Origin of the sequence: Streptomyces sp. NPDC006259 (assembly GCF_042870975.1) — a bacterium.
Lineage (GTDB): Bacteria > Actinomycetota > Actinomycetes > Streptomycetales > Streptomycetaceae > Streptomyces.
On sequence record NZ_JBIAHY010000002.1, the window covers coordinates 928,182 to 1,043,524 of the forward strand.

General features: G+C 71.3%; 93 protein-coding genes and 2 pseudogenes (2 of these 95 cut by a window edge). 52 read left to right on the top strand and 43 right to left on the bottom strand.

Annotated elements, in window-relative coordinates; translation table 11 throughout:
• From ACFYO5_RS10015 to ACFYO5_RS10095, 17 genes are all read right to left on the bottom strand, one after another.
• Positions 1-274, bottom strand: partial view of an NAD-dependent epimerase/dehydratase family protein gene (locus ACFYO5_RS10015; protein ID WP_388706402.1) — the 5' portion only. The gene continues 752 nt to the left of window position 1, outside the view; the window shows 274 of its 1,026 coding nt (coding positions 1-274); the start codon lies at positions 272-274; the stop codon falls past the left edge of the window.
• Positions 275-277: 3 nt separating this feature from the next.
• Entirely contained in the window at positions 278-925 is a 648-nt protein-coding gene (locus tag ACFYO5_RS10020; RefSeq protein WP_388706405.1) for a PIG-L deacetylase family protein, read from the bottom strand.
• The gene (locus ACFYO5_RS10025; protein WP_388706408.1) at positions 922-1,752 is read right to left on the bottom strand and encodes a glucose-1-phosphate cytidylyltransferase; all 831 of its coding nucleotides are present in this window, start codon (positions 1,750-1,752) and stop codon (positions 922-924) included. Before ACFYO5_RS10025 ends, ACFYO5_RS10020 begins: the two co-directional genes overlap by 4 nt.
• Entirely contained in the window at positions 1,749-2,984 is a 1,236-nt protein-coding gene (locus tag ACFYO5_RS10030) for a class I SAM-dependent methyltransferase (RefSeq protein WP_388706410.1), read from the bottom strand. The genes ACFYO5_RS10025 and ACFYO5_RS10030 overlap by 4 nt, the downstream gene beginning before the upstream one ends.
• Positions 2,981-4,222: a glycosyltransferase gene (locus tag ACFYO5_RS10035; RefSeq protein ID WP_388706413.1), complete on the bottom strand. Its 1,242-nt coding sequence runs from the start codon at positions 4,220-4,222 to the stop codon at positions 2,981-2,983. The genes ACFYO5_RS10030 and ACFYO5_RS10035 overlap by 4 nt, the downstream gene beginning before the upstream one ends.
• A gap of 2 nt (positions 4,223-4,224) precedes the next feature.
• The gene (locus tag ACFYO5_RS10040) at positions 4,225-5,457 is read right to left on the bottom strand and encodes an O-antigen ligase domain-containing protein (RefSeq protein WP_388706416.1); all 1,233 of its coding nucleotides are present in this window, start codon (positions 5,455-5,457) and stop codon (positions 4,225-4,227) included.
• A gap of 1 nt (position 5,458) precedes the next feature.
• Positions 5,459-6,979, bottom strand: coding sequence for a right-handed parallel beta-helix repeat-containing protein (locus tag ACFYO5_RS10045; protein WP_388707182.1), 1,521 nt, complete (start codon positions 6,977-6,979; stop codon positions 5,459-5,461).
• 247 nt (positions 6,980-7,226) lie between these two features.
• On the bottom strand, positions 7,227-9,194 hold the full coding sequence (locus ACFYO5_RS10050; protein WP_388706419.1) for an alginate lyase family protein: 1,968 nt from the start codon (positions 9,192-9,194) through the stop codon (positions 7,227-7,229).
• The gene (locus ACFYO5_RS10055) at positions 9,191-11,386 is read right to left on the bottom strand and encodes a bi-domain-containing oxidoreductase (RefSeq protein WP_388706422.1); all 2,196 of its coding nucleotides are present in this window, start codon (positions 11,384-11,386) and stop codon (positions 9,191-9,193) included. Before ACFYO5_RS10055 ends, ACFYO5_RS10050 begins: the two co-directional genes overlap by 4 nt.
• Before the next feature lie 17 nt (positions 11,387-11,403).
• Complete coding sequence (gene asnB, locus ACFYO5_RS10060; RefSeq protein WP_388706424.1) at positions 11,404-13,338, bottom strand: asparagine synthase (glutamine-hydrolyzing); 1,935 nt, start codon at positions 13,336-13,338, stop codon at positions 11,404-11,406.
• 3 nt (positions 13,339-13,341) lie between these two features.
• A complete protein-coding gene (locus ACFYO5_RS10065) occupies positions 13,342-14,862 on the bottom strand; it encodes a Wzz/FepE/Etk N-terminal domain-containing protein (RefSeq protein WP_388706427.1) in 1,521 nt (506 codons plus the stop codon).
• Positions 14,859-16,226 carry a Wzz/FepE/Etk N-terminal domain-containing protein gene (locus ACFYO5_RS10070; protein WP_388706430.1) on the bottom strand — a complete coding sequence of 456 codons (1,368 nt, stop codon included), beginning with the start codon at positions 16,224-16,226 and terminating at the stop codon, positions 14,859-14,861. Before ACFYO5_RS10070 ends, ACFYO5_RS10065 begins: the two co-directional genes overlap by 4 nt.
• The gene (locus ACFYO5_RS10075; protein WP_388706432.1) at positions 16,223-17,503 is read right to left on the bottom strand and encodes a glycosyltransferase family 4 protein; all 1,281 of its coding nucleotides are present in this window, start codon (positions 17,501-17,503) and stop codon (positions 16,223-16,225) included. Before ACFYO5_RS10075 ends, ACFYO5_RS10070 begins: the two co-directional genes overlap by 4 nt.
• The gene (locus ACFYO5_RS10080; RefSeq protein WP_388706433.1) at positions 17,493-18,809 is read right to left on the bottom strand and encodes a nucleotide sugar dehydrogenase; all 1,317 of its coding nucleotides are present in this window, start codon (positions 18,807-18,809) and stop codon (positions 17,493-17,495) included. Before ACFYO5_RS10080 ends, ACFYO5_RS10075 begins: the two co-directional genes overlap by 11 nt.
• A gap of 73 nt (positions 18,810-18,882) precedes the next feature.
• Positions 18,883-20,361 carry a sugar transferase gene (locus tag ACFYO5_RS10085; RefSeq protein WP_388707184.1) on the bottom strand — a complete coding sequence of 493 codons (1,479 nt, stop codon included), beginning with the start codon at positions 20,359-20,361 and terminating at the stop codon, positions 18,883-18,885.
• Positions 20,362-21,474: 1,113 nt separating this feature from the next.
• The gene (gene arr, locus ACFYO5_RS10090) at positions 21,475-21,885 is read right to left on the bottom strand and encodes an NAD(+)--rifampin ADP-ribosyltransferase (protein WP_388706436.1); all 411 of its coding nucleotides are present in this window, start codon (positions 21,883-21,885) and stop codon (positions 21,475-21,477) included.
• Positions 21,886-22,287: 402 nt separating this feature from the next.
• Positions 22,288-23,496, bottom strand: a complete 1,209-nt coding sequence (locus ACFYO5_RS10095; protein ID WP_388706439.1) for a serine hydrolase domain-containing protein — start codon at positions 23,494-23,496, stop codon at positions 22,288-22,290.
• Positions 23,497-24,287: 791 nt separating this feature from the next.
• Here ACFYO5_RS10095 and ACFYO5_RS10100 point away from each other — a divergent pair.
• Both ACFYO5_RS10100 and ACFYO5_RS10105 read left to right on the top strand, forming a co-directional pair.
• Positions 24,288-24,782, top strand: a complete 495-nt coding sequence (locus ACFYO5_RS10100) for a sortase (RefSeq protein WP_388706441.1) — start codon at positions 24,288-24,290, stop codon at positions 24,780-24,782.
• 238 nt (positions 24,783-25,020) lie between these two features.
• Positions 25,021-25,695: a class F sortase gene (locus tag ACFYO5_RS10105; protein ID WP_388707186.1), complete on the top strand. Its 675-nt coding sequence runs from the start codon at positions 25,021-25,023 to the stop codon at positions 25,693-25,695.
• Positions 25,696-26,054: 359 nt separating this feature from the next.
• Here ACFYO5_RS10105 and ACFYO5_RS10110 read toward each other — a convergent pair whose 3' ends face one another.
• Complete coding sequence (locus tag ACFYO5_RS10110; protein ID WP_388706444.1) at positions 26,055-26,378, bottom strand: hypothetical protein; 324 nt, start codon at positions 26,376-26,378, stop codon at positions 26,055-26,057.
• Between the two features lie 130 nt (positions 26,379-26,508).
• A complete protein-coding gene (locus ACFYO5_RS10115; RefSeq protein ID WP_388706447.1) occupies positions 26,509-27,948 on the bottom strand; it encodes a helix-turn-helix domain-containing protein in 1,440 nt (479 codons plus the stop codon).
• A 441-nt stretch (positions 27,949-28,389) separates the two neighbouring features.
• On the opposite strand from ACFYO5_RS10115, the gene ACFYO5_RS10120 reads away from it, so the two are divergent.
• On the top strand, positions 28,390-28,914 hold the full coding sequence (locus tag ACFYO5_RS10120) for a hypothetical protein (protein WP_388706450.1): 525 nt from the start codon (positions 28,390-28,392) through the stop codon (positions 28,912-28,914).
• A 334-nt stretch (positions 28,915-29,248) separates the two neighbouring features.
• On the opposite strand, the gene ACFYO5_RS10125 is transcribed toward ACFYO5_RS10120, so the two are convergent.
• Entirely contained in the window at positions 29,249-29,983 is a 735-nt protein-coding gene (locus ACFYO5_RS10125; RefSeq protein WP_388706453.1) for a dienelactone hydrolase family protein, read from the bottom strand.
• Between the two features lie 639 nt (positions 29,984-30,622).
• On the opposite strand from ACFYO5_RS10125, the gene ACFYO5_RS10130 reads away from it, so the two are divergent.
• The 3 genes from ACFYO5_RS10130 to ACFYO5_RS10140 all read left to right on the top strand — a co-directional run bounded on the left by ACFYO5_RS10130 (position 30,623) and on the right by ACFYO5_RS10140 (position 33,333).
• Positions 30,623-31,660: a hypothetical protein gene (locus ACFYO5_RS10130; RefSeq protein WP_388706455.1), complete on the top strand. Its 1,038-nt coding sequence runs from the start codon at positions 30,623-30,625 to the stop codon at positions 31,658-31,660.
• Positions 31,661-32,547: 887 nt separating this feature from the next.
• Complete coding sequence (locus ACFYO5_RS10135) at positions 32,548-32,751, top strand: cold-shock protein (RefSeq protein ID WP_033176667.1); 204 nt, start codon at positions 32,548-32,550, stop codon at positions 32,749-32,751.
• 381 nt (positions 32,752-33,132) lie between these two features.
• Positions 33,133-33,333: a cold-shock protein gene (locus tag ACFYO5_RS10140; RefSeq protein WP_356568486.1), complete on the top strand. Its 201-nt coding sequence runs from the start codon at positions 33,133-33,135 to the stop codon at positions 33,331-33,333.
• Between the two features lie 474 nt (positions 33,334-33,807).
• Here the strand turns inward: ACFYO5_RS10140 and ACFYO5_RS10145 are convergent, their stop codons facing one another.
• Positions 33,808-34,296, bottom strand: a complete 489-nt coding sequence (locus ACFYO5_RS10145; protein WP_388706459.1) for a hypothetical protein — start codon at positions 34,294-34,296, stop codon at positions 33,808-33,810.
• Positions 34,297-35,587: 1,291 nt separating this feature from the next.
• Between ACFYO5_RS10145 and ACFYO5_RS10150 the strand changes: the two genes are divergently transcribed.
• From ACFYO5_RS10150 to tkt, 3 genes are all read left to right on the top strand, one after another.
• Positions 35,588-35,956 (top strand): hypothetical protein, encoded by a 369-nt coding sequence (locus ACFYO5_RS10150; RefSeq protein ID WP_388706462.1) that lies wholly within the window; start codon positions 35,588-35,590, stop codon positions 35,954-35,956.
• Between the two features lie 611 nt (positions 35,957-36,567).
• The gene (locus tag ACFYO5_RS10155; protein ID WP_388706464.1) at positions 36,568-37,230 is read left to right on the top strand and encodes an HAD family hydrolase; all 663 of its coding nucleotides are present in this window, start codon (positions 36,568-36,570) and stop codon (positions 37,228-37,230) included.
• Between the two features lie 98 nt (positions 37,231-37,328).
• A complete protein-coding gene (gene tkt / locus ACFYO5_RS10160; protein ID WP_388706467.1) occupies positions 37,329-39,566 on the top strand; it encodes a transketolase in 2,238 nt (745 codons plus the stop codon).
• A gap of 71 nt (positions 39,567-39,637) precedes the next feature.
• Here the strand turns inward: tkt and ACFYO5_RS10165 are convergent, their stop codons facing one another.
• Complete coding sequence (locus ACFYO5_RS10165) at positions 39,638-40,813, bottom strand: type III polyketide synthase (protein WP_388706469.1); 1,176 nt, start codon at positions 40,811-40,813, stop codon at positions 39,638-39,640.
• Positions 40,814-42,164: 1,351 nt separating this feature from the next.
• Between ACFYO5_RS10165 and ACFYO5_RS10170 the strand changes: the two genes are divergently transcribed.
• The 4 genes from ACFYO5_RS10170 (at position 42,165) to ACFYO5_RS10185 (ending at position 47,407) form a co-directional block, all read left to right on the top strand.
• On the top strand, positions 42,165-43,715 hold the full coding sequence (locus tag ACFYO5_RS10170) for an amidase (RefSeq protein WP_388706472.1): 1,551 nt from the start codon (positions 42,165-42,167) through the stop codon (positions 43,713-43,715).
• A 314-nt stretch (positions 43,716-44,029) separates the two neighbouring features.
• Positions 44,030-44,863: a PIG-L family deacetylase gene (locus ACFYO5_RS10175; protein WP_388706475.1), complete on the top strand. Its 834-nt coding sequence runs from the start codon at positions 44,030-44,032 to the stop codon at positions 44,861-44,863.
• Between the two features lie 224 nt (positions 44,864-45,087).
• Complete coding sequence (locus ACFYO5_RS10180) at positions 45,088-45,600, top strand: GNAT family N-acetyltransferase (RefSeq protein ID WP_388707188.1); 513 nt, start codon at positions 45,088-45,090, stop codon at positions 45,598-45,600.
• A 511-nt stretch (positions 45,601-46,111) separates the two neighbouring features.
• Entirely contained in the window at positions 46,112-47,407 is a 1,296-nt protein-coding gene (locus ACFYO5_RS10185) for an MFS transporter (RefSeq protein ID WP_388706478.1), read from the top strand.
• 42 nt (positions 47,408-47,449) lie between these two features.
• On the opposite strand, the gene ACFYO5_RS10190 is transcribed toward ACFYO5_RS10185, so the two are convergent.
• The 7 genes from ACFYO5_RS10190 to ACFYO5_RS10220 form a co-directional block, all read right to left on the bottom strand.
• Positions 47,450-48,325, bottom strand: coding sequence for a helix-turn-helix transcriptional regulator (locus tag ACFYO5_RS10190; protein WP_388706481.1), 876 nt, complete (start codon positions 48,323-48,325; stop codon positions 47,450-47,452).
• 129 nt (positions 48,326-48,454) lie between these two features.
• Positions 48,455-49,312 carry a class I SAM-dependent methyltransferase gene (locus tag ACFYO5_RS10195; RefSeq protein WP_388706484.1) on the bottom strand — a complete coding sequence of 286 codons (858 nt, stop codon included), beginning with the start codon at positions 49,310-49,312 and terminating at the stop codon, positions 48,455-48,457.
• Positions 49,309-50,826: a 4-hydroxyphenylacetate 3-hydroxylase family protein gene (locus ACFYO5_RS10200; protein WP_388706486.1), complete on the bottom strand. Its 1,518-nt coding sequence runs from the start codon at positions 50,824-50,826 to the stop codon at positions 49,309-49,311. Before ACFYO5_RS10200 ends, ACFYO5_RS10195 begins: the two co-directional genes overlap by 4 nt.
• Entirely contained in the window at positions 50,823-51,425 is a 603-nt protein-coding gene (locus ACFYO5_RS10205) for a flavin reductase family protein (RefSeq protein WP_388706489.1), read from the bottom strand. Before ACFYO5_RS10205 ends, ACFYO5_RS10200 begins: the two co-directional genes overlap by 4 nt.
• Positions 51,422-53,248 carry an asparagine synthase (glutamine-hydrolyzing) gene (asnB, locus tag ACFYO5_RS10210; protein ID WP_356564523.1) on the bottom strand — a complete coding sequence of 609 codons (1,827 nt, stop codon included), beginning with the start codon at positions 53,246-53,248 and terminating at the stop codon, positions 51,422-51,424. Before asnB (ACFYO5_RS10210) ends, ACFYO5_RS10205 begins: the two co-directional genes overlap by 4 nt.
• Positions 53,248-54,078 carry a hypothetical protein gene (locus ACFYO5_RS10215; RefSeq protein WP_388706492.1) on the bottom strand — a complete coding sequence of 277 codons (831 nt, stop codon included), beginning with the start codon at positions 54,076-54,078 and terminating at the stop codon, positions 53,248-53,250. The genes asnB (ACFYO5_RS10210) and ACFYO5_RS10215 overlap by 1 nt, the downstream gene beginning before the upstream one ends.
• A 231-nt stretch (positions 54,079-54,309) precedes the next feature.
• The gene (locus ACFYO5_RS10220; RefSeq protein WP_388706495.1) at positions 54,310-55,230 is read right to left on the bottom strand and encodes a response regulator transcription factor; all 921 of its coding nucleotides are present in this window, start codon (positions 55,228-55,230) and stop codon (positions 54,310-54,312) included.
• A 632-nt stretch (positions 55,231-55,862) separates the two neighbouring features.
• On the opposite strand from ACFYO5_RS10220, the gene ACFYO5_RS10225 reads away from it, so the two are divergent.
• The 7 genes from ACFYO5_RS10225 to ACFYO5_RS10255 all read left to right on the top strand — a co-directional run bounded on the left by ACFYO5_RS10225 (position 55,863) and on the right by ACFYO5_RS10255 (position 63,726).
• A complete protein-coding gene (locus ACFYO5_RS10225; protein WP_388706498.1) occupies positions 55,863-56,813 on the top strand; it encodes an ABC transporter permease in 951 nt (316 codons plus the stop codon).
• Positions 56,810-57,658, top strand: coding sequence for an ABC transporter permease (locus tag ACFYO5_RS10230; RefSeq protein ID WP_388706501.1), 849 nt, complete (start codon positions 56,810-56,812; stop codon positions 57,656-57,658). The genes ACFYO5_RS10225 and ACFYO5_RS10230 overlap by 4 nt, the downstream gene beginning before the upstream one ends.
• Positions 57,655-58,458, top strand: coding sequence for an ABC transporter ATP-binding protein (locus ACFYO5_RS10235; protein WP_388706504.1), 804 nt, complete (start codon positions 57,655-57,657; stop codon positions 58,456-58,458). The genes ACFYO5_RS10230 and ACFYO5_RS10235 overlap by 4 nt, the downstream gene beginning before the upstream one ends.
• 562 nt (positions 58,459-59,020) lie before the next feature.
• Positions 59,021-59,839, top strand: coding sequence for an ABC transporter ATP-binding protein (locus ACFYO5_RS10240; protein ID WP_356564511.1), 819 nt, complete (start codon positions 59,021-59,023; stop codon positions 59,837-59,839).
• A gap of 17 nt (positions 59,840-59,856) precedes the next feature.
• A complete protein-coding gene (locus ACFYO5_RS10245) occupies positions 59,857-61,506 on the top strand; it encodes an ABC transporter substrate-binding protein (RefSeq protein ID WP_388706507.1) in 1,650 nt (549 codons plus the stop codon).
• On the top strand, positions 61,503-62,519 hold the full coding sequence (locus ACFYO5_RS10250) for an LLM class F420-dependent oxidoreductase (protein ID WP_356564507.1): 1,017 nt from the start codon (positions 61,503-61,505) through the stop codon (positions 62,517-62,519). Before ACFYO5_RS10245 ends, ACFYO5_RS10250 begins: the two co-directional genes overlap by 4 nt.
• 94 nt (positions 62,520-62,613) lie before the next feature.
• Positions 62,614-63,726, top strand: coding sequence for an LLM class flavin-dependent oxidoreductase (locus ACFYO5_RS10255; RefSeq protein WP_388706510.1), 1,113 nt, complete (start codon positions 62,614-62,616; stop codon positions 63,724-63,726).
• A gap of 106 nt (positions 63,727-63,832) precedes the next feature.
• On the opposite strand, the gene ACFYO5_RS10260 is transcribed toward ACFYO5_RS10255, so the two are convergent.
• Both ACFYO5_RS10260 and uppS read right to left on the bottom strand, forming a co-directional pair.
• Positions 63,833-65,242 carry an oxygenase MpaB family protein gene (locus ACFYO5_RS10260; protein WP_388707190.1) on the bottom strand — a complete coding sequence of 470 codons (1,410 nt, stop codon included), beginning with the start codon at positions 65,240-65,242 and terminating at the stop codon, positions 63,833-63,835.
• A 98-nt stretch (positions 65,243-65,340) separates the two neighbouring features.
• Positions 65,341-66,030: a polyprenyl diphosphate synthase gene (uppS, locus tag ACFYO5_RS10265; RefSeq protein ID WP_388706513.1), complete on the bottom strand. Its 690-nt coding sequence runs from the start codon at positions 66,028-66,030 to the stop codon at positions 65,341-65,343.
• 1,048 nt (positions 66,031-67,078) lie between these two features.
• Between uppS and ACFYO5_RS10270 the strand changes: the two genes are divergently transcribed.
• From ACFYO5_RS10270 to ACFYO5_RS10290, 5 genes are all read left to right on the top strand, one after another.
• Entirely contained in the window at positions 67,079-67,519 is a 441-nt protein-coding gene (locus ACFYO5_RS10270) for a VOC family protein (RefSeq protein ID WP_388706516.1), read from the top strand.
• Positions 67,520-67,630: 111 nt separating this feature from the next.
• A complete protein-coding gene (locus tag ACFYO5_RS10275; protein ID WP_388706519.1) occupies positions 67,631-68,236 on the top strand; it encodes a dihydrofolate reductase family protein in 606 nt (201 codons plus the stop codon).
• A gap of 165 nt (positions 68,237-68,401) precedes the next feature.
• Complete coding sequence (locus ACFYO5_RS10280) at positions 68,402-69,451, top strand: beta-galactosidase trimerization domain-containing protein (RefSeq protein ID WP_388707193.1); 1,050 nt, start codon at positions 68,402-68,404, stop codon at positions 69,449-69,451.
• 69 nt (positions 69,452-69,520) lie between these two features.
• Positions 69,521-71,020 carry a glycoside hydrolase family 43 protein gene (locus ACFYO5_RS10285; protein WP_388706522.1) on the top strand — a complete coding sequence of 500 codons (1,500 nt, stop codon included), beginning with the start codon at positions 69,521-69,523 and terminating at the stop codon, positions 71,018-71,020.
• Between the two features lie 440 nt (positions 71,021-71,460).
• Positions 71,461-72,141: a FadR/GntR family transcriptional regulator gene (locus tag ACFYO5_RS10290; RefSeq protein ID WP_388706525.1), complete on the top strand. Its 681-nt coding sequence runs from the start codon at positions 71,461-71,463 to the stop codon at positions 72,139-72,141.
• A 535-nt stretch (positions 72,142-72,676) separates the two neighbouring features.
• On the opposite strand, the gene ACFYO5_RS10295 is transcribed toward ACFYO5_RS10290, so the two are convergent.
• A complete protein-coding gene (locus ACFYO5_RS10295; protein ID WP_388706527.1) occupies positions 72,677-73,126 on the bottom strand; it encodes a carboxymuconolactone decarboxylase family protein in 450 nt (149 codons plus the stop codon).
• A gap of 93 nt (positions 73,127-73,219) precedes the next feature.
• Between ACFYO5_RS10295 and ACFYO5_RS10300 the strand changes: the two genes are divergently transcribed.
• The 5 genes and pseudogenes from ACFYO5_RS10300 to ACFYO5_RS10320 all read left to right on the top strand — a co-directional run bounded on the left by ACFYO5_RS10300 (position 73,220) and on the right by ACFYO5_RS10320 (position 77,555).
• Entirely contained in the window at positions 73,220-74,095 is an 876-nt protein-coding gene (locus ACFYO5_RS10300; RefSeq protein ID WP_388706530.1) for a sigma-70 family RNA polymerase sigma factor, read from the top strand.
• Positions 74,096-74,455: 360 nt separating this feature from the next.
• Positions 74,456-75,187 (top strand): hypothetical protein, encoded by a 732-nt coding sequence (locus tag ACFYO5_RS10305; RefSeq protein WP_006376607.1) that lies wholly within the window; start codon positions 74,456-74,458, stop codon positions 75,185-75,187.
• Between the two features lie 483 nt (positions 75,188-75,670).
• Positions 75,671-75,796: pseudogene (locus ACFYO5_RS10310) on the top strand (arsenite S-adenosylmethyltransferase); the annotation flags it as partial.
• A gap of 163 nt (positions 75,797-75,959) precedes the next feature.
• Positions 75,960-76,838: an SDR family oxidoreductase gene (locus ACFYO5_RS10315; protein ID WP_388706533.1), complete on the top strand. Its 879-nt coding sequence runs from the start codon at positions 75,960-75,962 to the stop codon at positions 76,836-76,838.
• 201 nt (positions 76,839-77,039) lie between these two features.
• Positions 77,040-77,555, top strand: coding sequence for a GNAT family N-acetyltransferase (locus tag ACFYO5_RS10320; protein ID WP_388706536.1), 516 nt, complete (start codon positions 77,040-77,042; stop codon positions 77,553-77,555).
• A gap of 380 nt (positions 77,556-77,935) precedes the next feature.
• Here the strand turns inward: ACFYO5_RS10320 and ACFYO5_RS10325 are convergent, their stop codons facing one another.
• A complete protein-coding gene (locus ACFYO5_RS10325) occupies positions 77,936-78,352 on the bottom strand; it encodes a hypothetical protein (RefSeq protein ID WP_388706543.1) in 417 nt (138 codons plus the stop codon).
• Positions 78,353-78,593: 241 nt separating this feature from the next.
• Entirely contained in the window at positions 78,594-79,508 is a 915-nt protein-coding gene (locus ACFYO5_RS10330; protein WP_388706546.1) for a LysR family transcriptional regulator, read from the bottom strand.
• A gap of 241 nt (positions 79,509-79,749) precedes the next feature.
• Between ACFYO5_RS10330 and ACFYO5_RS10335 the strand changes: the two genes are divergently transcribed.
• The 4 genes from ACFYO5_RS10335 (at position 79,750) to cydC (ending at position 85,650) form a co-directional block, all read left to right on the top strand.
• On the top strand, positions 79,750-81,042 hold the full coding sequence (locus ACFYO5_RS10335; RefSeq protein ID WP_388706549.1) for a cytochrome ubiquinol oxidase subunit I: 1,293 nt from the start codon (positions 79,750-79,752) through the stop codon (positions 81,040-81,042).
• A gap of 61 nt (positions 81,043-81,103) precedes the next feature.
• Complete coding sequence (locus tag ACFYO5_RS10340; RefSeq protein WP_388706552.1) at positions 81,104-82,129, top strand: cytochrome d ubiquinol oxidase subunit II; 1,026 nt, start codon at positions 81,104-81,106, stop codon at positions 82,127-82,129.
• Between the two features lie 81 nt (positions 82,130-82,210).
• The gene (cydD, locus tag ACFYO5_RS10345) at positions 82,211-83,914 is read left to right on the top strand and encodes a thiol reductant ABC exporter subunit CydD (RefSeq protein ID WP_388706554.1); all 1,704 of its coding nucleotides are present in this window, start codon (positions 82,211-82,213) and stop codon (positions 83,912-83,914) included.
• Positions 83,911-85,650, top strand: a complete 1,740-nt coding sequence (gene cydC / locus ACFYO5_RS10350; RefSeq protein ID WP_388706557.1) for a thiol reductant ABC exporter subunit CydC — start codon at positions 83,911-83,913, stop codon at positions 85,648-85,650. Before cydD ends, cydC begins: the two co-directional genes overlap by 4 nt.
• A 140-nt stretch (positions 85,651-85,790) precedes the next feature.
• On the opposite strand, the gene ACFYO5_RS10355 is transcribed toward cydC, so the two are convergent.
• Positions 85,791-86,219, bottom strand: a complete 429-nt coding sequence (locus ACFYO5_RS10355) for a MarR family winged helix-turn-helix transcriptional regulator (RefSeq protein ID WP_388706560.1) — start codon at positions 86,217-86,219, stop codon at positions 85,791-85,793.
• Complete coding sequence (locus tag ACFYO5_RS10360) at positions 86,219-86,635, bottom strand: polyketide cyclase (protein WP_388706563.1); 417 nt, start codon at positions 86,633-86,635, stop codon at positions 86,219-86,221. The genes ACFYO5_RS10355 and ACFYO5_RS10360 overlap by 1 nt, the downstream gene beginning before the upstream one ends.
• A 740-nt stretch (positions 86,636-87,375) precedes the next feature.
• Between ACFYO5_RS10360 and ACFYO5_RS10365 the strand changes: the two genes are divergently transcribed.
• Positions 87,376-88,611: a PP2C family protein-serine/threonine phosphatase gene (locus tag ACFYO5_RS10365; RefSeq protein ID WP_388707195.1), complete on the top strand. Its 1,236-nt coding sequence runs from the start codon at positions 87,376-87,378 to the stop codon at positions 88,609-88,611.
• A gap of 193 nt (positions 88,612-88,804) precedes the next feature.
• On the opposite strand, the gene ACFYO5_RS10370 is transcribed toward ACFYO5_RS10365, so the two are convergent.
• Both ACFYO5_RS10370 and ACFYO5_RS10375 read right to left on the bottom strand, forming a co-directional pair.
• Positions 88,805-89,371, bottom strand: a complete 567-nt coding sequence (locus ACFYO5_RS10370; RefSeq protein WP_388706566.1) for a VanZ family protein — start codon at positions 89,369-89,371, stop codon at positions 88,805-88,807.
• 344 nt (positions 89,372-89,715) lie between these two features.
• Positions 89,716-90,825: a YihY/virulence factor BrkB family protein gene (locus tag ACFYO5_RS10375; protein WP_388706569.1), complete on the bottom strand. Its 1,110-nt coding sequence runs from the start codon at positions 90,823-90,825 to the stop codon at positions 89,716-89,718.
• A gap of 851 nt (positions 90,826-91,676) precedes the next feature.
• On the opposite strand from ACFYO5_RS10375, the gene ACFYO5_RS10380 reads away from it, so the two are divergent.
• Entirely contained in the window at positions 91,677-92,831 is a 1,155-nt protein-coding gene (locus tag ACFYO5_RS10380; protein WP_388706571.1) for a N(5)-(carboxyethyl)ornithine synthase, read from the top strand.
• A gap of 367 nt (positions 92,832-93,198) precedes the next feature.
• Here ACFYO5_RS10380 and ACFYO5_RS10385 read toward each other — a convergent pair whose 3' ends face one another.
• A complete protein-coding gene (locus ACFYO5_RS10385; RefSeq protein ID WP_356564458.1) occupies positions 93,199-93,555 on the bottom strand; it encodes an STAS domain-containing protein in 357 nt (118 codons plus the stop codon).
• Positions 93,552-94,262 (bottom strand): hypothetical protein, encoded by a 711-nt coding sequence (locus tag ACFYO5_RS10390; protein WP_388706574.1) that lies wholly within the window; start codon positions 94,260-94,262, stop codon positions 93,552-93,554. Before ACFYO5_RS10390 ends, ACFYO5_RS10385 begins: the two co-directional genes overlap by 4 nt.
• A gap of 266 nt (positions 94,263-94,528) precedes the next feature.
• On the opposite strand from ACFYO5_RS10390, the gene ACFYO5_RS10395 reads away from it, so the two are divergent.
• The gene (locus ACFYO5_RS10395; protein ID WP_388706577.1) at positions 94,529-98,692 is read left to right on the top strand and encodes a SpoIIE family protein phosphatase; all 4,164 of its coding nucleotides are present in this window, start codon (positions 94,529-94,531) and stop codon (positions 98,690-98,692) included.
• A complete protein-coding gene (locus ACFYO5_RS10400; protein WP_388706580.1) occupies positions 98,692-98,979 on the top strand; it encodes an STAS domain-containing protein in 288 nt (95 codons plus the stop codon). The genes ACFYO5_RS10395 and ACFYO5_RS10400 overlap by 1 nt, the downstream gene beginning before the upstream one ends.
• 272 nt (positions 98,980-99,251) lie before the next feature.
• On the opposite strand, the gene ACFYO5_RS10405 is transcribed toward ACFYO5_RS10400, so the two are convergent.
• On the bottom strand, positions 99,252-100,124 hold the full coding sequence (locus tag ACFYO5_RS10405) for a helix-turn-helix domain-containing protein (protein ID WP_388706583.1): 873 nt from the start codon (positions 100,122-100,124) through the stop codon (positions 99,252-99,254).
• Between the two features lie 462 nt (positions 100,125-100,586).
• Here ACFYO5_RS10405 and ACFYO5_RS10410 point away from each other — a divergent pair, with 462 nt between their 5' ends.
• The 3 genes from ACFYO5_RS10410 to ACFYO5_RS10420 all read left to right on the top strand — a co-directional run bounded on the left by ACFYO5_RS10410 (position 100,587) and on the right by ACFYO5_RS10420 (position 103,992).
• Positions 100,587-101,966 (top strand): ice-binding family protein, encoded by a 1,380-nt coding sequence (locus tag ACFYO5_RS10410; RefSeq protein WP_388706586.1) that lies wholly within the window; start codon positions 100,587-100,589, stop codon positions 101,964-101,966.
• 279 nt (positions 101,967-102,245) lie between these two features.
• Positions 102,246-102,827: a DUF5819 family protein gene (locus ACFYO5_RS10415; protein WP_388706589.1), complete on the top strand. Its 582-nt coding sequence runs from the start codon at positions 102,246-102,248 to the stop codon at positions 102,825-102,827.
• Positions 102,817-103,992, top strand: a complete 1,176-nt coding sequence (locus ACFYO5_RS10420; protein WP_388706591.1) for an HTTM domain-containing protein — start codon at positions 102,817-102,819, stop codon at positions 103,990-103,992. Before ACFYO5_RS10415 ends, ACFYO5_RS10420 begins: the two co-directional genes overlap by 11 nt.
• A gap of 853 nt (positions 103,993-104,845) precedes the next feature.
• Here ACFYO5_RS10420 and ACFYO5_RS10425 read toward each other — a convergent pair.
• Positions 104,846-105,514: a hypothetical protein gene (locus ACFYO5_RS10425; protein WP_388706594.1), complete on the bottom strand. Its 669-nt coding sequence runs from the start codon at positions 105,512-105,514 to the stop codon at positions 104,846-104,848.
• Positions 105,515-105,635: 121 nt separating this feature from the next.
• Here ACFYO5_RS10425 and ACFYO5_RS10430 point away from each other — a divergent pair, with 121 nt between their 5' ends.
• The 3 genes and pseudogenes from ACFYO5_RS10430 to ACFYO5_RS10440 all read left to right on the top strand — a co-directional run bounded on the left by ACFYO5_RS10430 (position 105,636) and on the right by ACFYO5_RS10440 (position 106,762).
• Entirely contained in the window at positions 105,636-106,217 is a 582-nt protein-coding gene (locus ACFYO5_RS10430) for an alpha-L-rhamnosidase N-terminal domain-containing protein (protein ID WP_388706597.1), read from the top strand.
• A gap of 15 nt (positions 106,218-106,232) precedes the next feature.
• Positions 106,233-106,625 (top strand): annotated as a pseudogene (locus ACFYO5_RS10435) (alpha-L-rhamnosidase); the annotation flags it as partial.
• The gene (locus ACFYO5_RS10440) at positions 106,622-106,762 is read left to right on the top strand and encodes an RICIN domain-containing protein (protein WP_388706600.1); all 141 of its coding nucleotides are present in this window, start codon (positions 106,622-106,624) and stop codon (positions 106,760-106,762) included. The pseudogene ACFYO5_RS10435 and the gene ACFYO5_RS10440, both read left to right, overlap by 4 nt.
• Positions 106,763-106,941: 179 nt before the next feature.
• On the opposite strand, the gene ACFYO5_RS10445 is transcribed toward ACFYO5_RS10440, so the two are convergent.
• Positions 106,942-107,823, bottom strand: a complete 882-nt coding sequence (locus tag ACFYO5_RS10445; RefSeq protein ID WP_388706603.1) for a helix-turn-helix domain-containing protein — start codon at positions 107,821-107,823, stop codon at positions 106,942-106,944.
• A gap of 170 nt (positions 107,824-107,993) precedes the next feature.
• Between ACFYO5_RS10445 and ACFYO5_RS10450 the strand changes: the two genes are divergently transcribed.
• The 8 genes from ACFYO5_RS10450 to ACFYO5_RS10485 form a co-directional block, all read left to right on the top strand.
• Positions 107,994-109,010 carry a zinc-dependent alcohol dehydrogenase family protein gene (locus tag ACFYO5_RS10450; protein WP_388706606.1) on the top strand — a complete coding sequence of 339 codons (1,017 nt, stop codon included), beginning with the start codon at positions 107,994-107,996 and terminating at the stop codon, positions 109,008-109,010.
• 83 nt (positions 109,011-109,093) lie between these two features.
• Positions 109,094-109,759: an SDR family NAD(P)-dependent oxidoreductase gene (locus ACFYO5_RS10455; protein WP_388706609.1), complete on the top strand. Its 666-nt coding sequence runs from the start codon at positions 109,094-109,096 to the stop codon at positions 109,757-109,759.
• Between the two features lie 17 nt (positions 109,760-109,776).
• A complete protein-coding gene (locus ACFYO5_RS10460; RefSeq protein WP_388706611.1) occupies positions 109,777-110,340 on the top strand; it encodes a cyclophilin-like fold protein in 564 nt (187 codons plus the stop codon).
• Positions 110,341-110,524: 184 nt separating this feature from the next.
• Positions 110,525-111,781, top strand: a complete 1,257-nt coding sequence (locus ACFYO5_RS10465; protein ID WP_388706614.1) for an MFS transporter — start codon at positions 110,525-110,527, stop codon at positions 111,779-111,781.
• Between the two features lie 92 nt (positions 111,782-111,873).
• Entirely contained in the window at positions 111,874-112,287 is a 414-nt protein-coding gene (locus ACFYO5_RS10470) for a cupin domain-containing protein (protein WP_388706617.1), read from the top strand.
• Between the two features lie 344 nt (positions 112,288-112,631).
• Complete coding sequence (locus ACFYO5_RS10475) at positions 112,632-113,282, top strand: (2Fe-2S)-binding protein (RefSeq protein ID WP_388706619.1); 651 nt, start codon at positions 112,632-112,634, stop codon at positions 113,280-113,282.
• Between the two features lie 12 nt (positions 113,283-113,294).
• Positions 113,295-114,275: an FAD binding domain-containing protein gene (locus tag ACFYO5_RS10480; RefSeq protein ID WP_388706621.1), complete on the top strand. Its 981-nt coding sequence runs from the start codon at positions 113,295-113,297 to the stop codon at positions 114,273-114,275.
• Positions 114,272-115,343, top strand: partial view of a xanthine dehydrogenase family protein molybdopterin-binding subunit gene (locus ACFYO5_RS10485; RefSeq protein WP_388706624.1) — the beginning only. It continues 1,124 nt past the right edge of the window; the window shows 1,072 of its 2,196 coding nt (coding positions 1-1,072); it begins with the start codon at positions 114,272-114,274; the stop codon falls past the right edge of the window. Before ACFYO5_RS10480 ends, ACFYO5_RS10485 begins: the two co-directional genes overlap by 4 nt.

Genomic DNA, 115,343 nt, shown 5'->3' on the forward strand with positions numbered 1-115,343 from the left:
GGTTGATGTCGTAGGTGAGCTGCGGTGCCAGCGATCCGAGCGGGTCGTTGGACAGCGCGGCCAGGTGGATCACGGCGTCCACCCCGGCCACGTGTTCGGCCGTGACGTCGCGCAGGTCCACCCGCGACCCCGGCGGGTCCTCGGGCGGCGGCCCCAACACGCAGTCGGCGAACAGGCCGGCGTCGAGTCCGACGACCTCGTGCCCGGCGGCGGCGAGCACCGGAGCCATCACGGTGCCCAGGTAGCCCTGGTGTCCGGTCAGCAGTACGCGCACGGTTCATTCCCCCAGATCAAGAGTGATTTTGGTGACGGCGAACGCCTCGGCGTAGCGCGCGTGGCATTCGATGCCGCGGATCCGCGCGAGCCCGAGGAACGCCTCCCGGTCGTACCAGGGCCGGTGCCGCTGCGAGGGATAGTGCTCCTGGAGCAGCCGCACCTTGCGTTCGGCGATCTCCGGTGACAGCGGCTGGTACGCCGTCGGACGGCCGAGGTCGCCGTCCCACTTGACGATCTCGTAGCCGAGGACGAGGTGGTCGCGGAACGCGGTGGGTACCAGCTGCGCCAGACCGCGGTGGTCCTGGTGCGCGTCATCGGCGCGCGGAGCCAGGATCACGTCCGGCTCGGTCCGCCCCCGCAGTGCCTCGACCGCCGCCTTGGCCTCCTCCCAGTGCACGGGCAGCCGGCCGTCCGGCATCTTGAGCACTGTCAGCCGCAGGTCGGCACCCGGGCAGAAGACGGCGAGCGCGGCCCGCTCCTCCTCCTCCCGCTCACTGCCACCGCCGGACAGCACCAGCGCGTCGACGCGGACACCCGGCCGCGCGAGGCACATCGCCAGCAGGGTGCCCCCGGCGCCGATGGCGATGTCGTCGCAGTGCGCGCCCACCGCGACGACCCGGTCCGGGCGCCCGGCCCCGAGCCGGATCACGCGGTCCCCACTCCGGCGCCGTCCCTGCCGCCGGTCGCGTACGCCCGCCCACCGTCCCGCTCCCACACGGCCCACGGGCGGTCGCCCCGGGCGTAGCCGGAGTCGAGCGCGGCCCGCTCCTTCACCGTGTCGGTCGGCTTCCAGAAGCCGCGGTGCTGATGCGCCACCAGCCGGCCCCGCTTGGCCAGTTCGGCGCATCCGTCGGCGACCAGGTCCCCGTTCTCCGGGATGTGGTCGAACACCTCCTGGCGGAGCACGAAGTAGCCGCCGTTCTCCCACAGAGGCAGTTCACTCACCGCGGTGATGCCCCCCACCAGGCCGTCCTCGCCCAGCTCCACACAGTGGAACGACGACTGCGGCGGCACCACCATCATCGACGCACCCGCGTCACGCCGGGCGAACCGGTCGATCATCTCCGGCAGCGGGGCGTCGGTGAGCACGTCGGCGTAGTTGGCGAGGAACATCTCGTCGCCGTCCAGGTGGTGGCGTACCCGGCGCAGCCGCTCCCCGATCGGCGACTCGATGCCGGTCTGCACGAACGTGATCGTCCAGTCCGATATGTCGGTGGACAGCAGCTCGGTCCGCCCGCCGCGCAGCACGAAGTCGTTGGACGTCGTCTCCTCGTAGCCGAGGAAGAAGTCCTTGATGTGGTGGGCGCCGTACCCGAGGCACAGGATGAACTCCGTGTGCCCGTAGTGCGCGTAGTAGCGCATGACGTGCCAGATCAGCGGCCGTGGGCCGACCATCGCCATCGGCTTGGGCACGTCGTCGGAGGCGCCGTTGCGCATCCGCATCCCGTAACCGCCGCAGAACAGGACGACCTTCATGCCTTGACCTCGACAATGCTCAGTTCCGGTATGGGGAAGACCAGGCGGCCGCCCCAGGCGTGCACGAAGGACAGCTGCTCGACCAGCTCGGCCCGCAGGTTCCACGGCAGGACGAGGACGTAGTCCGGCCTGTCGGCGGCTATCCGTTCGGGTGGCAGGATCGGGATGCGGGTGCCCGGCGTGAACCTGCCGTGCTTGTAGGGATTGCGGTCGACCGTGTACGGCAGCAGGTCGGGCCGGACGCCGCAGTGGTTGAGCAGGGTGTTGCCCTTGCCCGGGGCGCCGTAGCCGACGACGGTCTCGCCGCGCTCGGCCACGTCGATGAGGAACCGCAGCAGGTCCCGGCGCACCTTGGCCACCCGAGCGGAGAACTCGGCGTACCCGGACAGCTCCCGCAGCCCGGCGGCCTTCTCCCGGTCCAGCACGTCGGCCACCCGCTCGGTCGGCTCACCGGCCGCCTCGGCCGGCCGGGCCCACAGCCGGATCGAACCGCCGTGCGTGGGCAGCAGCTCGACGTCCACGAGCGCGAGTCCGCCGCTCGCCAGCGCCCGGATCGCGGACGCGACCGTGTAGTACTGGAAGTGCTCGTGGTAGATCGTGTCGTACTGGTTCTCCTCGATCAGGGTCAGCAGGTGCTGCACCTCGATGGAGACCCAGCCGTCGTCGGCGACCAGGGCGCGCAGCCCCCGGGTGAATCCGACCACGTCGGGGATATGCGCGTACACGTTGTTGGCGACGACCAGGTCCGCCGGGCCGTGCTCGGCGCGGACGCCCGAGCCGGTCTCCGCGTCCAGGAACTCCGTGAGCGTGGGCACCCCCGCGTCCCGCGCCGCGGCGCCGACGTTCACCGACGGCTCGATGCCCAGGCAGCGGATCCCGCGGTCCACCATGTGCCGCAGCAGATACCCGTCGTTGCTCGCCACCTCGACCACGAAGGCGTCGGTGCCCAGGCCCAGCCGCCGTACGGCGTCGGCGACGAACGTGCGCGCGTGCTCCACCCAGGAGGTCGAGTAGGAGGAGAAGTACGCGTACTGCGTGAACGTCTCCTCCGGCGTGATCAGCGGAGGGATCTGCGCCAGCCAGCAGTCCGTGCAGACCCGCAGGTGCAGCGGGTACGCCGGTTCCGGCCGGTCCAGTTGGTCCGCGGCGAGAAAACTCTCACACGGCGGGGTCGCCCCCAGATCGACGACGCTCGCCAGCGTCGCCGAGCCGCAGAGTCGGCATCGTGTCATCTGCTGTCCCCATCCCCCCTGCTCGCGCGGGTCTCCCCGTCGCGAGACAGTGCTGACCGACCCGCGATCGCGGTGCGGTACCCATCCATCAGTCGCTCCAGCCCGACCGCCGAGCTGAAGTCCTGCTCGTAACGGCGCCGGGCCGCCCGCCCCATCTCCCGGTTGCCGGCCGCGTCGGCCGTGATCCGGCGTATGCAGGAGGCGAGCGAGGCGGGCTCGCCCGGCCGGTGCAGCAGCCCGGTCCTGCCGTCCTCGACGAGTTCGACGAAGGCGCCGTGACCGGCGGCGACGGCCGGGACCCCCGCCGCCATCGCCTCCACGACCACCAGGCCGAACGCCTCCAGCCACGTCGAGGGAGCCACCACGGCGACCGACCGCGCGATGGCCCGCCGGCACTGCTCCTGGTCGTACAGGCCGACGTGGCGCACATCGTCGCGGCCCGCCGCCCAGGCGGCCACCTCTCGCTCCAGCGGCCCCGCGCCCGCGATCACGAGCGGCACGCCCACGCCACCGCCGGCGGCGACCCTCTCCCACGCGGCCATCAGCAGCCGCACGCCCTTGGCCTCCGCGAGCCGGCCCAGATAGAGCAGATGCTCGCCGGCGCCCGTGCGGCAGACGCCCGGGTCGGGCACGAAGTTGTGCTTCACCGCCATCCGCTCGGCCGGCATGCCGGCGCGCACCAGGATGGAGCGCTGCGCCGCCGAGATGCAGAAGAACCGCTCCACACCGGACCACCACCGCCGCCGGTTGAGCGACAGACCGACCGCGAGCGGCACCGTCGCCAGCCGGGAGTTCCGGTAACAGCCGTGGCGGACCGCGGGCAGCGGCGTGGACCCGACGCACTCGGTGCACGGCCGGCCGTCCCGCTGAAGGGTGCCGGGCGGACAGACCTGGGTGTAGTTGTGCAGGGTGGCGACGGCGGGCACCCCGGCGTCGGCGCAGGCGGCCAGCACGGCCGGTGACAGGAGCGGGAAGACGTTGTGGACGTGCACGACGTCCGGCCGCTCGGTGCGCAGCCGGGCGCCGAGTTCTGCCCTGACCGCCGGGTTCCACGGCACCCGCAGCGGCACCCCCACCTTGGCGAGCGGGGACATCGCGGCGATGTCGTCGCTGCGCCGCTCGAACACCTCGACCCGGTGGCCGGCCGAACGCAGCAGCGCCACCTCCTGGTCGACGACCTTGTTCTCTCCGCTCGGCTGCGCCGAGGCGTAGCGGTTGTGCACGACGAGGACGTGCATGCTCAGGCCACCTCCGATCTTCGGGCCCATCGCGGGACGGGGCGTTGCGGGACTGCGGGCGTGGACAGGGGAGCGGCCGGGGCAGGTGCCGCCAGCAGTGACGCGGCCACGGCCAGATGCAGCAGATACGGCGAGGCGTCGCCCAGCCCGGCCTCGGTGTACGACGCGATCGCGCAGTAGCTGATCAGGAAGATCGCGCAGGCCCTCGACAGCGACGGTGGCCGCAGCAACGCCACGCCGCCCAGGACGACGACGACCGCCGCCACCAGGGCGACGCCGGTGATCCCCTGCTCCTGGTAGACGGCCAGCCAGCTGTTGTCGATCGGCAGTCCGCCGAACGACTTGTCGCCCAGACCGGCGCCGAACACGTGTTCCGAGGTGGTCCGGGGCGCGGCCAGCAGGGCGTGCCAGACCTTGGCCCGGCCGGTGAGGCTGGTGAAGTTCTCCTGGCTCTGTCCGCGCAGGAACCACGCCTGCAGCGCGGAGCCGAACCCGACCGCGGCCACGGCGGCGCACAGCACCGCCCAGGCGAAGAACCGGCGGGCGGCGGCGCTGGTCAGGACGAGCGAGGTGATGGCCAGCGCCAGCCCGATGAGCAGCCCGAGCGTGGCCGTGCGGGTATGGGTCAGCGCGAGCAGGACGAGCGCCGGCACGGTGATCACCGCCGCGCTGGTCCTGTCGGTCCGGCGGCCCAGGACGAGCAGTACGGTGAGCCCGATGATCACCGCGGCGTACTGCCCGATCTGCGGCGGGGTGAGCGGCCACAACGCGCCGACCAGCCGCCCGCCGTACAGCTCGGGCAGGGCGGCGCCCGGCGAGATGACCGCGCCGGCGGCCACCGAGCCGAGCACCGCGAAGTACAGGCGGATGTGGTGCCGGACGAACGTGGGACCACCGTCCCACCAGCGGCTGAGCAGCCACAGCGTGCCGACGAAGAGAGCCAGCCGGGCGCAGCGGAACAGCGCGCCGAACCCCGAATCGAGGTGCGCGCTGGAGATCACGCTCGGCACCAGCAGCAGCGTGAGCAGCAGCAGGAAGGCGCTGGCCCGGATGCGCAGCCGGAGGTTGAGCGCCAGCGCCAGCGCGAACGCGGCGACCAGCGCGCCCATGGTGACCATCTGGATGAGGGAGCGGGGCAGCGGGACGATGGTCTTCGCCCCGGCGGAGCCGAGCGTGTTGAGGATCAGCAGCCCCCAGACCACCCCGACGAGCCTCGGCGTGTGCTCCGCGCCCATCTCAACCACCGTCCCGTGCGCGGAAGGTGCTGCCCGCGTCCTGCTGGTACGGCATGGCCTGCCACTGCCCGGAGTCGAGGATCCGGCTCGGGTCGTGGGTGACGAACTGCCATGGTCCGAGGTAGACGTTGTCGTGCCAGCGGTTGTTCTGCTTGCCGGTGATCGCCTCGGCCACCCGCTCGCCCTGGTACGGCGACCAGTCCGGATACGTGCCGTAGTTGGCCAGCACCGCCATCCGGTCGCACTTGACCGTGCAGTGGACGACGGACTTGTCCAGCACGAAGCGGTTGCCGTGGATGTCCACCCGCTGGGTCTTCCACCGGCAGTCGGCGTAGAGCGGTGCGGTGGCGATCCCGGGCTGTGCGCAGCGGGCGGTGTTCTTCACCAGCAGCGTGCAGTCACCGGAGGAGGTGTTGGCCAGGCTGTTGCAGAAGCGGTCGGCGTTCTCCCACAGGGTGATCCCGGACCAGTTGTTCTCCAGCACGTTCCGGTAGATCTCGATCTTGTCCGTGCGGGCCCGGATCCGTGGTTCGCCGCCGGACTCCGACAGATAGACGGTGGCGAAGGGGAAGGTGTCGCCGCGGTCGGCGTACGTGCGGCCCTCCACCCAGTTGTTCCGGCGGATCGTGTTCTCGCGGATGACCGCGTTGTAGCTCGTCTCGTAGATCAGCGCGGCACCGTCGTTGGCCTCGATCAGGTTGCCCTCGATGCGGAAGTCGTTGTTGTTGGTGTCCGCCCACAATCCGGAACCACGGTTGTCGTGGACCCAGTTGCCGCGTACGTCGGCGCCGTCGACCGCCCAGAACTTGACGCCTCCGGTGCAGCCGCAGCCCGGCCGCCGCCGCTCCCAGTCGTCCCGGTTGTTGCCCACGATCTCGTTGCCCTCGACCACCAGGCCGCTGATACGTCCGTTGCCCTTGTACGCGTTCATGCCGTACTGACCGTTGCCGCGCAGGCAGCTGGCGCGCACCCGCTGGCGGGCACCGGCCATCAGACCGGCGCCGGAGTTGTTCTGGACCGTCGCGTGCTCGACGACCCACCCGTCGGCCGAGTCGTGGTTGACCACGCCCTCGTCGTGCGGCGCGACGAAGTTCTGCACGGTCAGGTGGCGGATGGTGACATCGCGGGCGGTGCCGCCGAAGGCGTACTGGTTGGTCCGGCGGCCGTCGAGCACCGCGCCCGGCGCCCCGAGGTAGGTGTCCCCCTTCTTGGGGATGACCTGGGCGTAGCGGTCCGGATCGAGCCTGTGCTTGCCGGGCCGAAGCCAGAACGTGGTGTTCGGGGGGCTGTTCTCGGTCTTGGCGGCCAGGTCGCCAGCCACCGAGGGATCGACCGTCACCGCGCCCGCCGGTGCCTTCGCCGGCCCGGCCGCGGGTCTGTCGCACACCCGGGCCACGGACGGGGGCGGTGCGGCGGTCGGCTTGGGCCGCGCGCTCGGCGTGCTGTCGCAGCCGGTCGCGGCGAGCAGGACCAGCGCCAGCGGTGCCGCCGGCCACGCCCAGCGCCGCCAGGTGACTCCCACGCGTGCCTCCCCGGAGCGTTCCGGGCGGATCCCGGCGACGTCGTCCCGTCCGGGGTCCTCCCGTCCGGGGTGCTCCCGCGCGGCGCGCAGGCCCTGGGAGGTCAGCGCACCCGCCGTACCGGCCGAAAGCCCCAGCACGCCCAGGAGGAGCGTGCGGGGCCGCCGCGCCGGGAGCGCACGCCGACCACGGTCGCCGGCCGCCGCGCGGCGGGCGCTCCTTCCTCCACGGAGTTCCATCCGAAGCCCCCTAGCCCCGGAACCTGAGCACGGTGGTGAACCCCTGCGCGCCGTCGGCGAATCCGGTGCCGAGCAGCGTCGTGGCGGGTTCCTTGCGCCCGAAGCCGGCGGAGTACCAGCCGAGCGGCGGATCGGTCTCGCCGCGATGCGCGCGCCAGGACAGCTCCCCGGGCAGGTCGAGCGCCGCGGAGCGGTCCCGGCCGTCCCGCGTCCAGGTGAGCGTCGCCCGGTTGTCCACCAGGTCCGCGGCGATCGTAGGGCCGAGGTGGAACGCCAGGTGTACGGAGCGGCGCGGGCCGCTCACCTCGTCGACCACCCGCAGCTCCCGGTCGGCGGCGGTCAGCTCCACGCGGCGCCGGTGCACCGAGCGCTGGTAGCCGTCGTGCTCGGCGCACCAGCGGACCGTCCCCCCGCCCGAGGTGCCGGACGCGTCCGCGACCAGGACGCGGCTGCGGGCCTGTCGGGTCCACAGGAACGGGCCCCCGGAGACGGACTGGTCGCCGCCGTCGAGCCGCAGGGTGTTGTGGCCGAGGGTCGACCGGAAGTACTGCCTCCACTCGGGCTGCCCGTGGTAGCAGTACGTTCCCGGGTCGGCGAGCACGTCGACCCCGTCGTGCCGGACCTCCACGGACAGCGCGTCCGCGTGCGCGTGCGCGGCGATGGACAGGAATCCGTGGGGACCCCCGTCGCAGCGGCACCAGATCTCCTCCGGTCCCCGCAGGATGGTCATGCCCGCGTCGGCGAAATGGGCCGGTCGCCTCGCCGGACGGGACACGGACGGTGCCGTTCGGTTCTCCGGGTACGGCCGGATGAGCGCGGCCAGCAGCGGGGAGCGCACATCGGTGCCGGTCACCTGCGGCCACCAGGCGAGCCGGCCGAACACGGCGTCCCCGGTGGTCAGCAGCGAGGCCCAGCGGTCGGTGCCCGCGCCGTCCACGACCAGACCGTGCCCGTCGTCCGCGTCCCCCTGGCGCGGCGGTCGCAGCCGGTTGTCCACGACGGCCGCGAGCGCGTCGGTCATCCGCAGCAGCACCAGCCGGACCGACGCGGGGACCGGCACGCCGCCGGCGTCCGCCTCGGCCAGCGCGGCCAGGCCGAGTTCCAGCACCAGTCCGTGATACTCGGTGGCCAGCTCGCGGTTGAGGCCGGAGCCGAAGGTGTTGCTCCGCAGCTGCCGCTCCAGCGACCGCAGCGCGTCGGCCCGCCAACGCGCCGAGGAGGGGAACCAGCCGAACGCGCACGCCGCCGCGAACTGCCCGGCGGCCTCCGCGATGACGTGGTTGTTCGCCGACGAACCCCGGCTGGGGAAGGCGGCCAGCCACCGCTGGTGATGCCAGATCTGGCGGAGCGCCACCGGGTTGCCCTCGAACAGGGCGGCCACGCCCGGCCAGCCGTCGAGCAGCCTGCGGATCCACACCCAGGACAGCAGCCGGATCCCCAGCTCGATGCCGCTGGTCCAGTGGGCTCCGCGCAGCGGCGCGTTGCCCGCCCACCACGACCGCAGATGCGCGGCCACTCGCTCGGCGTACCGCTCGTCCCCGGTGATCGCGTAGGCGGCGGCGAGCACGGTGAGGTACTGGTGCCGGGACAGCTCCCAGATCTGTTTGATGTCCCCGACCGCCTCCTCGTCGCGGTACGGCACGTCGAAGGCGTAGCCCCAGGGAGCCCGGCGCCCGGTCTTCGGGTCGTACCACCAGTCCGGGTCGACGAGGTCCTCGCGCTCCACCCCGAAGAACTCGGCCTTCCCCGCCATCAGCCGGTCCGCGTCGGCGACGAGACGTTTCGCGGCGTCCGGCGGCACCGCGGCGATCGTGCCCGCGGGCAGTACGGCGGTGAAGCGGGCGCCGGTCACGCTCGGGCAGTCCGGCCGCGCCGACCGCCACCGCCGTCTGCGCACCGCGTCGCCCGCCCGCCCGCCGACCTCCCGCGGTCCCATCCGGGACAGTCGCCGCAGGTACCAGCCCGCGCTCATCGTCATCGTGCCCGCGCCAGCGTCACCGGGGCGCCGCCGACCAGACTGGCCCGTACGGCGAGGGTGGCCGCCGTGGTGGCGACCAGCGACTCCAGCGGCACCGGCATCGGCCCGCCGGTCCGCACGGCCCTGACGAACGCGGCCAGCTCGGCGGACTGGCCCTTGTCCCGGGCCTTGGGCAGCCGTGAACTGACCCACCGCTTACGGCGGCTGTCGTGGACGGCGGCACGGACGAAGTCGTCGAGCCGCAGCACCTTGCCGTCCGCGACGAGGTCCAGCGTCTCCTTGGGGAAGCCGGGCGCGCCGGTGGTGACGTAGCTGATGGTGGCCGTGGAGCCGTCCGGGTAGCGCAGCACGACCTGGAGATCCTCGTTGCCGGGCGTGGTGAGCGCGTACACCGAGACCGGGTCGGCCTCCAGCAGCCAGCTCGCCGTGTCGATGAAGTGCCCGCCCTCGCCGGCGAACCGCGAGCCCTGGGAGCCCTGTTGGAGGTACCAGCTGCCGTGCTCCAGCCGGCCGGCGTTGACCAGGTAGCGGACGCTCGCCGGTCCGGTCCGGGCACCGAACCGCTTCCTGGCCTCCTGGAGCAGCGGCGCGAACCGGCGGTTGAAGCCCACCTGCAGCCGGTCGTTGCCGGACTCCTCCACCGCCGCGAGCACCGCGGCCAGTTCGTCCTCGGTGAGCGCCAACGGCTTCTCCACGAACACCGCCTTGCCGGCCAGCAGCGCCCTGCGGGTCAGTTCGGCGTGCGAACTGTGCCGGGTGACGACGAACACCGCGTCGACGGACCCGTCGCCGAGCACGGCGTCGAGATCGGTGGTCGCCGCGGCGAAGCCGAACTTGCGCTGTGCGTTGGCCGCGGACAGTGCCGTCGTGGTGACGACCGTGGACAGCTCCACGCCCTCGCGCCGCGCCAGGTGCGGCAGCAGCATCGACTTCGCGTAGTTCCCCGCGCCGACGAACGCCAGCCGCACCGGTGCTGTGGCGGACCGGGCCGGGCGGGACGGTCCACCGCCGCGCCGCACCGCGGGCACGGCCACCGCCGGGGTCTCCGCCTCCCCCGCCTCCTGCGTCTCCTCGGGGTACCGGAAGAGCACGGCCACGGCCTTCAGGTCGCCGTCCTTCAGGCTCCGGTACGTCTCGACGGCGTCGTCGAAGTCGGCGATGCGGGAGACCAGGGGCTCCACGTCGACGCGGCCGCGGGCGACGAGATCGAGGAAGCACGCCAGGTTGCGGCGCTCGGTCCAGCGGACGTAGCCGATGGGGTAGTCACGCCCTTCCAGTTCGTACGCCGGGTCGTAGCGCCCGGGTCCGTAACTGCGGGAGAACCGGACGTCGAGTTCCTTCTCGTAGTACGCGTTCCACGGCAGGTCCAGACGGCACTTGCCGATGTCGACGACCCGGCCGCGGTCCCGGCTCAACCGGGCGGCCAGCTCGACGGGCTGGTTGCTGCCACCGCCGGCCGCCAGGTACACCTGGTCCACGCCGTGACCGCCGGTGAGTTCGGCGACGGCCGTTTCCACGGCCGCCGAGGCCGGATCGCCGCAGGCCGCCGCGCCCAGGCGCTCGGCCAGGTCGCAGCGCGCCGGGTCGGGGTCGGCCCCGACGACGAGGACCCCGGAGGCGGCGAGGAGCTGCACCACCAGCTGCCCGATCAGCCCCAGGCCGATGACGAGCGCCACCTCGCCGAGCTGCGACTCGCCGCGCCGGACGCCCTGCAACGCGATCGACCCGACGGTGCCGAAGGCCGCGTGCCGCGGCGCGAGCCCGTCCGGCACCCGGGCGTACAGGTTCTTCGGCACCCAGTTCACCTCGGCGTGCAACGCGTGCTCGTTGCCGGCGCAGGCCACGAGGTCGCCGACCTTCACATCGTCGATCCCGGTGCCGACCTGCTCGACCACCCCGCACAGCGAATAGCCCAGCGGCGTGTAGGAGTCCAGCTTGCCCATCACCTTGCGGTAGGTGGCGGGCACCCCGTTGGCGGCCACGCTCTGCACGACCTTGGCCACCTGGTCCGGCCGGGAGCGTGCCTTGCCCAGCATCGACATGCCGGCCTCGGACACCTTCATGAGTTCGGTCCCGGTGGAGATCAGCGAGTAGGCGCTCCGGACCAGCACACCGTCCGGCTTGCACCCCGGCACCGGCACGTCGAGCAGCGTCAGTTCGCCGCTCTTGTAGTTCTGCACGACCTGCTTCATCCGAAGTCCTCTTGTCTCTACGCCGTCGAGGGAGAGTGATGGCCGGCCCCGGAGGTCGCGCCGCGATACCAGTACTCGAGGGTCAGCACATGCCACAGATGCTTGGAGTGGTCCCGATGCCCGGAGGCGTCCTCGGCGGCCAGCCGCGCCAGCGCGTCGCGGCGCAGGAACCCGGAACGGACGAGTTCACCGTCGTTGATCACCTCGCGCACCAGCGGAGCCAGATCCCGGCTCATCCAGGCGCGCAGCGGGGCGCTGAACAGGCCCTTGGGCCGGTACACGATCTCCCGGGGCAGGACCGAGGCGGCCGCTTCCTTGAGGACGGCCTTGCCCTGCCGTCCGACGATCTTGCGGTCACCGGGTACGGCGAACGCCGCCCTGACCACCTCGACGTCCACGTACGGCACCCGCACCTCGGTCGACGCGGCCATGCTCGACCGGTCCGTGTAAGCGAGGTTCAGGCCCGGCAGGAACATCCGGGCGTCGCCCAGGCACATGCGGTTGACGAAGTCGTCGAGATCGTTGTCCTGGTAGATGTCGGCATGCTCGGTCAGCACGTCGTCGACCGTCCCGGCCAGGTCCGGATCGATGAGGGCGAGCAGCTCGTCCTGGTCGTACATGGTGTAGCTGCGCCGGAACGCGGTCTCCTCCGGCAGATCGGCGAAGGAGAGGAACCGCTTGGCGAAGCGCACCGACCGGTACCCGCGGCGGGCCGTGGAGACCGGCAGCCGGTCCACGGCCGAGGACAGGGCGCGCCGCAGGGGCCGCGGCACGCGCTGGTAGCGCACCGCGAGCAGGTTGGCCAGGTGCTTGCGGTACCCGGCGAACAACTCGTCGGCGCCCATCCCCGACAACATCACCTTGATCCCGGCTTCCCGGGCGGCCGAGCAGATCAGGAAGGTGTTGATCGCGGCGGGGTCGCCGATCGGCTCGTCCAGGTGGTAGGTCATCCGCGGCAGCAGGTCGAGCACGTCCGGCGCGATCTCGATCTCGTGCAGGTCGACGCCGAACTGCTCCGCCACCTGCCGCGCGTAGCGCAGGTCGTCCGGCATCGCCTCGAATCTGGCGTCCTCCGCGCGGAACCCGATGGTGTAGGCGGAGATCCCCGGTCGGTCGCGGGCCGCCAGCGCGGTCAGATAGCTGGAGTCCAGGCCGCCGGAGAGGAAGGTCGCCACGGGGACGTCGGAGAGCAGGTGGCGCCGGGTCGACTCCTCGACGACAGCGGCCAGGTCCGGTAGCTCGCCGTCCCGGGCCCGCTCCCGGCCCTCCGCGGCGACGTCCCGCAGATTCCAGTACCGGCCGCGCTCCACCCGGCCGTCGGGCCGGCACCGCAGCCAGCTCCCCGGCGGCAGCTTCTCCGCCTCCCGGAACGCGCACCGTGAGTCCGGCACCCAGTAGTACAGCAGCGAGGCCACCAGCGCCGCGGGGTCCACCTGCAGCGACCCGCCCGTCACGGCGGCGAGGGCCTTCAGCTCGGAGGCGAACATCAGGCCTTCGCCGCGCCGGAGCAGGAACAGCGGCTTGATGCCGAGCTGGTCGCGGGCGAGCACCAGGTCACCGGTGCGCTCGTCGAAGATCCCGAACGCGAACATGCCGCGCAGCCGCGGCAGGCAGTCCGTGCCCCAGCGCCGCCACGCCTCCAGCAGCACCTCCGTGTCGGACGTACCGCGGAAGCGCACCCCGGCGGCTGCCAGCTCGGCGCGCAGCTCCGGCGCGTTGTACAGCTCCCCGTTGTACGTCAGGACGAGGCCGCCCGAGGCCATCGGCTGGGCGCCGGTCTCGGACAGGTCGACGATGGCCAGCCGGCGGTGCCCCAGGTGCACCTCGCCGTCACCGGCGGGGTGGCCGTACCGGCCCGCCCCGTCCGGACCGCGGTGGGCGAGGGTGTCGGTGAGCCGGTCGGTCACGGCCTTCCCGTCCGGCCATCGGTAAGTGCCTGCGATGCCACACATGTCCTACCGTGCCTCCTGGTCGCTGTCCGGTACCCGTGCCGCCCGGATCGGCGGCCGCTCCGTCCGATGCCGGCCCGACCCGTTCTGCCGGGCGGTCCGCTGGCCGAGGCCGCGCAGCGCGGTGCGCGGCCCGTCCCACAGCGTGCCGTCGGTCCTGTCCCGCGGGTCGGCGTCGATCAACACCACACCGATCACCGGTACGCGCTGCTCCGCGAGCTGCCGCGCCACGGTGTGCAGCCATGCGGCGCTGCCGTGCCCGGCACGCACGACGAGCACGGTCCGTGTGCCGAGGTACCGCAGGTCGGTCCACGCCGTGCCGGGCGCCACCGAACCGACGCCGATGCGGTGCTCCTGATGCGCCCCGGCCGCGGCCCGCTCGCCGCTGACCACGGTCGGGTCTCCCGGCTTCGGGCGGCGGTCGGTGAGCTGCGGGCCGGGCAGACCGTCGACGACCACCACCGGCCCCTCCGCCGCCAGCGCCCGGGCGAGGTCCAGGGCGATCACGCTCGCACGGCGCGCGCAGCCCAGTTCCAGCAGCGACACCGGTTCCGCGGAGTCGCGCACCGTACGGGCCAGGGACGCGGTGAGCCGTTCGCGTGCCGTCCGGATCCGTCGGCGCCGCCACGGCGTGGCCGAGCGGCGGGGCAGTTCCGCGACGACCGAGGCGCCGAGGTTCGCCGCGATCTCCCGGCGCAGCACGGGGCGGTCCGCCACCACCGTGCCGACCGCGGCCACCACCAACCCGAGGACGAACCCCAGGACGAGGCCGATCGCGGCGTTGGTGGCGGCGGCCCTGGGCAGGGAGTGCCGTACCGCGCGCGGGGCGTCCACGATCTGCGTGCCGGCGATGAGCCGGGGCGCGCCGACGCGCGCTTCCGCGGCGCGCTGGCCGAAGTCGGTGATCCGCGAGGTCAGCTCGGCCCGGCGGGCGAACAGCGACTCCTGGTCCGCCGACGCCTTGGGTCCCGTCTCCGACGCTCCGTCCCCGATCGCCTTGTTGACCTGGGCGAGTTCGCCCCGCATACGGTCACGCTGGTCGAGCAGGGCCTTGGACTCGGCGTTCGCGGCCTCCTGGATCCGCCTCACGTGGTCCGCGACGAACGCCTCGGCCAGTGCCTCGGCGCGGGCGACCGCCTCCGCGTCGCTGTCACCCGTCGCAGTGATCTGGAGCAGGTTGTTGGTCAGGCCGATCCCCTCGTAGTCCTCCATGAAGTCCTCCGGCTTCTCCGGGGACCCGAGGGACCGCAGGGCCTTGTCGGCGATCCGCGTGGTCCGCAGCAGCGCGGCGTCGGTGCGGATCAGCGTGCCGGGATCGTTCGGCTGGTCGTCCTGATGCGCGACCAGGACCTTGGTCACCGCGGTCGGCGGCGGCGGCAGCAGCACCGCCGTCGCCACGCCGACGAGCAGCCCCAGCAGCGCCGCGGAGCACCAGAGGCGGCGCCGCCTCCGCACCGCCACCACCAGTGCCTGGAGGTCCAGCAGCGGAGCGGCGGCAGCCGGCTCCGACGTCGTACTCGTGGTCACCGTGCGTCTCCCGTCGCGTCGTCGCCATCGGCGAGCGTCGGCGTGGCGGCCTCCCGAGGACGGCCGGCGGACCGCGTCGAACGGGTCCGCACCTGGCCGGCGAGGACGATGCCGACGACCTCGTGCTTGGCGTCCGCGCACGCCTCGGCGACGCCGGTGAGCTGCGCCGCGGTCCAGCTGCCCGCGCTGACCACGACCAGGGCACCGCACTCGTCGTCGCGGTCGGGCACCAGGGGCTGGGCCACCGAGACCTCCACCACCCGCAGCAGCGGATCGTCCTCGGCCTCGGCGACGAGCTGCCCGGCGGCCCGGTGCGCGATCCCGTCGCCGTCCGGGACGACCACCAGCAGCCGCCGGGGGGCCGGCAGCCGGTCCCGGAGGCGGGCGCACACACGCCGGTAGCGGATCCGCCTGCCGGCGTCGTCGCCGGACGTCAAGGGGGCCGGTACGTCCCACCGGACGTCGACGCCCAGCAGGCGACGGATCCGGGCCCGCGGGCCGCCCTCTCGCGGCCGGTGCGCGCCCCCTTCACCCGGTACGTCGACGGTGCCCAGCGACGCCGAGCCGAGCGCCGCGGCGATCTCCGCCTCGCCGCGCAGTCGGCGACTCATCCGTGCGGCGGTGAGATGGCCGATGACCGAGAGCAGGAAGAACAGCAGCGCCCCGCCGAGGATGAGCTGCATCCGCGTCGGCGGTGCCTCGCCGGTCGGCAGGGCCGCCGGCCCCATGACGACCAAGGTGGCCTGGTCGGCGGCCGGGTCCGCCTGGTCCAGCTTGTTGATGGCCCCCTGCAGCGCGGTGCGCAGCTTCGTGAGTTCGGTGCGGGTCTGCACGCTCTCCACGGTCCGCCCCGGACCGGCCGCGTCGGCCAGCTCGGTGATGCGGCGGTTGGTCTGCACGACCATCTTCCGCAGGGCGTCGAGCTGTGTCGCCGCTTCCGGGTCGGTGTCGTCGCCGACGATCCGCGCGGCGAACGTGACGAACTGGTGGGCCACCTGGTCGGAGAGTCGCTGTGCGCGCTCCGGGGTGTCGGCCGTACCCGAGATCCTGACGATGTTCCCGTCGGCGGCCGCGGCGCTCACCCGGTCCCGCAGCTCACTGCCGCCGACTCCGGGCCAGCCGAGCGCGGCGGCCGCGCGGTCCACCACCACCGAGCTGGTCGCGATCTCCGCCTGGGTCAGCAGCTCGCGCTCCTCCCACGCCCCCGGCAGCAGTACCGACGCCGACGTCGTGTAGCGCGGCGGGAAGAGCAGGGAGGCGCCGTAGCCGACGAGCGCCCCCACGACGGTGAGGACGGCGAGGAGCCGCCAACGCCGACGGAGTATCCGCCCGATGGTGACCAGACGGATCGTGTCATCACTCAACGGCGCGGCCTCTTCCCTGCCTGGTACGGGTCGCCCGCCGGCATCGGAGCGCGGTCACGGCAGGCAGCGGTGTAGGCGGCGAGCAGCGACGCCTGCGAGTTCCGCCAGGAGAGCGGCCCGCTGATCCGCTCCTGGCCGATCCTGCCCATCCGGGCCCGCTGCTCCGGATCGTCCAGCAGCCGCGCGACGAGTTCGGCGAACCGGGCCTCGTCGTTGGCGGGCGCGTAGAGGGCGGCGTCACCGGCGGAGACGCGCGCTTCCCGGAGGTCGAAGGAGACGAGCGGCCGGCCCATCACCATGTACTCCAGGACCTTGTTCATGGTCGACACGTCGTTGAGCGGATTGTGCGGGTCGGGGGAGAGGCACACGTCCGCGGTGGACAGGTAGCGCACCAGGTCGGCGTCCGGAATGCGCCCGGTGAACTCCACCTGATCCGACAGCCCGAGCCGCCGGGACAGCTCCACCATCGCGTCGAAGGTGTCCCCGCCGCCGACGAACACCGCGTGCCAGTCGGTCCGCCCCAGCTCGTCGCGGAGCTTCGCGAGGGCCCGCAGGGCGTAGTCGACGCCGTCCTGGGGGCCCATCACCCCGAGATAGCACAGCAGATGGGGCTTGCCGCGCTTGAGTTCCGGCTCCGGCGGCACCGGGTGGAACCGGTCGATGTCGGGCGCGCTGCGGACCACGAAGACGTCCGCCGGCCGCCGGCCGCCACGGCGTACCGCGACGTCCCGGTAGCTCTCGTTCGTGGCGAGCACGACGTCCGCGGCCCGGTAGGTGAACCGTTCCAGCGCGCAGACGGCGCGGTAGAGCACGTCTTCGCCGCGGCCGAACCGGGAGAGGTACAGCTCGGGTACCAGGTCGTGCTGGTCGAAGACGAACCGGGCGCCGCGCCGCTTCAGCCACAGCGCCGGCAGGAACAGCAGGTCGGGCGGGTTGCAGGCGTGCACCACGTCGACCGGACCGACCTTCCGGGCCAGCCGGAAGGTGTGCCACAACGCCGATCCGTACTCGCGCAGGTAGCCGGCCGGTCCTCCGGTGGCCGCGCGCAACGGGTAGCGGTGGATCCGCACCCCGTCGATCTCCGCCTCCAGCTCCGTGTCCCGCTTACTGCCCTGGGGACAGATGACGTGCACCTTCCAGCCCGCGTCGCGCAGCGTCGTGCACTCCTGCCACACCCTCCGGTCGAACGGCACCGAAAGGTTCTCCACCAGAATCAGCGCGCGCCGGTCCGGCCGGTCGCCGCCGGCCGTGTCGTCGAACGACGTGTCACCAGGCAAGGCCCACGTACCCCGGTTCGGTCCGGCGCGTATCGGCGTCCGGAAGGTGGATGAGGTCGATGATCACCGGGCCGTCGCCATGGGGCAGCGCGGACAGTACGGCCGGATCCCTGGTGCCGACCAGGCACACCTCGGCGTGCTCGAGCACCTCGTCGACGGAGTCCGCGAGCAGCTGTGCGAGGTGTGGCAGCCGGGTCTCGATGTACTCGCGGTTCGCGCCGAGCAGCCGGGACAGGCTCACGTTGGCGTCGTAGATCTTCAGGTCGTACCCCCTGCCGAAGAGTCTCTCCGCCAGCTCGACGAGCGGACTCTCGCGGAGGTCGTCGGTACCGGGTTTGAAGGACAGCCCGAACAGGCCCGCCCGGCGTTTTCCGGTGCGCTCGACCAGCTCCACCGCGCGTTGCAGATGGTCGGAGTTGGAGGGCAGCACGTGGGAGAGGATGGGCACCGAGACGTCGGCCCGGTGCGCCGCGTGGACCAGGCTGCGCAGGTCCTTCGGCAGGCAGGAGCCCCCGAAGGCGAAACCGGGCCGCAGGTAGGCGGGGCTGATGTTCAGCTTCCGGTCGGCGAGGAACACGTCCATCACCTGGTGCGAGTCCACCCCCAGCGCCTGGCACACCGCGCCCAGTTCGTTCGCGAAACCGATCTTGAGACCGTGGAACGCGTTGTCGGCGTATTTGATCGCCTCGGCCGTCGGGACCGGCACCCGGAACACCTCGCCGGGCAAGCCGTCGTACAGGGCGGTCACCGCGTCGCCGCTGGCCTGGTCGAGTTCGCCGATGACGGTCTTGGGCGGGTCGAAGAAGTCCCGCACGCTCGTGCCCTCGCGCAGGAACTCCGGGTTGACGGCGACCCCGACGTCCACCCCGGCCGTGCCGCCAACGTACTTCTCCAGGATCGGCACCAGCAGGTTCAGGCAGGTGCCCGGGAGCATGGTGCTGCGGAACACGACCGTGTGCCGCCCGCCCCGCTCGGCGAGCGCGGCGCCGATCTCCTCGGTGACACGCTCCAAGTACGTCGTGCACAGACTGCCGTTGGGTTCCGACGGCGTGCCCACGCAGACCAGGGACACCTCGCTGCCCCTGATCGCCTCGGCGACGTCGCCGGTGGCGCGCAACGCTCCGGTCCCCACGACCTCGGCGATGAGTTCGCCGATCCGCTCCTCGACCACCGGGGCCTTGCCGTCGTTGACCAGGTCGACCTTCACCTGGTTGACGTCCACCCCGATGACCTCATGGCCCATGCTGGCCAGGCACGCGGCCGACACGCAGCCCACGTAACCGAGCCCGAAAACGCTGACTCTCATGACGCGTTCCTCCCCCAGGGCAGGCCCTTTCGGCCTGCGGTCCGCGCGCCGGCCCGACGACGGGCCCGGCGCATCAGTAGGCCCCGTGCCCGTAGAGCACCGCGCGCAGCGTCTTCCACAGGATCACGGTGTCCAGGGCCAGCGACCAGTCCTCCACGTACCGCAGGTCCAGCCGGACCGCCTCCTCCCACGACAGGTCGCTGCGTCCGCTGATCTGCCACAGGCCGGTGAGCCCCGGCTTGACCAGCAGTCGCCGCAGGATGTCCGGGCCGTACGCGGCGGACTCCTCCGGCAGCGGAGGTCGCGGACCGACCAGCGACATCGATCCGGTGAGCACGTTGAGCAGCTGCGGCAGCTCGTCGATCGAGTACCGGCGCAGCACCGCTCCCACCCGGGTCACCCGCGGATCCCGGCGGAGCTTGAACAGCGGGCCGGCGCCCTCGTTGCGGTCGGCCAGCTCGGCGCGTGCCCCGTCGGCCCCGGCGACCATGGTGCGGAACTTGAGGATGGTGAACTCGTGGCCGTCCTTGCCGACCCGGCGCTGGCGGTAGAACGCCCCGCCGCGACTGTCCACCAGCACAAGCAGCCCGACCGACACCATCAGCGGCGCGAACAGCACCAGCAGGAGCGCCGCGCCCAACCGGTCGACGACCTCCTTGACCGCCCGGCGGCCCCCGGTGAAGGTCGGCATGCTCACCCGCAGCAGCGGGATCCCGAGCACCGCGTCGACGTGCAGCCGCGGACCGGCCACCTCCATCAGCACAGGGGCGACGACCATCTCGGCGTCGCCGCCCTCGAGGTTCCAGGCCAGTCGCTGGAGCCGGTCCGGTGACCAGTGCGGGTCCGGTGTGACCGCGACGACCCGGTAGCCGTCGCGGCGGACATGGCCCGCGACGTCCGCCAGCCGGCCGACGACCGGCACCCCGTCCAGTTGGTCGCCGTCGAGTCCGAGACCGTCCGTCGTGCACACGGCGTCCACCCGCCAGCCGAGGTGCGGGAACTTGCGGGTCCGGCTGATCAGGTCGCGCACGGTGGCCACGCTGCCGGCGGCGAGCACCGGCCGCAGGCACCGGCCTTCCTTCCGCTGTTTGTGCAGCCACAGGCGCAGCAGATACCGCGCGGGCATCGTGACGAGCGCGATCGCGGGGATCGCGACGAAGATCCAGAGTTTGATGTTGCGCGAGGTGAGGGCGATCCCGCCGAGCGCCAGTACGACGGTCGCCGTGAACAGTGAGCGTCCGAGCCGACGGAACTCCTCGGCGCCCTGGCCGAGCACGGCCGGAGCCCATGCCCGGCTCACCGCCAGTGCCCCCAGCACCAGCAGCTCGGTGCCGAACGCGAGAATTCCCCATTTCTCGTGCCAGTTGGCCGCGTCCCGAGCCCCGAAGAAGTTGCCGATCGCCGCCACCACCGAAGCGGTGGCCACGGTATCGCTGATGATCACGGTACGGCGGTACCGCTGCTCCCAGTCGATCGCGGGCCGGCTGATCGCCCCGTCCGTCAGACGCCCGCTCGCCGACGGAAATGGGCTGACTATCTCCCCTTGCCGCACAGAACCCCCCAGGTTCCCCAGTTGTTCGACGTGCTCGCCCGACACTGTTCCTCCCTAGGAAGGCCCCCAGTGCCGCGCTGCTCCTCCCCGCGGGAGGCCCCCGCCTCCCGCACATGACGTCCCGGCTATTGCAGAGTCACTTGAACAACTCACCCTGGCGCGACGAACATGCGTGTCCGCCCGAACTCTCGAGACGTGCGGGAACCCGTCGATACCTCGGGTGCTCCCTGCACCCAAGGCCCCCTCCCGGGCTCAAAGGAATTGATCATCCCCACGTCCGGCGCCGGCGACGCGTTTGCTGCCTTTCGGTAACGCCGGACCTATAGATCACTATTGATCGCCTCGTGTCCGATCAGTGAAGCATGGTCAATCTAGACCATCACGGCCGGTATGAAGAGAGGATGTGTGTAATTTGTGTTCAAGGTTTGAGAGTTGATCAACTTTGGGGTAAGCGAGCGGGTTGGAGCACGCGGTGCCGTTCGTCGCCCGGGCCGGTCGCCCGGAGCGCCTCGGGCACCCGCGACGGCCGCCGTGGTGTGCGTACAGCGGAACGTCGTCGCCGGACCGGAGGCCGTCGAGGGCCCGCTGCACCTCGCCGGTGACTGAGGCGCACGGCTGGGTCGGCACGGTGGTCGGCGGCATGCCCCGGGGCGAGCGGGGCCGCCTCACGGCCCGGGTGCACGGCTCTCGCTCGGATTGAGCCTTGCTGACGGCCGGCTCAGGCAGGGGCGCGCCGTGAGTCTCGGCAGACGTGACGCCTGGGGCGCTCCGAGACGAGGCGTCGTTGGGCCCCGGCACCTCTGCTCAAGGACAGCGCGAGCGGGCACGGCACGAGGGTCCGGCTGGGCCGTCGATCGGTGGGCGGTGCCTGTTCCAGCGGAATTCGGCCACGGCGTACGGATACGTCGCACGGTCCCGCAGGGCGAGCCGGTCGGGGTGGTGGCTGAGACAGGCCGGGGCAATGTCAGCGCCGTCGGTTCTTCCCGCCACCGGCACGGCGATAGGCGGTGAGTGAGTTTCGGGGTCTGCTGTGCGATTGACGTAATAGGCGAGGTGGCGCCTGATACGAGAAACCGGCGAATTCACCGCGACCTAACAGTTGCGGGACCAACCTCAGTTGATGATTTCGGCGCGATCATCCAGGCGAATTGCCGCCAGCCGGTCTCGCCACATCTGGAGGGCTTCGGGTGTCTGTCGCGTCCAGTCGGTGACCTCGCCGACAATCCGGAGCGGCTCTTTGCTGCGATAGGAGCGGGTGGGATTCCCGGGGAACTTCCTGTCGGTGACGTTCGGATCGTTCTCGAACTCGCCGGTCGGTTCTACGACATACACGCGCGGGGCTCCTTCACCGGCGGCGAGTTCGGCGGCGAGTCCCGCGCCGTCGCGCAACGCGGTGAAGTAGATGTGGTTCATCACGATCTCGGGCCGGTAGTTCGAACGGAAACCGGCGGTGAGGTGATCTCCGATCCGCAGCTCGGCCTTTGTGCCGTGAAAGAACGGCCCTTCGTCCAACACCTCGTCCATCGCCCCAGGTTATCAAACCGGGCTGTGACGACGTCCGAGCCGTCGAGGACGGTTCGGACGTCGTGATCACGACGGCGACAGCGAGATCATCCAGCCCTGACCAGGAGTTGCAGAGCGACCGACCGTCGTCGGTACGGACGCCGCTTCGACCGGCTCGAAGGCATCTGCGGCACCGTCACCCGGTATGACGTGACCGCCACTTCCGGCGAAGCGGCGGTCACACGCGAGTCGTTCCTCCTCCGGGCGGGATCCGTTCGACGACGGGCCCTCCAGGGGGAGGCGTGAGGACTCACTCGGCCGGTGGGCGGGCGACAGGCCCGCCGTCGGTCGCCGTCGGTCGTCATGCCGGGGGCAGGGTCCGGGGGTCGGCTCGTCAGCCATGTGCCGACGGTTCGGGCGTGGTCATCGACGACCGCGGACGACGTCCGGTGCGATCTCCTCGCGGAACCCGCCGTCTGCCGCTGCCGCGGTCCTGAGAGAGGCCGCCGTCGGCGCGACGCCGCAGAAGGCCGCCTCCACCGTCCCGCCCAACGTGGTGTTCACCGTCCCGTTGTTCGAGGTGTTGGCCATGGAGGTCATGGTGCGGCTGCCGTCAGGGGTGCCGAACGCCCAGGTGTAGTAGCCCTGCACGGTGCCGGTGTGCCCGTAGACCGTCACACCGCAGGACAGCTTCCTGGCGCGCAGGCCCAGCCCGTAGGACTGGCTGCCGTCCGCGTTGACGGGAACGGTGGTCATCATCTGCCGCAGGGCGCTCTCCGGGAGCAGCGCGCCGGAGAACAGGGCGCTGAAGAAGGTGTTGAGGTCCTCCGCGTTGGAGATGACCGCGCCGGCGGACTGCGCCCAGGAGACCGTCTGCTCCGTGGAGTCCACCAGGGGGAGCGTCGTGTCATCCGGTCGCAGATAGCCGCGCGAGGAGGATCCGGCGATGCCGACCAGGGGGTGCACGTAGGAGGTGTTGCCGAGCTTGAGCGGCTCGAAGATGCGCTGCTGGTACTGCTCGGCCACCGGCTTCTTCGTGAGGTGCTCGATGATCTGGCCGATCACCACGAAGTTGGTGTTGGAGTAGCTGTAGCCGGATCCGGGTGTGATGGTCAGCGGACGCGCCGTTGATTTGTTGATCAGTTCCTGGAAGGTGAATGTCTTGTTCCGCACCGCTTCGAAGCCCGGGACGGTCGAGTAGAACATGTCGTTGGTGTAGTCGTAGAGCCCGCTGCGGTGGCTGAGCAGGTGCCGCACGGTGATGGAACTGCTCGGCAGGGGAGTGGGCAGGTACGTGTTGGCGGGCGCGTCCAGGTTGACGAGGCCCTCGGAGACCAGCTGCATCAAGACGACTGTGCTGAAGGTCTTGGTGACGCTCCCGATCCGGAATCGTCGGCCGGTGTCCATTCTGGCCCCCGTGGCAGTGTTCGCCTTGCCGCTCGCGACGCCGTAGTAGGTGGCCTGGTCGTCGATGAGGGTCAGCGCGCCGGGTGCGCCCTGCGCCATGGCCTGTCGCTGCACGGCGCGGACGGCCTCGATGTTCGGCGCCGGTAAGGCCGCGGCGTGTGAGGGTGTGGCGAGGGTGGCAAGCGTGACACCCGCGACGATGGCGCCCATTGCTCGAATGCGCATGCGAAACCTTCTCTGGGACAGGTCGACGGATGTCGACCGAGGCTGGAGGGGTCTTCGGTGCTTTTCGTCGTCCGGCGATGGTGGCGGCGACAGTGGTGCGATGGCAGGGCCGAGCCGGTATCCGTGTGCGACCCGTCGAACCTTGATCGGCGTGATGGATCATTGACACCCTAACCGGCTTGCGAAGTCGGTCAGTTGTTTCTCGGCAATGTCGAGAGCAAGTGTCCGACCGGTCGGAAACGAGGTGCCTCCAGCCCTTCGCGAGCCCTGATCGGGTCATGACGTCGCTTGTCGGGGAGACCCGGGGGACTCGGTCGGAGAGACCCGGATCTCGGAAGGCCCGGCGTGGGCGTGAGGCGAAGGGCCCGCCGGCATGCCGGGCGGCGAGGAGAGGAGGGCCGCCGGGATGGGCGCCACGCAGCTGAGGCAAGGAAAGGAGCAGGGGGGCAACACGCGGCGAGCAGAAACACCCTTTTGTGTGTGTCGGACGTCGGCGTGCACCGGACATCGGCGTACGTCGGACGTCGGCGGCCGAACCGCCACCCTCACCCGGCGACCACCGAAGCCACGAGTTGCAGAAGGGGTGCCTGACAGTGGGAAGTCCCCGCGCCCTCTGATTTCTCTTCAGGCGGCTGAAGGAATGCTCGTAGCGAGGCGATTCGTACGCCTGTCGAGTGAAATATGTGTCCAGCTGCCGCATTGTGGAGGTAGCGGAGAGTGGATCATCTTATCGGTGGAATGGAAAGGGGTGCCGTACAAGAATGCCGGACGCAGCTTGACTGGAGGACTCCTTGGGCTACACACACGTTGGCGTCGGTATCGGTCTGGTGGTCGCCAGTGCCCTGGCGCTTCAGGCGCCGGCCGCTGCCGCGGCCGACGACTCGAGTCTCGACATCCGGTCGCGGGCGGGCGCTCCCGGCTCCACGGTCACCGTCAGTACCGCCGCCTGCGGCGCGAATGTGACCTACGGAAAGGGCGAGTCCGAGGTGGCAGGGGCATTCCACCTCTTCGAGGGCAAGCGAAAGGGCGTACTCACCGGCCAGTTCACGGTGCCGGAGGGAACCGACGCCACCACCGACACCGTCACCGTCAAATGCCCCCCGAGGATCAAGCTCACCGATTCGTACGCCATCACGGTGCGCCGGCCCAATGGTGCCGTCGAGGCCGGTTTCGGGAACAACGACAACACCACTCCACACCTCGCCGTGGGCGGAGTGCTGATTGCCGCAGGTGCCGCCGGTTGGCTCGTGCGGGTACGTAACCGCTCCCACGCGGCCCGCACCTGACCGGTCGCACGGGCCCCGTACCTGACCGGTCGCACGGGCCCCGTACCTGACCGGTCGCACGGGGCCCGTACCTGACCGGTCGCATGCGGCCTGCGCCTGACCGCTCGCACGCGGCCCGTACCTGACCGCTGGCCTACCGCCGCACCGGTCCCCCTGGCAGCTCCCGCACCGGGAGCTGCCAGGCACAGGCTTCATGGCTTTCCGTCTCTCTCCGGTTATGAGCAAGAGGCTCGACACGATGGCCCCCGGGCACGAAACCCGCGCTCCCGCGCCCCCGTACACCCCTTCGGTCAAACTCCTGGCTTGGACACTGGTGACAGGCACGCTGCTGGTGACCGGTGCGCTGCACGACGGGCGGCCACCGCAGCCCTCAACGGGCCAGGCCTTCTCCACCCCGGCGGCTCCGGCCGTCGGTCACACGGCCCGAGCGGCGGACTCCGCCGTTCGGCCCCTGCGGCCCTCGCCACCGTTGCGGCTGCGGATTCCCGCCATCGGCGTGGACGCCCCGGTGAGCAGGCTGGGTCTCGACGCGTCGGGGGCACTGCAACCCCCACCGGCCGACAGACCCAACCTCGCCGGCTGGTACGGCGGAGGCACGTCCCCCGGATCCGTCGGGACAGCCGTCACCACGGGACACGTGGACCTGCCCACCGGTGAACCCGGTGTCTTCTATGGCCTCGGCTCCGTCGTCAAGGGCATGACGATCGAGATCGACCGGGCAGACCGGCGCACAGCCGTCTTCACCGTCGGCGCCGTCGAGGTCTACGACAAGGAACGATTTCCCGACGACAAGGTCTACGGCAGTGTCGGCCGGGCCGAACTACGCGTGATCACGTGCGGCGGCGGCTACACCCGGGGCAACGGCTATCAGGGCAATGTCGTCGTCTACGCCACACTCACCGCGGTGAGATAGGCAGGCGCCGACGCCGGGTGCTCGCCTGCTCTGCGGCTACGACGCCCGGGGAGGACAACCGGGTGACCCTTCGGATCACCTGTGGCATGGAGACCCCGGCGCCCGCGTGGAGACCGCGTGCGCGGCGGACCACTCGGCCCGAGCGCGAGACACCCTTGCACAGGCGGGTGGGGAGACGGCCGCGATAGTCCCGATGGCCTCGGTCGCGGTTCATGCCGATGCTGCCCGACATCGACCCGTGAAGCCGCAGGGGAGTCCGAGGGGGGCCGGCCCCGGCGGAGCATGTGTGATCCCGATCCGGGTGGCTCTGCCTCCATGAGCGCTGACGGCTGGTGGACGCACCGTGGGTCAGCGGCGGCTCACCATGACGCGCGGCTCAGGTGGACGAGACCCGGGACGGCGGCCAGGCGGGTGTGCGGGGTGGGCTCCGAGGTCGAGGTGCTGAGGAGCAACAGGACTCGGACCGCCGGGTGTTCCGGGGCGTAGAGATCGTCCTGACCGTCGTCGCCGGGGATCGCGTTCGGCTGGATCTCGATGTGTCCGTGAGTGCACCGGGCGAGGTGGTAGACGCCCCGGTAGTCACTCTCGCGCTCGGCGAAGACCACGTCGAGGTGGGTGGTCACGAGGTGCACCAGTTCGCGGGCGGTGTGTGTGCTGGTGCCGTAGGTGTCGTAGTCGGTCATGGTGATTCGACCCGACCTTAGGCCACGAGCGTCTCGGGTCCTGTTCGAGGAGTTCGCCGCTTGTCCGAAGGTGACGGAGGTACCGGCGAAGGGACCCCGGGCCACCTGCGGGACCTCCCCGAGCTGGTTGTCAGCCGTCATAGGGGACCCAGGCGCGCGCGCCCGCGTCATTCGTGCCGTACCAGTAGTGCGGCATTCCCTTGATGCTGGTGGTGTGGAACGGGCGGCCGTGGTCGTCGATGCGAATCGTGCCCGAGCGGCCCTGGGAGGACCAGTCGAGTTCGAGGTACCAGCGGGCGTCGTAGGTCTGTGTCGCCGCGTCGACCAGCAGTACTTCCGGGTCCTCGGCGGAAACGCGGTACGGGAAGTGGACGGCCGGAATGGTGTGTTCATTGTCGGCGCCGTCGTTCGGGCGGGTGACGGGGCGGTCGGCGTCGAGGTTCACGGTGAAGCGGCGGGGCGCGAGGTCGCTGCCGCAGCCCTGGTCCATGGCGTAAGCGGTCCTGGCGGCGGGGTTGCCGCGGCTGACGACGCGGACGTGGAGCGCTTTCAGGACCACGGCCGTGGACGACCGCCCCTGCAGGGAGATCTGCACCATCGTGTGCCGCCCGTGCACCGCGCCCTGTGCCGCCGCCCATGCTCCGGCGTCCTGTTCCACCGGCGGCGGAGGCACTTGTGCGGGCGGCTTGTCGATGACGTAGTCGTGGTCGCAGCCCTTGTCCCAGACCAGGGGGTCGACGCTCCAGGCGAGGGGCACTCCGCTGGTCGGCTCCGTGGCCGAGGCGGGACCGTCTCCGGTGGCGGACGGGGCGGACGGGGCGGCGGGTTCGGGCTGGAGGCTGGGCGGAGAGGGGTTGCGGGAAGGGGCGTGAGAGGCCGTGGCAGACGGGTTCGCCGAACGGTGCGGCATACCGGGGGCGGTCGTCCGCGGGTCCGCGGGACGGGAGGCGCCCACCTCGGGGGAGAGGCCGTCCGACAGGGCGGACGCGCCGGCCGTGGCAAGCAGCGCGCAGGCGACGGCGGTGGACGCCATGACCCGTCCGCGGCGGTACCAGGGACGGGGAGCGGGAGAGGGAGAGGAAACGGACTCGTCCCGGTCGGGAGCGTGGGCGGTCCGCTCCGCGGAGCCTTCGTCCTCGACGAGTGCCCCGTCCGCCTCTCGGTCCCTGTCCGCGTCTCTGTCCCCGTTCCCGTCCGCCTTCCCGCCCTCGTCCCTGTCCGCCTCTCCGTCCCCGTCCGCGCCCGCTTCTCTGGCCTCGTTCTCGTCAGTGCCAGGCACCGGTACCGGTACTGCCGCCTCCACCGAGCCGGCCGTTCGCACACGCTGCCGAGCCGCCACTGCGGACAACCACAGCCGGTGCAGCTCCAGCCGCTCCTGTGATGTCGCCTCGCAGAAGACGGCGAGCCGCTCCAGGGGCGCGAAATCCTGGGGCACCGCCTCGCCCGCGCAGTACCGGTGCAGCGTGGAGGTGTTCATCTGGAGGCGCCGGGCCAGGGAGCCGTAGCTCCGGTCCGTGCGGTCCTTCAGCCGACGCAGCAGCGCCGCCAGCTCCTCGACATCGTCGCGCATCGACACCGTTCCTCCGTCGTCCGCCCGCGATCCAGGATCCCAGGCCCTCATATCCCTGCACGTCAGGTGGGCTGGGATGGTTCCATCCCCGTCACAGGGGCGGCAGCCGTTGCGCCCGGCTCCGGTGACCGCCGATGCTCTTCGTATCGCACCGACCACGGCCGGCCACAGGGGACCGACCGGCGTCGGGCGATGTCCGACACGGATGCGTCGAGCGGTCGCCCTCCGTGGCCACCGTGCCTGACATATCGCCACACACGCTCCCGATGCCGGTCGCGCACTGGTCACAGAACCGGCCACGTCTCACACCGGCACCTGCACTTGCTCCTGCATGTGCAGGCAGGACACGGACGAGGCGGCGACCACGGCAGACACCGTCGGCACGCAAGCCGGAACGACCGGCGAGAGCGACCACCCACAGATCAGAAGAGGAAGACTCACATGAACAGCATTTCTCCCGTACGTCGTCGTCCGGGCCGTCTCGCAGCCGTCGCCGCCGGCGTCGTCCTGGCCGTCGGACTCGGTGTGTCGACACAGGTGTCGGCACAGGCCTCCGCCCAGGTCCCCGCGAAGGCGTCCACCGCCGCACCGCAGTCGGTCAGCGGCACGCCCGGCCAAGCGGTGACCCGAATCGCCGACTTCTACGGCGCCTACATCGACGCGAAGAACGACTACACGGACCCGGACGTCACTCTGGCCAAGGCGCTCCGCAAGCACTACCTGACGCCCGACTTCGCCACGCGGCTGACAACCTGGGAGGAGACGAATGCGATGGACGGCGTCCTGCGCGCCCAGAACGTCCCGTCGCAGTGGACGGTGACGGACAACGGCACGGTGGGCAACGGCCATGAAGTCGTCGTCACCCTGACCTTCGGCAGCGGTGAGACGACGCAGAAGACCAAGTTGTTCGTACTGGTGGAGCGCTACAACCGGATCGCCGACATCGAGACCACGAGCGCCCGCTGACGGCGGAGTCGCGCCGCCCGGTCCGGACCGGGCGGCGCGGGGCACCGGGGTGCCGGCCCGCGACGACAAGGCCGTGCCGCCCGATGGGTCGAGGATCGATGTCACGTGTGACCGCAAGGGTCCGCCGCTCCCGATTCGCGTCTCCGGCGCGCGAACAAGCACGACACCCAGGCACTCATACCGCTGATACGCGGTATCCCACCGATCCGCTCCCGGTCATGGTCCAGGCGTCGTCGACCCGGCCCAGCCGTGCGCGGACAAGCGCGACGACTGCGGCCACGTACGCAACTGGATCCGGCGCCGGCGGAGACGCCGTCCCCTTACCGGTCCCGCCTCAACTGTCGGTCAAGGTGCGGTCGAGGAGGGGCAGCAGGCGGTCCCAATGGCGCTGCAGCGCGCCGGGGTCGAAGGCGTCGGTGTCGGACATGGTGAAGCCGTGGATGGTGCCGGGGTAGATCTCGGAGGTGTAGTCGACTCCCGCGGTGTCCAGGGCCTGGTTCAGCTCGCCGAGGGCTTCGGGCGTCATGTCGCCCTCGGCGTGGCCGAGATGGACTTGGGCGGTGAGCTTGGAGAAGCTGTCCGGCCCGTCGGCGCCGACCGGGCCATGGAATGCGGCGACCGCGGCCACCAGACCGGGGTGGGCCGCGGCGGTGCGCATCGCCAGCAGGCCGCCTATGCAGTAGCCGGTCACCGCGACCGGTCCGGCGCCCACTTCGGGCTGCGTGGTGAGGAACCCGAGATAGGCGTCGGCGTCGCGGAGGACGCGCTCGGCGGTGTGTGCCTCGATCAAGGGCATCAACTGCGCGAAGACGGCGGGTCGAGCCTCTTCTCCGATGTGCTCGGGAAGCTCGAGCACCGGTGCCGGGCCATGGCGGTAGAAGAAGTTGGGAACGAGCACGTAGTACCCGTTGCCGGCCAGTTCGCGGGCCATCTCCCGCAGTACGGGCCGGATGCCGAAGCCGTCCGCGTACATCAGCACCCCCGGGTGCCGCTCACCGCGGTCGGGGAAGGCGGCGAAGGCGTCGGCCCGGCCGTCCGCGGTGGGAATGTGCAACGTCTTGGTGCGCATGAGTTCTCCTGTCATGGGTTGACGTGTCGAGCGGTGATCAACACGACAGGAGGCGGGGCCCGCGCGGCAGCGCCGGCTCCTCGCACCAGGAGCGGGCCGACACGGGCCCGTACGGCGCTCAGAGGAGCGCCGGGTCACCGATCCGTGTGTGGCGCAAGGCCGTCCCGGTAGTCATCGCCGCACAACGTAGCCCAGCTGACAGCTTCGATGCCACCCCGGTCCGGGTCCCGACGGGTCTGCCCAGGGCGGGCAGGGTCTCCGGGCGTCGACGGTTCTGCCGATGCCCCAACTGGCTGCGTGCTGTGGGTTTTTCGAGGAAGAGGAGGCGTCCGGTCGGGGTGCGGTCGGCTGAGGACACCGGGCTGACCGGAGCAGGCGAGGTGGGAGTCGTCCGGTCCATGTGGTGACAGGCACGCTTCCATGTGTGACAGGCGCTGCGAGGACTCGTTCCGCCGCACATCTTCCGACCCGGCACCGCCGCCCCGACCGGCGACGGTGAGACCGAACTCCTGCGGCTGCTCCGGTTGTTCAACATCGCGCACACGGCAGGGCAACCATTCGATGGCGTCATGAGTCTTCGTCAGGGATCACGCTGTGATCCCTGACGAGGAGACCATCATTACCGCCATACGTAAAACCTTGACCGCCACCGCGGTTGTCGGCGCCGTCCTGGCGGGTTCGGCCGCCTGCGGCACCGTGGAGCAACTCTCCGCCGGGAGGAAGCTCGACCAGGCCTTCGAGAAGCTCGCCGAGAAGAAGGCGATCTCCTTCGAACTCGACCTGGACACCGACGCCCGGAGCCTGAAGGCGCTGGACGCCTCCTCGGACCCGGAGCCGGGTGACGAGATGCCCGACGAGGTCGCCAGCCTGTTGAGTGGCGCGAAGGTCAGTGTCACCGTGCAGTCGAAGAAGCCGATCGCGGAGTCCGGTGAGAAGGACTACGTCGGGATGGCGATGAAGATCAGCGGCAAGGACGGTGACCTCACCGAGTACCGGGTCATCGGTGACTACACCTACGTCCGCTCCGACGTGGAAGCCCTCAGCAAGGCGATGGGCTTCCCCGTACCGTCGATGCAGGACCTGCCCCCCGAGGCGAGCGGGCTGAAGAAGGCGCTCGAGGGCGAGTGGGTGAAGATCGACACCAAGAAGATGGAGCAGTCCACCGCCGAAATGGAAGCGGAGCCCGGTGCGAAGCCCGCGCCGGAGCCCACGCTCGACGCCAAGACGCAGAAGGACCTGCTGGAGGCCCTGCGCAAGACGATCGCTCGCGAAGTGGACTTCAAGACGGCCAGCGACAAGGACGGTTCCGAGCACATCACCGCCACCGCTCCGTTCCGCACGCTGATCACGGAGTTCCTCGGAGAGATCGGTCCGCTCGCGAAGCACTTGCCGCCGGGCGTGGAACTGCCCACGGACAAGGACCTCAAGGACGCCCCCAACACCGAGGTCACGGCGGACTTCACCCTCAAGAACGGCGAGCTGACCGAGGTCTCCGTCGACCTCGCCAAGCTGGCCGAGAACGCGAAGGTGAAGAAGCTGGGTCTGGTGGTGAGGATGAGTGAGGGCAAGACCCCCACGGCCCCGGCCGGTGCCACCGAGCTGGACTTCGAGGAGATCCTGGGCGGGCTGGGCGCCGCGATGATGAACGACGATGCCTTCCTCGAGGGCGCGGCGTAAACACGCCTCGCGTCCGACGGGCAGGGGCGTCGCGAACGCGCCCCGCCTCTCGACAGGACTGCACTCCGCGGCCGGTGGGCTCCCACGCATCAGGGAGCGCACCGGCCGCCTCTCGCTGACCAGGCGGACGGCTCCGGCCGACGCACCGCGTCCGCGGACCTCTCAAGCACCGTTGCCCGCCCCGCCATCGGCCGTACCGGTCGGCGCGTTGGGAGCCTGATGCGGCTGCTCAGTGACGCCTGTGCTCCGATGACGCGCCAGTGGGAGAGGACGCGGGGCCGGCAGAGCATTTCGGTGCCGAATCGCCCCAGGCTGGGCGGCGTCTCCGCGTCCGTCGAAGATCCGCGCGCTCGGGCCCCGTCGCCTCGGCGATCTCCTGCCTCGACGCCACCTCGACGCGTGGACGGCCGGCGACCGGACGACTCCGTTGTCCGAACCGCTGGACGAGGCGTTGGGCGCGTCGAGCGAGCTGGGCGAACAGCGCTGGGCCGGGCGATCAGGGGGCGCTGGAAGCGGCGCGATGGTCCGAGCTTCGGGCGATCCTCCCGCGCCGTCCCCTCGCCGAGCGGTCCGCGTCACCCACGTCGCACTGCATATTCTGTCGTGGTCGAAGTAGATATCCGTTTCATGCGCGGTGAGGGTTTGTCGCTGCATGGCTTGAGAATGGCGGTGGCTTCGCCAGGACTTGCGCACGGCCGGTTATGCCGTGCTACTGTTCTTTCAGTTGCAGTTGTGATGTCCGAAAACTTCGGGTGCTCCTGCGGTCCCCTGGATCGACGGGTGCACTTTGTAATGCCGGTTACCCATTCCGGACGGGGTCATCATCACAGCGACGCGGGACGTGCACAGTGCGGGTCCCACGGGTATTGCCCCGAAGGAGATATGACATGGCTACTGGCACCGTGAAGTGGTTCAACGCGGAAAAGGGATTCGGCTTCATCGAGCAGGACGGCGGCGGCGCCGACGTCTTCGCTCACTACTCGAACATCGCCGCCTCTGGCTTCCGTGAGCTGCAGGAAGGCCAGAAGGTGAGCTTCGACGTCACGCAGGGCCAGAAGGGCCCGCAGGCGGAGAACATCGTTCCCGCCTGATAACGGCGCGCGCGTAGCGGCTGGGCCCGTACCGATTTCGGTGCGGGCCCAGCCGTTTCTTGCTGCCCGTCCACTGGGGCAAGTCCGAGGGCGCCCACGTCGACGGTCGCGGCCCCCCTGCGCACGGCCGTGCCGGCCCGCACGTACCTGCCCGGGTATATCTGCTGGCGTGACGGCAGAATATGTGCGTACAAAAGGCGGCTAAATCAATGGGCGCAATGGCAGGATGCAATCCAGGAAACACGGCATCTGGATGTCGTGCTATCGTCAAATTGATTTCGCTCGGTTTTTGTAGGTGTTCGGTGTGATCCAGTTTATCTGCGCGGCACGCGGCGTGCCGCTGCGCAGCTGACTGACCGGCTGTGAAAGGGAGGGAATAAAATGGCGACTGGCACAGTGAAGTGGTTCAACGCGGCACGGGGTTTCGGCTTCATCGAGCAGGACGGTGACGGCACGGACGTGTACGCCCACTACTCGTACATCGCCGATCACGAGCTGGCGGGCCTCCTGGAGGGCCAGAGAGTCACGTTCGACGCCGTGTACGGGCTGAAGTGCTCCCACGCGGAGAACATCGTCACCTGATCCACCCACCCGCGCCGCGCGACGCGCCGCTCGGCCGCCTGATCGTGCGTCCCACCGGCACATCGACTGCTGGGCCGTTGGGATGAAGCCGACCTGGGCCGTTCGGATGAAGCCGACCTCCCACTGGGGAAGACGGCGTGGCCACGAAGAAGTGCTGAAGCCGTGTTCCAGCACCGCGTCAGCGCCTCGGCCGTGAAGACCGGGGCGGGACGGTCGCGGGCCGACGTGGCCGCACGGCAGCCCGGCCCGAGAACCGGCCGCGCGGCGGCCGGGCCGACTCCGCCCGCCGCGTCCGTCCGCGGAGCCCTCACGCCCGCGCCGGTCAGGACGACGGTGTCCGCGAAGCCCAGCCCCACTCCGGCCGGCCGGTGGCTTCCCGGAGCGGAGATCATCCGCCGGGACCGGGCCACCGCCTGCACGAAGACCGTAGGACGAGGGTGGCGTGAACGGGGTGACTCCGTGGAATCAGCGAAGTCATGCCCTGCGCAGGTGCATCACGTCGAGATGGTGCCGGTCACGGTGCGGTACGTGGTTGTCCCGTCCCGGCAGGCTGAACACCGCGCAGACGTCGGCAGGTTGGGTGACGAGGCTGGACTGCCGGCCGAAGGTCAGCCTGCTGTTGACCACATGCCGGCAGCCTGCGTCGTCGAGGGCGGCGGTCAGGTCCTCACGGAGGACGGTGGCCTCGAACGACTCGGACTCGGTCAGGACGAGCGGCGGGAGTCTGGCCGTCGAACCGGGCCAGAGGTTGATCCAGATGCCGCTGACCGCCCTCTGAGTGACCATCAGCTGTAGCCCGTCCCAGGAGTAGGGGTAGCCGTCGATACCGGGGCACAGGATGTGCGCGGGGTGCGGGCGCCCCGGACCGAGGAGGTCTTCGGCCTCGGCCAGGGACATTCCGCAGTGCAGAGGCCCGACCCGGCCGGTACGGGCGAAGGAGACGAGTACGTCCATCAAGGTCACGACAGTGACGGTGACAGTCTCCCGAGCAGGTGCGCACTTGATTTATCGGCGCGGCGCCGCGCTCGTGCCGTCTTGCCAGACGGTACGAACGGCAGAGGAGGTGCGGAAGCCGCACGTCGGTCGGCGGGGAGTGGGGCCTGCGAAGGGTTGAAGTGCCGACCGAGGGCCCGCCGATCGAGTGCCACCGTCGACGTCCGCTCGGCACCGGCTCCCTACCTGATCGTCAGCCCCGCCACCGCAACGCACGTCGACCAGCCGGCGGCCGGGACCTTCCAACGTGACGCACACCGGCCCGCGAGACCGGCCGTCGAGAAGCGAACGGTGCGGCGGTCGGACGGTGTCGGCGTCCCAGCAGGCCGGCCGTGTCGTCCTGGCCCGTACGTGGTCGAAGGCCGAAGCGTCACCCGTGCCGGTGATCACCCGCGAGGCTGCCCCGGCACCGCCTGCCGGACGGCCACCCTGGAGGCATGCGCCACCCACTCGCCCACATCGCCCTTCTGGCCGCCGCCCTCTGCGTCGGCGGATGCGTCTCCGTCCCCACGGTCGGTCCGTCTGAACCGCCGCCGCCTTCCCTGATGGCGGCCGCCGCGCGGACACCGTCTCCCCTCCCGTCCTCCGGCCGCTCCGCCGCCAGTACGCCGTCCGATGTGGGACGCGCGAGCCAGCCGCCCGCCCGCACCGCCCTCGTCACGACCGACACCACCCGGAGGCCGCGGGGTGGCGGCCGCGAAGTCCCAGTGGTGGAGGAGCAGCGAGCCGCGAGGGCCCCCGCTCGCGAAGAGCGCCCGCGGACCCGTGCACCGGAGCGGCGGCGGACGGCTACGCCTCCCGTTCCCGCCCGTCCCGCCCGTCCACGGGCTCGGCCGGCGGCCCCGGCGACGCCCCGGCCTCGGGTCCTCCCGCCGCGTCCCCGACAGCCGGCGACCGCCACCTACGACCTGAACTCCCTGTGCGCGTTGTCGCACCAGGCGCCCGTGCCGCCGTCCGTCAAGGGGCTCTGTGACACCTACTTCCGCTGACACCGGGGCGGTGCTTGGGTCCGGGGATGAACCGCTGTGGGCGGCTGGCCGCGTCGGACGTCCCGGTGCCCACGGGGCCATGCGGTGTACAAAGCTGGAAAGAGGAGCGCGGGAGACACCGCGGCCACCCACCGGGGTCGCCCTCACACGGCAGCGCCGACGACGTCTTCGCAGCCCTGTACATCGGATGCGCACCCGGCCAGTTCGAGCACGGCCCTATGAGATGGCGTCGTGATTCTCCCCGAGTCCCGTGGTGCGCCATACTCACTCGAGTGACTACGCCGATCGGGCCCGTGATCCTCTTTGATGACGATCACCACATGTACGTCCTCCAGGACCGAGCGTTCGCCGAGGCATGGTGGGAGATGCCCGATGAGTACGTCTGTGGGTTCGATGCCCTGGCCCGACCGTTGCGCATGACGGGTGAGCCACATCGGGTCGCCCTCGAACTCACGGGTGAGGAACCGGCCGAGGCAGACCTGCGCCGTCTCGTGGCCTACCACTACCAGCGGTTCCTCAAGGGGCAGGCGCCGCCTGGAGCGTCCGACCTCTCAGCGTTCGTGGCGGGGTTGCCCGTCGAGGGCTCGTCACGCCGACGCACTCGTCCCGCACCGGCGAATCAGGAGGCGAGTCCGCAGTAGCGGACAGGAGCGCAGGCGAGGCTGGTGAAGGCGAGGAGATGCTCGGTCTCGCGCTCACAGGGCGGGGGAGGCGGCGGCAGCCGGCGAGCCAGGACGTCGTGCGCTCGGTGATCAGGCGGTGTCGCCCCAGTCGTGGTGAACTCTCGATGTGCCCTCATGTTCACCGAGTCGGTTGCGCGGCGAGACCCTTCCCCCTCGCCGCGGGGACCGAGTTCGTCGAGCACCGGGCAGGAGAGCTTGGCCCACACCCGGCCCTCCTGCCACTTGGAGGAGCGACGATGGGCGGTCGCTCCGTACGGTCGGTGACGCGCTCTGCGTAGCGCTCAGGGTTGCGCTGAGCCAGCGCGTCGGCCATCCGAAGGAATCGGCCGACAGCCGCTGCCCGGTTGGGCCAGACGGGGCCACCGACAGGGTCGCTTCCAGCACTTCCCGATCCGTATCCGCTCGGACGGGCGTGCGCGGCAGGATCGAGGCGGACGGGTTCCCGGGACCGAATCCACGTCCCTCGTGCCGGTCTCCCGATCACGCCGGTGCGGCTCACCGGGAGCTTCGGCGTCGGGGCGGGCCGGGAGCGTGGGGTTGGGCACCCAAGTGATGGGTAGCCGGTGAGCGTGACCGACTCCGTCATCGCCGTCCTTGACATTGACGGGACGCTCATCGACTCCGACTTCCAGCACGCGCTCGCCGGGTACCGGGATCCGCGCCCGGTGGGCGAGACCCGTCCGGGCCGGCGGCTGATCGGGGTGGGCGGGGTCCAGCTGCTCACGGCAGCGAGAGGCCGGGAACCGGAGTGCCGGGCGGGCGATCGGGCCCGTGACGAGCACGGCAGGGACGTCCACGCGCCGCTCGAAGAGAGGGCGATGGCGCCGTTGCCCGGTGCTCGCGCTCCGCTGGTGGCCGTCGAGGAGCCAGGTCACCGGCCGGTGCCGGCCGGCTCCGGCCGGCACCGCCACGGGGAACGCTCCCCGCACGAGCTGGACGCCCGGGACGTCGCCGACGACTGGACCACTAGCGCCCACGCCGAGACCTCCAGGCCCGCGCCGGACCCGCTGCGGGTGGCGCCGAAGCGGTCGGGCCCGCCGCCCGACCTGTCGAGTGCGACGGTCGGCGACTGCACGGAGAATCTCGACGCGGCGAGAGGAGCGGGCATGCCGGCCGCCGCCGTCCGTTCCGTCGACTGCGGGGACGACGGGTTCCACAAGGCCGGCGCCATCGCCGTCCACCACACCCCCGGCGACCTGGCGAAGGCACGGGACGACGCCCCACTCGCCTGACGCGACTGACGTCGCCGGACCCGCGCCGGCATTCGGCCACCCCTCGCAGCCGTGTGGCCGGCGCGTCCACCGCCCCACCTGAAGGAGCACCGCAACCGATGACCGCCAACGAGACAGACCCCGCCACGGGGACCAAGAGCACCCGGCCCGAGGCGCCCGCCGAGGCCGTGAGCGACGCGCCCACCGGCAGTCCCTCCTCACCGCACCCGACCCTCCCCGAGGGGATGGGCGATCTCGATCGCCGCGCGATCGACACCGTGCGCGTGCTGGCGATGGACGCCGTGCAGAAGGCCGGCAACGGCCACCCCGGCACCGCGATGAGCATGGCGCCCACCGCCTACCTGTTGTTCCAGAAGTGGCTGCGCCACGACCCGAGCGATCCCAACTGGCTCGGACGTGACCGCTTCGTCCTGTCTATGGGGCACTCGAGTCTGACCCTGTACATCCAGCTCTACCTCTCCGGCTACGGCCTGCAGCTTTCCGACCTGGAGGCCCTGCGCACCTGGGGCTCCCTGACGCCGGGCCACCCCGAGGTCAATCACACGCCGGGGGTGGAGACGACGACCGGCCCGTTGGGCCAGGGCGTCGGCAACGCGGTCGGCATGGCGATGGCCGCCCGCCGCGAGCGCGGCCTGTTCGACCCCACCGCCCCCGAGGGCGACAGCGTCTTCGACCACACGGTCTGGGCGTTCGCCTCCGACGGCGATCTCGAGGAGGGCGTCAGCGGCGAGGCGTCGTCGCTGGCCGGCACCCAGGAGCTGGGCAACCTGGTCCTGGTCTACGACGCCAACCGGATCTCGATCGAGGACAACATCGACATCGCGTTCACCGAGGATGTCGGCAAGCGGTACGAGGCCTACGGCTGGCACGTGCAGCACATCGACGACGGCGAGGACCTGGCCGCGGTCGACCGCGCGCTGGCCGCCGCCCGCGCCGAGACCGGCCGCCCGTCGCTGATCGTGCTGCGGACGATCATCGGCTGGCCCGCGCCGACCAAGCAGAACACCGGCGCGGCCCACGGGTCGGCGCTCGGCGAGGACGAGGTCCGGGCGACCAAGGAGATCCTCGGCTTCGACCCCGACGCGACCTTCGAGGTCGCCCCGGAGGTGCTGGAGCACGCCCGCAAGGTCGCCGAGCGGGGCCAAGAGGCGCACGCCGAGTGGCAGCAGCGCTTCGACGCGTGGCGGGCCGACAACCCCGACGGTGCCGCGCTGCTGGAGCGGCTCACGGACCGCAGGCTGCCGGAGGGCTGGGCGGACTCCCTGCCGACCTGGGAAGCCGATCCGAAGGGCGTGGCCACCCGGAAGGCCTCCGGCGAGGTCCTCGCTGCCCTCTACCCGGTCGTACCGGAGCTGTGGGGTGGTTCGGCCGACCTGGCGGAGAGCAACAACACCGCGGTCAAGGGCGAGGCGTCGTTCCTGCCCGCGGACCGGCAGACCAAGATGTGGTCGGGCGGCCCGTACGGGCGCACGCTGCACTTCGGGGTCCGCGAGCACGCCATGGGCGCGATCATGAACGGCATCGCCCTGCACGGCGGGACGCGCGTGTACGGCGGCACGTTCCTCACCTTCTCCGACTACATGCGCGGTGCCGTGCGGCTGGCCGCGCTCATGCAGCTCCCGGTCACGTACGTGTGGACGCACGACTCCATCGGGCTGGGCGAGGACGGCCCCACCCACCAGCCGATCGAGCACTACGCGGCGCTGCGCGCCATCCCCGGCCTGGACTTCGTCCGCCCGGCCGACGCGAATGAGACCGCGGTGGCGTGGCGCACCATCCTCGAGCACAACGACCGTCCGGCCGGGATCTCGTTGTCCCGGCAGAACCTGCCCGTCTTCGACCGTACGGAGTTGGCGTCGGCCGAGGGCGTCGCCAGAGGCGGTTACGTGCTGGCCGAGGCCTCCGGCGGCACCCCCGAGGTCATCCTGCTGGGCACCGGGTCCGAGGTCCAGATCGCCCTCGCCGCCCGAGAGGTGCTGGAGGCCGACGGCGTCCCGACGAGGGTCGTGTCACTGCCGTGCTGGGAGTGGTTCGCGGCCCAGGACCGGACCTATCGGGAGCAGGTGCTGCCGCCGACGGTGCGCGCCCGGGTCAGCGTCGAGGCCGGCGTGCCCATGGGGTGGCGGGACTTCGTCGGCGACGCCGGCCGCATCGTCGGTCTCGACCACTACGGTGCCAGCGCGGCCTACACCGTGCTGTACGAGCAGTTCGGTCTCACCGCCGACTCGGTGGTCGCTGCGGCCCGGGAGAGTCTTGCCGCCGTCGAGGCGCCGCCGGCGGCGCCCATCGGTCCGGAGGCCGCCGGCGTCCTGCACACTCCCACCGGGGATCGCTGACCTTCACGGCGGGCCATGGCGCGGGCCGTCGTACCAGCGTCGGCGGTCAACCGAGGGATCACGGCCGGGTATCACATCGTGCCTGGGGAGAGCGACCAGAGATCGACGGTCTGCGACGCCTGAGCCCCGACCGGCTTGCCCGTCTGCCGGGTGACGACTCGCTGCCTGGCCGCGGAGCGGGTCGGGGCACGGTGCGCCGGTGCGGCGGCCCATCTGCCGACGGCCATTTCGGCGGTGATGCCGGGGCCGAAGCCGGCGATGATGCCAGGCGATCCGTCGGCGGTCTCCCCTTCCTCGAACAGGCGCCTGAGGGCGTCGAGAACCACGGCGCTGGCGATGTTGCCGTGCTGCGTGAGCGTCGCCCGGCTGTGGCGGAAGGCATGGGGGTGGACACCCAGGAACGAGCACAGGTCGTCGAGGATCCGGGGACCGCCGGCGTGAATGATGTAGAAACCGAGCCGTGAGGCGTCCCAGCCGTGTGCGGCGGCGAGTTCGCGCAGGACCGGGGCGAGCGGTTCCATGGTGGTCGGTACGCGCTTGTCGAGCCGGAAGTGGAATCCGGTCGGCTTGACGGCGTAGGAGATCCATTCCTCGGTGTGCGGGATCAGGTAGGAGGCGTTGCGTTCCAGGCGTACTCCGTGGCCGTCCTGGCCGCGCACGACCGCGGCCGCGACCGCGTCGCCGAACAGCCCGTCGGACAGCAACGATCCGATGTCCAGGTCACTCGGCTGGTAGCACAGGGAGCAGAACTCGCAGGACACGATGAGAACGTTGCTGCCGGGGTGGGCGACGCAGAAGTCATGAGCCCGGTTGATCGCCGCGCCGCCCGCGGCACAGCCCAGTTGGGCTATGGGGAGTTGGCGGGTGTTCGGACGGAAGCCCATCCGGTTGATCAGCCAGGCGGTCAGGGACGGCATCATGAATCCCGTGCAGGACACGTAGATGATGGCGTCGATCTCGTGCGGTGCCAGGTCGGCGTTGTCCAGAGCACGCCGTACGACGGCGGGCACCCGCTTCTTGGCCTGCACCTCGTAGGTGCGGTTGCGCTCCTCGAAACCGGGGTGGCTCAAGGTCTGTTCGATGGGCTGGACGAGATGGCGCTTGCTCACCCCGGTGTTGCGGATGAGCCTGAGCGCCAGGGCCAGCTCAGGATGGTCGGCGTGCTGACGCTCGGCAAGGGCGAGCGTTTCCTCAGCGGTGATGACGTACTCGGGGACGTCGACGGCGGGATGGCACAGGATGGGCATGGGCTTGACCCTTCACGTGGGGTTGGTCGGGATCGCGGCCGCTGGTAGCCACAGTCCGGGCAGCGGTCTGTGATCCGCGGGCGCTGTGATGCGGCCGGTGAACGAGCGGTGTCGCTCGACGGCGAGGACGTTCGGTCAGTTGGCGCGGCCGTGACCACTCGCGCCGGGCCGGCCGTCTCGCACGGCCTGAGGGGCGGCGGCCGAACTCCGTGGGAGGGGAGACGCCGGCATCGCGTCGTGGCGCTGACTCGGTCGCACGGTTTTCTGGACGGAGCGGCGGGTGCCGACCCACGGGGGAGTGGCTCCGGCGGCCCTGGCCGGCGGTGACGAGACCACCGGTGGACGGACGGCGGCGACGGCGGCGACGGTCCCGAGCGGGAGTGGGGTGGTCGACGCGGCATCGCTCAGCTTGCGCATGACGGTCATGAACGACTCCTTTGACAAGGCGTCGGGGGGCTGTCTCCCCGCTGGGCCTCGGCTTGTGAGCGATGGCCCGTCGGGAAGACCCGTCCTCACCGCAAGTGAAGACCTTGCCTCCTGCGCACGGGAGTCGAGGTGGGCCGAACGGGTGAACCTGGAATCCGGTGGCGGTCTTCCTTCCGTCACGGGTTGCGCCCGGGCGGCTTTCCGGTCACTATTCGCCGCCACGAGGTCGGACGCGCGGATGCGTCGGCGGTGCCGGCCGCTCGCGTGTACTCGTCAACTGGCGAGTGAGGGCCTTGCCGCATGATCAGGGCCGGGAGGAGCCGGGACGCCTGCCTTCCGACGAGGTCCAGGTCCGCACTGCGGACCGGGGGCCGCAGCCAGACGGCCGGCTCGGTCAGGGGCGATCCGGCCGGCCCGGCAGGGCACCCGGGCCCTACCGCTCCCGGGCCCGCTCCAGGTTCGACCGGTGGGGGCCGGAGAGCCACTCCGCGTGCGGCCCCAGACGCGCTCGACCGGTCCCTCTCCTCGCCGGAGCGCGTCGACGCAGGCGCGATCGGCGGCGAGGCGGGCCGCCACCTCGGGACCTTCGGCAATGGCGCCGTGGCTGGGGACCACGGCATCCACGTGCCCGGCGGCCTGGCTCAGCCGGTCGAGCACGGCCATCAGGACGTCGGAGAGCATGTCGCCAGCGGCATGCCGGCCGCGGGCCCGTGCCGATCACGTCACGGAACGGGCATGACAGTTGACCGGCACGAACTCGGCGTCACATCGACGCGGCTTCGGGTGCTGATATCGACGTCGTCGGCGGCATGTGCCCAAAAGCGTGCCGCTACGCCAACCACATCGCGCAGAAGGTGCTGAGGTTCAACCTGTTGTGCCAAAAGGTGTTTTATGGCCCCGACCCGTGGTCGCTACGGTCGCGTTCATGGAGAACTTTCCGACGGCCGAAGAACTCGCTGGTGCCCTGCGTGCCGGTGAAGTGACCTCGGCGGAACTGACCGACGAGGCGATCGCCCGTATCGAGCGGGACGACGAGACGATCCACGCGATCTGTGTGCCGGACTTCGACCGTGCGCGGGCCGCCGCGCGCGGTGCCGACCGGGCGCGCGCCCGCGGTGAGGACCGGCCGCTGCTCGGCATCCCGGTGACGGTCAAGGAGTCCTACGACGTCGCCGGGCTGCCCACGACCTGGGGTATGCCGCACCACCGGGACCACCTGCCGGCCGAGGACGCGGTGCAGGTGTCGCGGCTCAAGGCCGCCGGCGCGGTGGTGCTCGGCAAGACCAATGTGCCTTTCGGCCTGCAGGACGTGCAGAGTTTCAACGACCTCTACGGCACCACCAACAACCCCTGGGACCACGCTCGTACGCCGGGTGGGTCCTCCGGCGGATCGGCGGCGGCTCTGGCGTCCGGGTTCGGCGCGCTGTCCATCGGCTCCGACCTCGCCGGTTCGTTGCGTACCCCGGCACATTTCTGCGGTGTCTACGCACACAAGCCGACGCTCGGGCTGGCGGCGACCCGCGGTATGGTCCCGCCGCCGGAGCCGGCATGGCCCGTCGACATGGACCTCGCCGTCGTCGGTCCGATGGCGCGCGGCGCCCGGGACCTCGCGCTCCTGCTCGACGTCATGGCCGGTCCGGACCCGCTGACGCTCGGTCTGGCGCACCAGGTGAGGCTGCCGCCCGCGCGCCACGAGAGGCTGCGGGACTTCCGGGTCCTGGTCCTCGACGAGCATCCGCTCATTCCGACCGGGTCCGCTGTGCGGGCGGGCGTGGACCGGGTGGTTGACGCGCTGGTCGACGGCGGCGCCCGCGTCGCGCGGGACAGTCCGCTGCTGCCCGATCTGACCGAAGCCGCCGTCCTGTACACGCAGTTGCTGTTCTCCGGCTCCGTCGCGCGGTTCCCCGTCGAATCGTACGAACACTTGCAGGCCCGCGCCGCCGGACTGGACGCGGACGACCGGAGTCTCGATGCGGCGCGGCTGCGCGCCATGGTGTTCAGTCACCGCGACTGGATCGGGACGAACGGTCGTCGCGAACTCCACCGCCATGGCTGGCGGCGGTTCTTCGCCGAGTTCGACGCCGTGGTCTGTCCCATCACGCCCACCCCCGCGTTCCCGCACGACCACCACCCCGATCCGAGGGAACGCCGGATCGACATCGACGGCGTCGAGTACCCGTACTTCGACCAGCTCGTCTGGGCCGGCCTGGCCACGATGCCGGGTCTGCCCGCCACCGCCGTACCGGCGGGCCGGTCTCCCGAGGGACTGCCGGTGGGGGTGCAGCTCATCGGTCCGATGTTCGAGGACCGCACCCCGCTGAAACTGGCCGAGCTGCTCGAGCAGCGGATCGGCGGCTTCCAGGCACCGGAGCGGACGCTGTCACCGGATGCCCGCCGAGGACGAGACGGGGATCCCGGCCGGATCAGCCGACCGGCGGGCCGGGGCCAGGGCCGGGGGGAGGCGGGCTCGCGTTGACACGGCTCGCCGAATGAGGCGGCCTGGGGCAGCGAAAGGCGCAGGTCATGGAGCCGACACGAGAAGCCATGGCGTTGAGACGTGCGGGTCGTCCCTCCACCGCGTTCGCGTGGAGACGCCGACGCCGGCGAAGCCGAGCGGTCGCGCCGGGAACAGCGGTCCGGCCGGCGAGGTTGCATCGACCGGGGCCCGGCGCCGCACGGGGGAAACGCGGAGATCATGAAGTCGTCCGCCCACCAGGATCCGGGCCCCGGGATCGTGATACACGCGCCGCGCACCCGAACCACGACGTATGTCCGCAGGAGGACTGTTTCATGACTGACCGGCCCTTGACGCTCATGGCGGTACACGCCCACCCCGACGACGAGGCCACCGGAACCGGGGGAGTCCTCGCACGGTACGCGGCGGAAGGCATCCGCACGGTTCTCGTGACGTGTACCGACGGCGGTTGCGGTGACGGACCGGGAGGTGCCAAGCCGGGTGAGCCGGGGCACGACCCGGCGGCGGTCGCCTCGATGCGCCGTCAGGAACTCAAGGCGAGTTGTGACGTGCTGAAGGTCAGCGATCTGGAGATGCTGGACTATGCCGACTCCGGGATGGCGGGATGGGCGAGCAACGACGCCCCCGGATCCTTCTGGCGGACCCCCGTGCAGGAAGGCGCGGCCCGACTCGCGGAACTCATGCGGCACTACCGGCCTGATGTGGTCGTCACCTACGACGAGAACGGCTTCTACGGCCACCCCGACCACATCCAGGCCCACCGCATCACGATGGCGGCGCTGGAGATGAGCGCGCTCACACCGAAGGTGTACTGGACCACGATGCCCCGCTCGATGATGCGGAGCTTCGGCGACATCATGCGCGAGTTCGGTGAGGACATGCCGGAGCCGGATCCCGCCGAGGCCGCCGCGCTGGCCGAGATCGGCCTCCCCGACGACGAGATCACCACGTGGGTGGACGCCACGGCGTTCAGCGGTCAGAAGTTCGACGCGCTGGCCGCGCACGCCAGTCAGGGCGAGAACATCTTCTTCCTCAAGATGGGCAAGGAGAGGTTCGGCGAGTTGATGGGCGTGGAGACCTTCGTACGGGTCCAGGACTCCACCGGCGCGGCCCTGCCCGAGGACGATCTCTTCGCCGGACTGCGCTGATCCGCCTGCGCCACCGGCCGGGAAGGCACGTCGACCGCACGGCACGGTCGACGGGCCGCACCCCGTGGGGGCCCGTCGCGCGGGTTCCGCTCGGGCAGCTCCCGTCCCGGCCCTCGCGGACGGCGTCGACGAGGGCCCACGCGGGCGGCGTACGGCTGCTCGCCCGCTCCTCGCCGGGGTGCTGGGTGAGGAATTCCCGTTGCCGTGCCCTCGCTGCCGTCGGCATGCTCCTGGGTGTGACCACTGAAGACGACACCACCGTCATCCTGCCCGTCGGCGTGCGGGATCTGCTGCCCCGGGATCTGCCGATGTGCGGCTGGTCGGGATCGGCCGTCCACCTGCGCAGCGTGGAACGGCAGCTGGCGCGTGCCGCGGAGGGCGAGGTGGAGTACCTGGCCGTGTGCACGCCGGTGGATCTGCCGGTGGCGATCGGCGGCATCGACTACCAGGTCTCCGAGGGAGCCGGGACCCTGTGGCAGCTCGCCGTGCTCCCGGCGCTCCAGGGCCGCGGCCTGGGGACCCTGCTCGTCCGAGCCGCCGAAGAGCGGGTCCTCCGCCGCGGGCTGCTCAGGGCACAGCTCGCGGTGGAGGAGGACAACCCCCGGGCCCGCGCTCTGTACGAGCGCCTGGGCTATGTCGCGTACGGGCGCGCCCCGGACTCCTGGGACGAGGAAGGGCCCGACGGGTCGATCCGTCGCCACGAGACGGTGTGCGTTCTGCTGCGGAAGGCCCTCTGAGCAGGGCAGATCCCATCTCTTTGTCAGGGTGACGCTCAGCCGCTCGCAGCGTCGGTCGGTGCCCGCCCTTCGGTACGGGTGAGGTCGGCACCGTCGAACCTCCGGCACCTGGCCGCGCTCGGCGCCGAAGCGCGCGGGCCGCGGCGCGCTTCCGCGCCACGGTCGGTGACCGGTGACCGGTGACCGGTGACCGGTCACCGGTGATCAGTGATCGGTGGTCGGTGGTCCCGCCGACGGCGCGTCCGACGCGGCGGCCGGTGGTCGTCCCGCCCCCGAGCCGGCCGGGACGACGTCGCACCCGTCGTCCGTCCTGACACCCGTCTCCGCCGGGCGCGGCGAGCCCGGCGGCCGGCGGGAGGCGCGCCCGGCCTGGACAGGGTGCTTCGGGCTCAGGCTGTGAGCAGCGGTATCAGGACGAACGCCTGCCTGGTTGCCGTGGCCGGTCACGGAAACGATGGCCGGGCGGGACCGTCCGTGAGTCTCGCGCTTCCCCGAAAGGCAGTGATTCCCTGTGCGTTCGAGCGGACCTCCCGACGCTACCGCCGAGGCCGCGGTCGGGCCCGGACAGGACTCGTTCAACCGGTGGCGGTACACGGGCGTCTTCCTGCTGCTGTTCCTCTTCGGAACGGAGACGTTCATCGTCTCCCCGCTGCTGCCGACCCTCGCGGACGACATCGACGTCTCCGCGACCGCGGCCGCCCAGAGCGTCACCGCGTACGTACTGGTCTACGCGGTCACCGCGCCGTTCCTCGGGCTGCTGAGCGACCGCTTCGGGCGTCGGCGCACCCTGCTCGCCGGCGCCCTGCTCTTTCTGCTGTCCAACGCCGCCGCCGCGCTGTCCACGGGTCTCGCCCTGCTGATCGTCTCCCGGGCCCTGGCCGGACTGGCCGCTGCCGCGGCGGGGCCCGCGATCTGGGCGCACATCGCCGAGACCGCGTCCGACCGGGTGCGCGGGCGGGCCCTCGGACTCGGCATGGCCCTGTTCTCCAGCGGTCAGGTCATCGGCGTGCCCCTGGGCGGAGTGCTCGCGGACGCGACGGGCTGGCGGTCGGCGTTCGTCGCCCTCGCCGCCGGGACCGCACTCGCCGTACCGCTGCTGCTGCGCCAGGTCGCCGGAGGCGTCGCCCCGGGCACGTCGAGCACGGGCCGGGGGATGTTCCGTGCGGTGTTCGCCGCCTGGGCCCACCCCGCGCTGCGCAGGTCCCTCGCGGTCAACACCGCCTTCCACGCGGCCAACCTCGGCGCCTACACCTTCCTCGGCGTCGTCCTCGTCGACCGGTTCGACCTGTCGGTGTCCGCGCTGGGGCTGGTCGGGATCCTCGTCGGAACCGGTGGCGTGGTCGGCTCGCTGCTCAGCGGCAGGCTGGGAGACCGCGCCAGGGCCGCGGGACGCCACCACTTCCCCTTCCTGCCCGCCTGGGGCGCCCTGCTGGCGGTCGGCATCGCGCTCTCGGTGAAGGGACCCGGCATCGTGCTCGCGCTGCTGGGCGTGGCCCTCTGGTTCGTCGCGAGCGGAGGCTTCGTCATCGACCAGCAGACGCTGGCGGCCACGGCCGCCCCCGATCTGCGGGCCACCTCCAGCGCGTGGCTCACCTCGACGATGTACGCCGGAACGGGTCTGGGCGCCTGGGCCGTGGGCGCCTTCGACGACGCCGTTACGGGAACCCTGGTCGTCGGTGTGGGCCTGGCCGCGGTGGCGGCGCTGGCGGCGTTCGCCGTCAACACCGGACTGCGGCCCTCCGACGCCGGACGGGCGGACGGGACGACCGTCGCCCGTCCCGCGGAGGGAGAGCCGACGCCGTCCTGAGCGCGGCGGGAGGCACACGGCCGGGAGAGCGGCAGGCGGGGATCAGCCCGCCTGCCGCTCTCCCGCGGTCGGTTCGACCGCCCGTAGCGGCCGGTCGCAGAGCGCCGCCATGTGCGCCCGGTCCTGGTCGGTCAGCGGGGTGAAGAGGAGCACCAGCGCCGACGGGTCGTCCACCGGGTGGAAGGACGACAGCGACAGGGAGAGGGGCGTGGACCCCGGCGGCTGCACCGTCACCGAACGGGCCGTCAGCTCCGCCACCGAGTGGCAACTCCACCAGTGGCGCAGTTCGGGCGCGTCCTCCTCCAGCCGGTCGTACAGCTCGCCCGTCCTGGGGTCGGCGAGCGCCGGACCGGCCTGGGCGCGGAAGTGCTGGAAGATGTTCATCGCCAAGGGCTCCCAGTCGTGCAGGACCGTCCGCAGCCGCGGGTCGGCGACCATGAGCCACATGAGATTGCGCCGGTCGACGGGAACGGATTCCGGGGTGCCCCACAGGGCGCTCCACGGGGCGTTCCACGCGAGCAGGTCGAAGTGGCGGTCCAGCAGCACGGCGGGGCTGGTGGGCCAGGAGTCGAGGACGGGGCGGACGGTGGCGGCCAGTCCGTCCGGCTCGGGGCCGTCGGCCGCCGGCTCGTGGTACCCGGCCAGCCGCATCGCGTGCCGCAGGCCCGCCGCGTCCAGCCGCAGGGCCCTGGCGACGGAGGTCAGCACCTGCCGGGAAGCGGTGACGCGGCCCTGTTCCAGCCAGGTGTACCAGGCCAGCCCGACGCCGGAGAGCGAGGCGACCTCCTCGCGGCGCAGACCGGGTGTACGCCGACGCACGGTGGCCGTCAGGCCCACGTCGGCCGGCTTGAGCAGCTCGCGGTGGGCTCGCAGGAAGGCACCCAGTTCTTGGCTGGGGCCCGGGGCGGGCGTGGACATGGTGACGGCTCCTCGGCCTGCTCGTTCGGTGATCGGTCGGATGAAACGCGGGAGAAGGGCCTGACTCGGTGAGGGATCGGCGGGTCCGTGCGGCAACCGCACGGACCCGCCGGCGTCCCACGTCTCACCCTAGGCGGTGTGCCCGGTGCGTTCGGTGAGCTTCCACAGCCGTACCGGCATCGCGCTCACCCGGCCCTGCCGCCGCTGACGTTCGAAGGCGGCACGCCCGACGGCACGGAAGAACTCGGCCCGCCGGTCGGGATCCAGCGCGGAGGCGTAGTAGTCGCCGAACGTCGCCGCGTGGAAGTGCTCGTACTGTGCCGCGTCCCGCACGGTGACCACCGCGTCCCGCTCCCAGGTCTCCTCGATCTCGAAGAACTCGCCCAGCAGCGCGCCGAGTTCCTCCACGGTTCGGGTCCGGGTGGCGATGGGCAGGATCTCACGGTCCTCCAGGAGCCCCGGAACCGCCTCGGGGGCGAAGCCGAGTTCACCCAGCGCGGCGCGCACGATGTCGTCCTCGCCGCCGAACCCGTGGTGGTCCCGCGCCGGATGGTACGTCGTCAGCAGGAAGCTCCCGCCGGGCGCCAGGTGGTCGCGGACCCAGGCCAGGACCCGGTGCTCCACCGGGTACAGCCAGTGCAGCACGGAGGTCATCGTCACCACGTCCGCACGGTGGGGCAGCGGGGCGGGCGCGGTCAGGTCCGCGCGGTGCAGGACCACCCGGCCGCCGTACGGCCGAAGCCGCTCGCCGGCCTCGGCGATGCGGTGCTCGGACCGCTCCAGCCCGACGGCCAGCCGCAGCGAGGGATGGCGTCGCAGCGCGGCGTCCAGCAACTGGCCTATGCCGCTGCCCAGATCGATGAGTACGCCGGGATCCCCGGTCACCCGGTCGAGGACCCAGTCGCGGTCGTGCGCCTGGCGCAGTCGGCTGGCGTCGTCGTACCCGCCGAGGGTACGGGCCTGGGCTTCGGTGTCGGACAGGGTCACGGGCGCTCCTCGGACGTGCCGGCGGGGGAGGGGGCGGCGCTCTCCGAAGCCTTCGGAGGGCCGGAGACGAGCTGTTCCAGACGGTGCCGCACCTCGCTCTGGTCGTACCGCTTGAACAGGTTGATCCGGTTGCGGGCGAGGTCGCCGCGGTGGACCAGCTCGTAGAGGTGCTGGCGCTGGCCGAAACCGTCGCCGACCAGTTCCCAGGCCAGCCGCAGCAGCCGGGACTTGCGTTCGGCGTCGATGTCCTTGCCGCGCATGTAGCGGTCGAGGAAGGGCCGCAGCCGCGGATGGGCGAGGTCGTTCTCGGTGGGCTGCATGAGCAGGCCCGAGGCACCGATGCGGCGCAGTACGTCGACCGCGCTGTCGGCGACCTCGGCGGACCAGACGCGGCTCGCGGCGGTGTCGCCGGGGGCCAGCAGCCCGCCGTCGGTGACCGTCGCGCGGGCCTCGGCCGCGTCGAGGAAGATCTCCGTCAGTTCGGTGTACGAGGCCAGGCGGCCCAGGTCCTCCTGGACGTTGCGGAAGCCGTCCACGCCGATGCTCTCGGCGACGAGGGTGGCCGTGGCCAGCAGGGTGCGCAACCGCTCCCGGTAGCGGACGTGGCCGATGTACGCGGACCAGGCGTTGATGCGGGCGAGGCCGGTGCGGGCGAGGGCCCCGTCGCGCAGCAGGAAGACGCGGTCCCAGGGGACGAGGACGTCGTCGAAGAAGAGCATGGCGTCCTGCTCGTCGTAGCGCGCGCCCAGCGGGTGCGCGTGGCCCCACGGTTCGGCGCCCAGGGGCTCGCGGCACAGGGTGACCAGACCCGGCGTGTTGAGCGGCAGCGCGAACCAGACGACGAAGTGTTCGCCGCGCCGCTGGGTGAAGGACGCCGAGAGGTACACCAGCACCTCGTGGGCGAGGGGTGCCAGGGTGGTGAGCTGTTTGGCGCCGCGGACGACTATGCCGTCGTCGTTCTCCCTCAGGACGCGCAGTGCCAGATCGGGATCGTCCACCGGGTCCGCGGACCGGTCGATCTGCGGGTCGCCCAGGGCGTGCGAGAGGACCAGGTCGTTGGTGGCGCAGTGCCGGTACCAGGCGTCCGCGTGGGCGCCGAAACCCGGCCGGGCGCGGTCGAGCTGGTTGCGGAAGTCATGGACGCCGACGGCGATCGACGCCATGAAGGCGGGCGAGCGGCCGTGCTGCCCGAAGGCGGCGGCGTGCCAGAACTCGGCGCTGCGGCGCTGGAGTCTCAGCTCCTCCAGGGTGCGCGGCGGCTGATAGGCGCGGGCGAGACGCAGTCCGGTCTCCGGATCCTTGTAGGTGAGCAGGGCCTGGTGTTCCGGTTCGTGCTGGAGGTCCAGCAGGTCCGCGAGCGTGTCCACCGCCGGGCGGAAGGCGGGGTGCCCGGCGGGGTCCGTGATCCGTTCGCCGTCGAGGTACAGCTCACGGCCGTCAGCCAGTTCCTCGCGGTAGCGGTCGCCGGTGAGCAGCCCCCGGCCGGTGCGGGCGGAGGCGTCCAGGATGGTCATGTACGGACTCCCGTGGAGGGTAGGTGCGGACGGGCGAGCGAGCGGTACTCGCCGTGGTGGTAGATGAGCGGCTCCCCGAGGCCCCCGTCGGCGGCGGCGACCCGGCCGACGAGGACGGCGTGGTCCCCGCCGGGGAGCACCGTGTCAAGCCGGCAGTCGAACCAGGCCAGGCAGTCCTCCAGCACGGGGGCCCCGGTGGTCCGGGCGCGCGTGGGGGCGACCGTGAACAGGCTCAGGGCCCGGCCGGCGCCCGGGGTGGCGAAGTGCCGGGCGAGCGGTTCCTGGTGATCGGCGAGGATGGACACCGCGTACCTGCGGCTGGCGCGCACCGCGGCCGCCAGCGGGCTGCGGGCGGTCACGGCGACGCTGATCAGGAGCGGATCGAGGGAGAGCGTGCACAGTGACGAGACGGTCTTGGCGAACACCTCGTCCCCGTGCCGGGCCGTCAGCACGGCGACGCCCGTGGTCCAGCGGCGGGCCGCGTCCCGATAGGAGCCGGCGGAGGTCTCGCCCTCGCCGCGCGCACTGCCCGGCGAGCCCACGAGGGATCCGGTGCGACCGGTCGTCTTCGGGGCGCCGTCGTCCGGTGCGGCGCTCATCGCAGCCCCACCCGGTAGGCGCGCAGCCACTCGTCGACCTGAACCAGGTGGTCGAGTCCGCCCACGGGGTTGGGCGCGGTCCGAGGGCTGGGCAGGGTCAGGCCCTCGGCCAGGGCCCTGCGTACGGCCTCGCGGTCGACCAGGTCGAAGACCGGGGCGCCGGGGTCGGCGAGGAGTTCGTGGGCCCGATCGGTGAGCACCTGCGTGTAGCGCACGGCGGGCGTCGACGGATAGCCGCTCTTGGGGCGGTCGGCGACCGCGGCCGGCAACAGATCGCGCACGGCGTCCCGCAGCAGCCCCTTGGGCCGGCCCTCCGGTGTCTTGAGGGACCACGGCACGTTCCAGGCGTACTCCACGAGTCGGTGGTCGCAGAACGGCACGCGCACCTCCAGTCCGACGGACATGCTGACCCGGTCGACCCGCTCCAGCAGCGGCGGCAGCCACCGCGTCAGCGCCAGGTGGAACACTTCGCGCACCCGGCGGTCCGCCCCTGTCTCACCGGCCAGCGCCGGAGTGCGGGCCAGGGAGTCGCGGTACTGCGCGGCGGTGTACTCCTCCGGCCGGACCTCGGCCCGCACCTCCGGGCGCAGCAGCACGGCGGGGGTGGGGCGGCCGTGCAGCCAGGGGAAGGTGGGGGCGGACAGGGCGTCGGGGGAGTGGAAGTAAGGGTAGCCGCCGAAGACCTCGTCGGCGGCCTCTCCGGACAGGGCGACCGTCGAGCGGCGGCGCACCTCGCGGAACAGCAGGTGCAGGGAGGCGTCCATCTCGCCCCAGCCGGGACGGTCGCGGGCCCGCAGCACGGCCTGCCGGGCGTCCAGGAGGTCGTCGTCGGGGATGACGACGGAGGTGTGCAGGGTTCCGACGTGCTCGGCGGCAGCCCTGACGAAGGGGGCGTCGGCGCCGGTGCGCCAGGTGTCGGGTGCCCGGTCGGCGCTGCCGGGGAAGTCCACGGAGAAACTGCTCACCTTGCCCTGCCCGGCCCGTTCGCGGGCCAGGGCGGCGAGCGCGGTGATGGCGCTGGAGTCGACGCCCCCGGACAGCAGGGTGCACAGCGGCACGTCGCTCATGAGCTGGCGTTCCACGGAGTCGGCGAGCAGTTCCCGCACGGTCCGCCGGGTCGTCGCCGCGTCGTCGGTGTGCGGTCGGGACACCAGCTGCCAGTACGGGAACTCGCGGACGGCGGACCGGCGTACCGAGACGAGATGGCCGGGACGCACCTCGTTCAGGCCCCGGAAGAGGCCGTGGCCGGCGGTGGGCGCGGCGGGCAGGGCGAACAGTTCGGCGATGCCCTCGGCGTCGAGTTCGGCGCGGAACAGCGGGTTCGCCAGGACGGCTTTGGGTTCGGAGCCGAAGAGGACGCCGGCGGCGTGGGCGTGCCAGTAGAGGGGCTTGATGCCCAAGTGGTCGCGTACCAGGAGCAGTTCCTCGGCATCTCCGTCCCACAGGGCGTAGGCGAAGATGCCGTTGAAGCGGCGGGCGGCGTCCCTGCCCCACTCGATGTGCGCCCGGAGCACCACCTCGGTGTCGGAGCGGGTGCGGAAGGTGTGGCCGAGGGAGCGGAGTTCGCGCCGCAGTTCCTGATGGTTGTACAGCTCGCCGTTGTAGGTGAGCACGGTCTCCGGCTGTCCGGCGCCCAGCGGCTGGGCACCACCCTCGAGGTCGATGACGGACAGCCGGCGGTGGCCGAGCGCGGCGTGGCGGGAGAGCCAGACGCCGGAGGCGTCCGGGCCGCGGCAGGCGAGGGTCTCGGCCATGGCCGAGACGGTGGCGCCGCGCGTGCGCAGGTCGGTGTCCCAGTCGATCCATCCGGTGACGCCGCACATCACTGCTCCCGTGAGTAGGCGGAGGGGGCGTCCGCGGACGCCGGGGCGGTGACCTCCCAGCGGCAGCCGTGGCCGGTGGGCCCGGTGCGCAGGCTGTGCGACGGCTCGTAGCCTTTGGCCCGGACGTTCTCCGAGAGGGCCTTGGTGCAGTAGGCACAGGGTGAGGCGAGGGTGAGGCGGACCCCGGAGCGGCGGGCCTGCTCGCGGTAGTCCCAGATCGCGCAGTGGGTGATGGTGAGGGCGGCCCGGGTCTCGCCGCCGCTCTCCACGTCGTCGTCGAACTCGTAGTCCGATCCGTACAGTTCGGCCTGGCGGGCGATGCGGTGGACGGGGTCGGCGGCGCCCCTGCCGTGGTCGGGTTCGACGTCGCGGTGCACCTCGGCGATGGCGCGGGTCCAGGCGCTGAGGGCTTCTTCTCCGTAACGGGAGACGAGGAACCGTTCCATCAGGGCCTGGCCGCGGAAGAAGACGCGCTGCCAGTCCCGAGGACCGCCGGTGGCCGCGTCCGGCAGGTCGGCGAAGATCTCCGACTGGAGGGCGAACCAGTCCGAGAGAGGGGTGTGGTCCCCGGCGGCCAGCAGCCGGGTCAGCCCCGACTCCGCCTCGTGCAGGCGCTGGCGCCACAGGGCCGACCGTTCGGCCTCCGGCATGGTCCGGTAGGTGTTGCGCAGGCGGTCGGCCGGTTCACGGGGTGGACCGGCCGCGTGGGGGGCACCCAGTACGACGGTGGCGGGGCGTCCGGTCTCCGGGGCGTCGGCGGCGTCGGTGCGAGACGCCGGAACCCTGTCGGAGCCGCCGCGCGCGATGCCTCCTGCGGGCGCATCGCTCATTTCGGATCTCCTTATGCGGTGGGGAGCGGACCGGGCGGGTCCTGTTGCCCGGCAACGCTACGAAGCGGCTGACCGCGTCAGAAGCCCCGAAGGGCGGTGCCGACGGCGACCTTCGGAGCAGGGGCACTGCTCCGAACGTCGCCCCCGGAGCACCCCGGGAACGCGACGGTGGGCGGGCGCCGGCGGCTCCGCCCCGGCGCCCGCCCACCGGGGGCGGAGCGGTCCTCGCGATCAGCCGGCCAACCCGTGGCGGTGGGCGTACAGCGCCGCACGCAGCCGGTCGGACTGCCCGATCTTGCGCATCGCGCTGGTCAGATGCTTCTTCACCGTCGCCTCGGCCAGGGCCAGTTGCCGCCCTATCTCGGCGTTGCTCAGCCCGGCGGCCAGCTGCGCGAGGACCTCGCTCTCCCGCAGCGTCAGACCGCAGTGCTGCGGCAGCGGCTCGGAGGCGTCCGGGGCCGCGCCCACCACCGACACCCGCGCCACCGGGGGAGCCGGCAGGAACACCGAGCCCCCGGCGCCGGCTATGGCGACCGCTTTGATGATGCGGTCCTCGGGCAGATCGAGCGGGAAGCAGCCGCTGGCGCCCGCGAGCACGATACGGCTCGCCTCGGCGGTGCTCTCCGCTCTGCGCAGCAGCAGGAACCGGGCGTCGGGCACCACGTCCGGAGCGCGCAGCCGGGCCACCAGCGCCAGATCCTCCGCCAGCGACGCGCCACGGCCCAGGAGGACCACGTCGGGCCGCACCCGCCGCAGCGCCTCCGGCAGCCGCAGCACGTCCCCGGAACTCCCGACGACCCTCGTGTCCGGGTCCGCGTTCAGCACGCTGCGAAGACCCGCGCTGGCCACCGGGTGGCGCTCGGCGAGGAACACCCGGGTGACGGGCGCGGGCCGGTGGGCACCCGGCCCGGCGCACGCGGGGTGACCGCAGCCGCAGGCGGCCGACGCCCAGGAACGCCGGGGCGCGAGCTGACCCGCCGGACGGTCCTCGGTCTCGCTCAGCAGCTGATGCCCGGCCATCAGGTCGAGCGGGTTGTCGATCTCCGCGTGCAGGGCGCGCGGATCACCGACCCCGGTCGCGGTGGGCAGGGTCGTCACCGCGAACCCTTGCTGCATGCGGGCGTTCGCACGGGTGCGGCTGTCGGTCTTCACGTGTGGGTCCCCTCGGCGGTGGCGGGGCCGGGTGATGCCCGGCGGCGAGCGCGTGCCCGGAGGAAGCCGCCCGCCCTGCCGCCGGCACACGGCCGGAGGGACGGAACACGGGGGCGGCGAATCCGGGCCGGAACGGAGGGGGCGCCTAGGACGGGCGATCTGCCCGGTCAGCGCCCGGCACACGGACGACAGGACTCGTCGAAACACCTTCGGTGCCACGAGCCGCCGATACCGACCAGGGTGAAGTCGGTTCGCCGTTTCACCATGGAAGCAGCCTAATTCGGCCCGTCAGCGGGGGTCAACAATGGCCGGATCACATGCGTATGAGGGAAGCGTGTATTCCGTACTGCCGATCCTATGACCCCGAGTATCCGCATCAACGCCTGGCTGGCTGCGGTCCGTTGCGGTCCGGCACGCTTCCGGCACATCGACCGCGGGTCCTGCCGTGCCGCCCGGCGCGCGGCCCCACAGCCACCGTGACATGCCGGACCCCGGCCGATCGCCGCCGCTCCGCGCCCGGACCACCGCCGCGCGGCCCTCCACCATGCACGGCCCCAGGAAGGAATCCGCATGACCGCCCACCCACGTCCGCCCGCCGGGCGGCCCGGCGCCGCGCACCGGGAGACCGACGGATGAGGCGGTACCTCGCACGACGACTGCTGCTCGTCGTCCCCACGCTCCTGGGCGTCACCGTCGTCGTCTTCGCCGCCGTCGCCATCGTCCCGGGCGACCCCGTGACCACGCTGCTCGGCCCCGGCGCGCCCGCCGAGGCACGGCAACAGCTCTCCGAACGGCTCGGACTGGGCGAGCCGTGGCCCGTGCGGTACGCGCACTGGCTCGGGCACGCCCTCCAGGGCGACCTCGGAGTCTCCGTGTCGGGACAGAGACCGGTCGGCGACCTCCTGCTGCCGGCCCTCGGGCAGACCCTCGTCCTCGCCGGCGCCGCCTTCCTGCTCGTCCTCACCGGCGGCACCCTCCTCGGCGCCCTGGGGGCCGTCCGCCCCGACGGCATCCGGGGACGGCTGTCCCGCGCGCTGAGCACCCTCGCGGTCTCGGCCCCGCAGTACTCGGTGGCGCTGCTGCTCATCGCCGTCTTCGCCGTCGGACTGCGCTGGTTCCCGGCCGGCGGCACCCAGAACCTGTTCACCGGCGGCGACACGGCCGACCGGTTGCACCACCTCGTACTGCCCGCGGTCGCGGCGGCGCTCGTCCCGCTCGGCCTCACCGCCCGCGTCTTCGGCGCCGCCCTCGAGGACGTCCTGCGCTCCGACCTCGCCGACGGACTGCGGGCCCGGGGGCTGCGCCGCCCGGCCGTCCTGCGCCACTGCGTCCACAACGCCCTGCCCGCCCTGCTCACCATCGGCGGACTCCAACTGGCCTACCTGCTGGAGGGCGTGGTCTTCGTGGAGACCCTGTTCGCCTGGCCCGGCGTCGGCCGCCTGCTGTACGACGCGCTCAGCGCCCGCGACCTGCCGCTGATCCAGGCGGGCGTGTTCCTCATCGCCGTCGCGTTCGTCGGCGTCAACATCCTCGTCGACGCCGTCCACGCCCTCATCGACCCCCGGCTGCGAGGTGCGCTGTGAACCGCCTCCCCAAGGAATGGCGCCGCCCCGGACTGCTCGTACCGGCGCTCCTGGCGGCCGCCCTGCTGGTCCTGGCAGTGGCGGGACCCCTGCTCGCACCGCACGACCCCGATGCCGGAAGCCTGCGCGACCGGCTCCTCGCCCCCGGCAGCCCCGGCCACGTCCTGGGCACCGACTCCCAGGGCCGGGACGTGCTCAGCCGGCTGCTCACCGCCGCCGGCCCCTCACTCCTCGGCGGATTCCTGCCCGTCGCCGTCGCGACCGCCGCCGGAGCACTGCTCGGCATCGCCGCCGGACTCGGCGGACGCCTGACCGAACACGCCCTGCTGCGCACCCTCGACGTCCTCTACGCCTTCCCGGGCGTCCTGCTGGCCATCACCGTCGCCACCGTGATGGAGCCCGGCCTGTACGCCACGATCGTGTCGCTGTCGGTCGTGCTCACCCCCGCGGTCACCCGCGTCGCCTTCACCGAGGTACGCCGCATCCGCACCGCCGCGTACCTGGAGGCCGCCCAGGTCTGCGGAGCGGGCGCGCCGACCGTCGCCCTGCGCCAGGTCGCCCCGGTCCTCGCCCCCGTCCTGCTCGTCTACTCCTCCTCCCTGGTCGGACTCGCCATCGTCTACGCGGCCGGACTGTCCTTCCTCGGCCTCGGCGTACCCCCGCCCACCGCCGAATGGGGCGCGATGCTCGACGAACTGAGACCCGCCCTGCTGACCCACCCCGGCGTCGCCGTCCTGCCGGCCGTCACCATCCTCGTGGTCTCCGTGATCTTCAACGCCCTCGGCGAGGCCCTGCGCCGCGGTGTCGGCGCCGGCCGTGCGCGGCTCACCGGAGCCGGACGATGACCGCCCGCGGCCCCGAACACCTCCACGTACGGGATCTGACGGTCACGTACACCACGGGGGCCGGCGACGTGCGGGCCGTGGACGGCGCCTCGCTGAGCGTGGCGCCCGGCGAGGCGCTGGTGCTGCTGGGCGAGTCGGGCAGCGGCAAGTCGACCCTGGCCCGGACCGTCCTCGGCCTGCCCGGACGCGGCGCCCGGGTCGGCGGCGGCGTCCGCCTGTCCGGCACCGACCTGCTCACCCTCGGAGAACGCGCCCTGTCCGACGTACGCGGCCGACGCATCGGCTACGTCCCGCAGGACCCCGACGCCGGACTCGACCCCCTGCGGCGGATCGGCGCCCAGCTGACCGAGGTGCTGCGACGCCACCGCGTCGCCGAGAGCCGCCGTGCCGCCCGACGGATGGTGCCCGCGCTCCTGGAGACGGCCGGCATCACCGAGCCCGACCGAGTGGCCCGCAGCCATCCGCACGAACTGTCCGGCGGGCAGCGCCAACGCGCCGTCATCGCCCTCGCCCTCGCCTGCGCACCGGGACTGCTGATCGCCGACGAACCCACGACCGCGCTGGACGCCCTGGTCCGCACCCGCGTCCTCGATCTCTTCGCCCACCTGCTCACCGACCGGGGAATCGCCCTGCTCCTGGTCACGCACGACATCCGGGTCGCCCGGCGGGTCGGGACCCACGTGGCGGTGATGCGCGCGGGACGGATCGTCGAGGCCGGCCCCGTCGAGCAGCTCCTGACCACCCCGGAACACCCCTACGCCGCCGCACTGGTGGCCGCGCAGCCGGGAGGCCCCCGATGACCGATGACCGACTCGTCATGCGGGAGGCACGCACGGGCGACCGGTGGAGCAACCACCGTGTCGTGGGCGGTGGTTGGCGCCGGGCTCGGCCGGGACGGCGTGGCGGCGTTGCCGCGTGGGCGGCGCTCGTGCCGGTCGGCGTGACGTGGCGTGGTACCGCCGGGAGGCCCCCGATGACCGTTGACCGACTCGTCGTGCGGGAGGCACGCACGGGCGACCGGTGGAGCAACCCCCTTGTCGTGGGCGGTGGTTGGCGCCGGGCTCGGCCGGGACGGCGGGGCGGCGTTGCCGCGTGGGCGGAGGTCGTGCCGGTCGGCGTGATGCGGCGTCGTACCGCCGGGGGGCTCACGGCGTCCCATCGCCGCCGCACCAGCGGGAGGCCTTCGGTGAACGGTGACCGACTCGTCGTGCGGGAGGCACGCACGGGCGACCGGTGGAGCAACCCCCTCGTCGTGGGCGGCGGCGTTGCCGCGCCGCCGACGGTCGTGCCCGTCGGCGTGACGCGGCGCCGCGAGCCGGCCGCCTCGCGGCGCCCCGCCGCCGTACCGCCGGGAGGCACCCGATGACCCGTGACCTGCTCGTCGTGGACGAGGTGTCCAAGCGCTACCGCCCCGGCCGGCTCGCCCTCGACGGCGTCACCCTGAGGGTGCCGGCCGGGGAGACGATCGGGCTCGTCGGGGAGTCCGGGTCGGGGAAGTCGACGCTGGCCCGCCTCGCCCTGGGGCTGCTCGCACCGGACGCCGGCACCGTGCGCTTCGACGGCCACGACCCGTACCGGCTGCGCGGCCGGGAGGGGCGGCGGATCCGTGCCCGCCTCCAGTTCGTGCCGCAGCAGCCGCGCGGCTCCCTGAATCCCGCTCTGCGAGCCGGAGAAGCGGTCGCGTTCGCGCTGCGCGTCCACGGCACGCCCCGCGCCGAGCGCCCCGACCGCGTCGCCGAGCTGTTCCGCAAGGTCGGCCTCGACCCCGCCCTGGCCGGCCGCCACCCGCACCAGCTGTCCGGCGGGCAGGCTCAGCGCGTCGCCGTCGCCCGCGCCCTGGCCACCGGGCCCGACCTGATCGTGTGCGACGAACCGACCTCCGCCCTCGACACGACCGTCCAGGCCCGGATCCTCGACCTGCTCGGCGAACTCCAGGAACGCCTCGGCCTGGCCTACCTGTTCATCTCCCACGACCTGGCCGTGGTCCGGCAGCTCGCCCACCGGGTCGTGGTCCTGCGCGACGGCCGGGTGGTCGAGGAGAACACCCCGGCCGCCCTGTGGCACGCGCCCCGCCACCCCTACACCCGCGCCCTGCTCGCCGCCGACGGCGGCAGCCCCGAGCCCCCCGCACCGGCCCCCACCGAACGACCGGCACCCGTCGGTGAGCCGTCCGCCCCTTGAGTGACGACGAGGAACCCATGACGCACCACCAGCATCCATCCGCCCGCCCAAGGGCCCGCAGCCGACGGCGCGCGTCCCTGCGCGCGCTCGGCCTCGCCGCCGCGCTGCTGCTGCCGTTCGCCACCGCGGGCTGTGGCACCGGCTCCGCCGCCGACGAGGCCGCCGGCGGCGCGAAGTCCGGCGGCACCCTCGTCATCGGCGCGACCGGCAAGCTCCCCAACCCCGACACCGTCATCGGCGGCGCCGGCTTCGAGGGCAAGCGGCTCGTGAGCTTCCAGCTGTACGAGGGCCTCACCCGCTACGACCTGTCCAGGGCCGACGGGCCCGCCCCCATCACCGGGGCGCTCGCCACCTCCTGGAAGGTCGCCGACGACGGCAGGACCTGGACCTTCACCCTCCGCAAGGGCGTGAAGTTCCATGACGGCACCGCCTTCGACGCCGACGCCGTCCTCTTCAACCTCGACCGCTACCTGAACAGGAAGAGCCCGCAGTACACCGACGCCCTCGGCGCGGCGGCCGGGGAGTACGCCGGAGGGATCACCGAGTACACGAAACTCGCCGACGACCGTGTCCGGCTGGTCACCAAGGAACCCAACGGGCACTTCCCCCAGGACCTCGCCCACGTCCTCATCGCCAGCCCCACCGCGGTGAAGAAGACCGGCACCGCCACGTTCTCCGAACACCCGGTGGGAACCGGCCCGTTCCGCTTCGTCCGGCAACAGACCGGTGAGCAGATCGAACTCACCCGCTTCGACGACTACTGGCGCGGCGCCCCCAAGCTCGACAAGCTCGTGGTGAAGGCACTGCCCGACGCCGCGGCCCGTACCGCGGCCCTGCGCTCCGGCGCCGTCAACTGGATCGAGTACCCCAACCCCGACGACATCCCGAGCCTGCAGGCCGACGGCGTCCGGGTCGTCACCAACAGCTACGACCACCTCTGGTACTGGATCCTCGACACCACCGCCGGACCCTGGAAGGACCCCCGGGTGCGCAGGGCCGCCAACTACGCCATCGACCGGGAGGCCATCGCCGAGGAACTCCTCCACGGCACCGCCGCCCCCGCCGAACAGGCCGCTCCCAGCGGCACCTTCGCCCACGACCCGGCCAACGACACCTACGGCCACGCCCCCGCCAAGGCGCGCGAGCTGCTCGCCGAGGCCGGCTACGCCAAGGGCTTCTCCACCTCCGTCACCGTCCCCACGGGCGGCTCCGGCAACCTCGTACCGGTACCCATCGCCGAGGCGGTCCAGCGCGACCTCGCCGCCGTCGGCATCAAGGTCGACATCCGCACCACCGACTGGTCGACGCTGATCGCCGCCGAGGCCAAGGGGAAGGTGGCCCGCGGCTCGCAGGCCATCGCCCAGTCCACCACGCTGTTCCAGTCCGAGGCGCTGCTGCCCCTGTTCATCGGCACCGACAGCCCGTTCTGGACGGGGCACTACAGCAACCGCGACGTCGACAGGCTCCTCGCCTCCGCCGGAACCGCGACCGACCGAAAGACGCGCGAGGCGGACTACACGGAAGCCCTGAAGCTCGTCACCCAGGACGCCCCCTGGCTGTTCGTCGTCAACGACCGCAACCCCAGGGCGATCTCCCCGAAGGTCCGCGGCCTCGTCCAGCCGCAATCCTGGTTCCTCGACCTCACGACCGTACGGGTGGAACGATGACCCTCTCCCACACGCCCGCACCCGGCCTGCCGCCCAAGTGGGGCATCACCCTGCCACTGCCCGGCCTGACCATCGACCGGCACCGCTTCCTCGTGGAGCGGCTCGCCGACCTCGGCTACACGGACGTGTGGAGCGCGGAGGGCGGCGGTACCGACGCCTTCACCCCGCTCGCCACCGTCGCCGCCTGGTCGCCGAGCCTGCGCATCGCCACCGGCATCGTCCCGGTGCAGACCCGCGGCCCCGCCGTCCTCGCCCAGACGGCCGCCACCCTCGCCCAACTGGCGCCCGGACGGCTCCTCCTGGGACTCGGCGCGTCGGTGCCCGCGCATGTCACCGACATCAACGGCATCCCGTTCGACGAACCGTACAAGCGGACCCGGGACGTGCTGCGGTTCGTCACCCGGGCGCTGCGCGGCGAGCACATCGCGGGCGACTTCGACACCTTCTCCATCACCGGCTACCGTCTGCCGCACCCGCCCCAGGACCCGGTCAAGGTGATCCTCGGAGCGCTGCGGCCCGGCATGCTGCGCCTGGGCTTCCGCGAGGGCGACGGAGCCATCACCAACCTGCTCTTCCCCGAGGACGTCCCGAAGATCCTCGACGCCGTGGGCCCCCAGCCGCCCGGCAAGGAACTCGTGGTCAAGGTGTTCGTCTGTCCCACCGAGGACACCGACTACGCCCACCGGGCCACCCGCCCCTTCCTCGCCTGGATCCTCAACCGCGAGCCGTACCGCAAGTTCCACGAGTGGCTCGGCCATGGGGAACTGCTGCGCGAGTCCCATGAACGGTGGGCCGACGGCGACGCCGACGGAGCCCAGAAGGCACTGCCGGACGAGGTCGTCGAGAAGCTCTTCATCAGCGGTTCGCCGGAGGAGTGCCGCGAGAAGATCCTGCGCTACCACCGTCCGGGAGTGACCACCATCCAGCTGTACGTGTCACTGCCGCCGGAGACCTTCGTCAGCCGCGCCAGGGTGCTGGACACCCTCGCCCGGCTGGGCCCGGCCGCGGCCTGAACCGCGGCCTGCCGCCCGCCCGCCCGTCCCGTTGGGGGGCCGCCGCTCCAGGCGGCTCCCCGCCGCCCGACGTTCGCCCCTGGAGGCACCCCGGATGGAGCTGGACATACGAGGTGGAGTACGCGCCGCACCCGTGCCGGGCGCCACACCCGGGGAACGCGCGGTCCTGCGCTTCGCCCCCGACCTCCGCGACCGCGACGCGGACCCGGAGCACATCGCGCGCACGGCCCGCGAGAACGAACAGGACGGGCTGGACAGCGCCCTGGTGGTGCAGTCGAGTTCGTGGCCGGACCCGTGGCTGGTGGCCGGCTGGGCGCTGGCGGCCACCCAGCGCCTGCGCATCGCCGTGGCGCACCGGGTGGGCACCACCTCCCCGACCGTCGCCGCGCGCTCACTGGCCACCCTGGACCGGCTGTCCGCTGGCCGGGCCGCCGCCCACGTCATCGTCGGGTCCAGCGACGCCGACGTCGCACGCGACGGCGATCTGCTGGACAAGGAGGCCCGGTACCGCAGGGCGGGAGAGTATCTGGAGATCTTCCACCGGGCGCTGGCCGAACGCCGGGACTTCGACCATGAGGGCGAGTTCTACACCGTGCGCGGCGCCCGCTCCGGACTCTTCCCCGACCCGCGCGCCGAACTCGTCTCCTTCGGCGGCTCGTCCCCCGCCGGCATCGAACTCGCCGCGCGCCACGCCGAGGTGTACGCCGTCCCCACGCTGCCGCTGACAGCGACCCGGCGGCACATCGCGCGGGCGGGCGCGGCCGCCGCGGCACACGGCAGGACCCTGCGGATCTGGCGCCACGTCACCGTCGTCACGGCCCCCACCGACGAGGCGGCGGAAGCCCGCGCCCGCCACATCCGGTACGAGGCCGTACGCCTGGCCTCGGGCCCCCGGGCCGAACAGTGGCTGGGCGCGGTCCAGCTCGACCGGGACCGGGAACGGGGCCGGGCAGCCGCCCGGGACGACCCCCACCAGCTGTCCGCCTACGTCGACCGGTCGCTGGCCGGGGCCTACATCGGCTCGCCCGCGACCGTCGCCGCCCGTATCGGCCTGCTGCGCGCGGCGGGGGTGGGCATCGTCCAGCTCGACATGCCGGCGGAGACCGAAGAGGACCGTGACCTGCGCCGGGACCTGGTCGCCCGGCTCCGCGGCGCCTACATCCCGCCGTCCCCCCGCCGCACCGCCTACGCGCGGCGGGGGTGGTGACACCCGAACCGGACCCGGGCCGCACGGGTGCGCGTCGGCGGGCGTTCTCGCCCAGCCGGACCTCTGCGCGCACCGTGATTCCCCCGGGTGCCGTCCGCCGGAGCGGTCAGGCCTGGCTGAGCAGCGGGTCGTACGGGGTGGAGCGTCGGCGGCCCGCCATGAAGGACAGGAAGTCCCTCACGAACGCGCCGCGGGAGTACGTGCCGTCGGTGCCGGCGGTGTCGCGTCGGAAGGCCGTCCGGAACAGGGACCGGTACTCCTCCGCGTCGATGGTCCCGTTGCCGTCGCTGTCGGTGGCTTCGAAGAGGACCTCCGCGACCCGGATCAGGGCGGGACCCGCGAGCGAGGTGACGCCCGCGGCGTACTCCTCCTGGCTGATGCGGCCGTCCCCGTCGCGGTCGAGGGCCGTCCGCAGTTCCCGCCACCAGTCGGCGTAGGCGTTGTAGAGCCTGGTCTCCTGCGGTTCGTCCAGGTCGAGCCGGCCGGACAGTTCCCGGGCCATGGCGGCGAGGTCGGGCCACTCCAGGTAGCCGTCACCCGTCTGATCCAGCACCTCGTGGAAGAACTCCGCCGCGCCGCGCTGCGGCACCGTCGCCCGAGCGGATCCGGGCTGCTCGGGGAGAGGCGTGATGAGCCTGAGCAGGGCGCCGGCCCGTTTCATCCCGTCGCGTACGGCTCTGACGGTCCTGGCGCGGGGGTCGTCGCTGTCGGGCGAGAGGGTGAGCAGCCCCGCGAGCCCCTCGGCCTGGATCCAGCCTTCGGGCAGGAAGCGTCCCAGACCGACGGCCAGGTAGGCGCTCTGCGTGAGCGTCTGAGCGCCGGGGATCTCCGGCAGTCCGGCCCGCCGGCGGAACGGCTCGGGAAGGGACGCGACGGTGATCGTGCCGATCACGGGGCCGGCCAGGGCCCGGCCGGCCGCCCACACGGTGGGCAGGCCCTCCAGCACCGGCGGGGCGGGGAGGTGGTCGAAGAGCTTGTACAGGATGATCCGCAGCGCCTCGGTGTTCTCCAGCTCCTCCTCGACCACACGGTCGAAGTACTGCCAGAACGCCGGCAGGGTCGGCGGGAGGTGGCCGGCCTCGTCGCCCATGGCCGCGAGGAACGCCCGGAACTCGGCGTACAGCTTCTCCATGGTGGTCTGTTCGAGCGGCTGGCCGCTCAGCCGGCACATGGTGACGGCGCTTTCGAACAAGGTGGCGACGACCCAGGCGCGAGCCCCTGGATCCCTCGCGTCATAGGGCCGCATCTTCGCGTCGGTGCCGCTCAGCCGGGCATGCATGCGGTTCAGCCGTGCCGCCTCCCGCTGCCGCGTGTGATCGTCGGCGCCGAACATGCGCTGCATGCTCAGGAAGGTGTTGTACAGCCGCCGCCACGGGTGCGCGACGAACGTCGAGTTCTCGATCAGGGCGGCGCCGATCTGCGGGTGAGCGGCCTCCAGCACGGTCGCCCGGACCATGGCCAAGGCCCAGCGCGGATCGTTGAAGAACGCGTTGAACTGCGAACCCGGGCCGAACAGGGGGTCGCTCGACCCCTGCGGGACATGCTGCGCGGGGTCGTCATCACGACCCGTGACACCCAAGGCGGTGTCCTCGGAAGGGATGCCTGCTGTGTCGGTCACTGGAGTGGCGCTCCGTTCGCGTTCGGCGCCACGCCGCCGAAGCGGCGATCGCGCTGCTGATAGGTCTGCAGGCACTGCGTGAAGTGCGTCGCACGGAAGTCGGGCCAGAGCACCGGGGGGAAGATCCACTCGGCGTAGGCGACCTGCCAGAGCATGAAGTTGGAGATCCGCTGCTCACCGGAGGTCCGGATGACGAGGTCCACGTCGGGCGTGTCGGGGAAGGGAAGGTGCGCGGCGAAGTTCCGCTCGTTCACGGCGTCGGCCGGCACCCCGCTGCGGATCAGTGAGCGTGCCGCCTCCACGATGTCCCCGCGCCCGCCGTGATCGAACGCCACCGTCAGCGTCATCCTGCGGTTCCTGCCCGTCAGGGTCGTCAGATCCTCGAAGTCCCGGGCCAGCCCCGCCGGGATCCTGGAGTCGGCCACGCCGAGGAACCGGCAGCGGATACCCCGTGCGTGCAGCAGCGGGGCATGCTTGCGCACGACGCGGCGCACCAGGTGCATGAGGAAGTCGACCTCGTCGCCGGGGCGCTGCCAGTTCTCGGTGGAGAACGCGTACAGGCTCAGCCACTCCACCCCGGCCGACCGCGCCGCCTCGATGACGTCGATCACCGTGGTTTCGGCGGCCCGGTGACCCGCCGTACGCGGCAATGATCGCTGGGCCGCCCACCGTCCGTTGCCGTCCATCACGCAGGCGACATGCCGCGGCGCCCGCGTCTGCCGGTCCCGGCCGACCGGACCGCGGGGAGCCTGGGAAGCAGCAGGAGCAGCAGGAGCAGCAGGAGCAGCAGAAGCACCGATGTCCCGGTCAACCGTCACGCGCGCTCCCCGCAGCTTTCCAGCCTGATCCGGCCTGATCCGTCTCTGATGCCCACACGCCGCTCGGCGTTTCCAAGAGGGGCCGCCGCCGCTGACCGCGTCGCGGACATGCGGAGGGTTGCCGACCGCCAGGGGATGGACGTGCCCACGGACGGGGTGCCGACCCGTGTCTCGTACTGGCCGCAGACCGCTCCCCGCCCCGGGCGCCGCCCGATGAACAGTCAGCAGACTGGCGTGCTCCGCACGAGGTCAGGGCGTGATTCGCGCATGTTCACCCCTACGCGGTCCTCGACGAACGGGCGACCGATAAGGCCACGGAGGCGGAGCGGCCCCTGCCGTCCGCCGACCGAGCCAGAGGTGACGAACGTGCGAGGGGCAGCGGCTGTCGCTGAGCCACGGCCGGGCCCTCGGATTGGAGCCGCGGGCCCTCGGCCTCCGGGACCCGCTCCGTCCATCGGCCTCCGGGACCCGCTCCGTCCGTCGGCCTCCGGGACCCGCTCCGTCCGTCGGTCTCCGGCCGGACGGTGTGGCGTCGGCGGCCGGCACGGGGAACGCCATGCGCCGAGGACGACCCGACAGCGTGAAGGGTGAGGGAGCCGCGAGGCGCACGCGCGCACGTTGCGCGTCGTCGGGGAAGCAGGGCAAGCATGGGAAGCGGGGACGGCACACTGCGGCTGATCGTCTTCGTGGCAGCGGCCACCCGCGCCCCACTCGCCCTCGCCGGCGGCGCCCGGCTCCGGGTCCGCTTCAGGGGTGCCGAGGCGGCGAGGGTGTGCCGATGGTCGCGGCCGGTGCGGGAGCCGTGCGGCGATCCTCGCGGTCCGCAGGTCCGAGGATGTCGAGAACGTGTCACCGGCTCCGTCCCCGGGACATCAGCGGCCACCACCGGCCGCACGAGGAAGAGGGAGAGACCGCCATGGCGATTCAGCGGATGGACAATGTCGGCATCGTCGTCGAGGACATGGACGCCGCCATCGCGTTCTTCGTGGAACTCGGTATGGAGCTGGAAGGCAGGGCGGAGGTCGAGGGCCTCGTCGCCGACCGGTGCACCGGACTCGACGGCGTCCGCTGCGACATCGCGATGGTCCGCACCCCGGACGGTCACGGCCGGCTCGAGCTGGCGAAGTACCGCAGCCCCGCGGTGATCAGCGCCGGCCCGCGCAACCGGCCGCACAACGTCCTGGGCACCCATCGCGTCATGTTCGCCGTCGACGACATCGAGGACACCGTCGCCCGTCTGCGCCCCCACGGAGCCGAACTCCTCGGCGAGATCGCCCGGTTCGAGGACAGCCATCTGCTCTGCTACGTCCGCGGCCCGGAGGGCGTCATCGTCGGACTGGCCCAGCAACTGAGCTGAGAGGAGGGAACCGAGCGAGGTCATCGAGGCGCGGACCCGCCCGGTCGGCCGGACGCCACCGATGAGTTTCCGGCGGTCGCACGGTCTGTCTGTCGACGAAGGGAGCGCACCATGCGCGAGATCATTGTTTGCACGTTCCTGTCGCTGGACGGCGTCATGCAGGCGCCGGGCGGTCCGGACGAGGACGCCGAGAGCGGCTTCGCGTACGGCGGCTGGCAGAAGCCGGTGTCCGACGAGGAGGTCGGCGCGGCCATCGCCGGCTGGTACGAGCCCTCCGACGCGATGCTGCTCGGCCGCAAGACGTACGACATCTTCGCGTCGTACTGGCCGACCGCCGATCCCGGCAATCCGTTCACGGAACGCATGAACGGCATGCGCAAGTACGTGGCGTCCCGGACCCTGACGTCCGTGGAGTGGCGCAACTCCACCCTGCTGGAGGGCGACGTCGTCGATGCCGTACGTGAGCTGAAGGCGTCCGACGGCGGCAACATCAATGTCGTCGGCAGCGGCGACCTGGCCCAGACCCTCATGCGGCACGGCCTCGTCGACGAGTACCGGCTGACCATCCATCCGGTGATCATCGGCACCGGCAAGCGGCTGTTCGCCGACGGAGCGATCCCCACCGCGCTGGAGCCGGTCAGCGTCTCGACGACGAAGGGCGGCACCGTCGTCGGCGCCTACCGGCCGAACGGCAGGCCCGGCTACGACAGCTACTAGGACGGCGACGACGGCCGATCGCCGGGCGGTCTTCCGGGGGCTGCGTCCGCATGGTCCCGTCGGCGCAGGTCGCCGTCGTCTCGGCGCCGGGGGTGCGGCCCGTCGGCACCGGGCTGCTTCGCCGCAGACTTGGCCGACCGGGGTGTGCCGCGCTTGGGCGGGGCCGTGCTCCCGCTGGACGGCACCCGGTTCACCCACGGCAGCCGCGACACCTGCCGCCTGGTCGCGCCCGCCTACCGCGCCGCTGCCCGGAGCCGGGCCGCGGCACTGGGCGAGCGGTACGGCGACCACCCACGCGCCGGCCCCGCGGCATATCCACACACAACGCATACGCGTCACGGTGGGGCGACCATACCGCCGAGGCGTGCCGACGCCGGCTCCCAGCCCGGCACGGGTTACTGGAGGCCTTCAACCCGTCCTGGGGGACGGCCCTCCGGAGCCAGCGCCATCACCCCTCATGCCCGCGCCTATGTGGACGACTGGATGCAGGCCCGCCTCGGCGGCTGCCCCGCACGGCCGCTGCGCGAGGCGCTGGGCGTCCGCGTCGGGCAGTACCGCCCGCTGGGACACGGCGAGCTGATGCGGGTCTCCGACGGCTCGCGGGTCACCGGCCGGAGCGAACCGCCGCACACCGAGAGCGCCGAGACGCTCGCCGCCTGCACGGACGGCATGCTCGACGCAGACCCACCAATGCTCCGGCAGCGGGCAGGCCGGTATCTCTCCACACGCCTGGAGGACGCCGACTACGATGCTCTGGTACGCCAGTTGCTCGAGGAGGCCGGAGTCACGCCCGAACTTCCCGGCCTGCCCGCCGGCGCGGAAGCCGTCACCCGGCACGCGCCCGACGGCCGCAGCCGGCAGACGCTGATCGACCACGGCATGGATGCCGTACACCCGCCTCACCCCGAAGGCGCGCAGCACCGCGCAACCGCCAGGGGGCGGTTCGTCGGCCGTCGTGTCGGTGAGCAGAACGTGGGCGTGACTCCACGACGACACCCTTCCGCGGACCAGGACACCGTTCAGGCCACCGTCCGCGGGGCGGACCCCGGTGCCCGTCCCCGCTCCGGCCGAGGTGGCGGATCACGGAGGCGGCGTCACCGGTCGGGTTGCCGCATCGTGGACACCGCCCGACTCGGCGCCGGGCCGACGGCACGCCGGGCACGCCCTGCGACACCGCACGGCGCCCGACGGTCACCACCGCGCCGCCGGACCTGACCGGCGCGCTCCTCCGTCGCGCACCCCCTGACCGAGTTGCGCACCCCCTGACCGAAAGGACCCCGTGGCGTGTCAGACACCCGCCCCACCAACCCCGTGATCCCCGGCTTCCACCCCGACCCGAGCATCTGCCGTGTCGGCGACGACTACTACCTGGTCTGCTCCAGCTTCGAGTACTTCCCCGGCATCCCCGTCTTCCACAGCCGTGACCTGGCGCACTGGACGCAGATCGGCAACGTCCTCGACCGGCCGAGCCAGTTGAGTCTGCCGGCCGACATGCCGTCCTCCGGCGGGATCTACGCCCCCACCCTGCGCCACCACGACGGACGCTTCTGGCTGATCGTCACCAACGTGAGCGAGGGCGTGGGCAATATCGTCGTCTCCGCCACCGACCCCGCCGGTCCCTGGTCCGATCCCGTCCGGCTCCCCGGCGTGCCCGGTATCGACCCCGATCTGGCCTGGGACGAGGACGGCACCTGCTGGTGCACCGTCGCCGGGGTCGCGCAGGTGAGGATCGACCCGGAGACCGGGGAGACGTTCGGGCCGCCGAAGAAGCTGTGGTCGGGCGCGCCCGGCGTCAAGGCCCCGGAGGCGCCGCACCTGTACCACGTCGGGGACTACTGGTACCTGCTCATCGCCGTGGGCGGCACCGAGCGCGGCCACGGCGTGGCGATCGGCCGCAGCCGTGCGCCCAGCGGTCCGTTCGAACCGTGCCCTGCCAACCCGATCCTCACCCACCGCGGCACCGACCATCCCGTGCAGAACACCGGGCACGCGGATCTGGTCCAGGCCCCCGACGGATCCTGGTGGATGGTCATGCTCGGGGTGCGACCGGGCGGTGGCACCCCCGGCTGGCACGTACTCGGCCGGGAGACCTTCCTGGCCCCCGTGACCTGGGTGGACGACTGGCCGGTCGTCGGTGAGGTCGCCCTGGAACTGCCGCAGTTCCCGTGGCCGCTCGCCCCCGCCGCCGTCGAGGAGCAGCGCGACGACTTCGACCTGAGCGAACTGCGCCCGTCGTGGATCTCGCTGCGTGACCGCCCGGCCGGCCACTTCACCACCAAGGAACGCCCGGGCTGGCTGACGCTCCGCGCCCGGGGCGACTCCCTGGACGCGGCCGACGTCATATTCGCCGGCCGGCGCCAGCAGCACCTGATGTGCCGCGCCCGCACCCTCGTCGACGCCTCGCAGGGACGCGGCGGTCTCGCCGTACGGCTGGACGAGCGGCACCACTACGCGATCGAGGCGTCCGACACCGAGGTGCGGGTCGTCGCCCGGGTCGGCACCCTGCGCACCGTGGTGGCCGCGGAGCCGCTGCCCGGAGGGCCGGTCGTCCTCGGCATCACGATCACCGATCCGCCGCCTCCGCACGACGCCCGCACCGGACCCGACACCGTCTCCCTCGGCTTCGAACGGCCCGACGGCACCTTCACCACGCTCGCCACCCTCGACGGCCGCTACCTGTCGACCGAGGTCGCGGGCGGCTTCACCGGCCGCGTCATCGGCATGTACGCGGCGAGCGGGACCGCCCACTTCGACTGGTTCGACTACGAGCCCACCGGCCGCTGAACCGGTTGCCTCAGCGGTCCCGCCGCGGGGCGAGTGGGCTCCTCCCGCGGCGGGACCGTTCAGGACCGCGCGTCACACCACGGCGGCCCGTCCACCACGAAGCACCGGCCCGACCAGGATCCGCCCGAACGAGCGAGGGGCACGAACGCGTGACGGGCAAACGGGCAAACGGAGACCGGAGTACCACCGCGGCCGTCGCCGCGGGCGCCCGGCTGTCCTGCTGACGGCGTTGCTCGTCGTCGTGGGTCTGTCCGGCAGCACGGCGACGGTTACCACCGTGACGTTCTGCGGGCTCCGGTCGCCCGGGCTCGGGCGATCGTCGAGGTCGTAATGTGTAACTCCGCGACCAGCACGTCCCGGACGGTCCCCGGGACGATCTGCGCGTTCAGGGGCTGATCGGGTGGACGGGCCCATGAGGCACGATGGGGGAGGGATGAGCGGTGTCGCTGACGGACAAGGCCATCGAGCAGATCCGTGAGCTGATCCGGACCGGTGCGCTGCCTCCGGGCTCCAAGCTCCCCCCGGAGCCGAACCTGGCCGCTCAGCTGGGGCTGTCGCGCAACCTCGCCAGGGAAGCGGTCAAGGCGTTGGCCGTGGCGCGGATCCTGGAGGTCCGGCGGGGCGACGGCACGTATGTGACCAGCCTGCAGCCGAGCCTGCTCCTGGAGGGGCTCGGCGGAGCGGTGGAGTTGCTGCAGGGTGACGCGGTCGCCCTGCGGGACCTCATGGAGGTACGGCGGCTCCTCGAACCGCTCGCCACGGCGCTGGCCGCCACCCGGATCTCGGACGCCCAACTGGCCGAGGTGAAGAGGCATTTGGACGCCATGCGTGAAGCCCGCGACGACGTCGAACAGCTCAACGCCCACGACGCCGCCTTCCACCGCGCCGTCGTCTCGGCCACGGGAAACGAGAGCCTCCTCACCCTCCTGGAAGGGATCTCCGGGCGCACGCTGCGCGCCCGTATCTGGCGCGGCCTGGTCGACGACAAGGCCGCGGGCCGCACACTCGCCGAGCACGAGGCGATCTTCAACGCGCTGTGCACCCGTGACTCCGCCCTCAGCCAGGCCGCCGCACTGCTCCACGTGAGCAACACCGAGCAGTGGCTGAGGGAACACCTCTAGCGACTTCCGGCGAGGGCGTTCCGCACGCGGGAGTGGGCGGTGTGCCGCTCGTCGTCGAAGCCCGTGACTTCACAGGGCAAGCTCCTCGGAACGCCGCACGCGCCGACGTCGCCGCAGGAAGGGGTCGGCTGGAAGGGCGGCTTCCATCCGTCCCCGTGTGTCTGGTGGCCGGGCGGGGGCCATGATTCCGTTTCGCCTGCACGGGGCCACAGACGGCCGCCACAGTCGGCCCACCCCCTCACACCCCGGAATCCGCGCCTTCCCAGTCGTCGGCGCACCGATCGGCCCAGCTCCGGCCCACCATGCCGGCCGGGGCACCACGCCGTCGGTGCCCTCCTGCACCCGCACCACCAGGCCAAGCCCGTCTACTCCAGGGTCCCCCGCGCAGATGTAGGTGCCGACGACGACGTTCCTGCCGAAGTCGGTCGCGGACCATAGGACACATCGAGCACCCCGCATCCGTCGGCGTGTCTTGCCGCCGCGCAGCCGGGCCCAGCCGAAGGCGCGCCTCCGAGGAGATGACGCCCCGCCCGACTCACCAGCTCTTGCCGGCCTGCTCCCGGACCGTGCGGTTGATCCGGTTGAAGAAGTTGGTCATCGCGATCTCCAGGGTGATCGAGCCCAGTTGCTCCTCGCTGAAATGGTCGGCGGCGGCGTCCCAGATCTCGTCGGTCACGCCCGGTGCGCCGTCCTGGAGCCGGGTGGCGGCCTCGGTCAGGGCGAGAGCCGCTCGCTCCTCCTCGGTGTAGAAGGGCGTCTCGCGCCACGCGACGACGTTGTGCAGCCGCTCCTCCGTCTCACCGGCCTGCTTCGCCGACTGGATCGTGCCGAAGACGCACGGGCTGCAGCCGTTGATCTGGCTGACACGCAGATGGACCAGCGACAGCAGGTGCTTGTCGACGCCCCCGGAGTGAATCGCCTTGTAGAGGTGCTGAACTGCTGTGATCACGTCGGGATCGGCCGGGCTCTTCACACGTGCTTCCATCGGTCTGACTCCTTCATCGGTGGTTCATCGGTTACCTGCGCCCCTCCGGGCCCGTCATCCTCATGACGGAGCAGAGCCTGGGAAGGTAACAACATGTCCGACACCAGCCCGACGGACCCGATAGCCGAGACGTTCGAGGCCCAGCGCGACCGGCTGCGCGCGGTCGCCCACCGCATGCTCGGATCGCACGCCGACGCCGAGGACGTGGTGCAGGAGGCCTGGCTGCGCCTCTCCCGCCAGGACGCGGCGACCATCCACAACCTCGCCGGCTGGCTGACCACGGTGGTCGGCCGGATCAGCCTTGATGTCCTGCGATCGCGCCAAGCCCACCCGGAGGCCTCCTACGACGCTCTGTCCGAGCTGGTGGTCACGCTCGACGACGATCCTGCTCCCGAGGACGATGCGATGCTCGCCGACTCGGTCGGGCTCGCGCTGCTCGTCGTTCTGGAGTCGCTCGGGCCGGGGGAGCGGCTGGCGTTCGTGCTGCACGACCTGTTCGCGGTGCCGTTCGACGAGATCGGCCAGATCCTCGGCAAGTCCACCGGAGCCACCAAGATGCTCGCCAGCCGTGCCCGCAGGAAGGTGCAGACGATGGAGCGACCGACCGGCGTCGGACGGGAGCAGCGACAGGTGGTCCAGGCCTTCCTGACAGCGGCTCGCCGCGGCGACTTCGAGGAGTTGCTGCGGGTACTCGACCCCGAGGTGAAACTGACCGTCGACACCCCGTCCGGCGTGGTCGTCACCCTCGGCGCCACCAAGGTCGCAGCCGGCGCGCAACTGTCCGCCAGCGCAGCCACACTGGGGCGGGCGGTGCTCGTCAACGGTCTCCCCGGGACCATTTCCTGGCGCGAGGACGGCACCCCGCTCTCGGTTCTCGCGTTCACCGTCGTGGACGGCCGGATCACTGACATCACCGTCGTGATCGACCCGGCCAAGCTCGCGCTGGCGAACCTGCCGAAACCAGGGTGAGTCCCTGCCGAGGCAGTCGCCCCTCACCGCGTCATCAGGGCAACGGCCGTTCGCTTGCGGAGCATGCGGAGAGGTCGTGGCGTTACATGGTTCGCCCCAGGCACAGCCGGGGCAACGCATAGGCGCGGTCGAACCGGGCTTCAGATGGTGGCTGCGGCAGGTCCGCCACACCCAGCGAGCAGCTCTCCCATGGCGGAGCGGATGGACTCGTCCTGCACAAGACCCCGCCAACCGCCGCTGCTACGGAGACCATCATCACGGTCCGGGCTCACACTCGCCGCCGCCCCCTCTCAGGCTGCGGAGACCGGGCAGGCGTTTAATCGGATGTGTATGCGGCCGCGGGGTTGCTAGATTCGCCGTGTGCCGAAGCTGAATCAGATCATCGCAGTCGAAAAGGGCGTCAAGTCCAAGGCTCTCCAGGAGCTGACCCAAGCTCACCAGGACGTGCAGAAGCCCGCCCTGCTGGCCGGCATCTCCCGGACCTACCAGCCCAAGGACGAGGAGGGCGAGCAGCTGCCGCCCGAGTCCACTCGGGTGCAGATCAAGGCCGAGGACGCTCTGCGGGCGACCGCCGGGACGCTGACGCGGCTCTTCGACGTGACCGCGACGAAGGACTGGGCGAACCGGTCCGCGGTCGCGGACGTGGTGGTCGACGGTACGGTGCTGTTGCCCCAGGTGCCCGTCCCCTACCTGCTGTTCCTGGAGAAGCAACTCACCGACCTGCACACCTTCGTGCGCAAGTTGCCAGTGCTCGACGCCTCCGAGTCCTGGAACCTGGACCCCTCGACGGACTCGTGGAAGACGGACCCGGTGCGGACCATCCGCACGAAGAAGGTCCCGCGCAATCACGTCAAGGCCGAGGCCACAGAGAAGCACCCGGCGCAGGTCGAGGTGTACTACGAGGACGTCCCGGTCGGTTACTGGACCACGGTGAAGTTCTCCGGCGCGCTGCCCGCCCGGCGGGTCAACGAACTCCTCGACCGCGTAGAGAAGCTCCAGCAGTCCGTCAAGTTCGCCCGCGAGGAGGCGAACAACACCGAGGTCACCGACCAGCGGGTCGGCGACGCGGTATTCGGCTACCTGTTCCGGTAGCCTCCACACACGCCCTCCGTCGCGAGCGGAGGGTGCGCGATGAGCGCAAGCTGAAACTGATGTTGAAGCTGATGATGGGGTGTCAGTTGGGGGTTCGAATCCCTCTCCCCGCACCACGTGCGGGGGTGGCCCAAGCCTGGCAGAGGCGGCCCCGTGAAACTCAGATTCTCGCTCCAGTCTCAGTATTCGCCACCGAACACCGGATCGACCGAGCGTGGGCGAACATCGACGGATAGGGGTTCAAGTCCCTTCGGCGCCTCTCTCGTGGCGCTGTAGTTCAAAGGCAGAACACGTCGATCTCAACATGACCCGCGGTTCTTAAACGCCGTCGGTGTGCGCAAATGGGTGGCAAGCTGGAGCCCGGGAGCTGGACATGCTCCCGGGCTCCGTCACGTTCCGTCCCGCGGCGCGTGCGCTAACGGATGCGGCTGCACGCGCCACTGCGGTCTGGCCCACCCGGCGGCCGCTGCCCGGCCGCCCACGACCGCGGTCGCCGACCTCAACAACGAGGGCGAGCACGTCCTGGCCCTGGGCTCCGGCGGCGGCATCGACGTCCTGCCGTCCGCCCGCCGCGCCGGTGCGACCGGCGAGGCATACGGCCTGGACATGCCAGCAGGGCGTTCGGGCCGCCGGGTTCACCGCCGCCTCCATCGCCCTTACACCTCAGGTCGCCGACGGGTGGGGGCCCGGGGTTGGTCAACTCGCTCCTCCGGGCACCGTACCATTCGTTACCGAATTGCTTTTTTAACTCAGTAACGTTTTCATGGGTGCCATGAATCAGACAGACACTCCTCCCGTGCTCGTCACCGGGGCGACGGGCCGGGTCGGCCGCGTCGTCATCGACCGACTCCTCGACGCGGGCGTGCCGGTCCGTGCCCTCACCCGTCGCTCCGAGGCGGCGGCGACGCTGCCGGCGCAGGTCGAGGTCTTCGCCGGCGACCTCACGGTGCCCGAGACGCTCGACCCGGCAGTGAATGGCGCCGGTGCGGTCTTCCTCGTCTGGACCGCCCCGCCCCGGACCGCGGAGGCAGTCGTCGAGCGGCTGGCATCCCATGTGCGGCGGGTCGTTTTCCTCTCGTCACCGCATCAGACGCCGCATCCCTTCTTCCAACAGCCCAATCCCATGGCGGTGATGCACGCCGACATCGAGCGGCTCATCGCGGCCACCGGACTCGAGTCGACGATCATCCGTCCGGGAATGTTCGCGTCGAACTCGCTGGCCTGGTGGGCGCCCGCGATCCGGGCCGGCGAAGTCGTCCGGTGGCCTTACAGCGCTGCCGAGTCGGCACCGGTCGACGACCGCGACATCGCAGCCGTCGCGGCGCGGACGCTCTATCAGGACGGATACGTCGGAGGCGACTATGTGCTTACGGGCCCCGAATCGCTGACCCAAGCCGCGCAGGTGGGCATCATCGGTGAGGCCCTGGGGCGCCGGATCGCATTCGAGGAGATGACGCCAGACGAGTTCCGAAGTGCGTGGGAGGGTACGGTGCCCAGCTCGGCCGTCGACATGCTGCTCGCCGCGTGGAGTGCGGCGGTCGGACAGCCCGCGTACATCACCACTGCGGTGGCCGACATCCTCGGGACGGCGCCGCAGACGTTTCGCCAGTGGGCCGTTGACCACGCCATCGCGTTCACGAAGGCTTCGTAGCCTCGTCGACCGCGTCCTGCGGCGCAGACCGCAGCCATCGGTCTGCCGTCGCCCCGGCCCTCGCCCCCGGAACGTCCCGAGCGCGTGGGCGCGTGAAACTCAGGCAACCCGGTGAACGAGCCCCACCTCGTCGCCCTGGTCCGGGCCGGCGTCCGCTTCGAACCGGGGCATACTCGTCGAACGTCCCCGTCAGGAGGCAGCGTGATCACTCTCAAGCCCGAAACCCTCCACACTGACCGGCTGGCCTTGCTTCCCGTGCAGGTCGAGCATGCCGACGAGATGGTCACGGTGCTCTCCGACCCCGGCCTGCACACCTTCACCGGCGGCACCCCGGATACCGCCCAGGACCTGCGCGCCCGCTATGAACGCTGGGTGGCCGGCTCACCCCGCCCCGGCGAATCCTGGTGCAACTGGGTTGTCCAGCTCCGCGCCGCCGCCTGTCTGACCGGCTATGTCCAGGCGACGATCACCGCCGACGAGCGCGGAGCCGCTGCGGAGATCGCCTGGGTGGTCGGAACTGCCTGGCAGCGGCGCGGCATCGCCACCGAAGCCACCCAAGGACTCATCGACTGGCTCGGGAAGCACTCGGTGCACACGGTCGTCGCCCACATCCACCCAGACCACAAGGCATCCTCCAGCGTTGCTGTCGCAGCCGGTCTCGCTCCCACCGGCCAATGGCACGACGGAGAGATCAGATGGCAGCTGACGATCAGCTGACCACGGGTCTTGGCGATTACTCGCGCCCCGCCAGCTGCGGGGAGTACGAGTGACGTTTGTCGAGCGGGCAGGGTCTCGGGAAGCCGAGGGGAGACTGATGGGAGGTGCGACCGGACGCAGGCGACGGGCGGTCTTCTCCTGGCGCTCCTTGTCGTGCTGCGCGTGCTCGCTGAGTGGGGCATCGCCTGGCCCCGCCCAAGGGCCGGAAGAACGAGCTGACCGCACGCCGGCAATCCGCTCAGTACGGCGGCTGCGCCCCACAGCATCCGGCCGCGGCCCCGCCCCCCCGGACATCCTCGATTTCGGCTGACCCCACGCGCTGCTGCGCGACTCCGAGGCAGGCCACCACCGTCGGGCTGACCGCCGTCGGAGTGGCCGGCTCAGATCTGTAGCCGCGAACAGCCGCTGCGGGTACAGACCACGCCGGCCAGCATGGTGTTGTTCTCGTCGTACATCAGGATGTAGACCTCCACGACGCCGCCCGGGCGCGGAATCCGCAGTGATCCGCTCCAGGGCTGGTTCGGTCCGCCCGCGTACGCCCACGGGCTGCAGCTGGCGGTGTCCGACACCACGTCGCCGTTGAACCCAGTGGCGCAGACCTTGCGTCGGCCGCTCGCGGCGTGGACGACGCCGGACACGCTGGCGGTGTACCCGTCGGTGAAGTTGATCGTTCCGGTGGCGGTGCTGTTGCCGTAGGCAAAGCCGAAAGGCATGGGCACGGGGGCGGCTTGCGCCGACGCGGTGAAACCGATGGACGCCATCAAGGCCACCACCATCACCATCAAGAGCTTGCGCATGGCTCTTCCTCTCCTCGGACGAACATGGGCGCCCGGACAACCGGGTGGAACACCCATGGTCCGTCGGAAGAAGCCAATCAGCAGCCCACGGACCCTGCTAGAGCGTGAAGCAGCCACGTGTTCAGAGGAACCTCGTCGGGACGGGAACTGCGTGACACCTTCGTCCGCACGAACGGCTGCACCCCGCAGAACTCGCCTGAGTCGGCCTCCGGAAGCCCAAGATCCACTTTCGATACATGGCCTAGGACGCCTGGCGGGCGCCGGGGCGGTCGGGCAGGCGGTGGGTCATGAAGGGCTTGCTGGTGATGAACTCCCTGAATTTCAGGGCTGCTTCGGAGAGGTGGCTGTCACGGTTCCACACCAGCCGGAGCACCCTGTGGCAGTCGGGCGCGTCCACATGCACCCAGGCCAGCGGGACGCGCGTACCCACCTGGCGGGACATCGCCGGGATGAGGCCGATACCGAGGCCGGTGCTGATCAGGTCCCCGCTGGCGCCCGGTTCGTCACCCTCGCAGGACAGCACCGGCGTCAGGCCCTCGGACGCGAACAGCCGGTCCAGCAGGGCGCGTTGCCAGCCGCGCCGGGTGGTGACGAAGGGCTCGTCGGCGATCTCGGGAACGGTCACGCTGTCGCGCCCCTCCAGCCAGTGCCCGTGCGGCACACCGAGCAGGACCTCCTCGCGGACCAGCTCGATCGACTCCAGGTGCGTGTCGGTCAACGGCTGCGAGGCCACACAGAAGTCGACCTCCCGGGCGCGCAGTTGGCGGTCCATCTCGTCCACGTCCGACTGGAAGAGGCGGACGTCCGCCCGGGGGTGGGCGGCCCGGAAGCTGCCGAGCAGCGGACTGATCGTCAGCAACGTCTCGCAGGCCACGCTGACCCGGCCGAGCCCTGTGTCGCGGGCCTCGCGCACCGCCCTGCGCCCGTCGTCCAGCTCGCTCAGGGCACGGTCGACGTGCCGCAGGAACACCGCGCCGTACGGGTTGAGCCGGATGCGGCGGCCTTGCCGGTCGAAGAGCGGGGAGCCCAGCTCGGCCTCCAGGCGCGCGATGGCGCGGCTGAGGGAGGGCTGGGCGATGCGCAGCTCCTCCGCGGCGCGGCTGATGTGCTCGTAACGGGCGACGGCCTGGAAGTAGCGCAACTGCAGCAGATCCACGGCTGACCTTCCTTCATGCCTTCTGGGTTATCTATTCATACCGAAACCGGTCTTGGAATGCATAAGCAATCGTCACTACGGTCTCTCCTGGGGTCACCGCACAGGTGACGGGCAACGGCGTCCGCCATCTGCACACGCGAAGCGAGGGCCCCGCACCGCCCCGCATCCACCCGGCCCCCGAGCGAGGGCCCCGACCCGCCCCGCATCCACCCGGCCCCTCGTCCCTCAGGAAGGTCGCACCATGAGCGCTGCGGAACTGGCCCGACTCCAGTTCGCGGCCACGACCACCGTCCACTGGCTGTTCGTGATCCTCACCATGGGGCTCGTCCCCCACGTGGCGATCATGCACACCCGGGCCGCGTTCACCCGTGATCCCGCCAAGAGAGCCGTCCGGGAGCGTATGACCCGCTTCTGGGGCCAGCTCTACGTCATCAACTACGCGGTCGGCATCGTCACCGGCCTCGTCATGGAGTTCCAGTTCGGGCTGAGCTGGAGCGGCCTGAGCAAGTTCGCGGGCAATGTCTTCGGCGCCCCGCTGGCACTGGAAACCCTCATTGCCTTCTTCGCCGAGTCCACCTTCCTCGGCATGTGGATCTTCGGCTGGGGACGCATGCGCGCGGGCGTGCACGTCACGCTGATCTGGCTGGTCGCCCTGACCGCGTACGCCTCCGGCTTCTGGATCCTGATCGCCAACGGCTTCATGCAGCACCCCGTCGGCTACGAGGTGCGCGACGGTGCCGCCTACCTGACCGACTTCGGTGCCCTGCTCACCAACCCCAACGCCCTGATAGCCCTCGGCCACCTCACCCTGGGCGCGTTCACGACCGGAGGCGTCTTCGTCGCCGGGGTCAGCGCCTTCCACTTCGCCCGGGGCACCAAGGAGACCCAGCTGTTCCGTGAATCCCTGCGGCTGGGCGTCTGGGTGGGCATGCTCGCCTCCTTCTTCGTCATCATCGTCGGCCAGCTCCAGATCCCGGTGCTGGACCGGACCCAGCCCATGAAGATGGCGGCCCTGAACAACGACGGCGTCGCCCGTCTGCAGGCGCAGTTCGTCAGGGCCCACGGGCCCGGCGACTACGTACCCCCGCACGACTGGCTGCGGATCTCGATGGACACGATGACGATCATCGGCAACACCGTGTCCACCATCACGTTCATCGCCGTCTTCCTGCTCTGGAAGGACTGGCTGGTGCGCTGGCGTCCCCTCGCCTACCTGATGACGGCCATGATCCCGCTCCCCTTCATCGCCGCCGTGGGCGGCTGGGTCTTCCGCGAGGTCGGGCGCCAGCCCTGGCTCGTGTACGGCGAGCTGACGGTCGACGACGCGCTCTCCCACGTCAGCAGGGCCTCACTGGCCGTGTCCTGCGCGGTGTTCATCGCGATCTTCGTCGCTCTCGCGGTCACGAACTGGACCCTGATCGCCCGCTTCGCCCGCCGCGGCCCGGACGCGACCCAGCTCGGCGCCACCGAACCGCTCGCCGACGACGTCCCCGGGACCGACGCCGACGACAAGCAGGCGGTCCCGGCCTTCTGAGCCCGCCCCACGGGACCGATGCCCGCACGAACACCCCTGCTGACACGGAAAGTTGAACGACATGAGTCTGGAGACCCTCTGGCTGGGCCTGCTCGGCCTGCTTCTCGCCGGGTACTTCGTGCTCGGCGGCTACGACTACGGCGTACAGATGCTGCACCCCTTCCTCGGCGCCCCGGACGGCCGGAAGGCGGAGCGGGGTGGCCGGAACGCCGCGCTCGACGCCATGGCGCCGTTCTTCCTGGGCAACGAGGTCTGGCTGGTCGCCTTCGCCGGCGTCCTGTTCGGAGCCTTCCCGCACCTGGAGGGCACCCTGCTGTCCGGCCTGCACCCGCTGATCGTGGCGATCCTCGTCGGCCTTGTCCTCGGCAACGCCGCGGTGCAACTGCGTGGCCGCGCGCACAGCGCCCGCGGCCGCCGCTGGTGGGAAGTCCTCATCGTGTTCGGCGGCGCACTGCCCGCCCTGTGCTGGGGACTCGTCCTCGGTCTGTTGCTGCACGGCATGCCCCGCCGGGCCGACGGGAGCTTCCACATCGGCACGGGCGAGGTGTTCTCGCCCTTCGTGTTCGCCTGCGGGGTGACCACCGCGCTGCTCTTCGCCGCACACGGAGCCACCTTCGTCGCACTGCGGTCGGCCCCCGAACTCGTGGTCGGCGCTCGGCGACTGGGCGCGGGACTCGTGCGCGCGGCCGGCGCCGTCGGTCTCCTCCCGCTGCTGCTGACCCTCTTCGGAGCGGGCGCCTCGATGACGAACCGCGTCACCTCGACGGTCATCGCCGCCCTGTTCGCGGCGGCCCTCGCCGGCGCCTGGTGGTCCCTGTCCCAGGGCCACCACGTCCGGGCGTTCGTCGCCACCTCCTGCGCGACGCTGCTGCCCGTGCCGCTCGTGGGGGCCGGCCACTACCCGTACGTCCTCATCGGCTCGGCCGGGGCGGGCCTGACGATCGACCAGGCCGTCACCGACGCCGCCACCCTCAAGATCCTGTCCGCGTTCGGCATCGTGCTGATCCCGACGATCATCGCGTACCAGGCATGGAGCTGGTGGGCCTTCCGGGGACGGACGGGCCAACGCCATCCCAGCTACTTCTGAGCCGTACACGACGGCCCCGCCGGTGAGCCACAGCCGAGCGGCCCGTCCGCAGCTGCGCCCACGACGAGGGGACTTCCCAGGATGAAGCCGGTCGAACGCCGCCTGATGCGGGAAGTCCCGGCACTGCGGCGGCACATGACGTACTCCACCGTATTGGCGCTGCTCGGCGCCGGGCTCGTGGTCGCCCAGGCGGCCCTACTGGCGAAGGTCCTGGCGGACGGCTTCGCCGGACACGCGCCGAGGGTCGCGCCGTTGGCCTCCCTGGCCACCCTGATGGCGCTGCGCTCACTGCTGACGTGGGCCCGCGGGGCCCTCGCCCGGCGCGCCGCGGCCGACGCCAAGGCCGCGCTGCGCGACCGGATCACCGGCCGGCTTCGGCGCACCGACCCGCTGCGCCTGACGGCGAGCCGCCACGGCGAGACGACCACCCTGGTCACCCGCGGCCTCGACGCCCTGGACCCGTACGTCGTCGGCTACCTGCCCACGATGACGGCCACCGCCGTGGTACCCCTCGTCGTCGTCGCCTGGCTGTGGTGGGTCGACTGGACCTCGGCGCTGATCATCGTCGTCACGCTGCCGCTGATCCCCGTGTTCGGTGCGCTGGTCGGCATGCACACCGCCCAGCGCACCGCCCGGCAGTGGCGGTTGCTGGCCAGACTGGGCGGCCACTTCCTGGACGTGGTGGCCGGACTGCCGACGCTGCGCGCGTTCGGACGCGAGCGGCACCAGACGCGGGTGGTCCACCAGATGGCCGACGCCCACCGGCGGGCCACGATGCGGACGCTGCGGGTGGCGTTCCTGTCGTCCTTGGTCCTGGAGACGGTCGCCACCCTCTCCGTGGCACTGGTGGCCGTCCCGGTCGGCCTGCGGCTGCTCGGCGGCGAGCTGGACCTGCGTACGGCCCTGACCGTCCTGCTCACCGCCCCCGAGGCGTACCTGCCGCTGCGCGCCGCGGGCGCCGCCTTCCACGACAGCGCCGAAGGCATCGCGGTGGCCGAGCGGGTCTTCGCGATCCTGGACGAGGAGGACACGATCACGGAGCGCGCCACCGACCGCACGCCGACGTCCTTCCCGGCCCCCGACGGCCGCACGGCGCGGCTGTGCCTCGAGAAGGTGACGGTCCACTACCCGGACCGCCCGGCTCCGGCCCTGCGGAACGTCTCCCTCACCGTCCGACCCGGCGAACACGTGGCGCTGGTCGGCCCGAGCGGCGCGGGCAAATCCACCCTGCTCTCGCTGCTCCTCGGCTTCACGGTCCCCGCATCCGGCCGGGTCACCGCCGACGGCACCGACCTCACGGACCTCGACCCCGACGACTGGCGCGCCCAGGTGGCGTGGCTGCCGCAGCGTCCGCACCTGTTCGCGGTGTCCGTCGCCGACAACATCCGCCTCGGCCGCCCGGACGCCGGCGACGCGGAGGTGCGGGCGGCGGCCCGCGCCGCCTCGGCCGACGACTTCACCGAGGAACTGCCGGGCGGGTACGACACCGTGCTCGGCGAACACGGCGCCGGACTCTCCGCCGGCCAGCGCCAGCGGATCGCGCTGGCCCGCGCCTTCCTCAAGGACGCACCCGTGCTGCTCCTCGACGAACCGACCGCCCACCTCGACCCCGAGAGCGAGGCCGCCGTCACGCGCGCCACAGTCGCACTCATGCGCGGCCGGACCGCGGTCGTGGTCGCACACCGCACGAGCCTGCTGCCCCACGCCGACCGGATCATCACGGTGCGGGCAGGCAGCCTCTCCGCCCTTCAGCCCACCGCCACCGAAGGGCTGCTGACCTCATGACCGCAGACCCCCGAGCCGACGCCCCCGCCCGCAGGCCCCGCCCCACCGCCCGCCTCCTGCGCCACCTCCTGCCGTACTGGCGCAGGCTGCTGCCCGCCGCGCTCGCCGCGGCCGGCAGCGAACTCGCCGCCGCCGCGCTGATGGCCACCGCCGCCTGGCTCATCACCCGCGCCGCGCAGCAGCCGCCGCTCGCCTCGGTGAGCGTCGCGATCGTCGCCGTACGGGCCCTCGCCCTGGGGCGCGGAACGCTGCGCTACACCGACCGGCTGCTCGGCCACGACGGCGTACTGCGAGCGGTCGCCGGCTTCCGCGCCCGGGTCTACGAGGCACTGGTGCCGCTCGCCCCGGCCGGCACCCCCGCCTTTCGCCGCGGCGACCTGCTGACCCGTTTGGTCGACGACGTCGACGCCGCCCAGGACCTGCTGCTGCGGGTCCTGATCCCGGTCGCGGCCGCCTGCACGGTCACCGCGACCGCCACCGTGACGGCCGCGCTGCTGCTGCCGCAGGCAGGCGCGCTGCTCGGGCTGCTGCTGGCCGTGGCGGGACTCCTCGTGCCCGCCCTGGTACTCGTACTCTCCCGCCGTGCGGGCCGCGCCGAGAAGGCGGCGCGCGCCGAACTCGCCGTCGCCACCCTGGACCTGACCCAGGGAGCGGCCGACCTCGCCGCGTACGGCGCCCAGGACCGCGCCCACCGGCGAGTCGGCGGCGCCACCGCCCGGATCGCCGCACTGGAGCGCATGGAGGCCCTCACCACCTCGCTCGCCCAGGCCGCTGTGCTGTTGCTCCAGGGCGGGGCGACGGTCGGCGTCACCTGGCTCGCGCTGCGCGCACACGCGTCCGGCGCCTTGCCCGCCGTGCACCTCACCGTCCTCGCGGTCCTGGCACTGGTCTCCTTCGAGGCACTCGCGCCACTGCCCGGCGCAGCCCGCCGCCTCGCCGCGGTGCGGGTCTCCGCGCGCCGGCTGGCCGACCTCCTGGACACGCCGCCCCCTGTCACCGACCCACCCGACCCGGCACCCCTCGCCACCGACGAGCCGCTCGGCGTGGACATCACCGACCTGCGGGTACGGCACCACCCCGACGGCCCCCCGGCCCTGGACGGGGTGAGCCTGCGGCTGCCGCCCGGCCGCCGGGTCGTCCTGGTCGGCGCCAGTGGATCCGGCAAGTCGACGTTGATCGCGGCACTGATGCGCTTCGTCCCCTACGAAGCCGGAAGCATCCGTGTCGGCGGGCGGGAGATGCGCGAACTCCACGACTGCGCGGGCGCCGACGTCCGCCGGGTGATCACCGGCATGACCCAGGACGCGCACGTCTTCCACACCACGATCCGCGCCAACCTCCTCCTGGCCCGCCCCGACGCGAGCGAAGCCGACCTGCGCGAAGCGGCCCGCGGAGCCCGGCTCCTGGACTGGGTCGAGTCGCTGCCGGACCGCTGGGACACCCTCGTCGGCGGGGACGGCGCCACCATGTCGGGCGGCCAGCGCAGACGCCTGCTCCTGGCCCGCGCGCTGCTCGCCGACCCGCCCGTCCTCGTCCTGGACGAACCCACCGAGGGGCTCGACGCGGACACCGCCGCCGCCGTGCTCGCCGACATCCTCGACGCCACCCGCGGCCGTACCACGCTCCTGGTCACCCATGAGCGGTCGGGCCTCGCCGCCGCCGACGAGATCGTGACCCTCGACCGAGGCCGGATCCGTCCCCTCGCCCGGGACGGACTGGCCCGCATGACGCTCTGAAACCTCCCGCTGGACCGGGGTGGGTGCGACGGGACTGCCCGTTGTTTCCGACGGCGGGAGTTTGCCGGGCTTCCTGAGTGCCGTGCGACGGGTTCGGCGCCGACGGGCCCGGGCGGGGCGGGGCGGGCTTCAGTAGGGGTTCACGATTCAGGTTTGGCCAGGCGGCTGAGCAGGGTCACGGCGTCGTCGCGTGCCACTGGCTGGAAGAAGCGTGTGTCCGCGTCCTCGACGACGGCGATCGCGCGCGGGGCCAGTTCGGCGCCGGCACTGGTGACGCGGAGCCGTTTGGCGCGGGTGTCGGCGGGGTCGACCTCGCGCTCGATCAGACCTTTGGATTCCAGGGCGCGCAGGACCTGCGAGGTCATCTTCACGTCGGTTCCCGCCTGGCGGGCCAGGGCCAGTTGGTTGGGCTGTTCGCCCTGGGTGTTCAACCACCAGGTGCAGGCGAGCAGCACGAACTGGACGTGGGTGAGGTCGAGGGGGCCGAGAACCGTGGCGATCTCGCGCTGCCAGCGCAGGGTGGCGTGCCAGAGCAGGAAGCCGGGGCTGCCGCCGGGGCTGAGGGCCATCAGCCCTGTGCCAGCTTGACCAGGGCCGCCATGGTCTGCGGCCAGTCCGCGGTGACGGCCGGACCGATCTGCGGGCCGAGTTCGTCGGCGCAGGTGCCGGTGATCTCCATCCGGTACGTCACCCGAGTACGCAGTCGCTCGCCCCTGCCGAGCCGGTGGTTGGTGCGCAGGAGCAGTCCGTCGAACCGGGCCTCGTCCACGAACAGTTCGTCGGCACGAGCCTCGGCGACGAGCAGGTGCACCGGGTCCTGACCGGCCGGGGTCATCACGATCTCGGTACCGGCCTCGAACGGACCATTGACCCGGATGCTCGCGATGTCGGCGTTCCAGGCCCCCCAGTTCTCCACGTCGGCCCACAGGCGCCAGACCTCCTCGGGCGCCGCGCTGGTCTCGATGCTGTGCTCGTACGTCCACATGGGGGCCTCCTGGCCGGTAGATCCGCGTTTCGTCTTCGGGAAGATTATCTACGCACAGACTATCTGTCCACACGCCGTCAGTACTCCCTGCTTCAGTGCAGGGCCAGTGCGAACGCCACCTGTGCCACGTCGTGCCCCGAAGGATTTCGAGAGCTGACCGCTCAGCTCTGGGTGTCAGCCGCGGTGCCGCGGCTGACCCTCACCGACAACAGCGTGTGGGCCTCCCTGACGGAGGGCCGGCTGCGACCGTTCCGGGGGTCCGTCGCCGCGTCCCAGTGCCCACCGGACCATCACCCGTTCTCATCCGCGTGGGCCGCGTCCACTTCTCCACTGGCGTCACAGACCCTGGGCAGGCGTGCAGCTCGCATCGCCCCTGAGGCGTCTGGGCGGCATCGAGCGTCCTGGAACGCGACCCGAACAAAAACCATGGGTCGCCGCCGGTGCCGGTGGAGCATGGATTCTGATGGCCCGGGTGGCTGCAGACCCGGGCGTGCTCCACGGAGTGGCGCCGATGCCGGGCCGTTCGACGGCCGGTCGGCCGACTGGCGCATCCGTTCAGGGGCTCAGTGGTGCCGTACCATCTGTCCCGCACCCGGCTTGACGCCAGCCCCTCGCGCACCCGGGACGGAGCCCTGAGCACCAGCGAGCAGCGAGGAGTCACCGTGACCGTAGGCGGGCCCGACGGGGACCGTGGGCCGACCACTGCCACCCCCGAGAACGGGGGCGGCCGGGGCAGGGCCATGACCTTGGCCGGGGTGCTGGCGGCGGCGGAGGCCGCGGCGCCCGTGGAGTCGCTTGACGTAGTCGCGCGCATGCTCAAGGAACACCTCGGTGCCGTGTCGGTGTCGTTCCTGATCACCGACTTCACCGGCGGCTCGGTCGTACGGCTGGGGGCGGCGGGCAGCGTGGAGACCGATGAGCCCGCTCGGCGCATCACGCTGCGGGGCACCCTGTACGACGACGTGATCCGTAGCCAGCGGCCGAGTGCCGAGGACAAGGGCGGGGGCGCACTGGTGCGGGTCGTCGCCCCGGTGACCAATCGCGGGGACGCCATCGGACTGCTCGAACTGTTCCTGCCCGCGGCGCCGGACGCGGAGGTGATGCGGGAGATTGGTGAGACCGCGCACGCTCTGGCGTACATCGTCATCGCGAACCGGTCCTTCACCGACGTCTACCAATGGGGCCGCCGGACCGTCCCCTTGAGTCTGGCCGCGGAGATCCAGCACCGGCTGCTTCCCGCTTCGTTGGCGTGCGAAGCGGCACAGTTCGCGGTGGCCGGGGCGCTGGAGCCGGCCGACCATGTCGGGGGCGACACCTTCGACTACGTGATCGACCGGGACACGGTCCAGCTCTCCGTCACCGATGCCATGGGGCACGACGTCGACGCCGCGCTGCTGGCCACCCTCCTGGTGGGCGCCCTGCGCCGGGCACGGCGGGCCGGTGGCGACCTCGCCGAACAGGCCCGCCAGGCCGACCAGGCCATGCGGGAGCACGGCCGCCAGGGCTACGTCACCGGCCAACTGCTGCGCATCAGCCTGATCGACGGCAGGGCCGAGTTCGTCAACGCCGGGCACCCCTGGCCACTGCGCATGCGGAACGGTCAGGTGCGGGAGATCACGCCGAAGATCGATATGCCGTTCGGCTTCCATGCCCCTCACACCTACCGGGTTCAGTCGCTGGACCTCCGGCCGGGTGACCGGCTGGTGATGCTGACCGACGGCATGCTGGAGCGCAACGCGAACCGCCTCGACCTGTCGGACCTGGTCGTGCGTACACGCGCGCTGCATCCCCGCGAGGCCGCTCGCACCCTCATCGGGGCGGTCGTCGACGCCAATCAGGGGCATCTGCAGGACGACGCGACCGTCATGTGCCTGGACTGGCACGGCGTCGGCTCCTCCCCGCGTGACGCCGCCACCGGCGCCGACCTCAGCGACGCCTCCGCACCATCACGGGCGGGGCGGACCACTCGGCGATGACTCAAGGACTGCCCCAGCAGTCCGCTTCGGCCGGGCCTCGGGCGGACGACGCGGGGTGCTCTGCCCCGGCTGACCGCGTCACCGGGGAAGGCGCCTGCGCCGACGGCCCAGGCGCAGGCCGAGGAGGAGGAAGTCGGCGAGCAGAACCACCACGCCGATGACCCGGACCTTGACGAACAGCATGGGGAATCCGCTATGACCGATCCGTGGCAGTCACCGGGTGTTTGGTGAATCGGTGCCACCAGTGACGGCGCCGGGGATGCACGGCACGGCCCAACCAGAGGCCGAGCAGCAGGTAACCCATAAGGGCACCTGTGGTGTTGAGCAAAACGTCATCGATGTCGAAGGTGCGCCCGATGATCAGGGCTCCCTGGACGAGTTCCACGAGGAGCATCACGAAGGCGGTGACCACCGCCACCCGGACCAGTCCTCGTGTTCGGGGCACCAGCACGGGCAGCAGCACGCCGAACGGCACACCCATCACGATATTGCCGCCGAGCTGCTTGACCGTGTCAAGGGACGCGGGCTGGGCAAGGTAAGCACGGATGGAGTCACCAGGGCGCAGATTGCTGTGCGTCAACGGCACGGAAGCCGCCGAGGGTTCCAGCGTCAGCCGGGCCAGCACTACTGCGAACCCCACCATCGCCGCGAACGCCAGCAACATGGCCAGTACCCGGCCGAGCATGGACATGGGAGGTTTCCCGGGAACTCGGTCCCCGAGTTTTGTCGCGGCCTTATCACGCAGGACGATCCGCGCCATTACAGGCTCCTAGCCACATTGGTTTGCTTTTGGACGTTCCGATGTCCGCGACGTGAAGCGGCAGGCGCTACGCGGGAGTCCGTCCAGGTCCGGCGAAGTCGGAGACCGGGGCGGGCACCGGTCACCGAAGGACCAGTTGAGTGTGTCATGCTCGCAGCCTTTTCCCACCACGAGTGTCGGTGCGGATCTTATGCGGCATGCGGTGTGACGGATGGGCAGCGCTTGCCAGTGGACTCTACGGTGCTTGGCGTACGGGTCGCCGCTACGCCTGTGGAAGGCGTCTGGGTGCGTAGGGCTGTTGGCCGGTCGGCTGGGGGAAGTCGGGGCAGCTTACGCCCCGTTGGTCACCGACGGCGGAGTTTGGAGAGTTCGGCGTTGAACTGGGCACCGGTAAGGAGGGCCAGGTTGGACAGCCACAGCCACACCAGGAAGACGATGACCCCGGCGAGCGATCCGTACAGCCGGTTGTACGTGCCGACGTGCGAGACGTAGAGGGCGAAGCTCGCGGAGGCGACGAGCCACAGGGCCACGGCCAGAGCGTCTCCCACAAGCCTCTGCCGCACCCCGCGTGTTCCGGCCGGGCCCGAACGGAACAGAACCAGCACCAAGACGGCGACCAGGCACAGCAGGAGCGGCCATTTCAGCGTGTTCCAGGCGGTGCCGGCCATGCTCCCCATGCCTACGAGCCGACCGACGGTGTGGGCCGCTTCGCCGGTCAGGATGAGCACCAGCGCACTGGAAACCAGAAGAATCAACAGCACCAGGGCGGTCATCACCAGCCGCGGCGCCGTCCGCCACGCCGGGCGCAGGTCCTCGACGCCGTGCATGACGTGCAGGGCTCGGCGGAAGACCCCCAGGTAGCTGGAAGCGGACCACAGGGCGCCGATCATGCCGAAGACAGCCAGCGTCCAAGCAGCCGTGTGCTGCTCCGCCATGCCCTGCAACGTGCTCTGCATGACGGAGCGCGACTCGGTCGGCACGACAGCGATCACGTTACTGATCAGGTGGTCGGTGGTCGAGGCGCCGACGATGCCCAACAGTGAGACCGTGACGAGGAGCGTCGGAAAAAGCGCGAGCACCGCGTAATAGGTGAGGGCGGCAGCGTAGTCGGTCACGTTGTCGTGCCACACCGAGGCAGGAGTCCGGCGCAGCGCGGTAGCGATGTGCTGCCAGCCCGGCAGGTCACGCGCATACGTGGGGGGCGGCAAGAGCGGTGTGGTTGCGTGGCCTGTCTGCGAGTGGTGCGCGGAGGACTCGGTTCTGGAGTAGGGCAGCGGTGCGCGGTCGGCACCGCTCGGCTCGAGCGCAGGCGTTGGCGAGCTGCTCATCAGGCGTGCGCATCCCCTCGTGCCATGGCCGTCGTCCGGCTCCTGCTGGCGGACTTCCCCGGCGAGCCGTTCGTACGTCACCCCGGGCGGCACGCCCTTCCACCGACGCGCGATCTGTCGGGACACCGGCGCGCCCTCATCTGTTCCCGCCGCAGAACTTATCCGCTGCTCCGCCCGACAGCCAACTTCCTCACCTTTTAAGGACGCAAGAATCAACAATTGATGACTGTGCGCTTATCCCGGCAGGAGCGGAAATCCATCGACGAGCTTGCCTCGACCGAGTCGTTCAGCGGCTCTACCAAGATGTTCACTGATCCCTGTCTCTGCGCGCCGTCGTCGACCGGCTGACCTTCGACCCCGCGGTCATCCAGGACGGCACCCTCGTCGTCGACACCACCACAGCTGAGGAACCGGCACCAGCTACCCGGCAAAGAGCTTCCTGTGGCGCGGCCCCCTCGGGCTGCGCCATACCCCACCCGATGCACGCCCGTGAAGCATGCCGCAGAGGTCGGGGGCTGCCTGCAGGGTACGGCGGACTCGGCTCCGGCAGCGCAGTGGGCACGGGCTGGCCCAAATGTGAAGGGCGCCGATGAACCGGGCCGGTCCTTTCACCGTTCGGCACGACGGGCGCCGTAACCAGGCGACACCGTTGGGGGGCCCGTCGTCCGAGATGGTGCCGCGGATTGGACAGGATGGCTGGGCCTTCGATGTCGTTCTCCAAGGAAGCGCCGTGCCAGGCCCGGGACGGGCACCCGCTTCTGGCGGACCCGCCGCGGTTCAGCCGCCCAGGGCGGGGCCGGGGCGGCCGTTTCCCTGTCGGCCAGTGGTCGGCCCGAAGGGCGGCGCACGGAGACAAGAGCCCGCACCGAACGCGACCCTACTGTGGCAGCGTCCGGCCGCCGGTCGGCGAGGGTGGCGCTGACGGCAAGCTCTCGCGCTTCGAAGTGTGTTAAACAGGTAGTAATCAAAGGGGTATTTTGCAGCAGCTCAAGCTCGGAATCATGTCGCAGACTCGCAAAGAGAACGAGCGTCGTCTGCCGATCCACCCAGCGCACTTCGCACGCATCGATGCCGACCTCCGGTCCAGCATCTATCTGCAGACGGGTTATGGGGAGCGCTTCGGCGTTTCGGACCGTCAGCTTGCACCGCAGGTCGCCGGTTTCCGCTCACGCGAGGAGCTGATCGCGGAGTGTGACGTAATCCTGCTGGCCAAGCCCTTGCACCAGGATCTGGCGGAGCTGCGGGAGGGCCAGGTGCTGTGGGGGTGGCCGCACTGTGTGCAGGACGAGAAGGTCACGCAGGCCGCCATCGACCGCAGGCTCACGGTGATCGCCTTCGAGGCGATGAACCACTGGACCCAGGAGGGCAGATTCAGCCTGCACGTCTTCCACAAGAACAACGAGCTGGCCGGCTACTCGTCGGTGCTGCATGCCCTGCAGCTGACCGGGACGACCGGTGACTACGGGCGTCGGCGGCGTGCGGTGGTGATCGGCTTCGGCGCCACCGCCCGCGGCGCGGTGACCGCGCTCAGTGCGCTGGGCGTTCACGACGTGGACGTGCTGACCGCCCGCGGCGTCGCCGCAGTCAGCTCACCGATCCACTCGGCACGGATCGTGCAGTTCGATCACGACGTGGCCGACGGCACCCTCGATCCGCGGCGCAGTGTCGCGCTCACCGAGGACGGCCCGAAGCCGCTGGCCGATTTCCTCACCGAGCACGACATCATCGTCAACTGCGTGCTCCAGGACACCGCGGCGCCGCTGATGTTCCTGATCGAGGAGGATCTGCCGAAGCTCGCGCCCGGAACTCTGGTCATCGACGTCTCCTGCGACGAGGGCATGGGCTTCGCCTGGGCTCGGCCTACCACCTTCGACGAACCGATGTTCACCGTCGGCGACCACGTCCACTACTACGCCGTGGACCACAGCCCTTCCTACCTTTGGGATGCGGCCACCTGGGAGAACAGCGAGGCGCTGATCCCGTTCCTGCGGCCGGTCCTCGAAGGGCCGGCCGGGTGGGACGCCGACGGCACGATTCGCCGAGCGATCGAGATCCGCGGCGGTACCGTCCAGAACCCCGCCGTCCTGGCCTTCCAACACCGCGCCGAACAGTACCCGCACGCGGTGCTCTGAACCGATGTCGTCCGGTCGGCGGCGTACCCGCGGGTATGCCGCCGACCAGGCGCTCCGGCTTCCTCCCCGATTACGTCCACCAAGCGGCCGTTCGGTTCGGGCAAGAACCACGTCATTCCGTGCTGCTGAGCGCATGCCAGAACACGCAGGTCCTCATCAACTGATCTCTCTTCGGACGGACTGGCGGACTGGCGGACTGGCGGGCGGGCGGACGGACTGGCTGCACGCACGAGGCGAGGGCGGCCAACATCAGTGGGTGAAGACGGAGTGATGGCCCCGCCAGGCCCGTTCCCCCGGCGACATCTCCTCCCGTACCGCCCAAGCAGCCTGCCCTGTGAACCGGCGCGGGTGTGGTGCGGCGGGCCGGTCAGTGGCGCAGTGCGGCGAGGGCGTCGTCGCTGGTCGGGTGGAAGGTGAACACCTGGTCGAGGCCGACGGTCTGGAAGACGCGGGTGAGGTCGTGGCCGAGTCCGGCCAGGCTGAGGGAACTGCCGGCGGCCTGGGTGCGGTGGTAGGCGGTGACGAGCACGGTGATGCCGGTCGAGTCGCAGTAAGTGAGACCGGAGAGGTCGATCACCAGGGCGGAGCCAAGGGCGAGGGGGACACCTTCCAGCGCCTGGGTGAGCTGCGGCGCGGTGTGATGATCGAGGTCGCCGGTCACCTTCAGCACCACGGGGCCGGTCCCGTGGATCTGCTGGTCGACGGTCAGGGTGGGCTCGGTCACCGGTTCTCCTGATGGGGTGATGCGGACGGTACGCGTACGGATACGGACAGGGCTTGCAGGGCGGTGGGGGCGTCGCCGATTCCCGGACCCAGGCTGTCGAGGAGGTCGTCCACAGTCTGCGGCGGGTGGTCGGTCGACGGTGTGCCGACGGCTGTGAGACGCCTGGTGACCTTCGCGCCGTCAGATCCTCCACCATGCCGAGCTGAGCCGGCGATCGGTAGGGAGGCGAGGGCGGGCGTCCAGCGCGTTGACGGTGCCCGGCGCTGCCCGTCGACGGTGGCGATCGGCGCGGTGGCGTCGCAGCGGATACCGGGTTCACCGCGGACCAGGGGGTGCTCTGCGGTGCGCGCATCGGTGACGGCGTCGGTGATCAGGTGGAAGCCCGCTCGCAGGACGGCCGAGGCGGACAGCCCCGGCAGGCGCTCCGCCTCGGTACCGTGAGGCAGGCCACGGGCAGCCTTGAACCGGAACCGGAACCGGAACCGGAACCGGAACCGGAACCGGAACCGGAACCGGTCGGTGTCCACGACCGCCGTGCCGGCCATGGGCGTGCCGAGCATGCCGGCAGCGAGGGAGACGCTCCTGTCGAGAGCGTGATCGGACGAGGTGTCGGCAAGCGGGTACCTGCGAACGGTGGCCGTGGTGGCCACGCGTCTGTCCTCGTCGCAGGGCAGGGCGAGAAGGCGTGCCGGGAGACTCGCAGCCATTGCCTGGTGCCCCCCTCTGTGACTCGCTCCGACACCATGCCGTCTGCTGGTGCCCTGACCCGCCGCCCTATCATACGAAGCGATCGACTTCGACGTAGGCAGGACGAACAGAGTACCGAGCGGACCACATGCCGGTCCGAGGCCCTTCGTGTCGGCCTGTCTGCCCTTTCGGTGGGTACGTCGACTTGTTGAGGACGCGGTACTCGGATCCGGCCACTCGCTCCCGCACGCCGACCGGGTGGATGGCATGAACGAAAGGGTCTCCTGTGGGGCGTTCTGCAGATGCCGAGCACCGGCCGCCGACCGCGGCGGCCGGTGTGTTCGCCGCCGACGAGGCGATCGGCGAGGATCTTGCCGCGGTGGCCTGGGACGCGACCCCGCTGGGGCCGCCGGACGGCTGGCCGCAGAGTCTGCGGACGGCGGTGAGCATCCTGCTCTCGTCACGGTTTCCCATGTGGATGGCGTGGGGGCCCGACCTGACCTTCTTCTGCAACGCCGCCTACCGCCGGGACACGCTGGGCCAGAAGTACCCCTGGGCCCTGGGCCGTCCGGCGAGCGAGGTGTGGGCGGAGATCTGGGGCGACATCGGCCCGCGCATCGACACGGTGCTGACCACGGGCCAGGCCACCTGGGACGAGGCGCTGCTGCTCCTTCTGGAGCGTTCCGGATATCCCGAGGAGAGCTACCACACCTTCTCCTACAGCCCTTTGCGTGATGACTCCGGCGCGGTCGTCGGAATGCTGTGCGTGGTCAGCGAGGAGACCGAGCGGGTCATCGGCGAACGGAGGATGGCAACGCTGCGGGATCTCGGTTCGGACCCCAGCGTCGTACGGACCGAGAAGGAGATCCTCGCCTTCGCCGGGCAGCAGCTCAGCCGCAACCCCCGTGACCTGCCGTTCACGCTGACGTATCTCTTCCAGCCGGACGGCACCGCGCGACTGGCGGGGTCCACCGGGCTGCCCACCGGGCACCCCGCGGCGCCCGTCACCCTGCCGACGGACGCGGGGGACACGCACTGGCCGACCGCCGCGTTGGCCCGGGGGGAGTCCGCGGTCCTGGCCCTCGACGGCGCCCCGTTCACCGCGCTGCCCCAGGGCGAGTGGCCCGAGCCGCCCACGCAGGCCCTGGTCGTGCCCCTGCTGCAACAGGGCAGTGCTCCCTACGGGTTCCTGGTGGCCGGACTGAACCGCTACCGTCCCCTGGGGGCGAGCTACCGCGGTTTCGTCGAGCTGGTCGCCGGACACATCGCGGCCGGGATCGCCAGCGCGCGCAGCTACGAGGCCCAGCAGCGGCGGGCCGAGGAGCTGGCGGAGCTGGACCGGGCGAAGACCACGTTCTTCTCGAACATCAGCCACGAGTTCCGCACCCCGCTCACTCTGATCATGGGGCCGGTGGAAGAACTCCGCGCACGGCTCGACGGTGCCGACCCCCGGGTCCGCGAGGAGCTGGAGGCCATCCACCGCAACGGGCTGCGCCTGGGCAAGCTCGTCAACAGCCTGCTGGACTTCTCGCGCATCGAGGCCGGGCGGATGCAGGCCAGGTACGAGCCGGTGGCCCTGTCGGCGGTCACCGCGGAGCTGTCCAGCGTCTTCCGCTCGGCCGTGGACAAGGCCGACCTCACCTTCGAGGTCGACTGCCCCGCACTGGACAGGCCGGTGTACATCGACCGCGGCATGTGGGAGAAGGTCGTCCTCAACCTGCTCAGCAACGCGCTGAAGTTCACCTTCGACGGCTCCATCAGCGTCGCGGTCCGCGGCGAGGGCGACCATGCCGTCATCACGGTCGCCGACACCGGCATCGGCGTGCCCGCCGAGGAGATGCCGAGGCTCTTCGAACGCTTCCACCGCATCGAAACCGCCCATTCCCGCTCCAACGAGGGGAGCGGCATCGGTCTCGCCCTGGTCAAGGAACTCGTCGGCCTGCACGGCGGCACGATCACCGCCGAGAGCACGGTGGGAGAGGGCACCCGCTTCACCATCCGGCTGCCCTTCGGCTCAGGGCACCTGCCCGCCGACGCCCTCGCGCCGGTCGCGTCCGCCGGGGCGGTCTCGGCCACGGCCGAGCCGTACGTCCTGGAAGCGCTGCGCTGGCTGCCCACCGGCAGGTCCGGCCCGGACGCGCCCATGGTGCCGACGTCCGACAGCGCCGCGCCCTACACCTCCGGCCCCGTCGTACCGGCACGGGTGCTGATCGCGGACGACAACGCCGACATGCGCGAATACCTCACCCGCATTCTGCGGGGCGCCGGATACCACGTGGAAGCGGTCGTCGACGGGTACGAAGCCCTGCGAGCCGTCCGCGCCGACGCCCCCGAGCTGGTGGTCAGCGACGTCATGATGCCCCGCCTCGACGGGCTGTCCTTGGTGAGGGAGCTGCGCGCCGATACGCGTACCGCGGCCGTGCCCGTGCTGCTGCTCTCCGCCCGAGCCGGTCAGGAAGCCTCCATCGAGGGGCTTCAGGCCGGTGCCGACGACTACCTCGTCAAGCCGTTCGCGGCGGCGGAACTGCTGGCCCGGGTGCGGGCCAACGTGGAACTGTCCCGGCTGCGCACCCATCACGCCCGCTGGCGCACCGCGCTGATCGACTCGATGCAGGAGGGGTTCTTCGTCTGCGACGAGGGCGGCACGGTCACCGAGATCAACACGGCGTTCACCGACATCCTGGGTTATGGGCCCGACGAGCTCCCCTACGCGCCGATTCACCCGTGGTGGCCGGACACCGACAGCGATCCGGACGCTCACCAGCAGGTCGCCGAGGCATTCGCCGGTCTGATGGGCGAGGGACACGGCCGCTACACCGTTCCCGTCACTCACCGCGACGGACATCGGCTGTGGATCGATGCCGCCTTCAACCAGGTACAGGAACCCGACACCGGACACCACGTCATCGTCGGCACCTTCCGTGACGTCACCGCCGAGCACTACGCCATCCAGCGCGACAGCGCCCTCGCGGCGCTGAGCCTGCGCGTCGCCCAGGCCACCAGTCTGTCCGAGGCGTTGACCGGTGCCCTGAGGGAACTGAAGGACCTCTGGCGGGCCCGGCAGGTCCTGGCCGTCGTCTTCGGCCATCGAGCGGAGCCCGTACTCACCGCCGCGGACGCCGCGCCGGACTGGCAGGAGGTGCCCGCCGACCGGCGCGAGGCACTCGCTGCCCTGTGCGAGCGGCCCTTGCTGACTCCGGTCACCGACCACACCAGTGCGGGCATCACCATCGAGCACCCCGACGGCCCGATGGCGCTGTGGGTGGATCTGGGGCAGAGCCGGCCCTTCACCGACGAGGACAAGCTGTTGCTGTCGCTGCTGGCCGGACACCTGGCCCAGGGGCTGGTCCGCGTCCACCAGATCGACCAGCAGCGCGAGACCGCCATCGCCCTGCAACGGGCCATCCTGGGCCCGTCCCACCTCCCCGACGGCTTCGCCGTCCGCTACGAACCCGCCACTCAGCCCCTGGAAGTGGGCGGTGACTGGTACGACACCGTCGCCCTGCCCGACGGGCAGATCGGCATCGTGGTGGGGGACTGTGTCGGCCGGGGACTGGAAGCGGCCACCGTCATGGGACAGTTGCGCAGCGCCTGCCGCGCCCTGCTCCTGCAAGACGCCAGCCCCGCCCAGACCCTCATGGCCCTGGACCACTTCGCCGCCGGCATCCCCGGCGCCCTGTGCACCACCGCGTTCTGCGGCGTCCTGGACCCGGAGACCGGCCGTCTCACCTACTCCAGCGCCGGCCACCCGCCGGGCATTCTCGCCCACCGCGACGGCACCATCGACCTCCTGGAGGACGGGCGGTCCTTCCCGCTGGCGGTCCGCCCCGGCCGACCACGCCCCGAGGGGGAATGCACCATCCCCGCGCGCGCCACCCTGCTGCTGTACACCGACGGCCTCGTCGAGCGCCGTCGCCGCCCGCTGAGCGAGGGCATCGACCAGGCAGGCGAAGCCGTCCAGGACGGCAGGGACGCCGCCGTCGACGACCTCGCGACCCAGGTCATGAACCGCCTCGCTCCCGAGACCGGCTACGACGACGACGTCGCCCTGCTGCTGTACCGCCACCCCGCCCCGCTGGAGATGACCTTCCCTGCCGAGTCGTCACAGCTCGCGCCGGTCCGCAAGGCTCTGCGCACCTGGCTCGAACGGTGTCAGCTCCCCCCGCACACGGCGCAGAACGTTCTGGTCGCCGTCGGCGAGGCCTGCGCCAACGCCATCGAGCACGGCCACCGCCACACCCCGGGCGACCCCGTCCGGCTGCGCGCGGAGGCGTATGTGAACGAGGTGCGCCTGGTGGTCGCCGACACAGGACAGTGGAAGACCCCGCAACCCGATGCCAACGCCCACCGCGGCCGCGGCATGACCCTGATGAAAGCGATGATGCACCAGGTGACCATCACCTCCGGCGCCGCCGGGACCACCGTCGACATGCACACGAGGATCGCGTGATGACCACTCCGCTCACCCTGACCCACGGCCGACGGCCCGATGGCACCGCGCTGCTGACAGCCGTCGGCGAGATCGACATGACCAACACCGAAGCCCTGGCCGACGCCCTGGACACCACGCACGGCCTCGTCCTCCTCGATCTCACCGGCGTCGAATACCTGGACAGCGCCGGCCTCAACGTGCTGTTCGCCCGCGCCGACCGCCTCGAACTCGTGGCCACCCCGCTCCTCGCCCCCGTGCTGACGATCTCGGGACTCCCCGACCTCACCACCGTCCACGGTCTGTAGTTTGCCGGCGGGCCCGGACCTTGCTCACCCGGGCGTCCTGTCCGGCGCGGCCCACACGGCTTCCGCGCGACAGCCTCTCCCGCCGGTGGCCCGCGTTTCGTCACGGGCCGGTGTGACCCCGGGACGGCCGTGGACCGTGACGGACTGCGCCCTCCGGCTCACTCGCGCCCGTCCCTCGGCTCCGGGGCATTGGCCCTGACGCGCGCGGATACCGCCGGAGCAGCCGCTTCCGACTACGGCACGCCGGTCGCGAAGCCGCCGCGCACGGGGACTCACGAACGGCGCGTCACACCGATGTGGACCTTGGTGGCATCCGTGATGAGGTCGCGCGTGCGGTCGGGGCTGAGGGACTCGGCCTGCAGGTGTTCGTGCATCGTGCCGTAGCACTGCACGTCGGATTGCTTCTCCAGGCAGAGGTCGTTGGCGAAGCGTTCCAGGTACACCACGCCCGCCTGCGGGCCGTCGGTGAACTGCAGGATGGAGAACTGTCCTGACAGGCCCGGGTGGGCGCCCACCGTGGCGGGGAGGACCTGCACCGTGATGTGAGGTTCGGTGGCGAGTGTGTTCAGGTGTTCCAGTTGCTCGCGCATGACGTCAGGGCCGCCGATCTCCCGGCCAAGGACCGATTCCTCCAGCACGGCCCACAGTCGCAGCGGGGAGGTCGTGTCGTAGAGCCGGTGTTGCCGGCGGAGCAGCACCTTGAGCCGCCTGTCGGCCTGTTCGGGGGTGAGTGGAGGGATCGTTTCCTTGATGAGGGTGTGGGCGTAGGCGGGAGTCCGCAGCAGGGCGGGGATCACCAGCGGCTGGTAGGTGTGGATCGAGGCGGCGTCGGTCTCCAGACCGATGTAGACGCTCTGAGGGTGGTCGCCGTAGGCGGTCCACCATCCATGCTGTGCGGATTCCTGGGCCATGCGCATCAGGGAGTCGACGAGCAGCTGATCTGTCACCCCGTAGATGACGCACAGGTCGCGTACATCGCGCGGGCTGACAGCGCGGCGGCCGTTCTCCATATGGCTGATCTTGGGCTGGGAGACCATGAGCCGCTCGGCCGCTTCCGTGCTCTTCAACCCGCTGGCCTGCCGGAGCCGACGCAGTTCCGCCCCCAGACGACGTCGGCGCGTTGTCGGGTTGATGTTCGCCGCCATGCCGGGGGAGCCTCCGTTCCACGTCCTGTCCGGTGCGAGGTTCCCATGGGGCACGGCCTGCTGATCATCCGCCATGCCGCCGTGCGCGGAAGGCCGGCGAAGTGGAACGTGACCTTGGCATTTTTTCCCCGGTCTGTGTCAGCCCGCCGGTGAGACCGACCGCAAAGCCATGGGCCGCCGGACTAGGAGAGCTGTCCGGGCAGCCGCGGGGTTTCGCTACCCCCATCAGAAAGCCTTACCCGACATCCCCCTGATTTTGATGAACACAATAGATGATCGGAAATATGCATTTCCCAAGATCTTCCCGTGCATTCGAGGGATTCACATTTCGCGCCCTCGACTCCCGGCCCATTGCTGTTGCTGCGGATAGATTCCTCCGTAATATGCGGCGACCAGATCAAAGGCTTCCGGGCGATTGGTAGGGCCCGGTCCGCCACGGCCTCCACAGAAATCGGCCTCTTGATGAAGATGAAGCTCCACCTGACAGCTCGCCGCCGCACCTTGCCCAGCGTGCTGGCGTCGGTGATCTCCGCGACGGTTGCCGCAGCGATGCTCGTGCTGACCCCCACCCAGGCGCTCGCCATCGCCACGCCCGTACCGCTGGGCACGGCCGCGAGTTTCTCCGTCCTGGCTGGCGCGGGTGTCACCAACACCGGCGCCACGGTGATCGGGCACGATCTCGGCACGCATCCGAATCCGTCCATCACCGGTTTCCCGCCCGGCGAGGTGCTCGGTGCGGTGCACGCTGCTGACGCCGTCGCTCTCCAGGCCAAGTCGGACCTGGTCACCGCGTACAACAACGCGGCCGGCCAGGCCACGGACTTCGCGCTGGCGGCCGGAATCGGCAACGGCACCACGCTGCTTCCGGGCGTCTACACCGCTTCCTCCGGTGTCGGGCTCACCGGTGATCTGATCCTGGACGCCGGGGGAAACCCGAACTCGGTGTGGGTGTTCCAGATTCCGGAGGCCCTGACGACGGCGTCCTCCAGCCGGGTGCTCCTGACGAACGGCGCCTCGCCGTGCAATGTGTACTGGCAGATCGGCAGTTCGGCGACGCTCGGCACCAACTCCACCTTCGTCGGGACCATCATGGCCCTGACGGACATTCACGTGACCACGGGCACCAACATCGAGGGCCGGGCACTGGCCCGCACCGGCGCCGTGACGCTTGACACCAACCGGATCTTCCTCAACAGCTGCACCACCGACACCACCGGCGGAACCACGACCGGAACCACGACCGGGACCACGACCGGAACGACGACCGGAACGACGACCGGAACCACTGGTGGGACCAGCACCGGCGGAGCGACGAGCGGAACCATCCTCGGTGTGACCGGTGGCGGCCTGGTCAGCGGCGGCCTCCTCGGCGGGCCGCTCGTCACCGGGGGTCCCGTGACCGCCGGCAACACCGCCGGCAACACGTCCGGAAACACCTCGGGCAACACGGCCGGAAACACCGCCGGGAACAACGTCACCACAGGGAACACCTCGGGCAACACCGCGGGTGGCGCCCCCGGTGACCACGCCGAGAAGCCGGGCGGACCGGGCCAGGAGGGCGGCCCCGGCAAGGGCAAGCCGGGCGCGGAACACCCGGGTGCGGGCGACAAGCCGGGCCACGGCCATGGTGGCAAGCCCGACGTTCCGGGCGGTTACGGCTACGGCAACCAGCCGAAGATCGAGGACTACATGCACTACGGGGACTCCAAGGGCCACGAGGGCTCCGGGGAATCCGGACGTGACGCGGGCCGCGAGAGCCACGAAGACAAGGAAGGCCACGAGGGCCACGAGGGCCACGAGGGCCACGAGGGCCACGAGGGCCACGAGGGCCACGCGGACTAGGCAGGAGACTGCGCGAAGTCCTTTCCGCGAATGACGGCGCGCGGCGGAAACCATCGATTCCGCCGCGCGCCTCCGGCGCGATTCAACCGAATTTCCGGGCGCCGGACAGCTATGTGTGAGAAGACAGGGTGGACGGTGTCGAGCGGAATTGAATCAGTGGTGGTCAGGGAATGCGAGCAGCCCGATTCCGGCCGGCTCTCGTGGGAGCCGCGGGAAGGTCACGACGACGCGGGCCCACCTGGCGCACGTCACGTCGGTGCGCGTGTACTGGAAGCCGGAGTGCGCAGTGCCGTGGGCTTGTGTCTGCTGACTGCCCTGGTGCATGTCACCGTCGTCTTCCTGGCGGTGGCTCCCCCCAATTCCCTGTCACGGCGGTACGACCAGCAGATCAACGCATGGGTGTACCCCCTCTTCGAGCAGAACTGGCGGCTCTTCGCCCCCAATCCCGACTCGGTCAACCGGCAGGTCCTGGCGAGGACCGCGCACACCGCCCCGGACGGAACGATGCGGGTGGGCCCGTGGTTCGACCTGACAGCCGCGGACCGTGTCGCCGTCGAGCACCACGCGTTTCCGAGCCACACGGCTCAAAATCTCCTGCGCCGCGCCTGGTCCTCCTACGTCGAGACGCACGGAGCGGATGACACGGCCCGGTCGAAACGGGCCGAGATGATGCGGAAGTATCTGAGCAACATCGCCGCGGACCGTGCCGCCGATCACGACCGGGGCCGCAGGTTCGGCTTCATTCAACTCAGGGTCGTGACACGGCCCGTCGCCGCGCCTGGCGCGTCCGGTGACCGTCCGCCGGCGCCCGTCGAAAACCGGCTTCTGCCCTGGTGGAAGGTGACCTCCCATGGCGCGTGAACGTCTCCGGGAAGCCCCTGGCACGGCAGCCGTGCCAGGCCGCCCCGCAAACCGGAAGCCGCCGGCGGCGGGCGCGGGTACCGGACGGCTGGCCATCAGGGCCCGTGCTCTGGGGGACCTCGTCACCGGCCGGCCGGTCCATCTGTACGCCACGTCGGTTCTTCGTATCGGATACGGGTCGCTCTATCTGGCCTTTCTCCTGCGTGAGTTCTCGCACCGGCACGAGATCTGGGGCCCCGGCGCCGCGTGGACACCTGCCCTCGCGGCACAGCTCTTCGACCAGACGGGCTGGTTCTCCGTCCTCCTCCTGTCGGACAACCCGGTCTACTTCGAGCTGTGCTACGCGCTGGCTCTCGTGACGTGCGCCCTGTTCACGCTGGGCTGGCGGACTCGGGGTACGTCCCTGCTGTTCGCCGTCGTGGTGACGTCGTTCCACGCCAGGGCGATCTTCATGACGGACGGGGGCGACAACCTGATCCTTCTGATGGCCCTGTACCTCACGCTCACCTCCTGCGGTCGGCACTGGTCCCTGGACTCACGCAGAAGGCGGATGGAGGCCGCACGTACGGACGGTGGGCCGCAGCGGGTACGCAAACCCTCCGCGCGACAGCTTCGGGCCGCCCGCATCACCCTGACCACAGTGGTACACAACTGCGCCGTCTTCGTCATCGCGGCACAGGTCTGCCTCCTCTACGGCTCAGCGGGCCTGTACAAAGTCCAGGGCTCCTTGTGGGGCGACGGCACCGCCGTCCACTATGTGCTGAATCTCGAACTCTTCCGGCCCTGGCCGGTGCTCTCCCATTTCCTGGACCAGTACCCGGTGGTGATCGCGGCCGTCAGCTACCTGACCGTTCTCACCCAGGTCGCCTTCCCCTTCGTGCTCTTCGGCAGGCTGAAGTACCCCGTGCTCGTCCTGCTGCTGAGCATGCACCTCGGGATCGCGTTCCTCCTGGGACTGCCCCTCTTCTCGGGTGCGATGATCATCGCGGACGCCGTGTTCCTCCCCGACCGCTTCTACGCCCTCCTGCCTCGCCTCGGCCGGCGCACGGCACTGCGCTGCGGCATCCGGCTGCCGGCGCCCCGGCAGTCGGCAGAATTCGCGACCCTGCACGCACAAGGCGCTCGCGACAGTCCGGCACCGTCCGGGGCGAAGGTACGTGAATAGAAGCCGCTCCCCGGCAGCCGGCCCGCAGCCTCTGCACACCCACGCCATCCTGCGACAGCCGGTGCACCCGGCCACCGCCCCAACAGGCACTGAGGACACCGCCTCAGCACATGCCGTCCTGCACCCACCGCAAGCCCGGCACCACCAACGGCATCCTTGACCAGGTCCGCCCGGCAGGCTTCCTGCCGGGCGGCGAAGCCTTCCTCCTCGCGCTCACCGACGGTCGCCGTGGACAGCCTCGCGTCCCTGCCGTGGATCCTTCCCGAGCGGAAACCGACCCTGCCTCCCGACAGCCCGGCAAATGCCGACCGGATGAACAGCAGAACCGTCGGCGGAAGGTGGATCAGGCCGCGCCGCTGATCGACGAGATGCCCCGGTCCGGGAACGGCCGACATCACCGCACGGCAGCTGACTCTGGTAGGCACCGCGAATGCGGTCACGTCGAGACTGTCATGCGCGAAGACGTCCTACCTGGGGGCGGGTGGTGGCTGTGCGGCCGGGCCAGGGCTGCTGTCGAAACGGTCGTGTGTCCGGCGTGCGGATGGCATCCTCCGGGTCGGCTCGGCGCCCCGGACGGGATGGGGGTTGTTCCCCCGACCCGGCGCAGGTGACTCCCGTCCGGATCCCGGAGACCACGGCCAAGCGGCAGGGATTGCCGACGGGTCCTCCTGAGCATCGCGATGTACGAGGCCGCGGTCCTCCCGCACGCCTCGGAGGGGATGAACGACGAGGACCGAAGGGCGTGTCACACGGTCGCGTACGACTCCCTGCCGATGACGCCTCCCCGTTCTGTTCGGGTGTCGGCGGCCGCCGCGTGGGAAATCCTGACGACGACTGCGGCTCGGACGCCGAATCAGGGAGTGAACACCTGTTCCAAACGGTCGACGACTCCGTCCGCGCCGAGGTGGTACTGGAAGACCAGACCACTGTCGGGGTGTGCTTCCAGCCAGTCCAGGAACTCCTGGACACCGATGGGCTGGTTCTCGGTACTCGCCACGATGGGGTCGGTGACGGTGACGTACGCGGCCTGGTCCATCGGCAGATACGTCTCCTTGCCGACCGTCTCGAACGGCGCGCCGTCGGAATCCGGAGTGCCGCAGCCCCAGTTGCCGTACCGGACGATGAGACTCAGGGACCCGCCTTCGGGTGTGTAGCGGTAGACGGCGATCTCGTCCGGCGAGATCGGCATCTTGTGGTCGCAGCCGTCGTCCCCACCGCCGGACTCCGCAGACGCCGTTGCGCCGGCGGCCGACGACGCCGGAGAACCCGCAGGGGCCGGGGGAGAGGAAACCTCGCCGTCCGCCGACGGTGAGGTCTTCCCGGCGGGCAACGCCTTGGCGGACGCGGTCCCCTCGGCGCCCTGCTCACCCTTGGTCTGCGAGGAAGTCACGGCCGGCGCCGCCGTACCCTCCGCGTCCGGGGAGTCCTGGGAGCAGCCGGTGAAGGCCAGGGCGCCGACCGCACACGCGCTCAGGGCGAGCGTACGAAACGCGACCGGTCTGCAGTGGCGCAGGATGAGCATGATGTGTCCCCCGTCGTGGTGGCAGCGGCCGCTGCCTACGTAACCGCGTCAGCTTGAGGGACCATATTCAGCCACACCTCGGTTCCTCCGATCGCCCCTTCGCGCCCTCCGTTGCGAATCGGTGACCGACACCGTCCGCGGAAATCCCGCCCGGGAAGTCTGCGAGGTCCGGGTGCGGGTCCGCGGAACCGACCAGGCGGCCGGCGACTGGAGCCCACCGCTGCGCATCGAGACGGGCCTGCTCACACCGACGGACTGGACGGCCCGCGCGATCGCGCCGCACGAGCCCCACCGGCCGGAGAGATCGGACGCCGACCGCCGACCGCCCCTGCTGCGCAGGGAGTTCACCGTCGCCGCGGACGTCGAGCGCGCACGGCTGTACGTCACCGCGCACGGCCTGTACGAGATCGAGATCAACGGCCGACGCGTCGGCGACCACGCCCTCGCGCCCGGCTGGACCAGCTACCACCATCGGCTGCGCTACCAGACCCACGACGTCACCGACCACCTGCGCGCCGGTGCCAACGCCATCGGCGCGTGGCTGGCCGACGGCTGGTACGGGGGGCGGCTGGGCTTCGGCGGCGGCCACGCCGACCCCTTCGGCGACCGGGTCGCGCTCCTCGCCCAGCTGGAGATCGTCCACCGCGACGGAACCGTCACCGTCGTCGGCACCGACACCTCCTGGCGCGCCGGCCAGGGCTAGCTCGACCTCCTCCCCGACACCGCCTCCCGGGTCGCCGCGGGACACCGGCTGGCCGAACTGGTCGCGGCGGGCGGGCACACCATCCAGACCGGTTTCATCGGCACTCCGCTGGTGGCCCCGGCGCTGAGCGCCACGCACCATCACGACACCGCCTACGCCCTGCTCCTCCAGCAGGAGTGCCCATCGTGGCTGTACGCGCTCAAGCACGACGCCACCACCATCTGGGAACGCTGGGACAGCATGCTGCCCGACGGCACCGTCAACCCCGGCGAGTTGACCTCGTTCAACCACTACGCCCTCGGCGCCGTCGCCCAGTGGCTGCACAGCACGGTCGCCGGGCTCGACGCGAGTACGCCGGGCTACCGCGACATCGTCTTCCGTCCGCGACCCGGACGAGCAAGGCGGTGATCGGCGGCTACGTCACCTTCGCCAACGTCAACAGCGGCAAGTGCCCGGAGGCCGCCGGGGCGTCGACGGCCAACGGCGCAGCCCTGGGCCAGGCGACGTGCACCGCCGGCGCGAACCAGCAGTGGATGGTCGTCTGACGCGCAGGGCAACCCCCGACGGGCGGGGACTCCGGGCGGGCCGTGCACCTCGGCCCGCCCGGAGTCCCCATCCGTGCCGGGGCGCGGACGCTCAGTGACGCCCCCCGGCCCGGCAGCCGAGGTGGTGACGAACGCAACGACCCGGCGGCCGGGCGTCGTGCGGCGGCGGCCCGTCGCGGTCAGCCGACGGGGGAGGAGGCCGGCAGGTCATGGTCGGTGGCCCAGGAGGCCAGGATGCGCAGCCGTTCGTGTGTGGGGGATCCCGGCTCGGCGGTCCAGACGGTCAGATTCTGGTCGGGGTCGGTGTTGGCGGTGAGGGTGTCCCAGTCCAGGACGAGTTCACCGACGACCGGATGGTTGAGGGTCTTCGTGCCCACGGTGCGGGCGGCGACATGGTGATCGCCCCACCAGCGGGCGAACTGCTTGTCGCGCATGGACAGTTCACCGACCAGCTCGATCAGACGGGGATCCTCCGGATACTTGGCGGCCTCCATGCGCAGTTGGGCGACGGCGATGTGCGCGGAACTCTCCCAGTCGGCGTACAGGGTGCGCATGGCGGGGTCCGTGAAGATGATCCGCGGGTAGTTGCGGTGCTTCTCCGCGAGCTGGGAGAAGTCTGTGACCAGGGCGGCGGCCAGCGCGTTCCAGGCCAGAACGTCCCCGCGCCGGCCCTGCACGACGGCCGGTGTGGCGGTGAGGTCGTCCAGGACCCGCTGCAACTGTGGCTGGACCTTCTGCCGGCCGCGGCGCCGGGTGCGGGGCGTGGTCTTGCCCGCGAGCTGGAAGAGGTAGCCGCGCTCGTCGTCGTCCAGGTGGAGTACCCGGGCGAGCACGTCCAGCACGGGCGCGGATGCCTGCATGCGGCCCTGTTCGAGCCGGGTGTAGTAGTCGGTGCTGATGCTGGCGAGCTGGGCGACTTCCTCGCGGCGCAGCCCGTCGACCCGGCGGGGTCTGTCGGTCTCGGGCAGCCCGACCGTGCGCGGGCTCAGCTCCGAGCGGCGCTTCTTGAGGAATTCCCCCAGCTCATTGAGAGGAACGTTGCTGGTCATGCTGGACAGCATGACACCGGTCGCACCTGGGGAAGGGGGGAGAGTTTCCTCCCAGGATGTTTCCCTCCCAGGACGGATTCCTCCGCTTTTCGTGCTTGGCTCCGCGTGTGAGGCTCGAGAGCGAGCAGCCGGTCACGACGTCCGCTGCGGCACACCGACCCTCGCACCGAAGGAAGCACCCCATGCGCGGAGCAGTCATTCACGCCCCCGGCGACGTGCGCTTCGAGAACCTCGACGACCCGAGGATCACCCGGCCCACCGACGCGATCATCCGCACGGTCGCCACCTGCGTGTGCGGCTCGGACCTGTGGCCCTACCGTGGCGCGGAACCGATCGGGGACCCGCACCCGATGGGGCACGAGTACGTCGGCGTCGTCGAGGAGGTGGGCGGCGAGGTCGCCAACGTCAAGCCGGGCCAGTTCGTGGTCGGCTCCTTCGCCACCTCGGACAACACCTGCGTGAACTGTCGTAACGGATGGCAGTCCTCCTGTCTGAACCGCGAGTTCATGAGCACCTGCCAGGCCGACTACGTGCGCATCCCCAACGCCCACGGCACCCTGGTCGCCACCGAAGAGCACCCCGACGCCGAATCCGTGCCGAGCCTGCTCGCCGTCTCCGACGTGATGGGCACCGGCTGGTACGCCGCCCTCGCCGCCGAGGTCAAGCCCGGCTCCACGGCCGTCGTGGTCGGCGACGGCGCGGTCGGCCTGTGCGGCGTCATCGCCGCGAAGGAACTCGGCGCGGAGCGGATCATCGCGATGAGCCGTCACGAGTCGCGCCAGAAGCTCGCCCTCGAGTTCGGCGCCACCGACATCGTCACCGAGCGCGGCGACGAAGGCATCGCCCGCGTCAAGGACCTCACCGAAGGCATCGGCGCCGACTCCGTCCTGGAGTGCGTCGGCACCGCCGAGTCGATGCGGCAGGCCCTGCACTCGGCCCGGCCCGGCGGCAACGTCGGATTCGTCGGCGTCCCGCACGAGGTGGCCGTCGACGGCCAGGAGCTGTTCTTCTCGCATGTCGGTCTGCGCGGCGGCCCCGCCCCCGTGCGCCGCTACCTGCCCGACCTGATCGACCGGGTCCTGTCCGGCCGGATCAACCCGGGCAAGGTCTTCGACCTCACCCTGCCCCTCGACCAGGTCGCCGAGGGCTACAAGGCCATGGACGAGCGCCGCGCCATCAAGGCCCTCCTCAAGCCCTGAGCGCACTCGCGTCCACACCTGGGGCCGCACCGACGCGGTGCGGCCCCGGACCGGCAACCACCCCGCTCGCACAAGGACTGACCATGACGACCTTCGCCCTCATCGGTGCCGGACCCGGTCTCGGACTTGCCACCGCCCGCCGCTTCGGAACCGCGGGCCACACCGTGGCCCTCATCGCCCGCGACGCGGAGAAGCTGGACGGCCTGACGGCCGAACTCGCCCGTGACAACATCCAGGCTCGCGGCTACACGGCCGATGTCCTCGACCTCGAGTCCCTGACCTCGGCCCTGTACGCAGCCGCGGCCGACCTTGGCACCGTCGAGATCCTCCAGTACAGCCCGGTGCCGCGCGCCGACTTCATGAAGCCGGTGCTCGACACGGGCGCCGACGACCTCGACACCCCGCTCGCCTTCTCCGTCAAGGGCCCCGTCACCGCCGTGAACGCCGTCCTGCCCGGCATGCGCGACCTCGGCCGCGGCACCCTGCTGTTCGTCAACGGCTCCAGCGCCGTACGACCGAACCCGAAGGTGGCCGGCACCTCGGTCGCCTTCGCCGCCGAGAGCGCCTACGCCCAGATGCTCCACGACGCGCTGGCCCCGGAGAACATTCACGCCGCTCAGCTGATCATCCCGGGTGCCATCCGCCCCGACGCCGAGCAGAGCAGCCCCGACGCCCTGGCGCAGCGCCTGTTCGACATCCACCGGCAGCGGGACGGCTTCCGCCACTACTCCGAGCCCCTGCCCGACTGATTCCAGGGACGACACCCATGCACGCGGCCGCCCTCCGTGCCCTCGCCCGCGCCGCCACGGCCACCGCTGTCCTGCTGACCGTCGCGTCCTGCACCGACACCTCGCCGGCCTCCCCGCCTGCGGCCTCCTCCACCCGACAGCAGACACCGACGGCCGAGGCGAGCACCGCACCGTCCGACCGGAGCACCGCACCCTCCGACAGGAACACCGCACCGTCCGACAGGAACAGCGCCATGGACATCCGGGTCACCCTCGACGGCCATCCCGTCGACGCCACCTTGAACGACAGCCCTGCCGCCCGTGACCTCGCCGAGTTGCTCCCGCTCACCCTGGACCTGGAGGACTTCCACCAGACGGAGCGGATCGCCGACCTGCCGCGCAGGCTGACCACCTCCGGCGCTCCCGAACCGGCCGCGCCCGAGCCCGGCGACCTGACCTACTACGCGCCCTGGGGCAATCTGGCCCTCTTCTACCGCGACGGCGACTCCGCCAATGCCGACCTGCTCATCCTCGGCCACGTCGACGTCGACAGCGACCGCCTTGCCGGGGCGGACCGCATCACCATCGAAGCCGCGCCCTGATCCGCGCGACCGCACCGCTTCCCCCCCACGCGGACACTCATCTGAGAGGGGGGAGAATATTCTCCCCTTTTCGTCCGCTTCGCTCCATGGAACGGTGAAGGACGTGGCCGCGCCGTCCCCTTCGCCGGGACGGCCCCCGCCGCCACCACGACCCACCGACTTCTACTCAAGGAGAGAACCACGTATGCCTTCCGCGTCCGGGACGACCCCCGGCAAGCTTCCCTTCGTCGTCTGGGTGCTCGCCGCCGGCACGTTCCTGATGGGGACCACCGAGTTCGTCGTCGCCGGCCTGCTGCCGGAGCTGGCCGGTGACCTCGGCGTCAGCGTCTCCCACGCCGGTCTGCTGATCACCGCCTTCGCCATCGGCATGATCGTCGGCGCGCCGAGGATGGCCATGGCGACCCTGCGCCTGCCTCAGCGCCTGACGCTGATCCTGGCCCTGTCCGTGTTCTGCCTCGGACATCTCGTCGCCGCCCTCAGCACGTCCTTCACGGTCGTCCTCGCCGCCCGCGTCGTCACCGCCCTGGCCACCGGAGCGTTCTGGTCCGTCGGCTTCGTCGTCGCCACCACCGCCGCGGGACCGCAGAACGCCACCCGCGCCACGGGCGTCATGATCGGCGGCCTGACCCTGGCCAACGTCGTCGGCGTGCCGATCGGCTCCTTCGCCGGCCAGTTCACCGGCTGGCGCGGTCCCTTCTGGGCCCTGGCAGTCCTCTCCGGCCTGGCCGCCGTCTTCATCGGCCGCTTCATCCCGGCCCAGGAGCGGCGCGTCGAGGTGTCCCTGCGGGCCGAGGTCCGGGCCCTGCGGCAGGGCCGGCTGTGGCTGGCCCTCGGCGCCGCGATGCTGATCATGGGCGGCGTCCTGGCGACGTACACCTATGTCACCCCGCTGCTGACCGACCGCGCCGGCATCCCCGAAGGTGCCGTCCCGCTCGTCCTCATCGCCTTCGGCGTCGGCGCCCTGGGCGGCACCACCACCGGCGGCCGCCTGGGCGACCGGCGTCCGATGGTCACCACCATCACGGCCGCCGCGGCCACCACCCTGGTTCTGCTCCTGATGATCCCGCTGTCCACCGATCCGGTGACGGCCACCGCCCTCGTCTTCCTCATGGGGCTGACCGGCTTCACGGTCAACCCGGTCGTCACCGCCCTCGCCATGCGCTTCGCGGGCGACGCCCCCACCCTCACCTCGGCGCTGACCACCTCCGCCTTCAACGTCGGCATCGCCGCCGGCTCGGCGCTCGCCGGTTCGGCCCTGGACTCCTCCCTCGGTCTGACCGGACCGCCCCTGGTCGGCACCGTCATCGCCGCCCTCACGCTGCTGCCCCTGACCGCCCTCGCCGTCCACGGCCCGTCCCGCAAGGGCTCGATCGTGGCCCGGGGCAGCGCTCCCGCGCAACGGCGACACGACGAACCCGCACACGTGCCCTCGCAGCACTGACTCGGCGCCATGGACTCCACGGGACAGCCTTGGACGGCGGATACGCCGCCCGCCAGAGACAGACCACGCACGACAGAGACCGGAGAGACATCATGGAATTCGTCAAGCAGCAGCCCAGCAGCAAGGCCCCGGCGGACTGGTTCACCGGCGACGTTTGGTGGGACGTCGTCGTGGCCGGCCAGGAGCCGTCCCGGATGCGCGCCAACCTGGTCCGCTTCTCCCCGGGCGCCCGCACCAACTGGCACTCCCACGCTGTGGGCCAGACCCTGCACGTGGTCTCCGGTGTCGCCCTGATCGGAACCAGGGACGGCACCCTCTTCGAGGCCCACCCCGGCGAGACGGTCGTCTGCCCGCCGAACGAGGAACACTGGCACGGCGCCGCCGCCGACCGGTTCATGGAGCACCTCGCCCTGTGGGAGGGCACCGGCGACGCCACCCCCGAGACCACCTGGGCCGAGCCGGTCACCGACGAGCAGTACAACCGTCCCCGCACCCGTAACCCGTAGGTCCTGCCCATCATTGATCACCTGACCCGGGGTCACTGAGGGCGTGACGGCGCCTGGGACGAGGACGGACGCACCCACCAGCAGGCGGCGGCGCGGTCCGTCCCGTCTCTTCCCTCCTCGCGCGCGACAGGGCCCGACGATGTCGACCGGCCGCTCCTGACGGCGAGCGAAGGGGGGAGGAAAGTCTCCCTGCCACGAGCGTTCCTGAGGGTGCGAGACTCCCCATGTGACCAGGCGCCGCCGCCAAGCCGCGCGGTCGCCCAGTTCCTCACACGGTGACGAGATCCAGTCTCCTGTCCCGCCGATGTGTACGGCCGATCCGTCCGCGATACGAAGGCGTACGTATGCCCACTGAACTTCCTGAGTCCGCCGTTCCACCCCCCACCGGCGCCGGCCAGTCCGCCGCGGCGCCCACTCGGCGCACCTTCATCGCCACCAGTACCGCGGTCGGCGGAGCCGTCGTGGCGGGCGGCGTGATCGGAGGGACGACCCTCGTCGGCCCGGAGGAGGCGAAAGCCGCTGAGAGGCCGCCGTCCAGCCGGATCCTCCTGACGGTCAACGGCACACGCCGCACGGTGACGGTCGACAACCGCACGTCGCTGCTGGATCTGTTGCGCGAGCACTTCGGCCTCACGGGCTCGAAGAAGGGCTGCAACGCCGGGGCCTGCGGCGCGTGCACCGTGCTGGTCGACGGCCGGCGGGTCAACTCCTGTCTGACACTGGCGGTGCGTCTGGAGGGCGCCGACGTCACCACCATCGAGGGTCTGGCCGACGGCGACCGACTGCACCCGTTGCAGCAGGCGTTCATCGACCAGGACGCCTTCCAGTGCGGCTACTGCACACCCGGCCAGATCGTCTCCGGCGTCGGCTGCATCCAGGAGGGCCACACGGGCTCGCCCGAGGAGATTCGCGAGTGGATGAGCGGCAACCTCTGCCGCTGCGGCTGCTATGTCAAGATCGTGCGCGCGGTCGATCAGACCGCGCGCCGGAAGTGAGGACCGGCCGTCATGCATCCGTTCTCCTACACGCGCGTGTCCGACACGCGGGAGGCTCTCGAAGCCGGTCGCCACGGCGGCCGTTACATCGCCGGAGGCACCACACTGGTCGACCTCATGCGCGAGACCGTGGAGCGTCCCGAGGTGTTGGTCGACATCAGCGGCCTGCCGCTGGACGAGGTCACCGTCACCGAGCGCGGCGGCCTGCGCATCGGCGCGCTGGTCACGATGGCCGAGGCCGCCGCCCACCGCAAGGTACGCACTCTGTTCCCCGTCATCTCCGAGGCGCTGGAGCTGAGCGCGTCGGCCCAGCTGCGGAACATGGCCACCATCGGCGGCAACATCATGCAGCGCACCCGCTGCACGTACTTCCGCGATGTCACCGCCCCCTGCAACAAGCGTGATCCGGGCTCGGGTTGTGCCGCGCGGGAGGGCGTCAACCGTACGCACGCCATCCTGGGCACCTCCGACGCCTGCGTGGCGACCCACCCCTCCGACGTAGCCGTGGCCTTCGCGGCGCTCGAGGCACAGGTGCGCCTGCTGGGCCCGGACGGGGAGCGACAGGTCCCCTTCACCGACTTCCTGTTGCGGCCGGGCAGCACTCCGAGCCGTGAACAGGCCATCCGGAGCGGAGAGTTGATCACCGCGGTGGAGGTTCCCGCGTTGCCGCGTCCCCTGAAGTCGGGCTACCTGAAGGTGCGTGACCGGCAGTCCTACGAGTTCGCCCTGACCTCGGCGGCCGTGGCGCTGCATGTGCGCGGCGGGGTGATCCGCGAGGCACGGGTGGCGGCCGGAGGGGTGGGCACGGTGCCGTGGAAGCTGCCGGCCGTCGAGCGACACCTCGTCGGCGAGCGCCCCTCGGACTCGTTGTGGACGGCCGCTGCCGCCCAGGCGGCGGAAGGCGCCCGTCCCCTCCGACACAACCGTTTCAAGGTCGAGTTGCTCAAGCGGACCGTCGAACGCCAGCTGCGCATCGTAGGAGGTACGAAGTGAGCCCCCAGCCGCAGGCCGCCGTGGGCGCGCCGCTGTCCCGGGTCGACGGCCGGCTCAAGGTCACGGGCAAGGCGCGGTACGCCGCCGAGTTCGATGTCGACGGGGCGGCGCACGCCGTCATCGTGGACGCGAGCATCGGCCGCGGCCGCGTCACCTCGATCGACACGCGCGCCGCCGAAGCCCAGCCGGGCGTGCTGCGGGTGATCCACCACGGCAACGCGCCGAAGCTGCCGTACCGCGACAACGCCGGGTCGAACAACCCGCCGGGCCGGCGACAGCGGATCTTCCAGGACGACCGGGTGCTCTTCCACGGCCAGCCGGTAGCCGTCGTGGTCGCCACCACCCTGGAGGCCGCGGAGCACGGCGCGAGCCTGGTGAAGGTCTCCTACGACGCCGAACAGCCCTCGACCGACCTGCACGACGCGGAGCCGGACAAGCCGACGGCCTACGCGCGCGGCGACGCGGAAGCGGGCCTGCGCGGCGCGCCCGTACGGCTGGATCTGACGTACCGGCTGGCACGCAATCACCACAACCCGATGGAGCCGCACGCCACCATCGCCCGCTGGGACGGCGACAAGCTGACCGTGTGGGACAAGACGCAGTGGGTGATGGGCACGCACGACGAGCTGGCGGCCGTGTTCGGCCTGCCCGCGGAGTCGGTGCGCGTCATCAACCCGTTCGTCGGCGGCGGTTTCGGCAGCGGGCTGCGCTGCTGGCCGCACAGCGTCGTCGCAGCCCTTGCCGCGCGGGAGACGAAGCGCCCCGTCAAGCTGGTGCTGAGCCGCAAACAGATGTACTTCGGCACCGGCTTCAGGCCGTCGTACGCGTACCGGCTGCGCCTCGGCAGCGACCGGCGCGGCCGGCTGACCGCGGCGATCCACGACATCGACGCCGAGACCTCCTCGTACGAGACGTTCACCGAGGCCGTCATGGGCGCGGGGCAGATGCTCTACAGCATGCCGAACGTCAGCCAGGCGTACCGGACGGTCCCCCTGGACGTGAACACCCCGATCTGGATGCGCGGTCCCGGCTTCGCCTCGGCGTCGTTCGTGATCGAGTCGGCCATGG

Bases quoted from the DNA above. Each gene is read 5' to 3' on its own strand.
- ACFYO5_RS10025 (WP_388706408.1), bottom strand. From the start codon at position 1,752: ATGAAGGTCGTCCTGTTCTGCGGCGGTTACGGGATGCGGATGCGCAAC.
- ACFYO5_RS10030 (WP_388706410.1), bottom strand. From the start codon at position 2,984: ATGACACGATGCCGACTCTGCGGCTCGGCGACGCTGGCGAGCGTCGTC.
- ACFYO5_RS10035 (WP_388706413.1), bottom strand. From the start codon at position 4,222: ATGCACGTCCTCGTCGTGCACAACCGCTACGCCTCGGCGCAGCCGAGC.
- ACFYO5_RS10040 (WP_388706416.1), bottom strand. From the start codon at position 5,457: ATGGGCGCGGAGCACACGCCGAGGCTCGTCGGGGTGGTCTGGGGGCTG.
- ACFYO5_RS10050 (WP_388706419.1), bottom strand. From the start codon at position 9,194: ATGACGATGAGCGCGGGCTGGTACCTGCGGCGACTGTCCCGGATGGGA.
- ACFYO5_RS10055 (WP_388706422.1), bottom strand. From the start codon at position 11,386: ATGAAGCAGGTCGTGCAGAACTACAAGAGCGGCGAACTGACGCTGCTC.
- asnB (WP_388706424.1), bottom strand. From the start codon at position 13,338: ATGTGTGGCATCGCAGGCACTTACCGATGGCCGGACGGGAAGGCCGTG.
- ACFYO5_RS10080 (WP_388706433.1), bottom strand. From the start codon at position 18,809: ATGAGAGTCAGCGTTTTCGGGCTCGGTTACGTGGGCTGCGTGTCGGCC.
- arr (WP_388706436.1), bottom strand. From the start codon at position 21,885: ATGGACGAGGTGTTGGACGAAGGGCCGTTCTTTCACGGCACAAAGGCC.
- ACFYO5_RS10095 (WP_388706439.1), bottom strand. From the start codon at position 23,496: ATGCGCATTCGAGCAATGGGCGCCATCGTCGCGGGTGTCACGCTTGCC.
- ACFYO5_RS10105 (WP_388707186.1), top strand. From the start codon at position 25,021: ATGGCCCCCGGGCACGAAACCCGCGCTCCCGCGCCCCCGTACACCCCT.
- ACFYO5_RS10110 (WP_388706444.1), bottom strand. From the start codon at position 26,378: ATGACCGACTACGACACCTACGGCACCAGCACACACACCGCCCGCGAA.
- ACFYO5_RS10115 (WP_388706447.1), bottom strand. From the start codon at position 27,948: ATGCGCGACGATGTCGAGGAGCTGGCGGCGCTGCTGCGTCGGCTGAAG.
- ACFYO5_RS10120 (WP_388706450.1), top strand. From the start codon at position 28,390: ATGAACAGCATTTCTCCCGTACGTCGTCGTCCGGGCCGTCTCGCAGCC.
- ACFYO5_RS10125 (WP_388706453.1), bottom strand. From the start codon at position 29,983: ATGCGCACCAAGACGTTGCACATTCCCACCGCGGACGGCCGGGCCGAC.
- ACFYO5_RS10135 (WP_033176667.1), top strand. From the start codon at position 32,548: ATGGCTACTGGCACCGTGAAGTGGTTCAACGCGGAAAAGGGATTCGGC.
- ACFYO5_RS10140 (WP_356568486.1), top strand. From the start codon at position 33,133: ATGGCGACTGGCACAGTGAAGTGGTTCAACGCGGCACGGGGTTTCGGC.
- tkt (WP_388706467.1), top strand. From the start codon at position 37,329: ATGACCGCCAACGAGACAGACCCCGCCACGGGGACCAAGAGCACCCGG.
- ACFYO5_RS10165 (WP_388706469.1), bottom strand. From the start codon at position 40,813: ATGCCCATCCTGTGCCATCCCGCCGTCGACGTCCCCGAGTACGTCATC.
- ACFYO5_RS10170 (WP_388706472.1), top strand. From the start codon at position 42,165: ATGGAGAACTTTCCGACGGCCGAAGAACTCGCTGGTGCCCTGCGTGCC.
- ACFYO5_RS10175 (WP_388706475.1), top strand. From the start codon at position 44,030: ATGACTGACCGGCCCTTGACGCTCATGGCGGTACACGCCCACCCCGAC.
- ACFYO5_RS10180 (WP_388707188.1), top strand. From the start codon at position 45,088: ATGCTCCTGGGTGTGACCACTGAAGACGACACCACCGTCATCCTGCCC.
- ACFYO5_RS10190 (WP_388706481.1), bottom strand. From the start codon at position 48,325: ATGTCCACGCCCGCCCCGGGCCCCAGCCAAGAACTGGGTGCCTTCCTG.
- ACFYO5_RS10200 (WP_388706486.1), bottom strand. From the start codon at position 50,826: ATGACCATCCTGGACGCCTCCGCCCGCACCGGCCGGGGGCTGCTCACC.
- ACFYO5_RS10205 (WP_388706489.1), bottom strand. From the start codon at position 51,425: ATGAGCGCCGCACCGGACGACGGCGCCCCGAAGACGACCGGTCGCACC.
- asnB (WP_356564523.1), bottom strand. From the start codon at position 53,248: ATGTGCGGCGTCACCGGATGGATCGACTGGGACACCGACCTGCGCACG.
- ACFYO5_RS10215 (WP_388706492.1), bottom strand. From the start codon at position 54,078: ATGAGCGATGCGCCCGCAGGAGGCATCGCGCGCGGCGGCTCCGACAGG.
- ACFYO5_RS10225 (WP_388706498.1), top strand. From the start codon at position 55,863: ATGAGGCGGTACCTCGCACGACGACTGCTGCTCGTCGTCCCCACGCTC.
- ACFYO5_RS10235 (WP_388706504.1), top strand. From the start codon at position 57,655: ATGACCGCCCGCGGCCCCGAACACCTCCACGTACGGGATCTGACGGTC.
- ACFYO5_RS10240 (WP_356564511.1), top strand. From the start codon at position 59,021: ATGACCCGTGACCTGCTCGTCGTGGACGAGGTGTCCAAGCGCTACCGC.
- ACFYO5_RS10245 (WP_388706507.1), top strand. From the start codon at position 59,857: ATGACGCACCACCAGCATCCATCCGCCCGCCCAAGGGCCCGCAGCCGA.
- ACFYO5_RS10250 (WP_356564507.1), top strand. From the start codon at position 61,503: ATGACCCTCTCCCACACGCCCGCACCCGGCCTGCCGCCCAAGTGGGGC.
- ACFYO5_RS10255 (WP_388706510.1), top strand. From the start codon at position 62,614: ATGGAGCTGGACATACGAGGTGGAGTACGCGCCGCACCCGTGCCGGGC.
- uppS (WP_388706513.1), bottom strand. From the start codon at position 66,030: ATGGACGGCAACGGACGGTGGGCGGCCCAGCGATCATTGCCGCGTACG.
- ACFYO5_RS10270 (WP_388706516.1), top strand. From the start codon at position 67,079: ATGGCGATTCAGCGGATGGACAATGTCGGCATCGTCGTCGAGGACATG.
- ACFYO5_RS10275 (WP_388706519.1), top strand. From the start codon at position 67,631: ATGCGCGAGATCATTGTTTGCACGTTCCTGTCGCTGGACGGCGTCATG.
- ACFYO5_RS10295 (WP_388706527.1), bottom strand. From the start codon at position 73,126: ATGGAAGCACGTGTGAAGAGCCCGGCCGATCCCGACGTGATCACAGCA.
- ACFYO5_RS10300 (WP_388706530.1), top strand. From the start codon at position 73,220: ATGTCCGACACCAGCCCGACGGACCCGATAGCCGAGACGTTCGAGGCC.
- ACFYO5_RS10315 (WP_388706533.1), top strand. From the start codon at position 75,960: ATGAATCAGACAGACACTCCTCCCGTGCTCGTCACCGGGGCGACGGGC.
- ACFYO5_RS10325 (WP_388706543.1), bottom strand. From the start codon at position 78,352: ATGCGCAAGCTCTTGATGGTGATGGTGGTGGCCTTGATGGCGTCCATC.
- ACFYO5_RS10335 (WP_388706549.1), top strand. From the start codon at position 79,750: ATGAGCGCTGCGGAACTGGCCCGACTCCAGTTCGCGGCCACGACCACC.
- ACFYO5_RS10340 (WP_388706552.1), top strand. From the start codon at position 81,104: ATGAGTCTGGAGACCCTCTGGCTGGGCCTGCTCGGCCTGCTTCTCGCC.
- cydD (WP_388706554.1), top strand. From the start codon at position 82,211: ATGAAGCCGGTCGAACGCCGCCTGATGCGGGAAGTCCCGGCACTGCGG.
- cydC (WP_388706557.1), top strand. From the start codon at position 83,911: ATGACCGCAGACCCCCGAGCCGACGCCCCCGCCCGCAGGCCCCGCCCC.
- ACFYO5_RS10355 (WP_388706560.1), bottom strand. From the start codon at position 86,219: ATGGCCCTCAGCCCCGGCGGCAGCCCCGGCTTCCTGCTCTGGCACGCC.
- ACFYO5_RS10360 (WP_388706563.1), bottom strand. From the start codon at position 86,635: ATGTGGACGTACGAGCACAGCATCGAGACCAGCGCGGCGCCCGAGGAG.
- ACFYO5_RS10365 (WP_388707195.1), top strand. From the start codon at position 87,376: ATGACCTTGGCCGGGGTGCTGGCGGCGGCGGAGGCCGCGGCGCCCGTG.
- ACFYO5_RS10370 (WP_388706566.1), bottom strand. From the start codon at position 89,371: ATGGCGCGGATCGTCCTGCGTGATAAGGCCGCGACAAAACTCGGGGAC.
- ACFYO5_RS10390 (WP_388706574.1), bottom strand. From the start codon at position 94,262: ATGGCTGCGAGTCTCCCGGCACGCCTTCTCGCCCTGCCCTGCGACGAG.
- ACFYO5_RS10400 (WP_388706580.1), top strand. From the start codon at position 98,692: ATGACCACTCCGCTCACCCTGACCCACGGCCGACGGCCCGATGGCACC.
- ACFYO5_RS10405 (WP_388706583.1), bottom strand. From the start codon at position 100,124: ATGGCGGCGAACATCAACCCGACAACGCGCCGACGTCGTCTGGGGGCG.
- ACFYO5_RS10410 (WP_388706586.1), top strand. From the start codon at position 100,587: ATGAAGATGAAGCTCCACCTGACAGCTCGCCGCCGCACCTTGCCCAGC.
- ACFYO5_RS10420 (WP_388706591.1), top strand. From the start codon at position 102,817: ATGGCGCGTGAACGTCTCCGGGAAGCCCCTGGCACGGCAGCCGTGCCA.
- ACFYO5_RS10425 (WP_388706594.1), bottom strand. From the start codon at position 105,514: ATGCTCATCCTGCGCCACTGCAGACCGGTCGCGTTTCGTACGCTCGCC.
- ACFYO5_RS10445 (WP_388706603.1), bottom strand. From the start codon at position 107,823: ATGCTGTCCAGCATGACCAGCAACGTTCCTCTCAATGAGCTGGGGGAA.
- ACFYO5_RS10450 (WP_388706606.1), top strand. From the start codon at position 107,994: ATGCGCGGAGCAGTCATTCACGCCCCCGGCGACGTGCGCTTCGAGAAC.
- ACFYO5_RS10455 (WP_388706609.1), top strand. From the start codon at position 109,094: ATGACGACCTTCGCCCTCATCGGTGCCGGACCCGGTCTCGGACTTGCC.
- ACFYO5_RS10460 (WP_388706611.1), top strand. From the start codon at position 109,777: ATGCACGCGGCCGCCCTCCGTGCCCTCGCCCGCGCCGCCACGGCCACC.
- ACFYO5_RS10465 (WP_388706614.1), top strand. From the start codon at position 110,525: ATGCCTTCCGCGTCCGGGACGACCCCCGGCAAGCTTCCCTTCGTCGTC.
- ACFYO5_RS10470 (WP_388706617.1), top strand. From the start codon at position 111,874: ATGGAATTCGTCAAGCAGCAGCCCAGCAGCAAGGCCCCGGCGGACTGG.
- ACFYO5_RS10475 (WP_388706619.1), top strand. From the start codon at position 112,632: ATGCCCACTGAACTTCCTGAGTCCGCCGTTCCACCCCCCACCGGCGCC.
- ACFYO5_RS10480 (WP_388706621.1), top strand. From the start codon at position 113,295: ATGCATCCGTTCTCCTACACGCGCGTGTCCGACACGCGGGAGGCTCTC.